This window comes from Vibrio sp. CyArs1, assembly GCF_022432925.1.
In the GTDB taxonomy this organism is placed as follows: Bacteria; Pseudomonadota; Gammaproteobacteria; order Enterobacterales; family Vibrionaceae; genus Vibrio; species Vibrio mediterranei.
On record NZ_JAKRBO010000001.1, the window covers coordinates 1,151,227 to 1,266,569 of the forward strand.

At 43.8% G+C, this 115,343-nt stretch carries 111 protein-coding genes and 1 tRNA gene (2 of these 112 only partly in view); 55 read left to right on the forward strand and 57 right to left on the reverse strand.

Annotation, left to right across the window (positions count from 1 at the left end; translation table 11 throughout):
* Positions 1–1,450, forward strand: the final stretch of a protein-coding gene (locus tag MMA19_RS05390) for a multidrug efflux RND transporter permease subunit (protein ID WP_240205706.1). The gene continues 1,664 nt to the left of window position 1, outside the view; the window shows 1,450 of its 3,114 coding nt (coding positions 1,665–3,114); the start codon falls outside the window, past its left edge; the stop codon is at positions 1,448–1,450.
* A gap of 41 nt (positions 1,451–1,491) precedes the next feature.
* Here MMA19_RS05390 and MMA19_RS05395 read toward each other — a convergent pair whose 3' ends face one another.
* Complete coding sequence (locus MMA19_RS05395) at positions 1,492–2,112, reverse strand: DUF2913 family protein (protein ID WP_240205707.1); 621 nt, start codon at positions 2,110–2,112, stop codon at positions 1,492–1,494.
* Between the two features lie 59 nt (positions 2,113–2,171).
* Positions 2,172–2,255, reverse strand: a tRNA-Leu gene (locus MMA19_RS05400).
* A 629-nt stretch (positions 2,256–2,884) separates the two neighbouring features.
* Here MMA19_RS05400 and MMA19_RS05405 point away from each other — a divergent pair.
* The 4 genes from MMA19_RS05405 (at position 2,885) to MMA19_RS05420 (ending at position 5,512) form a co-directional block, all read left to right on the forward strand.
* Positions 2,885–3,067: a hypothetical protein gene (locus tag MMA19_RS05405; RefSeq protein WP_240205708.1), complete on the forward strand. Its 183-nt coding sequence runs from the start codon at positions 2,885–2,887 to the stop codon at positions 3,065–3,067.
* 41 nt (positions 3,068–3,108) lie between these two features.
* A complete protein-coding gene (locus MMA19_RS05410) occupies positions 3,109–3,525 on the forward strand; it encodes a magnesium transporter (RefSeq protein WP_231892964.1) in 417 nt (138 codons plus the stop codon).
* A complete protein-coding gene (locus MMA19_RS05415; RefSeq protein WP_088878927.1) occupies positions 3,522–4,553 on the forward strand; it encodes an efflux RND transporter periplasmic adaptor subunit in 1,032 nt (343 codons plus the stop codon). Before MMA19_RS05410 ends, MMA19_RS05415 begins: the two co-directional genes overlap by 4 nt.
* A gap of 275 nt (positions 4,554–4,828) precedes the next feature.
* Positions 4,829–5,512: a hypothetical protein gene (locus MMA19_RS05420; protein WP_198558566.1), complete on the forward strand. Its 684-nt coding sequence runs from the start codon at positions 4,829–4,831 to the stop codon at positions 5,510–5,512.
* A 118-nt stretch (positions 5,513–5,630) separates the two neighbouring features.
* Here the strand turns inward: MMA19_RS05420 and MMA19_RS05425 are convergent, their stop codons facing one another.
* The 3 genes from MMA19_RS05425 to MMA19_RS05435 all read right to left on the reverse strand — a co-directional run bounded on the left by MMA19_RS05425 (position 5,631) and on the right by MMA19_RS05435 (position 8,304).
* Complete coding sequence (locus tag MMA19_RS05425; protein WP_240205709.1) at positions 5,631–6,443, reverse strand: hypothetical protein; 813 nt, start codon at positions 6,441–6,443, stop codon at positions 5,631–5,633.
* A 248-nt stretch (positions 6,444–6,691) separates the two neighbouring features.
* Entirely contained in the window at positions 6,692–7,030 is a 339-nt protein-coding gene (locus tag MMA19_RS05430) for a hypothetical protein (RefSeq protein ID WP_240205710.1), read from the reverse strand.
* A gap of 11 nt (positions 7,031–7,041) precedes the next feature.
* Entirely contained in the window at positions 7,042–8,304 is a 1,263-nt protein-coding gene (locus MMA19_RS05435; RefSeq protein WP_240205711.1) for a serine hydrolase, read from the reverse strand.
* 263 nt (positions 8,305–8,567) lie between these two features.
* On the opposite strand from MMA19_RS05435, the gene MMA19_RS05440 reads away from it, so the two are divergent.
* Positions 8,568–11,618 carry an efflux RND transporter permease subunit gene (locus tag MMA19_RS05440; RefSeq protein WP_240205712.1) on the forward strand — a complete coding sequence of 1,017 codons (3,051 nt, stop codon included), beginning with the start codon at positions 8,568–8,570 and terminating at the stop codon, positions 11,616–11,618.
* 41 nt (positions 11,619–11,659) lie between these two features.
* On the opposite strand, the gene MMA19_RS05445 is transcribed toward MMA19_RS05440, so the two are convergent.
* The 5 genes from MMA19_RS05445 to gntH all read right to left on the reverse strand — a co-directional run bounded on the left by MMA19_RS05445 (position 11,660) and on the right by gntH (position 17,559).
* Positions 11,660–12,544 carry a DMT family transporter gene (locus tag MMA19_RS05445; protein ID WP_240205713.1) on the reverse strand — a complete coding sequence of 295 codons (885 nt, stop codon included), beginning with the start codon at positions 12,542–12,544 and terminating at the stop codon, positions 11,660–11,662.
* A gap of 151 nt (positions 12,545–12,695) precedes the next feature.
* Positions 12,696–14,879 carry a TonB-dependent receptor gene (locus MMA19_RS05450; RefSeq protein ID WP_240205714.1) on the reverse strand — a complete coding sequence of 728 codons (2,184 nt, stop codon included), beginning with the start codon at positions 14,877–14,879 and terminating at the stop codon, positions 12,696–12,698.
* A gap of 174 nt (positions 14,880–15,053) precedes the next feature.
* The gene (locus tag MMA19_RS05455) at positions 15,054–15,482 is read right to left on the reverse strand and encodes a hypothetical protein (protein WP_240205715.1); all 429 of its coding nucleotides are present in this window, start codon (positions 15,480–15,482) and stop codon (positions 15,054–15,056) included.
* Positions 15,479–15,850 (reverse strand): hypothetical protein, encoded by a 372-nt coding sequence (locus MMA19_RS05460; protein ID WP_240205716.1) that lies wholly within the window; start codon positions 15,848–15,850, stop codon positions 15,479–15,481. The genes MMA19_RS05455 and MMA19_RS05460 overlap by 4 nt, the downstream gene beginning before the upstream one ends.
* Before the next feature lie 80 nt (positions 15,851–15,930).
* Positions 15,931–17,559 (reverse strand): guanitoxin biosynthesis MBL fold metallo-hydrolase GntH, encoded by a 1,629-nt coding sequence (gntH, locus tag MMA19_RS05465; RefSeq protein WP_240205717.1) that lies wholly within the window; start codon positions 17,557–17,559, stop codon positions 15,931–15,933.
* A 412-nt stretch (positions 17,560–17,971) separates the two neighbouring features.
* Here gntH and MMA19_RS05470 point away from each other — a divergent pair, with 412 nt between their 5' ends.
* The gene (locus MMA19_RS05470) at positions 17,972–18,817 is read left to right on the forward strand and encodes a LysR family transcriptional regulator (protein WP_107306607.1); all 846 of its coding nucleotides are present in this window, start codon (positions 17,972–17,974) and stop codon (positions 18,815–18,817) included.
* 60 nt (positions 18,818–18,877) lie between these two features.
* On the forward strand, positions 18,878–19,351 hold the full coding sequence (locus MMA19_RS05475) for a DM13 domain-containing protein (protein WP_006069378.1): 474 nt from the start codon (positions 18,878–18,880) through the stop codon (positions 19,349–19,351).
* Positions 19,352–19,366: 15 nt separating this feature from the next.
* Here MMA19_RS05475 and nagA read toward each other — a convergent pair whose 3' ends face one another.
* The 3 genes from nagA to MMA19_RS05490 form a co-directional block, all read right to left on the reverse strand.
* Positions 19,367–20,503, reverse strand: coding sequence for an N-acetylglucosamine-6-phosphate deacetylase (gene nagA, locus MMA19_RS05480; protein ID WP_240205718.1), 1,137 nt, complete (start codon positions 20,501–20,503; stop codon positions 19,367–19,369).
* A 66-nt stretch (positions 20,504–20,569) separates the two neighbouring features.
* A complete protein-coding gene (locus MMA19_RS05485; RefSeq protein ID WP_236109955.1) occupies positions 20,570–21,430 on the reverse strand; it encodes an N-acetylmannosamine kinase in 861 nt (286 codons plus the stop codon).
* Positions 21,411–22,127, reverse strand: a complete 717-nt coding sequence (locus MMA19_RS05490) for a putative N-acetylmannosamine-6-phosphate 2-epimerase (RefSeq protein ID WP_240205719.1) — start codon at positions 22,125–22,127, stop codon at positions 21,411–21,413. The genes MMA19_RS05485 and MMA19_RS05490 overlap by 20 nt, the downstream gene beginning before the upstream one ends.
* Positions 22,128–22,375: 248 nt before the next feature.
* Between MMA19_RS05490 and MMA19_RS05495 the strand changes: the two genes are divergently transcribed.
* The 8 genes from MMA19_RS05495 to MMA19_RS05530 all read left to right on the forward strand — a co-directional run bounded on the left by MMA19_RS05495 (position 22,376) and on the right by MMA19_RS05530 (position 31,281).
* Positions 22,376–23,341, forward strand: coding sequence for a sialic acid TRAP transporter substrate-binding protein SiaP (locus tag MMA19_RS05495; RefSeq protein ID WP_006075310.1), 966 nt, complete (start codon positions 22,376–22,378; stop codon positions 23,339–23,341).
* A gap of 79 nt (positions 23,342–23,420) precedes the next feature.
* The gene (locus MMA19_RS05500; protein WP_276574103.1) at positions 23,421–23,930 is read left to right on the forward strand and encodes a TRAP transporter small permease; all 510 of its coding nucleotides are present in this window, start codon (positions 23,421–23,423) and stop codon (positions 23,928–23,930) included.
* Positions 23,931–23,939: 9 nt separating this feature from the next.
* Positions 23,940–25,223 carry a sialic acid TRAP transporter large permease SiaM gene (gene siaM / locus MMA19_RS05505; RefSeq protein ID WP_063604823.1) on the forward strand — a complete coding sequence of 428 codons (1,284 nt, stop codon included), beginning with the start codon at positions 23,940–23,942 and terminating at the stop codon, positions 25,221–25,223.
* Positions 25,224–25,278: 55 nt separating this feature from the next.
* Entirely contained in the window at positions 25,279–26,166 is an 888-nt protein-coding gene (locus MMA19_RS05510; RefSeq protein ID WP_198558575.1) for a dihydrodipicolinate synthase family protein, read from the forward strand.
* A 160-nt stretch (positions 26,167–26,326) separates the two neighbouring features.
* The gene (locus MMA19_RS05515) at positions 26,327–27,160 is read left to right on the forward strand and encodes a MurR/RpiR family transcriptional regulator (RefSeq protein WP_240205721.1); all 834 of its coding nucleotides are present in this window, start codon (positions 26,327–26,329) and stop codon (positions 27,158–27,160) included.
* Positions 27,161–27,348: 188 nt separating this feature from the next.
* Positions 27,349–28,500 (forward strand): N-acetylneuraminate epimerase, encoded by a 1,152-nt coding sequence (locus MMA19_RS05520; RefSeq protein WP_006075316.1) that lies wholly within the window; start codon positions 27,349–27,351, stop codon positions 28,498–28,500.
* A 13-nt stretch (positions 28,501–28,513) separates the two neighbouring features.
* Positions 28,514–29,569, forward strand: a complete 1,056-nt coding sequence (locus tag MMA19_RS05525; protein WP_240205722.1) for a YjhT family mutarotase — start codon at positions 28,514–28,516, stop codon at positions 29,567–29,569.
* A gap of 380 nt (positions 29,570–29,949) precedes the next feature.
* On the forward strand, positions 29,950–31,281 hold the full coding sequence (locus tag MMA19_RS05530; RefSeq protein WP_062458712.1) for an anaerobic C4-dicarboxylate transporter: 1,332 nt from the start codon (positions 29,950–29,952) through the stop codon (positions 31,279–31,281).
* 79 nt (positions 31,282–31,360) lie between these two features.
* Here the strand turns inward: MMA19_RS05530 and MMA19_RS05535 are convergent, their stop codons facing one another.
* The gene (locus MMA19_RS05535) at positions 31,361–31,762 is read right to left on the reverse strand and encodes a hypothetical protein (RefSeq protein WP_240205723.1); all 402 of its coding nucleotides are present in this window, start codon (positions 31,760–31,762) and stop codon (positions 31,361–31,363) included.
* A 266-nt stretch (positions 31,763–32,028) separates the two neighbouring features.
* Here MMA19_RS05535 and MMA19_RS05540 point away from each other — a divergent pair, with 266 nt between their 5' ends.
* The gene (locus MMA19_RS05540) at positions 32,029–32,304 is read left to right on the forward strand and encodes a hypothetical protein (RefSeq protein WP_240205724.1); all 276 of its coding nucleotides are present in this window, start codon (positions 32,029–32,031) and stop codon (positions 32,302–32,304) included.
* A gap of 21 nt (positions 32,305–32,325) precedes the next feature.
* Here the strand turns inward: MMA19_RS05540 and MMA19_RS05545 are convergent, their stop codons facing one another.
* The 9 genes from MMA19_RS05545 to srlA (MMA19_RS05585) form a co-directional block, all read right to left on the reverse strand.
* A complete protein-coding gene (locus tag MMA19_RS05545; RefSeq protein WP_240205725.1) occupies positions 32,326–32,685 on the reverse strand; it encodes a PTS glucitol/sorbitol transporter subunit IIA in 360 nt (119 codons plus the stop codon).
* A gap of 9 nt (positions 32,686–32,694) precedes the next feature.
* Positions 32,695–33,672 (reverse strand): PTS glucitol/sorbitol transporter subunit IIB, encoded by a 978-nt coding sequence (locus MMA19_RS05550; protein WP_240205726.1) that lies wholly within the window; start codon positions 33,670–33,672, stop codon positions 32,695–32,697.
* Positions 33,669–34,229, reverse strand: a complete 561-nt coding sequence (srlA, locus tag MMA19_RS05555) for a glucitol/sorbitol-specific PTS transporter subunit IIC (RefSeq protein WP_276574104.1) — start codon at positions 34,227–34,229, stop codon at positions 33,669–33,671. The genes MMA19_RS05550 and srlA (MMA19_RS05555) overlap by 4 nt, the downstream gene beginning before the upstream one ends.
* Positions 34,230–34,440: 211 nt before the next feature.
* Positions 34,441–35,220 carry a DNA-binding transcriptional repressor gene (locus MMA19_RS05560; RefSeq protein ID WP_038230883.1) on the reverse strand — a complete coding sequence of 260 codons (780 nt, stop codon included), beginning with the start codon at positions 35,218–35,220 and terminating at the stop codon, positions 34,441–34,443.
* A gap of 100 nt (positions 35,221–35,320) precedes the next feature.
* Positions 35,321–35,674 carry a transcriptional regulator GutM gene (locus MMA19_RS05565; protein WP_006075326.1) on the reverse strand — a complete coding sequence of 118 codons (354 nt, stop codon included), beginning with the start codon at positions 35,672–35,674 and terminating at the stop codon, positions 35,321–35,323.
* Positions 35,675–35,774: 100 nt separating this feature from the next.
* Positions 35,775–36,554, reverse strand: a complete 780-nt coding sequence (gene srlD / locus MMA19_RS05570; protein ID WP_006075327.1) for a sorbitol-6-phosphate dehydrogenase — start codon at positions 36,552–36,554, stop codon at positions 35,775–35,777.
* Between the two features lie 117 nt (positions 36,555–36,671).
* Positions 36,672–37,028: a PTS glucitol/sorbitol transporter subunit IIA gene (locus tag MMA19_RS05575; protein ID WP_006075328.1), complete on the reverse strand. Its 357-nt coding sequence runs from the start codon at positions 37,026–37,028 to the stop codon at positions 36,672–36,674.
* 31 nt (positions 37,029–37,059) lie between these two features.
* Positions 37,060–38,037: a PTS glucitol/sorbitol transporter subunit IIB gene (locus MMA19_RS05580; protein ID WP_006075329.1), complete on the reverse strand. Its 978-nt coding sequence runs from the start codon at positions 38,035–38,037 to the stop codon at positions 37,060–37,062.
* Between the two features lie 12 nt (positions 38,038–38,049).
* Positions 38,050–38,601 carry a glucitol/sorbitol-specific PTS transporter subunit IIC gene (gene srlA / locus MMA19_RS05585; protein WP_038230885.1) on the reverse strand — a complete coding sequence of 184 codons (552 nt, stop codon included), beginning with the start codon at positions 38,599–38,601 and terminating at the stop codon, positions 38,050–38,052.
* A gap of 405 nt (positions 38,602–39,006) precedes the next feature.
* Between srlA (MMA19_RS05585) and MMA19_RS05590 the strand changes: the two genes are divergently transcribed.
* Positions 39,007–39,978, forward strand: a complete 972-nt coding sequence (locus MMA19_RS05590) for a KpsF/GutQ family sugar-phosphate isomerase (protein WP_038230744.1) — start codon at positions 39,007–39,009, stop codon at positions 39,976–39,978.
* 19 nt (positions 39,979–39,997) lie between these two features.
* Complete coding sequence (locus MMA19_RS05595) at positions 39,998–40,891, forward strand: LysR family transcriptional regulator (RefSeq protein ID WP_038230746.1); 894 nt, start codon at positions 39,998–40,000, stop codon at positions 40,889–40,891.
* A gap of 81 nt (positions 40,892–40,972) precedes the next feature.
* Here the strand turns inward: MMA19_RS05595 and MMA19_RS05600 are convergent, their stop codons facing one another.
* The 3 genes from MMA19_RS05600 to MMA19_RS05610 are packed head-to-tail and all read right to left on the reverse strand — an operon-like array spanning position 40,973 to position 44,172.
* Positions 40,973–41,947 carry a TAXI family TRAP transporter solute-binding subunit gene (locus tag MMA19_RS05600; RefSeq protein ID WP_006070071.1) on the reverse strand — a complete coding sequence of 325 codons (975 nt, stop codon included), beginning with the start codon at positions 41,945–41,947 and terminating at the stop codon, positions 40,973–40,975.
* A gap of 48 nt (positions 41,948–41,995) precedes the next feature.
* Positions 41,996–42,838 carry a 3-keto-5-aminohexanoate cleavage protein gene (locus tag MMA19_RS05605; RefSeq protein WP_240205728.1) on the reverse strand — a complete coding sequence of 281 codons (843 nt, stop codon included), beginning with the start codon at positions 42,836–42,838 and terminating at the stop codon, positions 41,996–41,998.
* Positions 42,835–44,172 carry an aspartate aminotransferase family protein gene (locus MMA19_RS05610; protein ID WP_240205729.1) on the reverse strand — a complete coding sequence of 446 codons (1,338 nt, stop codon included), beginning with the start codon at positions 44,170–44,172 and terminating at the stop codon, positions 42,835–42,837. Before MMA19_RS05610 ends, MMA19_RS05605 begins: the two co-directional genes overlap by 4 nt.
* A 251-nt stretch (positions 44,173–44,423) precedes the next feature.
* On the opposite strand from MMA19_RS05610, the gene MMA19_RS05615 reads away from it, so the two are divergent.
* Positions 44,424–45,455, forward strand: a complete 1,032-nt coding sequence (locus MMA19_RS05615) for a two-component system response regulator (protein WP_240205730.1) — start codon at positions 44,424–44,426, stop codon at positions 45,453–45,455.
* Between the two features lie 25 nt (positions 45,456–45,480).
* Entirely contained in the window at positions 45,481–49,098 is a 3,618-nt protein-coding gene (locus MMA19_RS05620; RefSeq protein ID WP_240205731.1) for a response regulator, read from the forward strand.
* Positions 49,099–49,108: 10 nt separating this feature from the next.
* Here the strand turns inward: MMA19_RS05620 and MMA19_RS05625 are convergent, their stop codons facing one another.
* Complete coding sequence (locus tag MMA19_RS05625; RefSeq protein WP_006070076.1) at positions 49,109–49,564, reverse strand: Lrp/AsnC family transcriptional regulator; 456 nt, start codon at positions 49,562–49,564, stop codon at positions 49,109–49,111.
* 132 nt (positions 49,565–49,696) lie between these two features.
* Here MMA19_RS05625 and MMA19_RS05630 point away from each other — a divergent pair, with 132 nt between their 5' ends.
* The gene (locus tag MMA19_RS05630; RefSeq protein ID WP_240205732.1) at positions 49,697–51,508 is read left to right on the forward strand and encodes a PLP-dependent transferase; all 1,812 of its coding nucleotides are present in this window, start codon (positions 49,697–49,699) and stop codon (positions 51,506–51,508) included.
* 62 nt (positions 51,509–51,570) lie between these two features.
* Here MMA19_RS05630 and MMA19_RS05635 read toward each other — a convergent pair whose 3' ends face one another.
* The 3 genes from MMA19_RS05635 to MMA19_RS05645 form a co-directional block, all read right to left on the reverse strand.
* Positions 51,571–52,722: a M20 aminoacylase family protein gene (locus MMA19_RS05635; protein ID WP_240205733.1), complete on the reverse strand. Its 1,152-nt coding sequence runs from the start codon at positions 52,720–52,722 to the stop codon at positions 51,571–51,573.
* Between the two features lie 65 nt (positions 52,723–52,787).
* Positions 52,788–53,765: a DMT family transporter gene (locus tag MMA19_RS05640; protein ID WP_006070079.1), complete on the reverse strand. Its 978-nt coding sequence runs from the start codon at positions 53,763–53,765 to the stop codon at positions 52,788–52,790.
* A gap of 75 nt (positions 53,766–53,840) precedes the next feature.
* A complete protein-coding gene (locus tag MMA19_RS05645; RefSeq protein WP_006070080.1) occupies positions 53,841–55,007 on the reverse strand; it encodes a Xaa-Pro peptidase family protein in 1,167 nt (388 codons plus the stop codon).
* A 329-nt stretch (positions 55,008–55,336) separates the two neighbouring features.
* Between MMA19_RS05645 and MMA19_RS05650 the strand changes: the two genes are divergently transcribed.
* Complete coding sequence (locus MMA19_RS05650) at positions 55,337–56,014, forward strand: PAS domain-containing protein (RefSeq protein ID WP_240205734.1); 678 nt, start codon at positions 55,337–55,339, stop codon at positions 56,012–56,014.
* Positions 56,015–56,069: 55 nt separating this feature from the next.
* On the opposite strand, the gene MMA19_RS05655 is transcribed toward MMA19_RS05650, so the two are convergent.
* The 4 genes from MMA19_RS05655 to MMA19_RS05670 form a co-directional block, all read right to left on the reverse strand.
* Positions 56,070–57,026: a DMT family transporter gene (locus MMA19_RS05655; RefSeq protein WP_124941699.1), complete on the reverse strand. Its 957-nt coding sequence runs from the start codon at positions 57,024–57,026 to the stop codon at positions 56,070–56,072.
* Between the two features lie 2 nt (positions 57,027–57,028).
* On the reverse strand, positions 57,029–57,988 hold the full coding sequence (locus tag MMA19_RS05660) for a DMT family transporter (protein WP_240205735.1): 960 nt from the start codon (positions 57,986–57,988) through the stop codon (positions 57,029–57,031).
* A 9-nt stretch (positions 57,989–57,997) separates the two neighbouring features.
* Positions 57,998–58,768: an aspartate/glutamate racemase family protein gene (locus tag MMA19_RS05665; RefSeq protein ID WP_062463906.1), complete on the reverse strand. Its 771-nt coding sequence runs from the start codon at positions 58,766–58,768 to the stop codon at positions 57,998–58,000.
* Between the two features lie 62 nt (positions 58,769–58,830).
* Positions 58,831–59,997 carry a Xaa-Pro peptidase family protein gene (locus tag MMA19_RS05670; RefSeq protein WP_065311707.1) on the reverse strand — a complete coding sequence of 389 codons (1,167 nt, stop codon included), beginning with the start codon at positions 59,995–59,997 and terminating at the stop codon, positions 58,831–58,833.
* 390 nt (positions 59,998–60,387) lie between these two features.
* Here MMA19_RS05670 and MMA19_RS05675 point away from each other — a divergent pair, with 390 nt between their 5' ends.
* The 8 genes from MMA19_RS05675 to MMA19_RS26545 all read left to right on the forward strand — a co-directional run bounded on the left by MMA19_RS05675 (position 60,388) and on the right by MMA19_RS26545 (position 67,016).
* On the forward strand, positions 60,388–60,774 hold the full coding sequence (locus MMA19_RS05675; protein ID WP_038230756.1) for a RidA family protein: 387 nt from the start codon (positions 60,388–60,390) through the stop codon (positions 60,772–60,774).
* Positions 60,775–60,843: 69 nt separating this feature from the next.
* Positions 60,844–62,013, forward strand: coding sequence for a diaminopropionate ammonia-lyase (gene dpaL / locus MMA19_RS05680; RefSeq protein ID WP_240205736.1), 1,170 nt, complete (start codon positions 60,844–60,846; stop codon positions 62,011–62,013).
* 169 nt (positions 62,014–62,182) lie between these two features.
* Positions 62,183–63,976: a choice-of-anchor I family protein gene (locus MMA19_RS05685; protein ID WP_240205737.1), complete on the forward strand. Its 1,794-nt coding sequence runs from the start codon at positions 62,183–62,185 to the stop codon at positions 63,974–63,976.
* 142 nt (positions 63,977–64,118) lie between these two features.
* A complete protein-coding gene (locus MMA19_RS05690; protein WP_006070089.1) occupies positions 64,119–64,721 on the forward strand; it encodes a 2OG-Fe(II) oxygenase in 603 nt (200 codons plus the stop codon).
* Positions 64,722–64,937: 216 nt separating this feature from the next.
* On the forward strand, positions 64,938–65,642 hold the full coding sequence (locus MMA19_RS05695; RefSeq protein ID WP_006070090.1) for a Crp/Fnr family transcriptional regulator: 705 nt from the start codon (positions 64,938–64,940) through the stop codon (positions 65,640–65,642).
* A gap of 101 nt (positions 65,643–65,743) precedes the next feature.
* Positions 65,744–66,091, forward strand: a complete 348-nt coding sequence (locus MMA19_RS05700; protein ID WP_006070091.1) for a hypothetical protein — start codon at positions 65,744–65,746, stop codon at positions 66,089–66,091.
* A gap of 37 nt (positions 66,092–66,128) precedes the next feature.
* The gene (locus tag MMA19_RS05705; RefSeq protein WP_240205738.1) at positions 66,129–66,872 is read left to right on the forward strand and encodes a hypothetical protein; all 744 of its coding nucleotides are present in this window, start codon (positions 66,129–66,131) and stop codon (positions 66,870–66,872) included.
* Positions 66,873–66,887: 15 nt separating this feature from the next.
* On the forward strand, positions 66,888–67,016 hold the full coding sequence (locus tag MMA19_RS26545) for a hypothetical protein (protein WP_261359875.1): 129 nt from the start codon (positions 66,888–66,890) through the stop codon (positions 67,014–67,016).
* Positions 67,017–67,026: 10 nt separating this feature from the next.
* Here MMA19_RS26545 and napH read toward each other — a convergent pair whose 3' ends face one another.
* The 4 genes from napH to MMA19_RS05725 all read right to left on the reverse strand — a co-directional run bounded on the left by napH (position 67,027) and on the right by MMA19_RS05725 (position 70,207).
* Positions 67,027–67,878 carry a quinol dehydrogenase ferredoxin subunit NapH gene (gene napH, locus MMA19_RS05710; RefSeq protein WP_006070093.1) on the reverse strand — a complete coding sequence of 284 codons (852 nt, stop codon included), beginning with the start codon at positions 67,876–67,878 and terminating at the stop codon, positions 67,027–67,029.
* Between the two features lie 2 nt (positions 67,879–67,880).
* Positions 67,881–68,654: a ferredoxin-type protein NapG gene (napG, locus tag MMA19_RS05715; protein ID WP_006070094.1), complete on the reverse strand. Its 774-nt coding sequence runs from the start codon at positions 68,652–68,654 to the stop codon at positions 67,881–67,883.
* 243 nt (positions 68,655–68,897) lie between these two features.
* Positions 68,898–69,350: a polymer-forming cytoskeletal protein gene (locus MMA19_RS05720; RefSeq protein ID WP_081411526.1), complete on the reverse strand. Its 453-nt coding sequence runs from the start codon at positions 69,348–69,350 to the stop codon at positions 68,898–68,900.
* Entirely contained in the window at positions 69,254–70,207 is a 954-nt protein-coding gene (locus tag MMA19_RS05725; RefSeq protein WP_006070096.1) for a M23 family metallopeptidase, read from the reverse strand. The genes MMA19_RS05720 and MMA19_RS05725 overlap by 97 nt, the downstream gene beginning before the upstream one ends.
* 400 nt (positions 70,208–70,607) lie before the next feature.
* Between MMA19_RS05725 and MMA19_RS05730 the strand changes: the two genes are divergently transcribed.
* Genes MMA19_RS05730 through MMA19_RS05745 form a run of 4 tightly spaced genes read left to right on the forward strand, consistent with a single transcriptional unit; the run spans position 70,608 to position 74,545 of the window.
* Positions 70,608–71,564, forward strand: a complete 957-nt coding sequence (locus MMA19_RS05730; protein ID WP_240205739.1) for an HlyD family efflux transporter periplasmic adaptor subunit — start codon at positions 70,608–70,610, stop codon at positions 71,562–71,564.
* Positions 71,565–72,491 (forward strand): ABC transporter ATP-binding protein, encoded by a 927-nt coding sequence (locus MMA19_RS05735; RefSeq protein WP_006070098.1) that lies wholly within the window; start codon positions 71,565–71,567, stop codon positions 72,489–72,491.
* On the forward strand, positions 72,488–73,588 hold the full coding sequence (locus MMA19_RS05740) for an ABC transporter permease (protein ID WP_240205740.1): 1,101 nt from the start codon (positions 72,488–72,490) through the stop codon (positions 73,586–73,588). Before MMA19_RS05735 ends, MMA19_RS05740 begins: the two co-directional genes overlap by 4 nt.
* 24 nt (positions 73,589–73,612) lie before the next feature.
* Positions 73,613–74,545: a LysR family transcriptional regulator gene (locus tag MMA19_RS05745; RefSeq protein WP_006070100.1), complete on the forward strand. Its 933-nt coding sequence runs from the start codon at positions 73,613–73,615 to the stop codon at positions 74,543–74,545.
* Positions 74,546–74,638: 93 nt separating this feature from the next.
* On the opposite strand, the gene MMA19_RS05750 is transcribed toward MMA19_RS05745, so the two are convergent.
* The 4 genes from MMA19_RS05750 to MMA19_RS05765 all read right to left on the reverse strand — a co-directional run bounded on the left by MMA19_RS05750 (position 74,639) and on the right by MMA19_RS05765 (position 79,380).
* Positions 74,639–75,352: an oligogalacturonate-specific porin KdgM family protein gene (locus tag MMA19_RS05750; protein ID WP_240205741.1), complete on the reverse strand. Its 714-nt coding sequence runs from the start codon at positions 75,350–75,352 to the stop codon at positions 74,639–74,641.
* A gap of 317 nt (positions 75,353–75,669) precedes the next feature.
* Complete coding sequence (locus tag MMA19_RS05755; RefSeq protein ID WP_063604785.1) at positions 75,670–76,824, reverse strand: tetratricopeptide repeat protein; 1,155 nt, start codon at positions 76,822–76,824, stop codon at positions 75,670–75,672.
* 211 nt (positions 76,825–77,035) lie between these two features.
* Entirely contained in the window at positions 77,036–77,905 is an 870-nt protein-coding gene (locus MMA19_RS05760; RefSeq protein ID WP_006070103.1) for a MalM family protein, read from the reverse strand.
* 86 nt (positions 77,906–77,991) lie between these two features.
* Positions 77,992–79,380, reverse strand: coding sequence for a carbohydrate porin (locus tag MMA19_RS05765; protein WP_038230787.1), 1,389 nt, complete (start codon positions 79,378–79,380; stop codon positions 77,992–77,994).
* Positions 79,381–79,818: 438 nt separating this feature from the next.
* On the opposite strand from MMA19_RS05765, the gene glgX reads away from it, so the two are divergent.
* A complete protein-coding gene (gene glgX / locus MMA19_RS05770) occupies positions 79,819–81,783 on the forward strand; it encodes a glycogen debranching protein GlgX (protein WP_240205742.1) in 1,965 nt (654 codons plus the stop codon).
* Between the two features lie 151 nt (positions 81,784–81,934).
* Complete coding sequence (locus tag MMA19_RS05775) at positions 81,935–83,698, forward strand: diguanylate cyclase (protein WP_240205743.1); 1,764 nt, start codon at positions 81,935–81,937, stop codon at positions 83,696–83,698.
* Between the two features lie 32 nt (positions 83,699–83,730).
* Here MMA19_RS05775 and MMA19_RS05780 read toward each other — a convergent pair whose 3' ends face one another.
* The gene (locus tag MMA19_RS05780; protein ID WP_038221951.1) at positions 83,731–84,606 is read right to left on the reverse strand and encodes a LysR family transcriptional regulator; all 876 of its coding nucleotides are present in this window, start codon (positions 84,604–84,606) and stop codon (positions 83,731–83,733) included.
* 140 nt (positions 84,607–84,746) lie between these two features.
* Positions 84,747–85,916, reverse strand: a complete 1,170-nt coding sequence (locus tag MMA19_RS05785) for a hypothetical protein (RefSeq protein ID WP_240205744.1) — start codon at positions 85,914–85,916, stop codon at positions 84,747–84,749.
* Between the two features lie 371 nt (positions 85,917–86,287).
* Here MMA19_RS05785 and MMA19_RS05790 point away from each other — a divergent pair, with 371 nt between their 5' ends.
* From MMA19_RS05790 to MMA19_RS05800, 3 genes are all read left to right on the forward strand, one after another.
* Positions 86,288–86,743, forward strand: a complete 456-nt coding sequence (locus MMA19_RS05790; protein ID WP_038168217.1) for a PACE efflux transporter — start codon at positions 86,288–86,290, stop codon at positions 86,741–86,743.
* A 112-nt stretch (positions 86,744–86,855) separates the two neighbouring features.
* Complete coding sequence (locus MMA19_RS05795; protein ID WP_031496260.1) at positions 86,856–87,533, forward strand: DUF2057 family protein; 678 nt, start codon at positions 86,856–86,858, stop codon at positions 87,531–87,533.
* 61 nt (positions 87,534–87,594) lie between these two features.
* Positions 87,595–88,197, forward strand: a complete 603-nt coding sequence (locus tag MMA19_RS05800) for a GDSL-type esterase/lipase family protein (protein WP_240205745.1) — start codon at positions 87,595–87,597, stop codon at positions 88,195–88,197.
* 82 nt (positions 88,198–88,279) lie between these two features.
* Here MMA19_RS05800 and MMA19_RS05805 read toward each other — a convergent pair whose 3' ends face one another.
* The 3 genes from MMA19_RS05805 to MMA19_RS05815 all read right to left on the reverse strand — a co-directional run bounded on the left by MMA19_RS05805 (position 88,280) and on the right by MMA19_RS05815 (position 91,453).
* A complete protein-coding gene (locus tag MMA19_RS05805) occupies positions 88,280–89,668 on the reverse strand; it encodes a DASS family sodium-coupled anion symporter (protein ID WP_006070113.1) in 1,389 nt (462 codons plus the stop codon).
* Between the two features lie 285 nt (positions 89,669–89,953).
* Positions 89,954–90,805 carry an alpha/beta hydrolase gene (locus MMA19_RS05810; RefSeq protein ID WP_006070114.1) on the reverse strand — a complete coding sequence of 284 codons (852 nt, stop codon included), beginning with the start codon at positions 90,803–90,805 and terminating at the stop codon, positions 89,954–89,956.
* A 63-nt stretch (positions 90,806–90,868) separates the two neighbouring features.
* Positions 90,869–91,453, reverse strand: a complete 585-nt coding sequence (locus tag MMA19_RS05815) for a helix-turn-helix domain-containing protein (protein WP_031494424.1) — start codon at positions 91,451–91,453, stop codon at positions 90,869–90,871.
* 130 nt (positions 91,454–91,583) lie between these two features.
* On the opposite strand from MMA19_RS05815, the gene MMA19_RS05820 reads away from it, so the two are divergent.
* From MMA19_RS05820 to MMA19_RS05835, 4 genes are all read left to right on the forward strand, one after another.
* Positions 91,584–92,540 carry an AEC family transporter gene (locus MMA19_RS05820; protein ID WP_240205746.1) on the forward strand — a complete coding sequence of 319 codons (957 nt, stop codon included), beginning with the start codon at positions 91,584–91,586 and terminating at the stop codon, positions 92,538–92,540.
* Positions 92,541–92,644: 104 nt separating this feature from the next.
* Positions 92,645–93,436, forward strand: a complete 792-nt coding sequence (thiM, locus tag MMA19_RS05825; RefSeq protein ID WP_240205747.1) for a hydroxyethylthiazole kinase — start codon at positions 92,645–92,647, stop codon at positions 93,434–93,436.
* 9 nt (positions 93,437–93,445) lie between these two features.
* Positions 93,446–94,075, forward strand: a complete 630-nt coding sequence (thiE, locus tag MMA19_RS05830; protein WP_240205748.1) for a thiamine phosphate synthase — start codon at positions 93,446–93,448, stop codon at positions 94,073–94,075.
* A gap of 8 nt (positions 94,076–94,083) precedes the next feature.
* A complete protein-coding gene (locus MMA19_RS05835; protein ID WP_240205749.1) occupies positions 94,084–94,950 on the forward strand; it encodes a glycerol kinase in 867 nt (288 codons plus the stop codon).
* A gap of 30 nt (positions 94,951–94,980) precedes the next feature.
* Here MMA19_RS05835 and MMA19_RS05840 read toward each other — a convergent pair whose 3' ends face one another.
* On the reverse strand, positions 94,981–95,544 hold the full coding sequence (locus MMA19_RS05840; RefSeq protein WP_006070120.1) for an SPOR domain-containing protein: 564 nt from the start codon (positions 95,542–95,544) through the stop codon (positions 94,981–94,983).
* Between the two features lie 202 nt (positions 95,545–95,746).
* Here MMA19_RS05840 and nhaD point away from each other — a divergent pair, with 202 nt between their 5' ends.
* On the forward strand, positions 95,747–97,189 hold the full coding sequence (gene nhaD / locus MMA19_RS05845) for a sodium:proton antiporter NhaD (protein ID WP_006070121.1): 1,443 nt from the start codon (positions 95,747–95,749) through the stop codon (positions 97,187–97,189).
* A gap of 83 nt (positions 97,190–97,272) precedes the next feature.
* On the opposite strand, the gene MMA19_RS05850 is transcribed toward nhaD, so the two are convergent.
* Complete coding sequence (locus MMA19_RS05850; RefSeq protein ID WP_124941682.1) at positions 97,273–97,707, reverse strand: Mpo1-like protein; 435 nt, start codon at positions 97,705–97,707, stop codon at positions 97,273–97,275.
* Positions 97,708–97,887: 180 nt separating this feature from the next.
* On the opposite strand from MMA19_RS05850, the gene MMA19_RS05855 reads away from it, so the two are divergent.
* The 4 genes from MMA19_RS05855 (at position 97,888) to MMA19_RS05870 (ending at position 101,893) form a co-directional block, all read left to right on the forward strand.
* Positions 97,888–98,898, forward strand: a complete 1,011-nt coding sequence (locus MMA19_RS05855) for a linear amide C-N hydrolase (protein ID WP_240205750.1) — start codon at positions 97,888–97,890, stop codon at positions 98,896–98,898.
* A 252-nt stretch (positions 98,899–99,150) separates the two neighbouring features.
* The gene (locus tag MMA19_RS05860; protein WP_240205751.1) at positions 99,151–100,269 is read left to right on the forward strand and encodes a DUF1254 domain-containing protein; all 1,119 of its coding nucleotides are present in this window, start codon (positions 99,151–99,153) and stop codon (positions 100,267–100,269) included.
* Positions 100,270–100,465: 196 nt separating this feature from the next.
* On the forward strand, positions 100,466–101,353 hold the full coding sequence (locus MMA19_RS05865; protein ID WP_240205752.1) for a LysR family transcriptional regulator: 888 nt from the start codon (positions 100,466–100,468) through the stop codon (positions 101,351–101,353).
* Positions 101,354–101,893: a hydrolase gene (locus MMA19_RS05870; RefSeq protein ID WP_240205753.1), complete on the forward strand. Its 540-nt coding sequence runs from the start codon at positions 101,354–101,356 to the stop codon at positions 101,891–101,893.
* A gap of 72 nt (positions 101,894–101,965) precedes the next feature.
* Here the strand turns inward: MMA19_RS05870 and MMA19_RS05875 are convergent, their stop codons facing one another.
* The gene (locus MMA19_RS05875; protein ID WP_240205754.1) at positions 101,966–103,423 is read right to left on the reverse strand and encodes a PLP-dependent aminotransferase family protein; all 1,458 of its coding nucleotides are present in this window, start codon (positions 103,421–103,423) and stop codon (positions 101,966–101,968) included.
* 91 nt (positions 103,424–103,514) lie between these two features.
* On the opposite strand from MMA19_RS05875, the gene MMA19_RS05880 reads away from it, so the two are divergent.
* On the forward strand, positions 103,515–104,174 hold the full coding sequence (locus tag MMA19_RS05880) for a pyridoxamine 5'-phosphate oxidase family protein (protein WP_240205755.1): 660 nt from the start codon (positions 103,515–103,517) through the stop codon (positions 104,172–104,174).
* 163 nt (positions 104,175–104,337) lie between these two features.
* Here the strand turns inward: MMA19_RS05880 and MMA19_RS05885 are convergent, their stop codons facing one another.
* From MMA19_RS05885 to MMA19_RS05900, 4 genes are all read right to left on the reverse strand, one after another.
* Complete coding sequence (locus MMA19_RS05885; RefSeq protein WP_164491492.1) at positions 104,338–104,508, reverse strand: hypothetical protein; 171 nt, start codon at positions 104,506–104,508, stop codon at positions 104,338–104,340.
* A 221-nt stretch (positions 104,509–104,729) separates the two neighbouring features.
* Positions 104,730–106,016, reverse strand: coding sequence for a divalent metal cation transporter (locus tag MMA19_RS05890; RefSeq protein ID WP_240205756.1), 1,287 nt, complete (start codon positions 106,014–106,016; stop codon positions 104,730–104,732).
* Between the two features lie 173 nt (positions 106,017–106,189).
* Entirely contained in the window at positions 106,190–106,339 is a 150-nt protein-coding gene (locus tag MMA19_RS05895) for a hypothetical protein (protein WP_240205757.1), read from the reverse strand.
* A 256-nt stretch (positions 106,340–106,595) separates the two neighbouring features.
* Positions 106,596–107,210 carry a MarC family protein gene (locus MMA19_RS05900; RefSeq protein ID WP_240205758.1) on the reverse strand — a complete coding sequence of 205 codons (615 nt, stop codon included), beginning with the start codon at positions 107,208–107,210 and terminating at the stop codon, positions 106,596–106,598.
* A 234-nt stretch (positions 107,211–107,444) separates the two neighbouring features.
* On the opposite strand from MMA19_RS05900, the gene MMA19_RS05905 reads away from it, so the two are divergent.
* A complete protein-coding gene (locus MMA19_RS05905) occupies positions 107,445–108,326 on the forward strand; it encodes a LysR family transcriptional regulator (RefSeq protein ID WP_240205759.1) in 882 nt (293 codons plus the stop codon).
* Between the two features lie 119 nt (positions 108,327–108,445).
* On the forward strand, positions 108,446–110,131 hold the full coding sequence (locus MMA19_RS05910) for a thiamine pyrophosphate-binding protein (RefSeq protein ID WP_171390529.1): 1,686 nt from the start codon (positions 108,446–108,448) through the stop codon (positions 110,129–110,131).
* Between the two features lie 32 nt (positions 110,132–110,163).
* Here MMA19_RS05910 and MMA19_RS05915 read toward each other — a convergent pair whose 3' ends face one another.
* The 3 genes from MMA19_RS05915 to MMA19_RS05925 are packed head-to-tail and all read right to left on the reverse strand — an operon-like array spanning position 110,164 to position 113,082.
* Positions 110,164–112,029, reverse strand: a complete 1,866-nt coding sequence (locus tag MMA19_RS05915; RefSeq protein ID WP_240205760.1) for an FUSC family protein — start codon at positions 112,027–112,029, stop codon at positions 110,164–110,166.
* The gene (locus MMA19_RS05920) at positions 112,030–112,878 is read right to left on the reverse strand and encodes an HlyD family secretion protein (protein WP_240205761.1); all 849 of its coding nucleotides are present in this window, start codon (positions 112,876–112,878) and stop codon (positions 112,030–112,032) included.
* Between the two features lie 3 nt (positions 112,879–112,881).
* Positions 112,882–113,082 carry a hypothetical protein gene (locus MMA19_RS05925; RefSeq protein ID WP_239921779.1) on the reverse strand — a complete coding sequence of 67 codons (201 nt, stop codon included), beginning with the start codon at positions 113,080–113,082 and terminating at the stop codon, positions 112,882–112,884.
* A gap of 220 nt (positions 113,083–113,302) precedes the next feature.
* On the opposite strand from MMA19_RS05925, the gene MMA19_RS05930 reads away from it, so the two are divergent.
* From MMA19_RS05930 to MMA19_RS05940, 3 genes are all read left to right on the forward strand, one after another.
* Entirely contained in the window at positions 113,303–114,370 is a 1,068-nt protein-coding gene (locus MMA19_RS05930) for an acyltransferase family protein (protein ID WP_240205762.1), read from the forward strand.
* Between the two features lie 42 nt (positions 114,371–114,412).
* Entirely contained in the window at positions 114,413–115,138 is a 726-nt protein-coding gene (locus MMA19_RS05935; protein ID WP_031493593.1) for a nitroreductase family protein, read from the forward strand.
* A 141-nt stretch (positions 115,139–115,279) separates the two neighbouring features.
* A protein-coding gene (locus MMA19_RS05940; RefSeq protein WP_006070136.1) for a Dps family protein crosses the window boundary here: on the forward strand, positions 115,280–115,343 show its start. Its footprint extends 410 nt past the window's final position; the window shows 64 of its 474 coding nt (coding positions 1–64); it begins with the start codon at positions 115,280–115,282; its stop codon lies off the right edge, out of view.

Sequence of the window (115,343 nt, forward strand, 5' to 3'; positions counted from 1 at the left end):
GCTCCCTACCGGGTTTGTCCCTACGGAAGATAAAAAAGCATTCTTCGTCGATGTGCAATTACCTAATGGCTCTTCCATCAACCGTACCAAAGAAGTTATGACTCAAATGGTAGACGAACTAAACCAAATGGATGGCGTAACCAATGTGATTTCAGCAAGTGGTTATTCGATTATTTCTGGCGCGGTATCGTCTAATGCAGGCTTGATGGTTGTCATTCTTTCTCACTGGGATGAGCGACAAGATCCGTCCTTGGTAGAATCGCAGATCGTACGACGAGCTAACGCCGCACTATCGCAATACAGTGAAGCGACGGCGGCTGGTTTCTCCCTACCAGCGTTACCGGGTGTAGGTACGGTTTCCGGTGTAGAGTTCTATATCCAAGATACCCTGGGCAGAACGCCAGCCGAGCTCGCAGGTGTCATGCGAGCAATGTCCATCCAAGCAACTTCTGAGCCTGAGCTAACAACGGCGTTTAGTACGTTCCAGGCTGACGTACCACAACTATTCGTCGACGTAGATAGAAACAAAGCCAAAGTACAAGGTGTTGAACTAAGCAGTATTTTCACCACATTACAAACCATGCTTGGTTCAATGTATGTAAACGACTTCAACCGGTTTGGTAAGGTTTTCCGTGTGAACATGCAAGCGGAAACCGAATTTCGCGATTCAGACCGAGACATCGCTCGTTTCTACATCCGAAACAAATACGATGTTATGGTGCCACTTAATACCTTGGTTAACGTAGAGCCTAAGCTAGGTCCTGAATACATCAACCAATTCAACTTATATAGCGCGGTTAAAGTCAACGCATTCCCAGCACCAGGCTACAGTTCAGGACAGGCGATTGATGCTGTGAAGCGAATCGCAGATACGACTTTCCCGAACGGCTATACCTATGAATGGTCAGGGCAAACTTACCAAGAGTTGAAAGCAGGTAACTTAGCGCCATTCATCTTTACCTTGGCACTTATCTTTACCTATCTATTCTTAGTTGCACAGTATGAAAGCTGGACGATTCCAGTGTCGGTTATGCTCGCTGTTCCTGTCGCTATTCTAGGGGCATTTATCTACATTTGGATAATGGGGTCTGACGTTAACTTATACACCCAAATCGGCTTGGTACTGCTAATCGGTCTTGCCTGTAAGAACGCGATTCTGATTGTAGAGTTCGCCAAACAGCTCAGGGAAAGCGGTATGAGTATCACGGAATCAGCCATAAAGGCCGCGCGACTGCGTTTCCGGGCGGTCTTGATGACAGCCTTCTCGTTCATCTTGGGGGTAATCCCACTGGTCATCGCAACCGGTGCAGGTGCTGCAAGTCGCGTCTCATTGGGTTATGCGGTGATGGGCGGTATGATTGCGGCCACTATTGTAGGTACCTGTCTTGTTCCAGTGTTCTACGTGATGTTGCAATCACTTCGAGAGAAAGTAAAAGGACGTAGCTCTTAACGCACTCCAACAAAAAAAGCCTGATTTATCAGGCTTTTTTGTTATTTCTTAAACAGAGACTGCGACTTATCAAGTTCGAGTGTAATTCTCACAAAGTTGTCGTCTTCGTATTGTATCTGGTAGCTAAAGATATCATTGGCATATATCGTTTTTAGGAACAGGTGCTTTTCACGTACCGTCCCTCTAAATAAAATCGATATTCCTGATAACAATTGGTTACGTGTACCGAAATGTGCGTTTAGGTCCGTTGATAGCACGCACAGCAAACAACCATTCTCATCATGGTTGAGATCCACTTTCTCAGGACTCGATAACAGTACTGTGGTACCCAGTTTCTTTTCCAACTCACGAATTAATAAGAGATAGCTATCTAAGTGTGGCTGCGAAACGTCAGGCTTAGCTTCAACTCCTCGCAATAAAACATCTTCTAAATCTACTTGCGATTTCTTTGCTTGCAAGCTCATGGCTTTTAATTGCTTTCTAATCGCTTTGTATTTATTGCTTTTTAGTTTCGGCTTTAGCCATCGAACCAGTAACTCGTTCTTCTTGGCAAGATCGAATAATTGGGATTTGGACTCTAACTTCTTGAATTCTAGATGTAACAAGGCGTGCAAAGACACCTCGGTCAATAACTGAATTGATACCGAGTTAGACGTACTCATTTGCTTTGAACTGGATCCTTTGTTCTGCATTGTAGTCTGTTGGTATTAAAGAAAGGGAATGGTGCCGAGAGAGGGACTCGAACCCTCACACCAAAGGCACTAGCACCTCATGCTAGCGTGTCTACCAATTTCACCATCTCGGCATCGATAAATGCATCACTAAATCGCATCTATTTATCACCGCTATTTTAGTGGATTCCGAAATGTTAACTGACGATTTTTTACTTGTATAGCGTTTCAATAGATAAAATCAATAAAACCAGTTCGTTTGATGAACAAATAATCACATTGGCGATTTCACATCCACTCATTTTAAGTATACGAACCTAAACACCCACGCTTGGGTACGTGATTAATACGAATCAAAAGCTCAATACATTAATGAAAATGATATCTGAATTATAGTTCACTTAGTGTATTGGTGTGATCAAGCCAGATAATATATCCCCTTACATATTCAAGCTGAACGCTTACATCAACGCATATTGACGGAGTATAAGGCCTATCTGCACAAGGTTTGCCTGCACTAACAAATCGATATGAAATACCAATCGCGATTCAGCCTATGAAAGAACGAATCATAAAAGTCAGACGCTCAACATAACTGGCAGCCCGTACGGCAATAATTAAGAGCGCAGAATAGCACTCATAGATCTCGCGTCGTACAGTCCTTATTACAAAAAAGCGATAGGTTCGAGCCATAACATTGCTCCAGCACCTAAATTAATTTTAATCCAACAACGCTAAGGATAGCCTGATACAAGGCAATGACATGTTCAGACTATTGAAACACTCATTACTGGTTACCAGCGCCGTCCCAACGCTGGTCTTTGCAGGTGAACGCCGACCATCCGATAGGCTTAAACTTGGTCCTCAGGAAGCTCCTTTACCTCCGCAGTACCTACCTGAAGTCATATCACTATGTCGCAAAGCCGAACGAGTAATCAAATCATGAAAAACAAGTTAACAGCAGTACTCCGTTTTTTAACCAAGTGGATGTTAATAGTCAGTGGTTTTCTATCACTAAGCTATTTCTTTTCATTGCTATCGAAAGTGCATGGTAAAGACCTTCCTGAAAGCTATTTCAGCGATGGTATGCCGAGCATATTGGGGCTTCTTAACTCAGAGCTCTTTATGGGTATTATTTTCGTTATCACCATTTCTATCATCGTTTACGTCTTATACCTGTTGTGGCAATTACATGAAGTCGCGGTTCACCGAAGTCAATACATGCAGAGCGCTCACGCCAACCTAGTATTCGCACTATCTCTTTGTGGGTTATTTATCGACAAATTATGGTGGGTATTAGCTGTCATTATTGCCTTCACTAACTGGGAAGCGTTGGCTTCAGCATTAAGTAAGGTCATTCACACCGGAATCCACGGCGACAAAAAGCAGGAGCAATCGTCATGAAAGAAATTATGCTTCCGTATGTCCTGATTGTTTGGTTACTAGTGAAATTAGGCGTCATTAAGTGGACCCTCCGTAATGCGGTGATTAGCGTTGGATTTGGTGCCTTTTTAGCATTTATGCTGTTTACTGCGCACCGATTTTGGTCACCCGCTGATTTGACAGACAGCACCACAGTAAAAGCGCCTCATGCGGTACTAAGCCCTTTGTTTGGGCAGCAAGTCAAAGACATTTACGTGACTCATAACCAACGAGTCAAGAAAGGTGAGTTACTGTACACGTTAGAGTCAGAAGACACAGACGAAGAGTTGAAGAGCTTGAACTCTAGCCTTATTGCAGCTGAACATCGAATTATCAGCATAGAAGAGCAGATTGCAATTGATGTTAAGAACCATCAACGCTTAATCAATCTAGATGAATTTAGCTCTGAACAAGAAAGAGATGAGCTGCATACCAAAATACAACAAGGGAACGCAGACCTAATGGCGGCTCGCTCCGATGTTGATGGTATACAAGCTCAGATCAATCAAAAGCAATGGTTAAACGACCGTAACCAGATTAGAGCACCTTTTGATGGTGTCGTAGGTGTTATTAACATTGCCAAAGGCTCTCGTACTGGCAACTTGTATCTCTATAACATCGAGAAGAAATTCGTCGAAATGCGCGTAAGTGACCAAACTTTCCGACATATAAAGGAAGGTCAATTTGCTGAGTTTTATGTTAATTCTCATCCAGGTGAAGTATTTCGCGGTCGAGTGCACAGCATTACAACCAATACCGGTGAAGCGACCGTATCTGCTCGCGGTAACACACAACAAGTCCGCCAGCATGTAGGAAACAATACCGGTGCACATGGTCGTACTGTTGTTATTGAATTTAATGAACCGGAAGGCTACGACGTGCCACTTGGCGCCACAGGTTCAGGCTGGATATCAGCAAGCAAGCCGTCTCAGGCGCTTGGTTTTATGGACATCATCGGTGGTGCAACAGTACGATTGAAAGCACTTAAAGCTTATCTAAGCGCTATTTAATGTTAACCCTTTTAAGGCCCGCGCATAGTTGGAACTCTGATTGGAACTGGTAAGGAAAATTGGGCCTACAACACCTCACTTATGTGGGGTGTTTTTTTATCTTTAACCAGATATTTCTCGTCATTATGCCAGCTTAATAGTCTCTTACCCTAGATACACAAATAGCAACCCAATCCATTCGAATAGCGAATACAAACCAACTAACTCCTATCGGAACTTTTCATTATCTTTTGCATCGCTCTCAACAAGAAGAGTATCAATAAAAGGTAATTAAAATGAAAAAGACAGCAATCGTTCTAGCGTTAACTTCAGTATTTGCAACTAATGCTATGGCAGAAGGTGTAACGGGCGGTGTGGAACTAGATGCTAAGTTCGTAGATGGTGCAGCCGAATATAAAGCAGACAATGGTTCTGGTATCAAAGCGTTCATCGGTTATGAAGGTTTCGGTGCTTCGGCTAAACGCAAAGCAAACTTTGAAAATGAGTACAACCTTAACTACACCCATGATTTTGGTAACATCTGGCTAAAAGGCGAATATGAGTTCGTTGATAAGAAGAGTCGTCAACAGCCGGCTAACGACCAAAACAAATTTGGTATTACCGTTGGTGGTAACGTTGCGGAACTATTCGATACCTCATTGCGTTTGCGTAAAGACACAGATTTAAACTCAGGTAATGGCAGTGAGCGTAGCAACATCTATCGTTTTGATTTAGCGGCAGGCAAGCAAGTCACAGAGCGCGTCTACTTAAATGCTAAACTGGTCGGTCAAAAGCAAACTAATAAAGCACTAATTACTCGTGACAACAAAACGAAAGACACTATCTACAATGTTGAGCTTCGTGCTACCTTCACGGCGATCGATAACCTAATCCCTTATGTAGAAGTCGGTAACGAGGGTCAATTCGGTGATGGTAAGCGCAATACCTACGGCAAAGTAGGCGTTGTTTTCCCATTCTAATTTGACACTATTAGTTAAAGCGCAAAGATATTCGAAGGAATGAATATCTTACAGCGAACCCATTATTCCTTCTTCACCCCTTCGAACAGTCTTACCGCTCAATATCTTCAAAACGACACTAGAACTGGTAATTAAACTCTACCCTCTGGTCACCTTCAAAATAGCTTTGTTCTTGCGTCCAGTTGGCAAAATAGCGCACGTTAAAGCGAGGCGTAAACTGATAAGACACCGCAAATTCATTAGTAAAGATAGAACTCATTCCTACGCCGTATGCATTGTCGACATAAGATTTAGAACCAGATAGAGTCGTTAACCACATCGGATTGTAGTTAAGCCATAGCTTATCCGTAATCGCATATTTGGTATAAGCCCCCACTACTGCGTATGTTCCTGGAACTGTGTAACCATTATCTTGTGGTTCAGTTTGACAATCGTTAGCATCGGTGCAGCTAGGAAAATTCCCATTGCGCACATTGACGCCCAACCCTGCAAGTGGATAGAGGTTAAGGTTGCCCCATTTTGGCAATGCTTGAATAAAACTATAGGACGCATTCAAACTTTCTTGCTCCACGTTATAGTTCAGATCAAGTTGACTACCGCGACCATTGGTGGTGTCCACACTAAAGTTTCGAAAACGAACGCTATCAATTGAATTATCACGACTACCCGTTCCAGACCAACCGAGATATTCTCCAGCTATTCCCTTCACTTCGATGATGTTCATCGCCATGGTAGCAGGGTTACCTGTATCGTATGTGCGCCCGACTTTGATGTTTAAACCTTTGTCCGATGTCCCTGCGCCCGCTTGAGTATAAACCGCTAAAGGGTCAGACATATCTTGGATTTCAGTATCAGAATTTTGGTCTGCAAAAGAAGAAAAAGAACAAACTGCGACTGTGGCCGCCGTTAGAAAAGAAATGTGTGCACGCATATAAACTCACCCTAATACAAAACAAACCTCCTTTTGTATTACCAACACTACTTTCTCGATTGGCAGCACCTCATCCATAAAATGCTGGGGAAGCCTAAAAGCGAGAGGCTATAACCTCAATTAACTCAAGGTTATAGCCTCTATCACTCTGCGATTATTGACTCGAATATAAGTTAATAAGAATCAGACAGTTAGTTATCAATTATATCGTCTCAAAGACTGACAAAAGTGTTAATTACATCACTCGATCACCAGCTATCATCAATCGCAGCGTCAACAATAGCATCCTCAACCACAGCGTCTTCATAGTCTGAAGTAATCGCATCTTCAACAACTGCTTCACCAATTAACTGATCACATTCTGCATCCGCATATGCACCATCAATTACACCAACGGCACCACCAATCATTGCTCCTGATTTGGCATCACCGGCGACTGCTCCTACGACACCACCAACTATCGCACCATCAACAGCATCAGTAATTACATTACCTCCATCGCAAGGATGATAGGCAAACACGTTTGCTGAACAAGTGACAAGAATAGCGCTTAACCATAACCTTGTTTGAAGCTGTTTTATTTTCATCAATTCAGCCTCTATCGTTGGTGCAATTGACTAATGATGGCGTCGATCGCCGAAAGCATCTCACCATCCCATACATCATTGATGGAAGTTGGAGCGCTAGCTTGTCTAACGATGACTACGTTTTCCGTTGGGTCTACATAAATCCACTGTCCAAAGATACCCAGAGCTGTATAAGCTTGGTTGCTATTGTTAGTGTGCCAAAATTGGTTTCGGTAGCTCCAGCCTTCAAAAACTTCGCCTTTCGCTCCATATCCTCCTTTCTCGAAAGCATCAACATCACCGCCATTTTGCGTCGATTGAATGGCTTCTTTAGGTAATACTTGTTCGCCCACTAGATTCTTGCCTTGAGAGACCAACATCTGACCAAATTTGGCTAAGTCGCGCGCTGTCGCGTTGAGTCCACCCGATGCCAAAGCCGTCCCTTCATCGTCAACAATAATGAAGGCGTCTCGATCCATACCTAGTTTTGACCAGATTCTTTCCGACAACACTACATTAAAGGGTTTACCTTCAACACGTTCAATCAACCAAGCCACCACGTCAGTGTTGGCTGAAATGTAATGGAATTCTTCTCCATGTTGGCGTGAACCTTCTTTATTCAGTGTGCTCAAAAATTCATGAATGGTTTTAGGACCGTTATAGTCATTTTCCATTGGGGCAAAGCCAATGGTTTTCATATGCTGAAATACTTCCGCGTTAGGATCTTCGTATTTTTCTGAGTATTTGACGTTATTACTCATATCCATCACTTTACCAACCGAAGCATCACCGAATGCTGACCCTTTTAGCTCCGGAATGTACTCAGATATCTGTACTTGGCGCTTAAGTTTTCCTTCCGCTACTAGCGTCGCTGCAATGATTCCTGTAAACGACTTCGTCACTGACATCATTTGATGCTGAGTCCGCTCTGTTTGGCCATCGAAATACTGCTCATGCACAATTTTCCCATCTTTCAATACAACGAAGGCATCCGCACGATGCTTCTCCAACATGCCTTGTAAAGTCATCGGCTTGCCTTGATGAAGAAAATGGACGTCACCTAATTGCTGCTCAGCATATGAGAGTAAAATGGGAGTGTTCGCTCCTGAGTCAACATTTTTGGTTTTCATGAACTCTTGCATATTTTTATAGGTGTATCGATTTTGGTCTGCCGCCAATAGGTTCGATTCATTGATGCCCATTTCAACACGTGTTTTTCCTTCTGCTGGGTTTGCATTTGCACCAAACGATCCCATAAGTACAGCAAGTGAAAGGGTTAAAATAGATTTTCTCATAGTAGCCTCAAGTAATTGGGTGCCGAACACCATCGATTTATAGTGCAAACTTTATCCTCAATACTCATTCCTACAAAAATAGCTACCATTGAAAATTCGAATAAATTAACACAAAGAACTGTCCAAAAAGATATCGAAAATTGGTGTATTCGAACCACAAATAAAACCTGCCAAACATCTCAATAGATCGACTAGTAACTCATTTGTTATTAAAAATTCACGAGCGTAATATCCGGACAATTTCCAATAACTCGGTGGCTGGCATGTTTAAAATGTTCATAGAAAGACCTAAATTCGCGATAGTAATAGCCCTACTCATTTCGCTAATAGGAGCCATTTCTGCAGCAAACTCACCCATAGGCAGGTATCCAGATGTCGCGCCTGTTACTGTCGAAGTCCGAACCTTTATGGATGGAGCAAGTGCTAATGTCATGGCTAAATCCGTCGCGCCCGAAATAGAAAAACAAGTCAACGGCGTATCTGGTATGGAATATATGAAATCCACCAGCGGAGCCGACGGTACCTATACGCTGGAAGTGGTGTTTGAAAGTGGGACAGACTCAGACAAAGCAGTGAACCTCGTCCAAAATCGCGTAAACCTTGCGCTACCGGAGTTGCCTGGGGATGTCATGCGCAATGGTGTCAAGGTAGAAAAACTCTCTAACGGTTTAATGCTTGGGATATCTATCACCGACCCGTCAGGCGGCGCCTCTGCTATTGATATCAGCGCCTTCTCTGGAGGCCCATTAAAAGAGAAAATCCAACGTGTGAACGGCGTGTCGAAAGTAGATGTCCTCGGAGAGAAGAAGTACTCCATTCGAGTTTGGCTCAATCCAGATAAAATGAAGTATTACTCTATCAACGTAGGAGACATCAATGATGCTATCGCTACACAAAACAAGATAGCTTCAGCAGGCAGCCTCGTTGATGACAAACTGGAGTTCCCAATCACTGTGAATGGTGGTCTCGCCACTCCAGAGGAGTTTGGAGATATTGTAGTTCGCTCAGACGAGCTGGGTAAGACCATCTATTTGAAAGACGTTGCTAACATTGAGCTTGGTAGTGAAATATACACAGCCAATGCCTATGGCGAAAATGCTAACGGAACGGTTTTATTCATTTACAAAACACCAGAAGCAAACGCGATGAATGTCGCTAAAGAGATTAACGCACTGTTAGAGCAACCTAACCCGTACCAAATTAAAGTCGTTTATGATGCCACTACCTTCATCGATGGTGCTATTTATAGCGTGCTGGAGACCTTAGTACTTGCGGTTGCAATCGTGTCTTTAGTTACTCTGATTTTCATGCAAAACTTCAGGCTAACACTAATTACCGTTACGGCCATTCCAGTATCTTTAATCGGAACCTTCGCCGTCATGAGTGCGTTAGGTATTCAAGTTAATATCATCTCTATGTTTGGCTTAGTCATGGCAATAGGGATCGTCGTAGACGCTGCCATCATTGTCATTGAGAACGCAGAGCATCAGCTTCACGAGAACCCCGAACTTAGCGTTAAGCAGGCCGTCTCTAAAGCATTGGATATCACTTTCTCACCAATTATCGCATCAATGCTAGTCTTGCTCGCTGTATTCACTCCATCGTTGTTTATTCCAGGAATGGCTGGAACCATTTACTCTGAGTTTGGCATAGTGCTGTGTGCCTCGGTTGTTGTTTCGACCTTAGTGGCCTTGACGCTAACACCAGCACTTTGTTCGTTATTTATGAAACCACCCAAAAAGAACATCATCGCCAAATCCGTTGAATGGGTGATTACTCAGAAAATTCGTGCCTTTGCTGGTTTAGCGTGGACAGCGACCCGTCTGCCTTTGATAACGATCTTACTATTGGCTGGTGGCCTTTATCTCTCCATTGACCGTGGTGTAAACCTGCCTACTGGCCTGCTTCCCGAAGAAGATACCAGCGCCATTTTTGTTGTTGGCAGTTTCCCTCAAGGTACTGCTCTTGCAGCAACAGATCAGTATTTGGCAACATTAACTCAGCAACTCAACAAAATTCCAGGAATCTCGACCAGTGTTGAAGCGTCAGGTTTTAACTTACTGACCAATACCGCCGAGATGAGCAGTTTTATGATGTTACTGTCATTGGATGACATGCTGAGTCGTCAAGCAAGTGATGCGGAATTGACGGAACAAATTAACCATGTTTTGTCTGAGAATACCGATATCCAAGCGTTCGCATTTAAACCGCCTGTAATCCCGGAATTAGGGATGGTTGATGGTGTTAATTTCGTCCTGCTAGCACCAGAGCTGAGTCCAGTTGAGTTATACGAACTAACTCTGGAATTCAATTCTCACTTGATGGAAGACGAGCGAGTTGGTTTAGCGATGGGACAATTTGAAGTCACCAAACCATCGATGAAACTGAACATCAAACGGCAAGACCTCCTCAAATATGGCGCTACGTTTGCTGAAGTAGTGGAAGGTATGCAAACGCATTTTGGTGGTATGTATATCAACACGTTTAATATGGATGGTCGCAATTACAAGGTCATGGTGCAAAACGATCCCAAATTCCGATTAGACCCAGAAGCTTTAAAGAAAACCGGACTTTCTAAGGCTAACGGCACCCGAATAACTTACGATAAATTCTTTGATTTTGAAGAGATCAAAGTGCCTAATTTCATCACCCGATACAATGCAGAACAAGGTGTTTTCATTGATGTTATCCCTGCCGTTTCCACCGGCCAAGCCATTAGTGCAATTCAAGAACTAGCGGATGAGTTAGGTTATCGAGTGGAGTTTACTGGTGCTGCTAAAGAAGAAGTCTTCGCGGGCAATACAGTGGCTATTGTGATGAGCTTAGCAATGCTCGTGACATTTCTTGTTCTTGTCGCCCAATACGAATCTTGGCTAATTCCATTGGCGATTATGCTTACCGTCCCCACTGCCATTATTGGAATTGTAGAAGGCGTTATACATATTCAAGGCAACATCAATATTCTCACGCAACTCGCCGCTATACTACTAATTGGTATGACAGTTCGAAATGCGATTCTCATCGTAGAGTTTGCCAAAACACTACGAGACGACAATAACTTCACCATCAAAGAAGCAGCCGTACAAGCGTTACGTCTTCGTGCTAGAGCAGTATTTATGACGGCATTTTCATTTGGTGTCGGACTTATACCACTGATGTTAGCTAACGCAGTTGGCTCTGGAGGTCAACAAGCGTTAGGTTGGGCATCATTTGGCGGAATAGTTTCAGCAACTTTCATTGGCTGTATCATGGCGAGCGTGTTCTTTGTCGTCATTCAACAAATTCGGGAACACTTTAAGTCTATTCCCGCTTAAGCAAACTCGCAGAGCCTTCCCTAGGCTCTGCGACCAATTTGTTATGATGTTGGCGCTCGGCGAAGCGATGACAACGAGAAGCCAGTAACCAGCATTGTGCCACTAATAACCAGAACCGTTCCAACAATGGTATTCACACCTATTGGCTCTCCTAAGAATAGATTTCCCCATAAAATACCAAACATTGGGATAAGGAACGTTACTGATAAAGCCGAAGACGGACCAATGTCGTTAACTAACCGGAAATACAACAGATAGGCTGCGCCAGTGCATACAACACCAAGTAACACTACCGAGATCCAAACTTCTTGTGTAGGTGTTTCTCGCATTGGCACAAATGGAATCAACGGCAACACGATAAGACAAGCAGCCCACATACTACCGTGTGCATTATTAAATGCAGGAACAGACGGTGCATTTTTCGCATAATTGGTTGCGATGCCATAACAACAGGCCGCCATCACGCCAGCAATTATCGGCAATGTCGCTTGCTCACCAATACGAACTGCATCCCAGCCAACCAATACCGCAACTCCAACAATCCCAACCAATAAACCAAGTGCACCACGCTTAGTTAGCGGTGTTTTGGTCCAAAATACACCAAGAACTGCCCCCCAGATCGCTGCGGTAGAGTTGAGTATAGAAAGAGTGGATGCGTTGAGTGTTTGCGCGGCATAAGCAAATAACAAGAAAGGCAATGCAGTATTAAACAGCCCGATAATAAAAAAGTGTTTAGTGTGCTTGGTAAACTCAAGTTTCTTTTTTAAATAAACACTGATGATAAGAAGCGCAAGGGCAGCAAAGAAGACCCGCGCCTCAATGAGCACAGCAGGCCCCATGACATTGGCGGCAATACGCATGAAGAGAAAAGATCCACCCCATATTGATGCCAATAGTACGAGTCTTAAAAAACTTGCCAAATTCATTATTGTTACTTATGTCTGATAATCGTTGTCCTTACTTTGCGTGATGGTTAGAAAAACCACAACCCCTACCAAAGGCTTATTCCGCTTACACTACCGAAAATGGCGAATAGATGATGTCGAGAACACCATCTATTCGCCACTGAAGTGCGCGTTAGAAATCGTAAGTCATACTCAACCTGACCTCACGACCAGGCCCTGGAACGCCATTTGAAAGATAAGGTTCGTAATACACATCTGCGATATTCTTCACGGTAGCTCTTAGCATAAGATCCTTGTGCGCTTGAGGCTGCCAACTGACATAAATATCCTGAAGAGTGTATTTTTCACTCGCTTGGGCAAAGTAGATGGAATCTTCAACATTTTCTTGTGCATCATACCAACGCAGTTTATAGCCTGTAGTGAGCCCTTTAATCCACTCATAGCCCAAGCCAAGTTTTACACTCATCGGTGGAATGCCGTACATATATTGATCTTCGCCACTAGAATCTGTCAATGAGCCCTTGTGTTTGCCTGCGATGTAGCTTGCACTGATATCGGCGAAAAATGCGGCAACACGATACTGTGCTTGCACATCAACACCATAGTTACGATAGCCATCCAAATTCACTTTCCAGCTCTGCAACGTATTCGGGTCACTGTCCAGATTCACCCCAGTTCGGTTCATTACATTGTTGGTGACATCGTTATAGAAGCCAGTGATTTCCGTCGATAACATATCTTTGTTAGCAAACAGACCAGACAGGCTGTTGATCATAGATGCACGATAGGCATGAATGCGCTGTGCTTCCAATTCTCTTGCTGTCGCAGAGGCTTTGGCACGCGCATATTGCACCGCGTAGATATCATCAACTGAAGGGGCTTTCATTTGATAGGCATAGGCAAAGTTCAATAACGTTTGATCCGTAAGATCATAATCCAATTGAATCCTTGGGCTGAATCCGGCATGCGACACTTTACTGTAGTCGTGCCCTGCAGCCGGGTCATTGTAGTCCGGCGCAGGGTTTTCTTTGCCTTTAGACGTAACATAGTCATAGCGTAAAGATGGGGTTACACGAAAACGATCGGTGACTTCAATTTTATCAGCCAAGTAAGCGGAATACGTGGTTTGCGTGCCCGATGGATCGTAATAAGGGATGAAGATACCATAGTTTTTCTTCGGCTTATTATAGATCTTGGTAGCATTATGAACGAGCGTATCTCGATTGTTTCTCTCATATTGCAGACCAGCAGTAATGGTATGGCGACCAATTTTCATTTCATTGTTAATGTCGACATAATCTCGCTGATACGATGCCCACGATTCATGACCATACGCGCCAATGGATACGAACATCTTCTTCCAAGCAACATCAGGACGACGCCAGTGCCTCTCATTGTCACTATGTGCCGCTGTGATTTTTAGGTTCACTAAAGGTGAGCTTGGGTTATATGAATATCGGGCCGATGTGGTTTTATCTGTGTATTCGTTTTGCACTGTGTAGGCGTATTTTGCCGCTTCTAATGAGCCGTATTTGCGAATATTGTAGTCACTTATCTTGGCAAAGGCTCCACGGCGGGTCGCCCAAGGTTGTCGACCCTCATCGCTATAAAAGGTATGGCTGATTTCAAAAAGATGGACTGCATTCTCGTATCCGATTTTAAATAGACCATTGTTTTGGCTATATGCAGAGTATTCAAGCGAGTCTCCTCCACCAACTCGAATATCATTAGCGTCTTTCCAGGTCCCAGAAGCGAGTGCGTAAATTCCATTGTCCGCTTTACCGAACGCAGTGACACCGATATGAGTCTGGTCATCGTTATCGTTGTAACCTAAATGAACTCGAGCACCGACTTTACGGCCCGCTTTTAGCAGTTCATCTACCGACTTTGTTCTAATCCGGATAGTACCACCAAATTTACTACCCGCTTGAACATCGTGAGCACCTTTGGTGACTTCAGCTTCACCAATTAAGTACGGGTCAAAAAAGAACGAACCATATCGATATTGTTCAAAACCGATAGGTGCACCATCAACATACACGCCAAGGTCACTAGGGTCAGAAAAACCCCAAATGCTAATACGTTCACCACCAGTACGAGCACCACCGTCAAAAGAGACTCCTGGGATATCTTCAAACAGCTCTGCGATATTCGTTGGCTGTTCAATTTCTATCTTTTCTCGAGTCACCAAGGTTTCGCCCGGCTTATCAATCGTTAATGGCCTCGTATAACCTGTCCCGTAGACATCCATGACTTCGGTATCATCATTTGTTGAGCTCTCTGCCACCGCAAAAAACGTCACTTGAGGAAGAGCAAAAGCAAGCAAAATCGCTTTTCTAAGAGTTACATTCATCATTATATTTATGTAGTTATCAGGAGTCGCGAATAGTACATTTACTCCACTTATAGATCAAAATGATAATCATTATCATTACAATATCTATACTCAACTCTACAAACAATGACGTTATGAAATTAAAATGCCCAATCTATGAATACAACAGAGTGGGCACCAACGCAGTGAAACCTATCAACCCGACAGGCCACTTTCTTTTATTTGCCGGTTAAACTCTCGATCAGCGAGTTCTTGCTCATCGTAAAGGTCTTCCAAAACGACTTGTTCCATTTCCATCACATCAAAGAATTGATCCTTACAATAACTCGCATTCCACTTAGGTAACATATCGGGATCATTAGCAATGTTACTCACGTGTTCTGCAGCAAAATGTGCATAATGCTCAAACAATTCTTCGTCAGTGCCATTCGCTACCCATGCTAATTTTTTAAACCACACTGCAGATTGTTGCTCTGAAATATGCTCATTTACCTTGCAAACAGACATCGCCACCAACGACTCGGTATAATTTTCATAGTGGGGCAACGTATTATGAACATGTGCACCGCAAGCAATAGCTAATGAAGGAATGAAGGTGGCTAAAATCATCGTGGTCTTTTTCATCGTTTTTGTTCCTCTGGCTGTGTACACATTTGACTAACGTGCTCTTTCTGTTCTGCTTCTTGAATGAGTTGCTCACCTAAAGCAACACCTTGAAGGTACAGAGGATCTTCCTCATTAAATACGTAAGGTTCGTTAAGCACATCTTCAGAAAGTCCTTCTATTGTTTCACGGACTATTTTCGAGTTGTGTTCGGTATACTCTAAGGTCATAGAGCCAGTTCCAACACAATACACATTGACGGTTTCCACTGCGGCCGCAGCCATTATTGCGTTGTCTCGGCTAAATAGCGTGTCGTGAGAGTGTTGCGCTGCCATTGCTTTAAACGTGCATAGATATAGCGCTGTTACTACAATCGTAAGTCGTCGCATAAATAGGTTACTCGTTGTTGAAGTTTGGGAAGGAGTTTGAGTTTGTGAGCACAGGAGCTCTATGCCCACAAACAAAGTCACTACTCTTGTTCTTGTTTGGTATTGCCTTCACGAGTGTCGCGATATGGGTCTGCTGAATCTTTACGATGCACGGAACGAGGTTCCAATCCATGAGCTTCGCGCATTTTATCAACCATTCGCTGCTTCTCGCCCATCCCTTGCTTCATGCTTTCTGGCAATACTTCCGTTGGCACGATCAGGTCACGATCCAACGGCCACTCTTTCAATAGTTGAGGGTGGTAACCTTCGGGGTAATACAGTGCTTCATCAATTTCTAAATCACGAATCTCTTGCTCTTGAATATCGGCTCGTGAATTTTTCGGCATTGGAACACGAAATACTTCACCGTCATTGAGATTAAACTGGGGAGCTCGGTTATTTGGAAAATCTGGAATAATCCCCTCTCGGACCCATGCTTTGTCCGGTGTAATGTTCGCGACTATCATATCGGGGGCGCCAAAGTGATATGGACCTTTCCAATGTTCACGTACCTGAGCCACAGTTTCGTTATTGTAGTAAGGGTCAAACTCCATATGAGTAGTCATAAACAAACGTGGTTGTATTTGATCTGCTAGCCATCCCGCCGCATAGCCTGACGTATGATGAGTATCAATGGTATAGCGTGTTAGAAAAGCAGGCACTCCTTGAACGATGGACGCTAATCCGACGAGCTCAGTCTGAACCTCGGTTACGAACAAATCGCAACCTTTGGCATACTGAATATCAAGTTCGGTAGGTCGACCATCCCCAGTCCAGACAAAACAGAGCGACTCCTCGTCATTGATTGTCCAATCAAGGCGATATGCTGAGGCACCATCTTTTGCGTGAGAACGTCTCCAATGTGATACTTTGACGCCATCAACATCATAGATAATGCCGCCATCGTCTTTGAAGTCGAACTCAACAACTTCTATATCATTACCTGATGGGAAAACATCAAACGCGTCTTGATGCCAAGAAAGCATTTGCAACATGCCTTCTACCATATGTCGCGTCCCATCTTCCGGGTTGCGACCTGATGGACCATAAATCGTTAGTGGTTTTTCCCACCGTCCATTCCAACCTCCAAATTGGTACAAGTAAGGAAGAGAGCCAAAATGGTCTACATGCAAATGAGTTATGAAGATCTTGTCCAGTTCGTTTAGCGCTACACCAGCCCCAATATAGTTAGCAATTGACGCCTCACCAATATCGAATACGAAATTGTCACCGTTACCTAACTCTACGTATATGGAGGTATTAGCTTGACCAGGGCGAATCATAGGGGATGTACCCATGAAGGTCACACGCATTTCGTTGGTTAACAGTTCTTCCGTCCTTGGGTACCAATTGGCGGCAGTAACCATATGATCCATTGGTTCTATGCCATCAAACATTAGACCTTCTTTCCAGAGTTCTTCGCCAGTCTGGGTATCTGTTTTGAGCCCTCCTTGCAAAATGGCATGTATTTCCTCTGGTGAAGAATAGATTTTCCCACCCTGTTTCATCAACTCTTCGGTATTGACGTTTTGTTCGTAGTTATAGTGCTTGTAACCTGAGAAACTAGCTGAATTTTCAGACTGATAATGTTCAAAAGGCGTTTGAGCTAAAACTGGCGCCGATAGAAGAATCGAGCCAGCAACAGCAGTCATTATATGGATTTTTGGCATAATAATTCCTCCTCTCCCATAACAGGGAAAAGTAATAAATGAATATAAATGAGAGAAATCAGTTGTTGCTGAGCAACGAATATTCTGTTGCTTCTAACGGTTCAACGTTGCAGTTTTGGGAGTAGGCGAAACCACTAAAGATGAGTGCGATTAAAGCCATAATTGAGACAATACGGACATTTTTCATTTTCTCGAAATCTCTTAATTGAATGGAAAAATCACATCCGTGTGTCTATGTTCACCATCTTAACCATAACCTAAGATACGAAAAATAGAGCAAATTTAGCTTTATATATAAATTTAATTTATGTATTTTAATCTAAATTCGAATCAGCGCACTCCAACTAAGGTCAATTGACAGTCACCTTTGCTCTGCTAGGATAAGAAATAACACTCACTAAATCAGGTCGTTATGGACTTAAATCTACTTACAACTTTTGGCGCGGTTTATCGTCATCGCTCTATAACAATGGCAGCAGAAGAGTTGGAACTGACTCAGCCAGCAGTAAGTGCGGCATTAAAACGATTAGAAGTCGTGGTGGGGAAAACGCTATTTGTCCGTTCTGGACGTGGAATTGCACCAACAGGAGCGGCCGTTGCGTTGGCAGATAAGATTGAGACGCCCCTTGCCATTCTAGAGACCATTGAGAAAAAACAGGAAGTCACTCGAGTCTATTGCAACGAAAGCCTGATGCACCTGCTTTGTGATTTGCCGGGATTGTCGTTTATCGAAACCCCGCTAAGCGAGCAGCAACTTCTCGCTGACATCGATTCGCAGAAAGTCCATCTCGCAATCGACATTGCCACTAGCAAAAGCCAATCACATATCGTTGAAGACATTTTTGATGAGCCTGCGGTGTGTGTTTGCCGAAAAGACCATCCGAATATTGGCACATCACTAACAACGGAACAGTACCTCGAACAACAACATATTGCGCTAAAAATACGTCGTAACAACGTTAACATGATGGATTTTTTAGCAGAAAAACCAATGCCTATAAGAACGATAAAGGCTGAAACAGGGTCCGTTTCAAGTATGCTAGCACTCGCAGCGACAACGGATCTGCTGGGTGCATCAACCTTGTCCTTAGCGAATCACCTCGCGCCCATGCTGGGTCTCAAAGTCATGCCCATTCCCCTTGATATTCGCAATGTGCAATATCGCATGATCTATCACCGTCGATTCGTCAATGATGAGGACCATAAAGCGACGCGAGAAAAAATCATATCAACGATCCAAAATCATCAGTTCCAATGACGTATTGCTTGAACTATGTTTAAGTAAATTAAGATAAAATTATTTGTTCAAGGAGTGAACATGAAGCGAGTTCTGTTACTTTTTAGCCACCTTGCAGCCTTATTCTTTGGGTTTATGTTGGGTATTTATGTCCTGCCGATTCTTACTCAGCCTGATTCCCCCTCAATCGCAAGCGTCACTGCGGATGCCAATCAAATCGTCGTCAAAGGGACATTCGATAAAGACCGACAAGACAGCGATCTTTTTCATTGGGGTGAAGGCGATATCAGTTTTACCAATGACAGCGCTATGTTTATTGGCGAGCTTGCTCCGGGGCCTGACTACAAACTGTACCTATCTCCAATATATGTGGAAACGGAAGCGGATTTTAATACTAACAAAGCCAACATGTTACAGGTGGGAGATGTGAAAACCTTCGATAGATTCTTGCTATCGCTGCCAGAAGGCACAGATTTAAGCCAATACACGGCAGCGATCATTTGGTGTGAAAGCTTTGGCGAGTTTATTACCTCAGCGAAATTACAAGCAAACTAACTTCATAACCAGAAGCTAAGGGTTTAGCGCACCATCAACTAATACCGCATAGGAGCTGTAATCAGAATTAAGTATGGTTGCAGCGGCTCGGTAACCCGGCTTCAAAATACCCACGTCGTCCAGATTAAGCGCCTCGGCTGGATAGGTTGAAGCCATTCTCAATACCTCAGCCTCATTCAGTCCCCAGGCAATGGCATTAGCGACAGACTGGTCCATGCCAATATGCGCACCAGCTAGAGATCCACTTGAGTTCACCAATTTTCCATCTTGTACCGAAATTTCTTCACCATCTAAGACAAAGCGATTGGTTCTACTGCCGACACTCGCCATCGCATCGGTCACAATAAGCAGCTTCCCTTCTGGCTTAAGCTTATGAGCCATCAAAACGTTTTGCGTTGCAACATGAATACCGTCGACAATAATTGAACACCAAGCATGGTCGGTCATCAACGCCGTGCCAACAGTGCCAGGCTCACGCCCTTCAAGCGGCGACATCGCATTAAACAAATGCGTAAAACCATTTACTGAAGCAAGTTTTTCTGCCGTTAACTGATGCTGAGTTGCCTTACTGTGCCCACAAGACACCACAACGTGATGCTGCTGCAACCAATTTAGTGCCTGCGTATCGACATTCTCTGCCGCTAACGTGACCAAGCTAACCCCTCGCTCTAACCACGGAAAAGCTTCTAACTGATCAATCGTTGGGCTATAAAACTTACTGGCATCGTGCGCGCCTTTCTTGTCTTTATTAAGCCAAGGTCCTTCTAGGTGAACACCTAATACACCTGCCACACCCTGCTCGATCGCACTCTCCGCAGCAATCAACGCCGTTTTCATTTCCTCTGGCGTTGCGCTGATCAAGGTTGGTAATAGATAGGCTGTACCGTGTTGACGATGGGCTCGACAAATAGTGTCTATACCATCAACAGTTGTATCAGAGTTAAACATGACATCGCCGCCGCCATTCACTTGAATATCGATAAATCCCGGCGCAACAATTTTGTCGCCAACATCAGTAACAATGACTGAGCTAGGCAATGTAGACGTGGGGACTATGTCTACAATCCGGTCTCCTTTCCAAACCAATGCAGAGTCGGAATGGTACTGCTCGCCATCGAAAATCGTCTTGGCTGTGATTGCTTGTATCGTCATTTGTCTATCTATTCCTTCCATCAACAACCTATGAGGCTGTGAAACACTATTTTTTAACCCATTTCGCTATGAGAATTGGGCTGCAGCACCCAATAAACATGCATCATAATCACCGGTTGCCTTAACGACATCTATTCGAAATGCTGCTGGCATTGTTTCGATATAGTCTAGAACTAATGGAATGTACACCTCCGTTAGCCCTATTCCTCCACCTAGACAAATAAGATCTAAGTCTAGTGTAGCTTTCAAATTGCAACACAGCTGAGCAACCGCATGCGCACTCTTTTTGATGATGTCCATTGCTTGCGCATTGTCACTGGCGAGTTCAAACAACTCAATATTTGAGATTGTCGGGTGAATAGCTTGACGAGCAGCTCGGTTAATTGCCGTTCCGGAGGCAATGCTTTCAACACAACCACGTTGCCCACAGCCACAAACAGGACCATTGATATCAATACTGGTATGGCCGATATGTCCAGCGAGATGCTGACTCCCTTTATACAGTTGCCCGTTAAGAACCAAACCACCACCTACACCAGTTGATACCGTTATGTAAGCCATATTGTTTACGGGGGTTTTGAGAGAGCGATATTCATACCAAGCAGCCGCTTGAGCATCATTGAGAATAGCAACAGGCTTATCTGTTTGTGCTTCTATCTCTTTATGTAAAGGAAACGGTTGAGGGAAGGCAAGAGTATCGGGATTAATAGAAGTAATGCCTTCTGGTTTCACCCATCCCGTAGTAGAAATCCCAATCTGTGTGACCTGGTGTATCCATGACCGACACTGTACAAGAATTTGACTAGCAAACTCTTGTACACATGTCGTCTCAGGCGTCGCTAGCTGAGCACGCTCTACCAGTTCACCATTTTGAACCAATCCTAGAGCGACTTTAGTACCACCAATATCAATAGCTAACGTGCTCATACTGTTTCACCTCTGCTTGAGTTGCCGCATTGAACCATTGAGTCACCACTTCTAATCTTGTCAGTGCAGAGCCCACTGTAACGGCTATCGCACCATTGGCAATCGCTTTTGCTGCTAACTCAGGCGTATTGTATCGCCCTTCTGCCATGGTAAAGAAGCCTTCGGCTGCAAATCTTCGAACTAGATTTAGATCGGGCTCGGTAGGCTCTTCGCCCCCCACATAGCCTGACAACGTCGAACCAATGATTTCCACACCTTGCTCATAAGCCCAAGCGCCATCCTCAAAACATGAACAATCCGCCATACCAAAACAAGGCGTGCGCTGAATGGCATCAACAATCACCGCTCTAGATTCAGGACGAACTCGATTGGTTGCATCAAACGCAATAATTGTTGCGCCCGCGGCCGCTAGCGCTTCCACATCCTCAACATAAGGAGTAATTCTAACTGGACTGTCAATAAGGTCACGTTTCACGATACCGATAATTGGTATAGTCACATTAGCTGCTACAGCCGCAACATTTTTAACACCTTCGATACGTAAAGCTTTGGCACCCGCTTGCTGCGCAGCTAGAGCCATGGCGACAATAAATTCGGTTTTCTCAAGTGGACTTCCGACAACTGGCTGAATAGATACTACCGTTTGCCCACGCAATTGCTCTTTTAATTCTCTGATTTTTAGACTTTTATCTCTCACTTCGAGCCTCTCGTCTTATGTTGGCGTCAACGAAATATTGGACATGCTTCCTTGTCCCAAAACCGCTTAACGAGTCTTTAAACAGATAAGTTAGGCTAAATTTTGTCCGTGATCACAGTTTGTGAAAAGTTGATTTGAAAATAATCTTCACGACCATAATAATCCATAACGAAGATTTTTTTCAAACAAAATAAAATTTTTTTTTGAAACTCGCGAATCTCGCCAAACAATGGACAAAAGGGAAGAACATGAAAGCTATAAATAAAATTACTATCGCTATGCTGACATTAGGATGTGCAGTTTCAGTACAAGCGGCGACAACACTTAAGATGGGCATGCAAGCCTCTGTTGGATCTGTGGAATATACCTCTGCAAAACTTCTTGCCGATACAGTAGAAGAGATGAGTAACGGCGACATTAAAATTGCTTTATACCCTAGTGCGCAACTCGGTGATGACCGCGCTATGCTTCAGCAATTAACCCTTGGCGATCTCGATATTACTTACGCTGAATTTGGCCGTATGGGTCTCTGGATCCCACGAGCAGAAGCAGTAACCCTACCTTACGTTGCCAAAGACTATGAACACCTACGTCGCATGTTTGATTCAGATTTTGGTCAAGGCGTACGTGAAGAAATGCTGACTAAATTCAACTGGCGTGCTCTAGATACTTGGTACAACGGTACTCGTGAAACCACCTCTAACCGTCCTCTAAACACGATTGAAGATTTCAAAGGTCTGAAGCTACGCGTTCCTAACGCTAAACCGAACCTAAACTACGCAAAACTTTCTGGTGCTTCACCAACACCAATGGCGTTCTCAGAAGTGTATCTAGCACTGCAAACCAACGCGGTTGACGGTCAAGAAAACCCATTGCCAACCATCAAGACAATGAAGTTCTACGAAGTTCAGGACAACCTCGCCATTACTAACCATATTGTTAACGACCAAATGGTGATTATCTCTGAGTCAACATGGCAGAAACTATCTGATGCCGATAAGAAGATCATTACTGACGCAGTAGCAAAAGCTGGAGCCGCTCATACCGCATCGGTTAAGAAACAAGAAGCAGAGCTTATCTCTTTCTTTGAATCTGAAGGCGTGAAAGTCACTTACCCTGATCTCGCACCATTCCGTGAAGCAATGCAGCCTCTATATACGGAATTCGAAGAGAAGATTGGCGAGCCTATCGTTAAGAAACTTGCTGCAATGTAATTGCCGCAATCAATTCGACGTTCGCTTGAATTGAAGTTGTAATCTCGGCTGGCCGATTTGGTCAGTCTTGGAGCCTAAAATGATACGCAAAATATTTGATAATATTGAAGAAATCATAACAGTGCCGCTGATGGCAGCCCTGTTAGTGGTGCTGACTTGGCAAATAGGAACACGCTGGTTGCTGAACGATCCTTCTTTGTGGAGTGAGGAATTAGCTCGTGTGCTGTTTATGTATATGTCACTCATCGGTTGCGCGATGGCCATCAAACGAGGCACCCACGTCAACATCACCTTTTTTTCGGATAAGCTTCCACAAAATATCCGTTATTCATTAGTAATCGTACTCGAACTCGCTGTGTTGGTGTCCATTTTCGCCATCATTTACCTCGGGTATCAGCACGTACAACGTACTGCTTTCTTTGAACTCATCACCTTAGGCATTTCTAGTAAATGGATGAACTACAGCCTACCTCTTGGTGGCGTGTTCATGGTCGTCCGACAGTTACAAAAGATCTTCTCGATTGGAGCTGAGTTTAAACAAGCTAAAAGCGAAGACGCTTCTAGCTCATCGCAAGTTGCCCAGAGGTAAGGAGTTCTCATGGCAGGTTCAATTTTCGGCTGGCTAGCTCTGTTATTTGCAGGTATGCCCGTTGGCTTCTCACTGATATTTGTTGCTTTAGTATTCTTGGTATTAACCAACAGTACTGGAATCAACTTTGCAGCTCAGCAAATGCTTGGCGGCATTGATAACTTTACCTTACTAGCAGTACCGTTCTTTGTTCTCACTGGACACTTGATGAACAGCGCGGGAATAACCGAACGTATCTTCAACTTTGCTAAATCTATGGTCGGCCACGTGACCGGTAGCTTAGGGCATGTAAACATCATGGCAAGCTTACTGTTCTCTGGTATGTCTGGCTCTGCTCTCGCGGATGCCGGCGGCTTAGGTCAGCTGGAAATCAAATCCATGCGCGACGCAAAGTATCATGATGACTTTGCAGGTGGTTTAACCGCAGCATCTTGTATCATCGGGCCGCTAGTACCGCCGTCTGTGCCACTTGTTATTTATGGTGTGGTTTCCAATACCTCTATTGGTGCGCTGTTCTTGGCGGGCGCAGTTCCCGGCATCCTATGTTGTGGTGCGTTAATGGTGATGAGCTACTTCATCTGTAAAAAACGCGGTTACATGACGCTGCCAAAAGCATCTCGCAAAGAGCAGTTTAAGTCGCTAAAAGAAGCCTTTTTATCCCTGCTTACACCCGTAATCATCATCGGTGGTATTTTCTCAGGTAAATTCACACCAACAGAAGCAGCGGTCGTATCCTCTCTTTACGCTCTGTTTTTGGGCACGGTAGTATACAAGCAGCTCACACTCGCAGGTTTCGTCGACATTCTAAAAGAAACTGTCAATACCACGGCTGTTGTTGCGCTTATGGTTATGGGCGTCACCGTCTTCGGTTGGATTGTCGCTCGTGAACAATTGCCGCAAATGCTCGCAGACTATTTCTTAACCATCAGTGATAACCCACTGGTACTGCTTCTACTGATTAACCTATTACTGCTGTTCCTAGGAACCTTTATTGAATCACTAGCGTTATTGCTGTTGTTGGTACCATTCCTCGTACCGGTTGCGGCGGCTGTTGGGATCGATCCTGTTCACTTCGGTGTGATGGCTATTCTTAACCTTATGATTGGTATTTTGACACCACCAATGGGTATGGCGTTGTATGTTGTATCTCGCGTTGGTGACATTCCATTCCATGTATTAACCCGAGGCGTTATCCCTCTTCTAGTGCCACTGTTCATCGTACTGGCATTAGTAGCAATCTTCCCTCAAGTGACGCTTTTCTTACCAGAGCTGTTCTTAGGATACGGACAATAACAATTACGCAGGCCAGCATTGGCCTGCCATTAATCGCAATTTGAAGGCCAATAAAATGAGAAAACTACAAGGACTTATCGCAGCACCACACACTCCTTTTGATGCAAGTAATCGAGTGAACTTTGCTGCGATTGACCAAATCGCAGAACTGCTTGTAGAGCAAGGTGTAACAGGCGCATACGTTTGTGGCACAACTGGTGAAGGTATTCACTGCTCCGTTGAAGAACGTAAAGCCATCGCTGAGCGTTGGGTAACAGCATCAAAAGGTCAGTTAGACCTGATTGTTCATACTGGCGCATTGAGTATTGTAGATTCCTTGGAGCTAACCAAGCACGCAGAGACCCTCGACATTATGGCAACATCTGCCATTGGTCCATGCTTCTTTAAACCTGGTTCAGTTGAAGACTTAGTGGACTACTGCGCCCAAATAGCGGCCGCTGCACCTTCAAAAGGCTTCTACTACTATCATTCAGGAATGTCAGGGGTCAATTTAGATCTTGAGCAGTTCCTAATCCAAGGTGATCAGAAAATTCCAAACCTTCTAGGTGCAAAATTTAATCACATGGACCTTTACGAATATCAACGCTGCATGCGAGTTGCTGATGGAAAATTTGATATCCCGTTTGGCGTAGATGAGTTCTTACCAGCAGGTCTTGCCGTAGGCGCAGTGGGCGCAGTGGGCAGTACCTACAATTACGCTGCTCCACTTTATTTGGAGATTATTGAAGCTTTCAATCAAGGCGATCAACCACGTGTAACAGCACTCATGGATAAAGTCATTGCTATTATTCGTATTCTTGTAGAGTATGGCGGCGTTGCCGCTGGTAAGGCAGCAATGGAAATTCATGGTATCGATGCTGGTGACCCGCGCTCACCAATTCGAGCATTGACCGCGGCTCAAAAAGCGGATGTGGTAGCGAAAATGCGAGACATCGGCTTTTAAAGCCTACGCGCACAAAAGGAGGCAGTTGCCTCCTTTTTAGGCTTTCAGGCAAACCGTATATCATTTCTCTATGAAATGCCGCGAATTATATTAATTGTTGGTGTTAAACCGTTAGGGAGTCTGATATTTTTAATCTAGGTACAAGAATTAAGGGGATACCGTGGGATCACCGAACAATCTGCTGGTTCGTTTGCGCTCCAACATGGAACCACTCAGTAAGAAATTAAGACAAGTCGCGGACTACATTCTTGAGAATGCTCATGAAGTGCAGTTCCAGACCATCACAGATCTTGCTCGAAATACCCAAACCAGTGAAGCGACTGTAGTACGTCTTTGCCGCGATATGGGTTACAAAGGTTATTCCGACTTCCGTATGGCCTTAGCAGTCGACCTAAGCCAAAACGCCAGTAAGTCTGCTCCTGTTAAAGATGGTGACATCTGCGATATTTCGGCAAGCAGTGCGGTTGATAGTCTCCAAGATACTGCAAAGCTGATTGACAGAAAGGCCCTGGATAGGATTTGTACTTTAGTGCATTCCGCCGACTTTATTGGTTGTGTCGGTGTAGGCGCATCAAGCATCGTGGGTCGATACCTAGCTTACCGACTTATCCGAATCGGTAAGAAAGCGATTATGTACGAAGACACTCACTTGGCAGCCATGAATGCTAGCCGCTCTACACAGGGGGACTTGTGGTTTTCTGTATCAAGTTCAGGCTCCACCAAAGAAGTCGTTCATGCAGCAAAGCAGGCGTTCAGTAAAAATGTCCCTGTGGTTGCACTAACTAACATTAATCACAGTCCGCTCTCGGCAATTTCAACGGAAATGTTAGTAGCAGCTAGACCGGAAGGCCCCTTAACTGGAGGGGCATTTGCTTCCAAAGTAGGCGCTTTATTATTGGTGGATGTCCTCGTCAATTCACTTTTGGAAAAGTACCCTGAATACAGTGACTCTGTTATGGAAACCGCCGAAGTTGTGGTACCACTCATGTCATAAACGCTAGCAAATCTCCATTTTTAAGCCCATCTTTTGATGGGCTTTTTGTTGCAGGAAAAACCTTCCTAACCATGATTAGATAAAAATTATTTTTATTGTTAACTTGATCAAAGAATATTTTCTCCAAAGATCGATAATGTGTATACATTTTGGCCAAACAGGCCATCACCTATCGATAAGGAAATATCATGAAGACAAGGAACTCGCTTTTTGCACTCGCTCTTTCATCATTGATTGTCACTGGCAACACGCTCGCATCTGAGTCATGGCCAGATTTACCTGAAGGCATCAAAAGTGGCGTCAGTGCACAGATAGGCGACAAAGTGTATGCCGGTCTTGGTTCCTCTGGCAGCGCATTCTATTTACTCGACCTCGCTAATATCGACAAGGGATGGCAAAAGCAGGCCGACTTTATAGGCCCCGCAAGAAATGGCGCGACGGCAACCGCGGTTAACGACAAGATCTATATTTTTGGAGGCGCAGGAAAAGAGCAGGCTGATGCCACCTCTCCTATTTTGTTCGACACGGTTTATCAGTTCGACACCACGAACGACACCTGGTCTCAAGTAAAAAGTACCAGCCCAGTTGGTTTACTTGGCGCCGCTTCGTATTCTCCTAACGGTAGTCAGATTGTTTTCTTCGGCGGCTATAACAAAGCCTATTTCGATCAGTATCTTTACGACATCAACACCACCGATAAGAAAGCGCAGCCAGACAAATGGCAATCCATTGTCGACAACTACATGGGCATGGCACCTCGAGATTACAAATGGAACGATAAAGTCGTTAGCTACAACCCAGAAACGAATCAATGGAATACCCTAATTGTTTCGCCTTATCTGCCGAACTGTGGCAGCGCGTTAGTATCCAATGGCAATACTGCCACGCTGGTCAGCGGTGAAATCAAGCCAGGACTTAGAACCGCAGAAGTAAAACAATTTAACTTTGGCGCAGCGCAACCGTGGAAAAGTCTTCACTCTCTTCCTGCACCTCAATCTTCAAATGTACAAGAAGGCGTAGCGGGTGCTTTTAGTGGCGAATCAAACGGCGTGGTTTTGGTCGCAGGTGGTGCCAACTTCCACGGCGCTAAACACGCCTTTGAACAAGGAAAACTTTTCGCTCATAACGGCTTTAGTAAAGCATTCAATCCAGAGATTTATGTCTTGAAAGACAACTTATGGCAGCAAGCAAACAACCTCCCTGAAGGCTCCGCCTACGGCGCATCATTTACCACACCAAAGGGTGTGCTGATCGCAGGCGGTGAAATGGCTGACCGCTCAGCAAGCAAAAAAGTGTATCTGCTGAGCTGGAATGGCAAATCTGTTGATATTCAAGATTAGGAAATAACCAAAAATGACTATCTGTTTGACCGCATTACCACCTCTACCTATCTCAATGAAAAACGGTATTGGAGGGCTGCTTGGCCGCCGCCTCTATACTGGCCTAGGCAGCGCAGGGAAGCGTTTTTATTATTTGGATATGGATGACGTTGAGCTTGGTTGGCAACTCGCTCAGCCCTTTCCAGGATGCGATCGCAACGATGCCGCCAGCGTAACGACAGACACAGGGATCTATGTGTTCTCAGGCGCAGGTAAAATGGACACAGACCCTCACGTCCGCGTGCTGACAGATAGTTATTTTTTCTCTAAAGAGACGCAAACGTGGTCCAAGCTCGATACCACCATACCCGTAGGATTACTCGGTGCCAGTGCCACTTCGATTTCAGACCACCAGCTCATTTTCATTGGAGGATATTGCAAAGAAACGTTCGATTCGTTGTTCGCTAGACTCTCTAAGGTCAGCTCTGCCACTGATGAGCGCTCAATATTAGACTCATTTATGTCTCAACCCATCGAGGCCTACGGTTGGAATCCGCATATCTGGATGTTCGATACTCGGACACTCGGTTGGTCAAAGCTAGCAGATAACCCCTATTTGCCTAATTGTGGCGCAGGACTGATAGAGAAAGATCAACAAATTCTGCTCATTGAAGGTGAGATCAAGCCGGGTCTAAGAAGTTTGGAAACCAAACGATTCCAAATTAGAGCTAACGGATCCGTTGAATGTGATTTACTGCCCACCATTGTCCAAAATGAACCAAAACATGAGGGGATAGCTGGGGGTTTTGTGGGACTCATCGACAACATACCCACCGTCGCAGGAGGCGCTTTTTTTGTTGGCAGCCAACAACGCTTTCAACAAGGGCACTTATTCAGCCATCAAGGGCTTGTAAAACACTATAGCAACGCCATTTGGCAACTCAATGGATCTCAATGGAACAAAATTGGAAACCTTAGCGACGGACAGGCGTACGGAATGAGTGTATCCATTGATAATGGTATCGCCATACTAGGAGGAGAAAACCAACAGGGAGAATCCATAACTGACTGTTTTATCATGAGTAATTAGAAAGCTGTGATGCTAATTCCAATTAGAAAATTAATAACCAAATGTCCGATGCACACTAACAATAAATTGACAGAGAAAACCGTTTCTATTCGCATAGTGTTTGAGCCTTAAACACCTAGTTGGCGCATTTGCGCATAGACACAGAGGCAGTACGCTCCCCCTTGTACTGCCTCTTATTTTTCAGTTGTGCAACCAATCAAATACCCAGTAAATACACCTAGATTACACCCTATTTACTTCCTCTCTCTATAACGTGACCGAACTTATAAAATCAGCTTTCCATTTTTCATTCAATACGTTGTGTGATCTTTATGTCAAATAGCCATAACTTTTATATGGATAATATTGAGAGTGTTACAAATTGTAAATGGGAAATATTAATGCTCTATTTTGAATTTATGTTCCTGCTCTTGATGCTCTATATCGGGTCAAGAAAAGGGGGAATCGGCTTAGGTGTAGTCTCCGGCATAGGTCTCACCATTGAAGTCTTTATCTTTAAGATGCCGCCAACCTCTCCTCCGGTCACAGTCATGTTGATCATTCTGGCGGTTGTGACGTGCGCATCTATCTTAGAAGCCGCCGGGGGACTAAAGTTTATGCTGCAAGTAGCAGAGCGCTTGCTGCGTAAGAATCCGAAACGCGTGACGCTCATAGCACCTTTTGTGACTTACAGTATGACCTTCTTGCTAGGAACTGGTCACGCAGTCTACTCCATCATGCCGATTATCGGTGATGTTGCGTTAAAGAACGGTATTCGTCCAGAACGCCCGATGGCTGCAGCTTCGGTAGCTTCACAAATCGCCATTACCGCTTCACCTATTTCTGCCGCTGTCGTGTATTACCTCGCACAATTATCGGATCTACGACCAGATATTACCTTGCTATCCATACTCATGGTCACCGTTCCCGCTACTTTATTCGGCACACTTTTGATGTCACTTTATAGTATGAAACGAGGCAAGGAATTAGAGGACGATCCTGAATATCAAGCTCGCTTAAAAGACCCTGAATGGCGCGAGCGCATTTTGAACACAACGGCGACGTCGTTAGACGAAGTTCTACCTGCATCAGCACGTAACTCAGTCTTACTGTTTTTACTGTCTATCGTCGTCATCGTTATTATTGCAATGGTTCCTGAAGTGAGAACCATTGGTGACGCAGCAAAACCGATCAGTATGGCCGTTATTATTCAAATGATGATGCTCTGCTTCGGCGGTATCATTCTGCTCGCAACCAAAACAGATCCACGCCATGTGCCGAATGGTGTGGTCTTCAAATCAGGAATGGTCGCTGCCATTGCGATCTTTGGTATCGCTTGGATGTCAGACACTTATTTCCAATATGCAATGCCACAATTTAAATCAGGAATCGTCGAAATGGTAACGGATTACCCTTGGACGTTTGCATTGGCACTATTCATTGTATCGGTTGTTGTTAATTCGCAAGCAGCCACTGCTCGAATGATGCTTCCTGTGGGTTTAGGACTGGGGTTGGATCCAGCACTGCTCATTGGTTTAATGCCAGCGGTCTATGGATATTTCTTCATTCCAAACTATCCATCGGATATCGCAACCGTGAATTTCGATTCTTCCGGTACCACTAAGATCGGTAAATGGTACTTCAACCATTCCTTTATGAGTGTCGGTTTGATAGGCGTCGTTGCCGCCTGTTGCGCGGGTTACATTCTCGGTCAAATGGTTATTGGATACTAATCTAGCTACCTAAGTCATCTCACTAAAATGCAAAAACGGTGACCTTGATACGGTCACCGTTTAGTATTCTCGTTGAGACCTAGAATTTCCAGGACACACCCAAGTCAACACCCACACCAACATCAACGCCATCTTTAAATTTGACTTCTGGCGTAGCAAATAAGTCAACATCAAGGTTTTTAACTGGCTCCCAACGGAGTCCCACAGGCGCATGCACGTCGACACGTTCACTATTCCAGTTATAACCCACACCACCCTCAACGAACCAGCTGATATTGTGCTCTTTAGATAGTGGCTTCTGCAAAAACGCCATACCACCATTTACGTAGTTATCGTTAACACCAATGATAATGTTGTCAAACTGGAACGTAATACCACGTTTGGTATCAGCGCCTAGCTCGAAAGCCTGTGCAGTGGTCGCCGTTAGCGCCAAAATACCGGTTGTTGCAACTAGAGCGTGTTTGATAAGTGTGTTTTTCAATGTTGTAACCTCAGTAAGGCCATCCTGAGCAATGTATTCCTTGAGTTTATGAATCTACTCAAAATTGAGTAATGTCGTTTGATACAGGTATTCTATTCAAACGACTCATAGCGACTTACCATTTTGTGCCACGCGGTTCAGAAAGTGCGCGCTACCTATTCCTACATCTATAAAACTCATTAATATCTCAACCCTAGCTCGGCTCATACATTTGCCGAACCACTTTCATTACACTGCCCATCTAATGAAGCAACGAGAGATAGCCAATGATAACAACCAACCACAACTCTAGCGGCTTGCCATCAAGGACTATGGGAATAACCAGCCTATCCGCGAACTGGATTGGAGAACAGATACGCCTCATTAGACAGGGAGTCGAACAGAAGCAAGGACAAAACATAGAAAAGATAAACCAAGCGTGCCAAAGCTGGGAAACCCTGCTCGACCATGGTCTCACACCAGCAACTATTCATCACCTCGCTGACACCACTCCCGCCGATTTGATGTTTCTTAGGTACTATGCATGTACACCAGAGAAGTAACTCGTCGTTCCAATTAACACACTAACCAAAAATCAACGACACACCCGATTCCAGCTGCGGTTTTTTCCTTCCAAGTACATGGACCGTACCTGCGAGGTCTGGAATGAGGTTTCCGTCAAACTTAATAGTGATATGACCTAGGTTTTTCAGGTTGGTATTTGCCGCACTGCCCACAGAGGTCACCACATAGGGCTCGTCATCAATCAATAAGGTGCTTTCAGTAGACAGTTCGCCGGAGTACTCCGCTTGATCATGAATAAAGCAGTAGTCAGCCACATCTTCTGGCGCAGAATCATTAAACAGTATCAACATATCATCTTGAAGCGCCTCTTGTGCAAACTCTCCGACGCTCACAATATTGGCTCGAAATTGATAACCCATCATCATCCCTTATTGATAAATAAACATTGAGACGAACCAAGCAAACAGGACTGTTGGAGCCCCCGTCAGGAAGCGAGAATAAAGCACCGAAGGCACACCAATTTCTACCGTTTCTTGCTTAGCTTCTGCCAGTCCAAGTCCTACAGGTATAAAATCACACGCAGCTTGAGCGTTAATTGCAAACAGAGCTGGAAGCGCCAAGTGAGGCGGAATATGTCCCGCACCAATTTGTACCCCAACTAACACACCAATGACTTGAGCGATCACTGCCCCAGGGCCTAAAAATGGTGAAAGTAACGGAAAAGAGCAGATCAATGCCAACGTCACCAGTCCCAAAGGATTCTGTGCCAACGGCGACAGCAGGTTGGCAATCACATCACCAATCCCCGATGCCATGATGACGCCAATCAGCATGGAAACAAACGCCATAAAGGGCAGAATAGTTTTAAGCACCGTGTCGATAGTGTCGCGGCCAGCTTGATAAAAAACCGACATGACCGAGCCCATGCCAACCCCGACCTTAGCGATCAGCCCATCCGACTGGGCGCTTAACTTCTGAGACGTATCGTATTGAGGAGGCGTCTCAGATTGGCTAACCGGCTCAGCGTGGCTATTGGATTCACCTTCAACCAATTCGATACACTGAGGAGTTACCGAAGAGGCATAGATATCTGCTTTGATGAATTGAGCAAGAGGACCACTTTGCCCTGTCGCGTGGATGTTTAATGTCGGGATGCCTTTTTTAGGATACAGCCCACATCGCAACGTTCCTCCGCAGTCGACAACCGCTAATGCAACATCCTCATCTTCAAGCACCTTTCTAAAACCGTCGACACTCTCCAATCCCGTTAGATTTTCTAAGGCAGTAACCAAATCAGGTTTGGTTCCTCCGGTCACGTAGAGAATTTTCTTTCCGGCAATAATAGGCACAAACAGTGGACCACCCCAGCCTCCATTTCCCGCAGAGACTTTTAACATCATGCTCATGAGCCCTCCTTAGAAATTTCGACCTTGTCAGATAGCGCCCTGCCTTGTTGTTTGCAGATGATGCTTGTCGTCAAATCAGTGATCCAACCTCGAAAAAAGTTAGTCACTAAACCAACAAACAAATAGCTGACAGCAAGCGGGGCCAACGGCAGATTAAGCTGAGCGATTCCGGCAGCAATACCTAAATAGATAAACAACTCCCCCGGATTGACGTGAGGGAACATGCCGTTCATGGAGTGACAACTGTAAGATGCAGCCGCGTAATAAGAGGGTTTGTACTTTTCAGGAAGAAAACGTCCAAGACTTAGTGTCATTGGATTACAAAAAATGAAAGTCCCAATAAAAGGTAAAACCAAATAACGAGATACTGGATTGCCTGCACACTTTGTCGCTAACCTTTCAATTCGATGTTGACCAATAAAACGAATAAGTGCATTCATGGCGACAAGCAGACAGACCAATAACGGCAAGATGCCAGTAACCATATCAGAAAGAACCTCGCCCCCTTTTTCGAATAGTCCAATAAACCATTCTGCGCCTAGAATCATGTAGTCCAAAGTTATCCTCCTTACACTTTGAACCATATTGTTCCTCTTATCATTATCAAAATGAAAGAGATATACTTTCGCAACGTGAAGGGAGTCACCAATTAACTTTTTATGTGAAAAAATATATCACTTAATGTAAAAGTAAATGCGTAAACAAAGATGAGTTTTGCGATGGAGATACTGTAGGCAAGATTCCTACAGTATCACTGGGGGAAGTACATTAAACGAGATAAACTTTGATATTGTTTGATTCTAGCTCTGCTAGATGTTCTGGAGAAATATTACTATCGGTGATAACGGCATCGATGTCTTTCAAAGGCACAACAACATTAGGGCTACGACGACCAAATTTGTTGCTATCTAAAACGACAATCACTTCGTTGGCCGCTTCGTACATTGCTTGGCTCACTTGATAAGCTTCATTGTATGTGGTCGTTCCACTGTTAAGATCAAAACCATCAGCACCGATAAATAGCTTGTCAAAAGTGAACTGACTAAAAGCTTGTTCAGCCAATTTGCCATGAAACGAAGCAGAGATACGACGATAGGTTCCGCCTGGAATAATCACGGTATGCTCGCGCTCTAATTGTGCCATCGCGTTTACAATGTGCATGCTATTGGTCATTAGAGTGAGCGCTAGTTTATCTTCCAAATGAGGAACCATTTGTAATGTAGTACTACCGCAGTCGAGTATTATAGAATCACCATCACGTATAAGCTCACACGCTTTCTTTGCAATGGCGGATTTGAGGTCGAGATTCAAGGTCTGCTTCTCATCCATTGACCGATCCTCGATTGAGGCTTGACCAATCTTACTTGCACCACAAGCTTCTGCGCTCCCATAGCGTCTTACAACCAACCCTTCCTCTTCCAATGTCCGCAAATCCGTTCGAATGGTCGCTCCTGATGTTTCAAAAATGTTTGCCAAATCATTTACCGAGGTCTTACCCTCGTGTTTCAGATAGTTCACCAACTTCTGACGTCTATTTTCAATGTTCATATGCACCATCACTAATTTTTTTTAAACTATACACAATTTCCCTTTCACTGTGAAAGAAAGAAACCTAAGTTTATATTTCTTGGTACATTCTGCGACCTAGTTAACCTTCGTAGGCAACAGAGATGGCTTCTTGCGTCCCTTTCGCTAGTTCATTCATTACCGCAGCGGATAATGGGTAACTTAGCCCAACAATTTTGTCCAAAGTCTTAGGTCTAGCAAAAACAGAGATTCCATTTAGGACTTTGGCATCCACTATGGTTTGTTGGTCATTCTCAGCAACCACAATGAGCGTTCTCGCCTTCCAACGACTTTTAGTTCTGCCGATCTTTACATGCCCTTTCTGTGACATAGATTGAACCATTCGATTGAAAGAGCGGATTTGAAAAAATCCCAAAGCAATTTGACCAATCCAAGCCACAATGGCCACTAGAATTAATGTAGTTGTTGAGTCCACAAAACACCTCTCTAACTGTTTAAATAAGGGCAGATATTCTGCCCTTGAAATTGCTACCTAACGTAGCATCAGGAGCACAAGACATCACCTAGTGGGGGAACTAGAACATCACCTGTCCGCCAGTGATATTAATCGATTGTCCTGTACAGTACGCGGCTTGTTCACTCGCGTAAAACTTCAGTACGTTCAATACATCTTGATAATCGCAGCCTGCTTTTAGCGGCACTTTATCAATATAAATTTGCTCAACTTCCTCTTCACTGACACCCAGTTTTTTCGCATATTGAGGCTTCAGTGATTGGAACATAGGGCTCTGTAGCAAGTTACCTAGCATTAATGAATGCACGGTAATTTTGTGCTCAGCCAAATCAAGAGCTAAAGACTGCGTCAAGCCAACGCCACCAAATTTAGCCGCCGAATAACCACTGTTGTGTTTCGACCCAACTTTGCCTGATTTAGAGTTAATTTGAATAATGCGTCCACCACGATTTTCACGAATCATGACTTTTGACGCTTCACGTGCACACAGGAAGTAACCTGTTAGATTAACGCTTAATGAGCGTTGCCATGCATCCATAGGGAAGGTGTCAATTTTGGCGGCGGTAGCAGTGCCTGCACTGTAAACCATCAAATCGATTCTACCAAACACCTCGTCCACACTTTTGGTCATATTGATAACCGACATCTCATCGGTCGCGTCGGCGGCAATACCAAACGCCATGCCTTCACCATAAGTTTGATTAATCTTATCAGCAATCTGCTGAGCATTATCACCGTTTAAATCTGCTACGGCTACGCGATAGCCATCTGCTGCCAAGCCTTCACATAAAAAGGCACCCAATGTTTGTCCGCCACCGACTACTAACGCTGTTTTACACATAAATACTCCGACATTCTTACAAATTTAATTCTTTAAAAAGGGCCTCTACATTCCACTTTGGGAGAGTGTTTCAAAGCATCTGCAGAGGCCAAAATACCGATTGGAATCTAGTTAACCTTATGAGAAAGAGATGGTTTCTCCGATGTTGCAGTGAGGAACAGATCCACTCACATGCAAACACCCTGGATATTCCGCTTCGTTCAAGCTATCGAACCGAATCGTGATGTGGCCGAGTTCTGAAAGGTTCTTATTCACCACCTCACCAACAGCAGTGATAGGGTATTCATTCGAACCAAGCTGTAACGTTCCGCCCACATTAATATTGCCTTTCAAGCTATCGTGAGAGTGGATAAAACAGTACTCAGCGGCATCTGCCGGTGCCATTTCACCGAATAGAATCATCATGTTGTCTGCCAACGCTTCTTCTGCGAGTTCACCGACATGCTTGATGGTTGATTGGTATAATTTGGTCATTTTTAGATTCCTTTGGGAGTTACTGTTTTACTTATTGATAGATGAACATTGATACAAACCAAGCGACTAATACGGTTGGAGCACCAGTTAAGAATCGCGAGTAAAGTACTGATGGAACGCCAATTTCGACAGTTCGCGGTTTTGCTTCTGCTAAGCCAAGACCAACAGGGATAAAGTCACACGCCGCTTGTGCGTTAATCGCAAATAATGCTGGTAACGCTAAGTGCGGAGGGATATTGCCTGCACCGATTTGTACACCGACAAGCACACCGATAACCTGTGCGATTACTGCACCAGGGCCTAAGAACGGTGATAGCAGCGGGAAAGAGCAGATCAGAGCTAGAGTAACGAGACCAAATGGACTTTGTGCTAATGGTGTCAGCGCTGACGCGATCAAATCACCGAAGCCTGAAGCCATGATTACGCCGATAAGCATGGATACAAACGCCATGAATGGCAGAATGGTTTTCAATACAGTATCAATCGTGTCACGGCCAGCTTGGAAAAACGTCGACATGACCGAGCCCATACCAATACCGATACGTGCCAACAGGCTATCGCTTTGTTCAGTCAGTTTTTTGTCCGTCGCAAAACGAGCTGACTCGTTTGCTGCTGGCTCCGGAGTTAGGGTCACTGTTGGTTGCGCATCAGAAAGCTGAATGTTCTCTGGTTTCACACCAGAGACGTAGATATCTTCTTTGATGTATTGCGCTAGAGGACCACTTTGCCCTGTCGAGTGAATGTTTACTGTTGGAATACGTTTCTTCGGATATAAACCACAACGTAACGTCCCACCACAGTCAATAATCGCGACAGCAACCTCTTCATCTGGTACTGAAGTTTTGAAACCATCTACTGCTTCATAACCCGTCAGTTCGGCAATACGGTCAACGATATCTGGTCGAGTACCACCAGTGATGTAGACAATTTTCTTGCCTGCTTCGATTGGCAAACATAGAGGACCACCCCAGCCGCCATTACCTTTATTAATAATTAATGAGTTTGACATGACACAGGCCTCTTATGATTGGAAGTGAACAGTACGTTCTAGTTGAACACCTTGCTGACGCTCTACCATTGCAGTAGTAAAGTCAGTCACCCAACCTCTAAAGAAGTTAGTTACCATGCCGACTAGTAGATAACTCACAGCTAGAGGACCTAGTGGTAGACCCAGCTGAGTAATACCGTTAGCGATACCAAGGTAAACAAACAATTCACCAGGGTTAATGTGAGGGAACAGGCCATTCATGGAGTGGCAACTGTACGAAGAAGCCGCGTAGTAAGAAGGTTTGTATCTCTCAGGAAGAAAACGACCCAAGCTCAACGTCATTGGGTTACAGAAAATGAAGGTACCGACAACAGGCAGAACCAGATAACGAGATACAGGGTTGCCAGCACTACGCTGTGCCAGTTTTTCTACTTTGTCTTGTCCAACGAGACGTATCAATGCGTTCATGGCGACAAGTAATGAAATTAAGAGAGGAAGTATGCCTGTTACCATTCCGGTAAAGACCTCTCCGCCTTGTTGGAATAGCCCGATAAACCATTCCGCTGAGTGAATTATAAAGTCCATGTTGACCTCTTTTGTTTCAAGGATAAGTGCTGATTGCCTTTTTACTTTTTCATTATTATTTTCATTTTGAAAGTTAATATTTTTCATTTATTGATTCAAATCACAAAATAAATGAAAGAAAAAATAAAAATAATGAAAGTAACAAAAGAGGTGGAATTGGGCGCGAGAGAGTATATACCTTTAAAAATCAGATACATACAAACACTTCCTTTGAATCAGATTTCAATAACAGCCAATCGTTCTGCATTCCTTTCCATGAAATGAAAATCTTAACTTTCAACTAGACACCAAGATTGAGAGAGATCCCAATAATGAAAATAATGAAAATTACAACTTGCTCTTTACCAGAGGTGTGAAACACTAGGCAGCAATATCTATATCGTTCAGCTCGTAGGACACATCGCCATGCAAGTCGTCAAGACAGAAGTCATCGAATACGCCACACAAGTCATTAATGCCGAGATAGCAGAAGCTCAGAAGCTATTGGGACGATTGGAGGACAATTTTGCGCAAGCGGTGTCGCACATCGTTAACTGTCAAAGCAAGATAATTGTGTCTGGAATAGGCAAGTCTGGGCACATTGGCAAGAAGATGGCCGCAACACTGGCTTCAACGGGTTCACCTGCCTTTTTCGTTCATCCGGCGGAAGCACTTCACGGAGACCTAGGGATGATCACTAAAGGAGACTTAGTGATCTTGATTTCAAACTCAGGCGAATCTGCCGAATTTAAGACTATGCTGCCGATATTAAAAGAGCGCGGGATTTCTATCATCGGTATGACTGGCAACACTTCATCTCATTTGGCGCAGAACAGTGATTGTGTGGTCAACATCGCCATAGACAGCGAAGCATGTCCACTCGGACTCGCTCCAACATCCAGCGCAGTCAACACATTAATCATGGGTGATGCTTTAGCGATTACAGCAATGAAAATTCGCAAATTCGACAGTATTGATTTTGCACAGTCTCACCCTGCTGGTGCTCTCGGAGCGAAACTACTTACGACAGTCGGCAACGTAATCTCCGAGTTTGAACACAATGCCATTTGCCAACCAGAACAAAGCTTAGCAGAAGCGATCAGCGTACTATGTGAGAGTGGTAAAGGGCTTATCGCCATTTGTCGTCAAACGACGCTCGTAGGTGTCTTTACGGACGGAGATTTAAGGCGAGCGCTCGCCAATGGCGCCGTTCTAGAAGACAAAATTGAACAGCATATGACCACCAACGGCAAACAAACAAGTGCGCGAGTAAAAGCATACGATGCGTTGAACTTAATGCTTGATAATGCCATTTCAGCACTACCTGTTGTCAATGAACGCGATGAGTGTGTTGGCGTAATTAGCATCTCGGATATTCATCGTCGAGGTATCAAGTAGACAAGTTCGGGAAAACACTATGAGTAGCAGCTCAGGCTTACCTTCTATCAAAGCGCTCAAAACCTTCGTGGCAGTGGCACACAACCTCAGTTTTTCAAAGGCTGCACAGGAGCTGTGTGTGACTCAAGGAGCCGTCAGTAAACAAGTCGCGGCATTAGAGCAGCAACTTGGTCAAGCACTGTTTGAGCGACACATTGATGGGATTCGACTTACATCTATTGGTGAGCAATATTTGCCTAGTATTATCGAAGCCTTGGAAAGTGTTCAATCTGCAACGGCAAGGCTCAAGCAGTCTGAAAACAACGAGGCGGTATTAAACCTTGATGTAACGCCATCTTTTGCCAGCTTATGGTTGATCAACGCATTGCAAGACTTTCGATCGCAAAACGCTAGTATACGAATCAACCTAAAAACAGGTGATGGTCCCATTAAAGGCTTGAACGCGCGAAGTGACATCATAATCCGCTGTTTACCAATCGCTACCCATTACGAAAATGCCACTCTGCTACACATAGAGACGCTGCGCTTGGTCGGCTCAACAGATCTTATCGAGCGTCATCCTATTCGCAGCCACCAAGATTTGGAAGTTTACCAATTTATCCCCCATATTACTCGACCGCAACTATGGGAAAAGTTTCGAAATCAATTTTGCCCTGATACACCGATGAATTTTTATGGCGTCGGATTCGAGCATTTCTTTATGTCTTTGGAGGCTGTAAAAGCAAACTGTGGGCTCGCTCTTCTTCCTGATTTTATGGTCGACCCTTTAATTGAAGCAAAGCAGTTGAGTAACCCTCTCGCTCTTAGTTTAGTGAGTCAGTACGGTTACTATGCCATCACCCCAAATCATCGTCGCGACAACAAGCTAGTCTATCTGTTCAACCAATGGCTAGAAGAGCAGTTTCGTTGCTAGTCACAGTGACCCCACGACCATTAATAAAAAAAGCCCAGCATTACAGCTGGGCTTTGAAGAGTGTTGCATTAAAAGAGTTTGTTAGTCCATCAAACCCGCTTCTTTGTAGTACTTCACGGCACCTGGATGCAATGGTGCTGACAAACCATCTTTGATCATTTCTTCTTTCTTCAGGTTAGCGAAAGCAGGGTGAAGACGTTTGAAATCATCAAAGTTTTCAAATACAGACTTAACGATGGCATAAACCACATCATCAGGCACGGCAGTAGATGTAACGAATGTTGCACCCACACCAAACGTCATCACATCATCTGGATTACCGTTATACATACCCCCCGGAACGGTCGCTTTACGGTAGAAGCTATTGTCTTCAACCAACTTATCTACCACTGGTCCAGTAACCGATACAATGCGGCTATCACAAGACGTTGTCGCTTCCTTAATCGCACCACTTGGGTGGCCTACGGTGTAGATCATTGCGTCGATTTTGTTGTCACACAATGCTTTAGACTGCTCAGATGCTTTTAGCTCTGAAGTCAGTTTGAATACATCTTTGTCCCAACCGTAACCTTGCATCAAGACTTCCATAGTCCCGCGCTGACCGGAACCAGGGTTACCGATATTGACTCGCTTACCTTTAAGATCTTCGAAGCTTTCAATACCAGAATCCGCACGCGCCACCACAGTGAATGGTTCAGCGTGAACAGAGAATACCGCTCTAAGATCTTTATATGGACCAGCTTCCGCAAACTTACTGGTGCCATTGTATGCATGATATTGCCAGTCTGACTGGGCTATACCTAAATCCAATTCGCCAGCTCGAATGGTATTGATGTTGTATATCGAACCGCCGGTACTTTCTACCGAACAACGCACACCGAATTCAGCTCGGTTTTTATTTACAAGACGACAAATAGCACCACCCGTTGGATAGTAAACCCCTGTTACGCCACCGGTTCCGATAGTTACAAATCGGTCTTCTGCCTGCGCGAGAGTTGCTCCTCCCATGGCAATACATGCAGCAGACACGGTCAACATGGTTTTTAATTTGGTCATAGTTATTCCTTTCCTGTCGTAGGGTTCAGAAACCAGTAAACTCCTTAATTACTGGCGAATGGCAAGACTGTTTCTAAATTCAGTAGCGCTCAATAAATCTATATTAAGCGCCGCTGACGTCTTACAAAGCTGGTTCACTAAAGATGCATTGTTTGTAGCAATAGCACCTTGATTGTCATAATGATTATTTTCAAACCCAACTCTAACGTCAGCCCCCATAAGCATAGCAGCCGTTAAACAATTGTGTTCAAATTGACCAAACGCACAGACCGCCCAACGGTGACGCAGTTCAAATAATCGACAACTAAGAAATGGCACAAGGTCTTGAGGTGTTGCTACTTGTCCCTGCTTATAGCGTCCGAGAACAAGTAATAGGTGATGGTCGTGATCAGGCAAGACCTTTTGATCAATCAGTCGAAAATAACGATCAAGATCGTCAGCACTGTAAAGAATGTATTGAGCAATAATGCCTTGCTGTGCAACCCAATGAAAAAACTCGGCCGACTCGCTCAAGTGTTCATCATTTGGAATCAACTCACTTAACGCAAATGACGCCGCTTCTGGTTTGACGGCTTTGATCAATTGCCTTTGTTGCTCAGGTTGATATTGGCCTACCGCTTCTGTTGTTAATTGCACCATAATGCTGTCTCCAACAGCATCTTTTAGTTCGTTATACAGCGGGAGGTTGTCTGCAACGTCTAACGAGTGCAGCCCTTTTTCATTGCGAGCATGCAGATGTACCATTGCGGCACCTGCACTTCGGCAAGCAATAACATCTTGGATAATCTCTCCACGAGTGATGGGCAGTGCAGGATGATCTTTCTGCGTTTTTCTTGCGCCATTAGGCGCAACGATAATAGCCGACTGTGATGGCATTGTTAGGTTACTCATAAGCGAACCCACTTTTCTTCTGCTAAAAGTAGCGTATTTTTCAGCTTGGTCACCAGTTCATCCATTTCGATCTCACTAATAATAAACGGAGGCGCAAGTAAAATATGGTGACCGTGTGTACCGTCGATCGTCCCAGCCATTGGGTAACACATTAAACCATTCTCCATCGCCAACGATTTAATCCATTTGTGCGCTTGAGTTTGGATAGCAAGCGGGGATTTTGAATGTTTGTCAGAAACCAATTCAATGCCGATAAACAATCCTCTACCTCGAATATCACCAATCATATCGAGATTCCCCAACGCTTCGAAAAGCTTTTGCTTAAGCATTTCCCCTTTAGAAACCACCTGAGCTAGCAAGTCATCTTCTATGATGGTTTCCACTGTAGCGAGTGCCGCCGCACACGCCATTGGGTGTCCCATAAAGGTATGACCATGCTGGAAAAAACCGGAACCATTGGCTATTTCCTGATAGATTTTTTCGTGAACAAGTACAGCGCCAATGGGCTGATATCCAGCTCCCAGACCTTTCGCCATGGTCACAATATCGGGTACTACTTCGTCTTGCTCAAATGCGAAGAAAGACCCCGTTCGGCCGACTCCACACATCACTTCATCTAAAATCAGCAATACATCATATTGGTCACAAATCTCTCTTATACGCTGCAGATAGCCCTGAGTCGCAGGTACTGCCCCCGCAGTTGCCCCTACGACGGGTTCGGCGATAAATGCCATCACATTTTCCGCCCCAAGTTCGAGTATCTTCGCTTCAAGTTCATTGGCAATACGCTGACTGTATTGGTCTTCAGTTTCTGACGCCAATTGGTCACGATAGGCATAACAAGGCGCAATATGGTGAGCAGAGGAAAGCAGAGGACGAAACGGTTCTCGTCGCCACTCATTGCCTCCAACAGAGAGCGCCCCTAATGTATTGCCATGGTAACTTTGTCGCCTTGCGATAAATTGCGTTTTGGACACCATACCGCGCTCAACGTAATACTGGCGTGCCATTTTAAGCGCTGACTCCACCGCTTCTGAACCACCACTAACAAAGTACACATGTTGCAAAGATTCTGGGGCTAACGACACGATTCGCTGCGCTAATTTCTCACTGCTTTCACTGGTAAAGAACCCTGTATGAGCATATGGAATAGTCTCTAATTGAGCTTGAATCGCCGCTTTTACTCGCTGATGGTTGTGACCAAGGTTGGAGACCGCCGCCCCTCCGCATCCATCTAAATAATATCGACCTTCTGAATCAATCAAATACACGCCTTCGCCAAAGCTCACTTTTGGCAAAGTATCTGAACAATGTCGGTGAAATACACTACCCACGCAGCCGCCCTCAGTTAACCACTTATCCTTTATTGGTTAATTTTTGTTCTAACATGGCATTTTTACAAACGAATAATTATCAACCTCTATGAGAAAATGGAATGGCTGCATCATGAAGCTTCCCCTAATCGTTAAAGCAAATCTTGGTGCGATATTATTCTCATAGTGAGCTAATTGTTTGTAACACATACGAAACCTTGTCTATTCTTAAAAGCCTTATCTCTGCATTTTCGGTACAAGGACTCGTACTTATGCATACAGACAACCAAGAAAAACCTGTGGTGCTTGTCGTTGATGACATTCCCGATAATATCCATGCCATTGCTGGCTCTTTGAATGAACATTACAAAGTGAAAGCGGCGACAAGCGGCGCGAAAGCTATACAAATCGCCCTCTCCACACCTAAACCTCATATGATATTGCTCGATATCATGATGCCCGAAATGGACGGTTATGAGGTTTGCGAGACACTAAAAGCCAATCCACTAACCGCTGATATTCCTATTATTTTTGTCACCGCGAAAAGTGAAGTGGTCGACGAGCAGAAAGGCTTTGAGTTGGGCGCGGTGGACTATATTACCAAACCCATTAGTCCACCCATTGTGTTAGCTCGAGTGAAGACACATATTGCGCTGTACGATCAAAATCTCGAACTTGCTATCAAAGTACGTGAAAGAACGGCTCAGCTTGAACAAAGCCGTTTGGAAGTCATCCAACGCTTGGGACGAGCAGCAGAGTACAAAGATAACGAGACTGGTATGCACGTAGTGCGGATGAGCCACTACTCACGCATTCTCGCCTCACAACTAAACGTTAGTAAGCGCTGGGTTGAGCTGGTATTTCAAGCCGCACCAATGCACGACATCGGCAAAATTGGTATTCCAGATAACGTGTTAAGAAAGCCAGGTAAACTCGATGCCGACGAATGGGCCGTCATGCAGAAGCATGTCGAAATTGGCGGTGACATTATTGGTGACAGCGATTCGCTGCTATTAAAAATGGCGCAAGAAATTGCGTTAAACCATCATGAAAAATGGGACGGCAGTGGCTACCCCAACCAATTGAAAGGAGAGCAAATCCCGCTTAGTGCAAGAATCGTCGCAATAGCCGATGTATTTGATGCACTGACCAGTGTGCGTCCCTATAAAAAGGCTTGGTCCATTGAGGAAACGCTCGCATTACTAGAGCGCGATGCAGGAACTCACTTCGATCCAAGTTTAGTACCAATTTTCATCAGCAAATTGGATGATATTCTCGCCATTCGAGATGCTTTTAAAGACTAGAACTACATTGGTTTAAAGGATTTCCATGAATTTTCCTATCGGACAAAATCTCGACTCAAAACGCATTCTTATTGGCTTTTTCATCGCAGTGACATTATTGGTGATAGCCGGGTCAATAGGTTGGTCAAAACTCAATCTTCGTTTTGAAACTGTCGACAATTACGCTCAAAGCGCTCAACTTCGTGCCGCCATAGATAGCATTAAGCTGCATGAGCGCAATTACGCACTATCGCCCACCCATCCGCAGGCTGAAAAAACCTTTGAACATATTGATATGGCCTACCTGCTTGCCGATTCCCAGCCTTCCGAGCAGGTCAATCAAGAAGTAAAGGCGCTACTTCAAGATTACAAGACGACTTTTACCGAATACGTAGAACTTAACGACCAAGAAAGAACCACCCGCGTTGCTCTTACCTCAAATTCGGACACGTCTATTTATGATGTAGAAGAGATGCAGGTCGATCTTAAAGTCTCGATAGAAAAACAGGTCGCGTTAGTCGAAAGCATGCGTCAACACATTGATGCTAGTGCTCAAATCGCTATTGAAAGCCATCATTTAGCAAGTCGTATTTCTACAATTCGAAGTCATGAAAAGTCTTTTATCCTCGAACCGAATAATGAAGATTACAAACAACTGCAATTTGGCCTCAATGAAGTGCGTAACCAAATTAGAGCTCTGCAACCAAAGATGGTTACGCAGGCTGCTAAGGACAAACTGACACTGGTTGATAACGCTCGAAATCGGTATTTAACTGCGGTCATTCAGCTCAGAAACCTCAAACTAGTTACCGCTCCAATGCAGCAGCACATCGCCGCCCAGATCGATTCGGCGGGGGAAGAGTTTACACGAGCGAGTGTAGTGCTGAGAACGAGCTTACAAAAAGAGTTAGCCGCCTATCAACAAGAACTAAACGACATACAACAACAAACCAACGTCAAACTCTCCACTACCGCTCAATTGCTGACATTACGTTCCCTATTTAGCGATACCACTCAGTACGAACGCGACTTCTCCTTGGTACAAACACTCAACGAACAGCAAGATATTGCCGAGCAAATTGAAGGAACTATCAAAGAGAGCCAACAACGATTGGCAGATTTGATACCGCATATTTCAGATGCGACCCAACAACAAACGCTTGGGAAAATTAAGGGGCAGTTGACGCAATATCTCGCTTTATTCGAACAGTTATTTACGCAGAAACAAGCTATCGCCCAACAATCATCGGCGCTTGATAATGCCTATCTGAAAGCCTTCAAAGTTATTGAACCTGATTTTGAACACCAGCAAAACATTGTAGAGAACTCATCTCAAATCTCTTTCTATCTTGCCATCGGCGGCATCATTTTCATGAGCACCATAGTTTTTATTGTTTTGCTCGCCAACAAATCCCACGCTGCGCTTGAAAAGTCTGCCGATAAGCTCGCTATTGCCAGAGATGAAGCAGACTACGCAAACCAAGCTAAATCGGATTTTTTGGCGAACATGAGCCATGAGATCAGAACCCCAATGAACGCCATCATAGGCATGAGTTACCTCGCTTTAAAAACAGATTTAACTAAGGCACAACGCAACTATATTCAAAAAGTAAAGCTGTCGGCTGATACCTTACTCGGACTTATCAACGACATTCTCGATTTCTCAAAAATCGAAGCGGGTAAACTCGACATTGAGCACGTAGATTTTAGACTCGAAAACGTTTTGGACAATATTTCTAATTTGGTTGGGCTTAAGGCGTCGGAGCAGGGTTTAGAGCTGCTTATTCATACTTCAAAAGACGTACCAACAGCACTTTACGGTGACCCATTAAGATTGGGGCAAATCTTGACCAATCTTGCCAATAACGCTGTGAAGTTTACCGAACAAGGCGAAGTCAAAATCACTATCACCGCAGACAACTTAGAGAATGACGATGTCACGTTAAGATTTGCGGTCTCTGACACTGGCATTGGAATGACACCAAAACAAACTCAAAAGCTCTTCAATAAGTTCACCCAAGCCGATAGTTCCATCACACGCAAGTATGGGGGAACCGGATTAGGCTTAGCCATCAGTAAGGAGCTTTGTTTGTTGATGGGCGGGGACATTGAGGTTAGGAGTCAATTTGGCGAAGGCTCAACCTTTGAGTTCACAATTAACATGAAGCGCAGCCAAGTGCTAGAAACCAAACCGATTGTCGTGCCAACATCATTAAACCACCTCAACATCCTGATTGTGGATGACAACGCCAGTGCGCGCCTTATCGTTGAAGATATTCTGCAATCACTCAACTTTAATGTTCGAAGCGCTAATGGAGTTGATAGCGCAATCGACGCACTCAATCACGCTGCACAATCAGATTCGGCATTTGATGTGGTTATTACGGATTGGCAGATGCCCGGTAAAGATGGAGTTGAACTCATTCATGCTATCCAGCAATCTGAGTCCCTCAATCCTAAAATCTTGATGCTCACAGCCTATGATCGCCAGCTTCTGGCTGACTCAGTTCAAGAGCGTGGCCTTATCGTACCAAGTATTCTCGATAAGCCAGTAACGGCCTCTCACTTGTTCGATGCGATAGTTGGCTTATATGATATAGAAAACCACCGTACCAGCCGTGACGAGCTTGAGCAGCAAACCCATTTGGCTAATGTCCAACACCTAGCAGGAGCTCATCTATTACTCGTTGAAGACAACGAAATTAACCAAGAATTAGCGTTAGAACTTTTGGAAAGCCAAAACATCCAAGTCACCGTAGCTCAAAATGGGCAAGTCGCGATCGACTTGTATAAACAAATGACGTTCGATGGCATTCTTATGGACTGCCAAATGCCTGTACTCGATGGCTACAGCGCAACAGAGATAATAAGAAACACACTCAATGACCGAGCTATCCCTATCATTGCCATGACCGCCGACGTGATGGAGCGTGATAGAGAACGCGCCTACCAGTCAGGGATGAACGACATCATAGCTAAACCAATCGATGTAGGCATCATGTTCAGCACCCTTGCTCGATGGATCACCTCGCCTCAACGCGAAATTGGGTCAGAAGTAAGCACTTCCAGCTCCGACTCTAATGTTAATACTCAACCAGTGAAACTTCCTGACATTAACACCATCACCTTGTCCCAAGGTCTTGCTCGTGCGAATAACAACCACCAGCTCTATCGCCGACTGTTACAACGCTTTTATGAGCACTACTCTGATTTATCTCAAGTTAGAGAACAACTCGCTAATGCAGCGTCCTCCGATTTAAAACGCTACATCCATAGCTTAAAAGGCGTCTCAGGAAATATAGGTGCGAACGAGTTATTTGAGCTCTGTAGTGCATTAGAATCTGATATCAACAATGAACAACTTCAAAAGAAGCTACTCAATGCTCTGAATCAAACCACTGAGGCAATAAGAGAGAGTGGCGTTTTACACTCTCATATAGCGGCTAACGATAACTCTGAGCACACAGCGAGCTTTGACCCAACGCTCTATGAAAGATTACAGAACGCTATTGAACAGAACGATACCGATGCACTTGAGATAGTGCAAAACATAGAGCAAAGCCAATTACTGGGGCTTACCCAAAATCAACTAAAGCAACTTGATGGCGCTCTACAAGAATTCGATTTTGATAAAGCTTTAGCACTCATTAAATCTAAACACTAATTGAACTTACTTATCTCACTGGCAGCTTCGTCTTTGCTTTTACTTGACCAAAGGCGAAGCTCGATTCGATGGAGGCGATATTTGGCAGGCGAGTTAATTGCTTGCGGATAAACTGCTCATAGCTTTTTAGCGACTCACTGACTACATGCAACAAGTAGTCGTGGTTGCCCGTCATCAAAAAGCACTCCAACACTTCATCAATCATTTCAATGTGATGTTCAAAGTCTCGCATGTTCTCTTCTGTCGGCTTTTCGAGTTTCACCAATACAAAGACATTAATAGGCAGCCCGCACGCTTCTTGGTCAACACTGGCATGATAACCTCGAATGACTCCTTGCTTCTCCAAGGACCGAACTCGGCGCAAACAGGGGGACGGCGACAGAGCAACCCGATCTGCCAACTCTTGATTAGTTAGCCGAGCGTTGCTTTGCAACTCAGCCAGTATTCTTTTGTCGATCTCATCCATTAGCATTTTCCATCAATTTATAACCAATATGCGCAATATAATTGCTCAAAGTAGGTGAGTTACTTCTTAAATCGCAATCTTTAACATTTTTATAACACTAAAATTATAAGAGGTACAATAAAGGATGGAACTATGAATACCTCAACTCAACTTAGCCCGCTGCGTAAAACAACCAAACACGAACAAGCAGAAGCTCTTGCCATTGAGCAAGCAAAACACTTTGGCATCGACGCAAATAGTGAATACGGCACCACGCTGGTTGAACTAGCGACCACACTATACAAAGCCAACACGAAAACACACGACCTTTGGGCATTGACCGTTGATGGACTTTCAGAGCTCGACAAAAGTGACCGAATCGCCTGGTTTAACGCCAAGCGATTTTTGTCATTTCAGATCGCGAAGATCCTCGACAACCTGCAAAACCCCATGCGCACTACTTACCAATCCATTGCCACCAATAATGGTCATTTTGCCTCTAAGGGTGCCTACCCTATCTTCGACAATGTTGCCGCTATATTCTCAGCCAGTCCTGTGATTACGCGTACCGCAACATATTTGTTTGCGTGTACCGAATGGATTGAAGATGCATTCAACGGTAAAGAGCCGCTTCACGATATTTACTCTCGACTGCTCAACCCAACATCAATCTCACTGGCTAACCACATGGTTGACCTAGAGGCAGGCTCAAGAGCTAATGAGTACCTTGCATGGAACTTTAACTCTGGCATGGCGGCAATTGATGGGTTGTTGAGCCATTTACTTGGGCATGAAGATATTGTGCTGGCATCACGCAACATCTACGGTGGGTCTTATCAGCTATTAGAAGATTGGTTTGGAAAACCCTCAAACTTGAATGTAGCGGTCGAATGGGTCGATGGTTACTCCGGAGATGAGTTTGCGGCTCGTCTTGATGAGGTTGCCGATAAATACGCCGACCGCCTTGCCGCTGGTAAGAAAATATACGTTTATCTAGAATCACCTTGTAATCCACATGGATACGTCTTAGATGTTGCTAGCATCAGTAAAGCGGCTCACCTTCGTGGTTGGGACATTATCGTTGACTCAACGGTTGGTACCCCGCTCCTGCACCCAGTACTAAAACGCGATGACGTGATGGAACGACCTGATTTCGTAGTTCATTCCTACACCAAAGAGCTAGCTGGTTCAGGGACCACAACCGCTGGGGTCGTCATCGGCCGTAACGAAGCCATGTTTGTACCAAAAGGAGAAGAAGTCACCTTCACCAAACCTAACGGCGATGAGGTCATCATTCCATGGAACGAAACGCTCTTTTGGAATGTGTATTACATTAAAGGTGCATTCTTAGACGCCGACAAAGCATTTGAAGTACTCAATGGTATGAAAACTTACGAAATGCGTGTGGTGCAGAAAACCATCAATACTCTCACCTTGGCGAAGATCTTCGATGCTCACCCAGACATCAACGTATCATGCCCAGCTCTACCTGACAGTGATAACTACGAACACTGCCAGAACAACATGCACTTGGGCTTACCTGCGGCTCTGTTTACCATCGATATGGAAGGCAATGGCAATCGTGCACCAATCAATCGTGATGGGTTCAAACAGTTCTTTGACATGCTTGAGCCAGCTATCGGTATGCAAGTAAGTCTGGGACAAACTAACACCGTTGCGCTTTGCCCAGCCCTAACGACCCACTCCGAACTTAGCGACGAAGCGCTAAATGAAGCTGGTATCAAGCCAACCACAATGCGGATCTCCATCGGTTTGGAAGACCCTCGAATGTTTGTCGCTCATATTATCGAGGCAGCCAAACTGTCCATCGATCGTAAACATGTCGACTTCTCATCCAGCTTCCCTTGCGCTGACAGTATCGATGAGATCTACATGCAAACCTACATGGATGTGCACCAGAGGTTTGCTAAGAGTTTGCCGAGGTTTAGTCAGTTATCTGCTTAGTTATCTGCTAACAGTCGATATATAAGAAAAGAGGAGCCAATGCTCCTCTTTTTTGTATTCGATTACTTAGCTAATTGCTGTTCCACTAACGTTTGCCAATAACGCATACCTGTTCCCAAGATATCGTCATTAAAATCATAAAGTGGATTGTGAAGTGCAGTTCCACCACATTCACCGACGCCATTACCAACTAAGATATAGCAACCTTTTACCTCGCGTAGCATGAAGGAGAAGTCCTCACTAATGGTAAATGGCTCACAATTGCCAATAACATTGTCTTTTCCTACAACAGTTTCTGCAGCTTTAATCGCATGTTCTGTTTCCTCTGCAGTATTAATCGTTGAAAGAAAACTATTGTTAAAGTGATATTGGTAATCAACGCCAGCAGATATACATTGACCTGCCACGACACGCTCAATCCCTTTCTCGATTTTGTGCAGAGCTTCATCTGTAAAACTTCGCGTATCACCAGTGATCGTCACTTGCGATGGAATAACATTCACCGTGCCATTTGTCTCAAAGTTTGTAACTGAAATGACCGCAGTTTCGTTGATAGCGCTTAAATTACGAGAAACAATAGTCTGCAACGCTGTAACAACCTGTGCGCCAACCACAATAGGATCGGTTCCCATGTGGGGTAATGCTGCATGACCACCAGTAGCGTTGATAACAATTTCAAAACTACTTTCGCTAGCCATAACTGAACTTGGACGAGTTACAAACTTACCCGCTGGGATACCAGGCAAATTATGCATTGCATATATCGCGTCTATGTTCCAACGAGTAAATAGGCCATCGGCAATCATAGCTTTTGCACCAGTGCCTCGTTCTTCATCCGGTTGGAAGATGAAGTACACGACACCATCGAAGTTCTTACTTTGAGCCAATTCACATGCAGCTCCAAGTAGCATCGCAGTATGACCATCATGTCCGCATGCGTGCATGGCACCTTCGTGTTTAGATGCGTGACAAAACGTGTTTTCTTCTTTAATTCTTAAAGCGTCCATATCTGCTCTAAGACCAATACTGCGATCACTAGTACCTTGACGAAGAATGCCTACGACCCCAGTTCCACCGATTCCACGGTGAACTTCAAGTCCAAACTCTTCCAATTTGTTAGCAACAAACTCAGACGTTTTAAACTCTTCAGTACCAAACTCAGGGTATTGGTGAAGGTGTCTACGCCATTCAATTGCAGATGTTTCTGTGGTCATATCTTTCTCCAGAAAAGAAGCTATCTCCCAAGATAGGTTCCCATATTATTATTTTTTGATTCAGTTTAAGCTTCTTGAGCTTTCAAATTTTCTTCTGATTTTGGCTCTTCTTTAGTCTCATATTTGGTAAAGACATAAAGTGCGACAACAATTAGAGAGACGATAATGGTCTTGCCCATTGCCATTTGTTCACCCAGCGTCAGTACCGCAACAAGGTAACCAACAAGTGGCATTAGGTTTAGAGCCATTGTTGATTTTTCAACGCCAATACGTTTGAAAGAGTAAAGTTGAATGAGGTAACTACCACCTGAAATGCCAGTACCCAAGAAAATCAGTAGTGCAATCAGTAATGGACTAGAGAAGATAATGTAAATTTGAGATAGATCTAGACCCATTGCGAATACGACGAAGATACCCATCACTGCTACAGAAATGTATTGGTAAAGCATTGAAACAACAGAACCGTACTTGTCTGCTAAGCTAGCACGAAGGTGTGCAGTCCAAGCAAGTGCTAGCATCGAGCAGGTCACATATACATAACCTAGTAACGGAGTACCACCTTCAATCGTGTTTGTTGGGCCAACACTCATCGCATAAATACATATGGCCGATGCAATGAACGCACCCCACTGGATTTTATTCATGCGGAAGTTCATAAACATCATGCCAAAGAAGACCGTTGCAAAAGGTTGCATTCCCTGAATAACACCGTTCTCTGTGGCACCGATATGAGCAAGTGAAAGGAAATTAAAGAGTGAGAAAACCCCTTGCCCTACAATGCCACATAGTGCGATTCGACCAATATCTTTCTTGTCGATTTTAAGTGATGAACCCAAATCAACGCTTAAACTTTTACTGCGAGACGTGAAAAAGAAAATAATAGATAGCCCAATCACCGCCGTCACATAACGGAAGAATACCAGTGTCATTGGATCTACCGCCATAGAGAGAGGTTTAGAGACCACACCAGTCACGCCCCAAATACATGCTACTGCTATCGCGGCAACCCACCCTAAAAATGTATCTTTATTTGTTGTGTTCATTTTGAGTCCTTTATGTTTCATATTGTTGCCAACGTCACGAATTTCGTGCGTTGGCTTATCGTTATAAATAATTGATTAATCGATAATGATCAGTTCAGGTTCCGCACGCTCTGATAGCCACTCCGCACCATCTTCGGTAATGACAATGTTTTCTTCGTGAACCATAGATTTACCCGGTGCGTAAACCATGCCCGGCTCTAGCGTCATCACCATGCCTGGCTTCAAAATGGTGTTATCCGTCGCCGTATTTGATGGACGCTCTGTCAGCTCCATGCCCAAACCATGACCCAGACGACCTACGTCATTACCCAGTGCACCGTTCGCTTCTAGTACTTTCCACATCGCGTTATAGATGTCAGTCGTTGTCGCGCCTGGCTTCGCAGCTTCAAAACCTTTTGTCGTCGCTTCATAAGTCGCTCGGTATGCCGCTTTTGTCTGCTCACTCGCATGTCCAAATGCCCAGTTACGGTCAAAGTCAGAGAAGTAACCATCGCGAACGGCACCGGTATCAATGATCAACACATCGCCCGGCTCAATAATGCGGTCTGTTGGGCCCATAATGATGCTGTCGTAACCGTCCGGCCCTGAGCCTGCAATAATGTACGGGCACTCATCGGCACCTTCTAACAGCATGTCAATACGGAACTGTTTGCAAATCTCACGCTCCGTCATCCCTGCTTTTGCATATTCCGGCACCTTTTTGAAACCAACATTGGTGATGCGGCAGATTTCTCGTGTTTTTTCAATCTCTGCTTGAGACTTTATTTGACGAAGCTCATGCATCTCTAAAGACACATCAACAAAGTCTTTCTTAACCATGGTGGTCAGTTGTAGGTAGTTATTCACCGGCATACGTAAGTGGGATTCAATACCCAATGTCGCACCAACTCGGCCATGACGACACGGCAAGGAGTTCAAGGCACTCGCTACCAGACTAATGCCGTCATCTTCTGGTCGAGGCGATGGCCAAGTAATGATGTTGTCAATCCAAGTACCTGCCATACCACTGGCGCCGATTTCTGGAATAATCGCGATTGGTTTGCCTTCCGCTGGCACGATTACAAACCATGGGCGAGTTGGGCTGTGCCAGAACTGAGTATGAAAACCAGTAAAGTAACGAACATTTGGCTCGGTGGTAAAAATCATTGCATCCAGCTTCTTGTCATGCATGACTTTTTGAGCACGTTGGGTACGGTGTTCAAATTCAGATTGGTCAAACCCACGATTCAGAAAATTGTTCATTGGAGCCTCTTTGCTTGTTCTTATTAGACTTAGCTATGGAGCAATTAAGTCTTATAGTTAATATTTGTGAACGGTATGAGGGCAGTTTACTGATATTTGAGTTAAATAATGTGACCCGGATCCTACAGTTAACTATTGTTCACTATTGAGACTGAAAATCCCTTTTAACTTTGATTTTCATCAAGTTTAGTTTCCTTTAGTGAACTAAAAGGTTAAGAGACATTCGAAATAAGATGAGATTGGTTACATTTAGTTAATGCGTGGGTTGATTTCCAGCCAACATCAAGGGACAATGAATCTCAAGTTAAAGTTAACAGTAGTGGTCTATAATGAATGCATCAGCTTATAAGTCATTTAACGTCAAGTTCACTGAAATTGATCGACAATATCTTGAGTCCAATTTTCGACTAGCGGAAACCATTGCAGACTTTATCGGTCCGCACTGTGAAGTGGTCATTCACTCGTTTGAGAGCTTTGAAAAGTCCGTAGTGAAGATCGTCAACGGACATCACACCGGTCGTGAAGTGGGGTCACCAATCACAGATATGGGATTGCGAATGCTAAGCGCATTCGAAAGGACAGGGGAAATAACTCCTAAAAGCTACTTTACTAACAGTAAAGACGGCTCACTATTAAAATCAACAACATGTGTGCTTGCAGGAGAAAATGGCAAACCCATTGGGCTGTTCTGTATTAATATGAACTTATCACACCCTTTCCCTGAAATTATCAAAACTTTAATGCCAGATGCTTCATTACCTCATGTTGGTGTACATGAAAATTTTAGCTCTTCGGCTACTGATGTTATTGAGCAAGCCCTTGAACATGCGATTGAAGAAGTGCAGAACGACGCTTCGATCAATCTAAAAAGCAAGAATAAGGCGATCACTAAGGTCCTATTTGATAATGGTATTTTCGAACTAAAAGAGGCTACTGGGTTAGCTTCTGAACGTTTGGGTATTACACGCCATGCAATCTATAAGTACATTCGAGAGTTCAAAGCCTAACGGGCGTTTACCCCGGATCCTAAAATTAAGCCTCACAATAAGTGAAGCTTAATTTTCAATTGTTGACGCTTAAAGCCACTTGATGCTTCTTGGACGAAGGCCTAACAAAAATAACCATACCGCCAACAATTAGTCCCATTGCTACCACTCTAAGTATTGTCAGCTCTTCATTAAAAACAAAAGTTCCAATTAAGAAGGCAGATACTGGAATTAAGTTTAAAGCCATACTGCTCCCATCAACTCCAACCCTCTCAATACCATAGATGTATACCAGATAGCCTAATCCGGATACACAAGTTCCTAATATCATTACGCAGAGCAGTTTATAAGAAGGGGTAAGTAATAACTGGATACTGCTAAAATTTACTCCGTCGAAGAGTAGGTAAAAGAAGAACCCCAGAGCAGCAAAACCGAATTGGTAAAACATTGTCTGAGCCCCACCGTACTTCTGAGCCAATTGTGCCCGTAGGTGAGTCACCGAAGCAAAACTCACCACGCTCAACAAGCAAATGAAATGACCAATATTCAATCCTTGTTGCGAACTTGAAGGTGAGAAGACCAATAACGTCACCCCAACAAGAGCAATAAACGCAGCCCCCATCTGAGTCAAGGTAAACCGCTCGCTATAGAACAGCGTACCCATCAATAGAATGGCAATAGGGACTAGCCCTTGAATAACTCCATTTTCAGAAATAGTAATGTAATCAAGGGAAAGAAAAGAGAAAAAGCTAAATAATCCTTGGCCAACGACACCACATAAAAATAGTTTCAAAACATCTCTACGATTCTGCCAACTAAACCGAAAAACTTGCCTTGATTTTGTTGGCGACTGTCCAAAGAAAAGAGACACTGCCAAGACGATGAATAATACAGCAAAAGCAATCACGTAGCGTAGCCATACCAGGACCTTCGCATCAATGACGCTGAGAGGCAAGGTTGCTAAAGAGCCCTCGGTACCCCACAACAACGCAACTGAAATCGCTGCAATCCATCCCTTAGCAGTGTTTGTCATGGTTAATTACTCTCAACCAGTTTTGCTTCAACTTCTGGCTCTTTTTTGTGAGCAAATTTCATAAACATCATCATGGAGCCAATAACGACAGCAATGGCTATCAATCTCATTGGCGTCACCGCTTCACCAAGAGCGAATACCGCGAGTACGAACGAAGACAGTGGCATTAAGTTCAGCGCCATACCCGTGCCGTCTACACCGACTCTTTCCATTGCATAGATGTAAATCAGGTAACTAATACCAGAAATACCAACACCCAAAATAGTGATGCAAAGAATACGTAATGGAGAGGAGAAAATGCCTAGAGCAGAAGAGAAGTCTGCACCAACAAACAGCAAGTAGATACCGAAGCCGATCGCTGCAAATACAAACTGATGGTACATGGTCGCAACGGAGCCATATTTCTCTGCAAGCTTAGCGCGAGCATAAGCCATCGTAGAGAAACTCGCCGCACTACCAAAACAAATTAAGTGGCCAATGTTAAAACCGCTGCCTTCGACAGATGGGTCCATGACTAGAATCGCCACACCTGCGAATGCGCCTACCGCCGCTACAATTTGCAGTACGGTAAATCTCTCGCCGTGGCGCAGAAAGCCCACGCAAAGGATGATAATTGGGATTAACCCCTGTATAACGCCATTTTCAGATGCAGTGATATAGTCCAAAGAAAGAAACGACAGGAAACTAAATGCGCCCTGACCAATAATCCCACAAGAAGCAGCCCAAAAGATATCATGGCGATTTTCCCAATTAAGTTTAAAGTCGACTTTTTTCTGTGGCTTACCAATAGCGTTGCTCACCTTGATAATGACAAAAAGGGTAATGAAAGCAACAGTATAACGAACCCAAACTAGCACTTGAGCGTCCATAACTTCTAAGATTGGCGTACCGACAATCCATGGAATACCCCATAACAAACCGATAAATATGGCTGCGATCCAGCCTTTTACTGTATTACTCATTGCTCTTTCCTATAGATTTAGTAATTTTCCGTAACCTGGACATTGAGCTTTCTTACCAACTAGGTGCATGGCATGCCAAAACATAGCCGAGTTGCTACAAACAACCGGGATGTTGAACTTGTCTTCAATTTCTTGGATATGATCTAGAACGCGAAGGTTGGTGCAGGACATAAACACAAGGTCTGCGCCCGATTCAGGTAAGATAGTTTCTAATGCCTCCAACATGGATGCTTTGGAGATCTTGGTAATGTCGGTATCCTTCTCGATCCCCAATGAGCCTAAAATGCATACCTCAAACCCAGCAGCCGTCAATTGGTTGTAGAGAGGGAAGTTCACCTCTGTTGGATAAGGAGAAAATACGGCGATCTTGCGGGCGCCTAAGTGCCTAAATGCAGCTTGAGCAGCAGTCCATGGATTAGTAGCTGGGATATCCCCACGGTTTTTCGTGAGCAGCTGTCCAACCTTTTCTTCCCCAATAATGATTGAGGCAGAGGTACAGCCAAAGGCCATCACATCCATTGGTAAACCCGTTGCTATCAGATCCGATGCTTCACTGATACCCGTGGCAATTTGATCCAGCGCTTCCGGCGTCATTTCACTGCTGTAATAAACACGAGAACTAAATACGCCCGCCTGCGTTCCCAATAACTTTGCCCAATCCATTTCTAGCGAATGGTCAGTGCTAAGTTGAACTAACCCGATATGCACCCGATCAATCCGAGGGGCTTGTGTATGCGACAGGGTAATTTCCCAATCTTTAAACTCTTGTAAGGTTTCCATAATGTTATCTCGTCTAGGTGCTTCCCTGAATATCAGGCAGACAGAGAAGCACTTTGGGGGGATTAATCGATAATGATCAGTTCAGGTTCCGCACGCTCAGATAGCCACTCCGCACCATCTTCGGTAATGACGATGTTTTCTTCGTGAACCATAGATTTGCCCGGTGCGTAAACCATGCCTGGCTCTAGCGTCATCACCATGCCTGGCTTCAACACAGTATTGTCTGTCGCAGTGTTTGATGGACGCTCTGTCAGCTCCATGCCTAAACCATGACCCAGACGACCCACGTCATTACCCAATGCACCGTTTGCTTCTAGTACTTTCCACATCGCGTTATAGATATCAGTCGTTGTCGCGCCTGGCTTCGCGGCTTCAAAACCTTTTGTCGTCGCTTCATAAGTCGCTCGGTATGCCGCTTTTGTCTGCTCACTCGCATGTCCAAATGCCCAGTTACGGTCAAAGTCAGAGAAGTAACCGTCGCGAACGGCACCGGTATCAATGATCAACACGTCGCCCGGCTCAATAATGCGGTCTGTTGGGCCCATAATGATGCTGTCGTAACCGTCCGGCCCTGAGCCTGCAATAATGTACGGGCACTCATCGGCACCTTCTAACAGCATGTCAATACGGAACTGTTTGCAAATCTCACGCTCCGTCATCCCTGCTTTCGCATATTCCGGCACCTTTTTGAAACCAACATTGGTGATGCGACAGATTTCTCGTGTTTTCTCAATCTCTGCTTGAGACTTTATTTGACGAAGCTCATGCATCTCTAAAGACACATCAACAAAGTCTTTCTTAACCATGGTGGTCAGTTGTAGGTAGTTATTCACTGGCATACGTAAGTGGGACTCAATACCCAATGTCGCACCAACTCGGCCATGACGACACGGCAATGAGTTCAAGGCACTGGCTACCAAACTAATGCCGTCATCTTCTGGTCGAGGCGATGGCCAAGTAATGATGTTGTCAATCCAAGTACCTGCCATACCACTGGCACCGATTTCTGGAATAATCGCGATTGGTTTGCCTTCCGCTGGCACGATTACAAACCATGGGCGAGTTGGGCTGTGCCAGAACTGCGTATGAAAGCCAGTAAAGTAACGAACATTTGGCTCGGTGGTAAAAATCATTGCATCCAGCTTCTTGTCATGCATGACTTTTTGAGCACGTTGGGTACGGTGTTCAAATTCAGATTGGTCAAACCCACGATTCAGAAAATTGTTCATTGGAGCCTCTTTGCTTGTTCTTATTAGACTTAGCTGTGGAGCAATTAAGTCTTATAGTTAATATTTGTGAACGGTATGAGGGCAGTTTACTGACATTTAAGTTAAATAATGTGACCACAGACACAAGGTTAACTATAGTTCACTGAATGGCGTTTTTTAGAGGTAAAGTCGTGATCTAAACCTCAAAAAAGTGACATATAGTTAACTTTACCATTGACCAATCGGAATAAAAGTAGTCATATAGTTACCAAGAGTTGATTTTATCTTGAATAAAAAAGCCACTCTCAAAATGACATACGTCAATAAAGTTAACTAAAGTTACCTAATCGGAAATGAAGTTTGCTAACATTCACTTCCGATGTTAGAAGTTAAAGAGGCAAGAGATTAAAAATGAAAACTAAAGTACATACTGACAACGCACCAGCAGCTATTGGCCCTTATGTTCAAGGCACTGTTTTCCAAGATTTAGTGTTTACATCTGGTCAACTTCCACTTGATCCAAAAACAATGGCTTTTGTCGAGGGCGGCATTACAGAGCAATCACGCATGTCACTTGCAAATCTAAAAGCAGTATTGGAAGAGGCTGGCGCTTCAATGGAGACAGTTGTTAAAACAACATGTTTTCTATCTAACATGGAAGACTTCGCTGCCTTTAACGAAGTGTACACAGAAGTATTTGGTACAGAAAATGCCCCTTCTCGCTCATGCGTAGAGGCTGCAAGATTGCCAAAAGATGCGCTTGTTGAAGTAGAAGCGATCGCTTACGTCATCAAATAAAATACTACGAAAAGGTCATACCCTCTCGATGACCTTTTTTCTCTCAACTTTATCCATTAAGTGTGCCCTATGCTAAATCTATCTAAAAACTCATTCTTTTCAGGAAATAAAAGCGAACTCTTTGGTGTTGAGCAAGCCAAACAAGCCCGAGCCTTTCATTCTCAGATCGACGGCTACCAACCAACACCTCTCGTTTCTTTACCAGCACTAGCACAGCAACTAGGTGTCAAAGCCATACTTGTGAAAGACGAATCTAAGCGTTTTGGGCTTAACGCTTTCAAAGTCTTGGGCGGCTCATACGCTCTGGGACGTCAATTAGCAAAACACCTTAATGTTGATATTGCAGAGATCGACCTAAAAACGGTTTCCTCCAAACTGGAAGCACCACTAACCTTTGCAACCGCGACCGCAGGTAACCATGGTACTGGCGTTGCATGGGCCGCTCGTGAAATGGGGCAGCAAGCGGTTGTATATATGCCGAAAGGCTCTCCACAAGCAAGTGTCGACCGTATTCGTGGCCTTGGTGCAGAATGTATTGTTACTGAAGTTAACTACGACGATACCGTTAGACTTGCGAATGACACGGCTCAGGCCAATGGTTGGATGTTGGTTCAAGACACTGCTTGGGATGGCTATGAAGAAATTCCGACTTGGATTTCACAAGGTTATATGACAATGGCTGATGAAGCCGTGGAACAAATCGAGCAACTTGGTTTTGAAGCACCTAGCCATGTCATTCTCCAAGCGGGTGTAGGAGCGATGGCCGGTGGAGTACTAGGTTACCTAGCAGATAGATTGGACCAAACTAAGTTTGACACTATCATTGCAGAGCCAAAAGCCGCAGATTGTATCTATCGCTCTGGTACAAGCGAAGCAGGTAATATGGTTAATGTTACTGGCGACCTTAGCTCTATCATGGCAGGTTTAGCTTGTGGTGAACCAAATCCTGTTACATGGCCTATTTTAAGAGATTGCAGCCGCTATTTTATCGCCGTTGAAGATAAGGTCTCAGCAACCGGAATGCGCATGTATGGTAACCCACTCGCAGGCGATCAAGCGATTACCAGCGGTGAGTCTGGTGCGATTACTCTCGGGGCACTAAACGAAATTGTGAAAAACGACGGTAATGTTGGCCTTAATGAAGAATCGGTAGTCCTACTCTTCAGTACGGAAGGTGACACAAACCCTGAGCGCTACCGCCGAATCGTTTGGGAAGGTGCTTTCTCAACAAGTGAATAGTATCACTTTATTTTATCCCCCTTTCCAATGCCGCTGTTTAACAGCGGCTTTTTTATAACTCGGTTACGAGAAATGAATTTAAAGACTTCACATGGATTATTTATTTAACTACACACAAACGTAACAAAATATATTTATCCTCGGCGAGTTAATCATTCAAGGAGGAAATATGAACTCGCTTAGAACCACTTTTGCTTCGGTTATCGTAGCAAGCATCGCACTATCTGGATGTGCATCAAACTCTTCTCCAAAGACAGCTTTCAATGCCGTTGAGGCGTTCAATATTCAATGTAAAACATCAGTTGTCCCTGAACCTTCAGAAATGTCAATTTCCGGTCTTACCTTGGTCGGCACATCCATCGCAGATGCCCCGTTTGGTACATCTGCTGCAGAGATTGTCAGTTACGATAGCTGCACCGACAAGCTGTATGTGGTCAATGCACAAGCAAAGAAAGTCGATGTACTTTCGCTTGATAAACAAGGTAAGCCAAGTTCGACAGGTCAGATTGATCTAGTATCCGCAGCACAGCAATCCGGCATTAAAATTGGCGCAGCGAATAGTGTATCGGCTCATGAAGGACTGGTCGCTGTCGCTATCGAGAATAGTAATAAGCAAGACAAAGGCATTATTGCCTTGTATCGCTCCGATACCTTAGCGCTCATTACCACCTACCAAGCAGGCTCACTGCCAGACATGGTCAGCTTCTCCAAAGACGGCCGTTACCTTGCTAGTGCAAACGAAGGTGAACCCAACGCAGACTACTCTGTCGACCCAGAAGGATCTGTCACTTTGGTCGACCTAAACAATGGACCTCAAAAAGCACTAGTGACTCAAATTGATTTTCGCGAGTTTAATCAGGGCCAATCTCGTCACTCAGAACTTAGCTCTAAAGTTCGCATCTCTCATCCTAACGCGACTGTTGCTCAAGACTTAGAGCCGGAATATTTAACGTTTGATGAGAAAGGCTCGCTCTATGTAGCTCTTCAAGAAAACAATGCGATGGCGACTATTGATGTTGCTTCAGCGAGTGTTAAAAGTATCGTTGGCTTAGGTGGCAAATCTTGGCAAACAGAGAAGCTTGATGCCTCTAATAAAGACAACATTGTGGGCAACTTGAAGAGCTACCCAATGTTAGAAGGCCTGTATACGCCCGACAGCATAGCTAGCTATAGCGTAAATGGCGAAACTTATGTTGTGACTGCGAATGAAGGTGATGGCCGTGAGTATGGTTTCAACACCACACAACAACAATGTGATAAACAAGGTTTCAAGTGGGACGGTGACGAACAGCAAAATGCTGAGGACTACGCTAACAAGCAAGACTTCTGTATCGCTTACGTTGATGAGGTTCGTGGCAAGAAGCTCAAAGTGGATCCGAATCATCCTCTGGCAATCGCTCTAAAAGACAACGCACAATTAGCACGCCTTAAAGTGATCAAGTCAAACCAAACATTGGCAGCAGATGAAAAAGTGCAAGCCTTTGGCGCTCGCTCCTTCTCTATCTGGAATGAAAAGGGTGAACGGGTTTATGACAGTGGCGATGAATTTGCCAATATTGTATTCATGAAGGAAGCGAAGTACTTCAACAGCACTAATGATAATAACAACTCCGCAGATGACCGCAGTGATGATAAAGGTGTCGAGCCAGAAGCCATTGAAGTTGCAAATATTAATGGTCGTCACTACGCGTTCATTGGCTTAGAACGTCATGGCGGCATTATGGTCTATGATGTTACAGAACCTGCACAAGCCCTGTTTATCACCTACGTTAATAACCGTGACTTCTCCCAGCCAGTTTGCACTCAAGTAGATGATGGCGATTGTGATAATGACCAATACAACCCAAAGGCAGGCGATCTTGGGCCTGAATCCATCGAGTACTTCACACGTCAGGGCAACCACTTCATTGCCGTCGGTAATGAAGTCAGTGGTACGACATCGGTCTTTAGAATCGATCTTTAATCACGCTCTGGGCTCTGACCGTTTTTGTCAGAGCCCAGAGCATAACCGTGTTAATCGTCACGACAAAAAAACAGATTTGATGACAACGGGTTAATTATCTATAAAGCGCCTCCTGTTTCTTATAACCACGGCGGCGCTTATCATGCAAAAGCTCATCGATTCTTTATTCTCTCAAGGCTATTACATTTGGGACGATTTTCTGTCTCCCGATCAAGTTGATGCGCTCAAAGAGTGTCTGCCAGAGAACTGGAAAAAAGCGTGTATCGGTCGCAACGACGAAGTCATGCGCGAAAGCGCAATTCGCAGTGACAAAATCTGCTGGCTATCGAGCGATCTTGGTGAACCAGTTCAACAATTTCTTAGTAAGATGGAAATCATTCGCCAAGCCGCAAACCAGAATTTTTTCTTGGGCCTATTTGAATATGAAGCGCACTTTGCAAAATATGAAAAGGGTGATTTCTACCAGAAACACCTAGATTGCTTCCGCGGTAACGAGAATCGCCGTTTGACGACAGTGTTCTACATGAACGATGAATGGACAGAGCAAGATGGTGGTGATTTAGTTGTCTACGACTTAGATGACAATGAGCTGACGCGAATCAAACCAAAATCAGGCCGATTATTTGTGTTTTTCTCAGAGCAGTTCCCTCACGAAGTACTGCCAACTCACCGCGAGCGTTTTAGCATCGCAGGTTGGTTCAGAACCAATGGTGTAAAAGACAACATGTTGGATATAGCTCAGTAGCCCTCATCCCCTGCTAGGATGCTATTCCATTCTGCCCGTCATAGGTGTTTTCGAACTCAATACACCACTTTAATCAAATTAATTGCTAGAAGTGTCCGCCACCGGATACTTCTTCTCTACATTCCCCTATACACTCTCCCTCAACGACGGCAAGAAACGCATTCATAATGTCCGTAAGCCTCTATAATCTATAAGAAGATATAAGAAGAGGCGGTTATGACAAAGACGATAGCGGTTGAACAATTGAGATGGACGACGTCGTTGTCGCCAGAGTTGTCACAAGAACTAGTTTCTGTAGCCCAGCGAATTTCAATCGAAGACCCTGCGTTGGCAAGCTCAAGTCTCATAAATAGGGGCATCAACTTTATAGAAAGTGGAACATTAGCGATTTGTATACAAACTCCAAATTTAAAAACTGCAAATTGCCTATTAGTGGGTCAAGATGGCTGGTTCGGAAATTATATTGACCCCAATGCCTCTTTGTTGCCTTTTATATTTATTGAAATAGAACCTTGTAGCATTATTCATTTTAGTAACCAACGCTTGCGTCCAATATGTGAAAAAAATGCTGAAATCTACAAGTGGTTTTATTCATTAACGTTTGAGTCAAAAGAGAAATGGCTACAAAGCCAGTTGATATATAGCGCGAACATCACAGAAAGAATTGTTTATCAGTTGATAGATATATTGGCTCATATGAACACCAAAGAATCGATGGTCGAAATTTCAGTGTCACAACAACAATTAAGTGACATGACGGGTATCGCACGCCAACGGGTAAACGAAGTAATGAAAGAACTAGAGAGAAATCATCTTGTTACTTTATATAGAGGCAAGATTCGCATCGATTCGCCACAGAGGCTAGCTGCTTATATGGACGGCATTGATCTAAGTATACGCGATCCAAGACTGTATATTTAGTCGTTACCAATTCTATCCAATAATGTGACTACATTTTTGGGAAATGCTTAAACAACTTTTATCAGGTTTTCCTGAGGAACAAACACAGCTGTAGGTTATATATGCCGTTTATCTATGCCATTAAAATTCACACTGATACCAAGGATGACGTAAATAAGAAATTTCGTGTTAATAGACTTGAAGGTGAGGTTATCGTTGACCATTTGGGTCAGGTTTATATTTGCCCTCAGTTAAGTACGACTAAATGGAAATTTTACCCAAAGTCTAGCCAACTTATCGTTAGACAGGATCAACGCTGGAATACTGTTATTGAAGAAACGCTGCTGTTTATGGAAGCGCACTATTCCGTTTCAGTAACAGATAGAAAACCAAGCTGGATTAATATCAGCCAACCTTTTCGATGTCCCAAAATGGCTCTGTATATCAAGAGTCTGGATTTCGTGGCCTAAGTAAACTCAAAGACCATTTTCAATTAAGAGAAACTCTATGAATGTACTACGCTCGCTGTTTTGTTTTGTTGCCCTTGGAACCGTCAGTACGTTACTTGGGTGTGGAGGAAGTAGTCCAACTAATCCAGAAGCTACCCTACCGCAACCTCAAAGTATGGTTATTCGTACATTTGACTTTATCGCTAGTCCCAGTGAATACACTGAAACTGACGTAATTGCTATGTCTCTAAAGGGAGAGAAACATGACTTGTTGAAAAACCAGTACTCTCGTCATATCGGTTACTCGAAAACCGTACAATTTCGAGACGCAGACGACTTGGTTAACTTGTTAAACATTGAACTTATAAGTCGAAATGAACAGCAGGTGCTAGCTAATACTCAAATTGAACTAGTGGACAAAGCTCGCTATTGGGTTTTTAGTCTAGGTAATACCGACACCGATGACTATCAACTATACGCTCTACACCAACCCAACGTTCAACATGTTGACGGCAAAGTGCCCGTTTTTATCCTAGATCTTGATGTTCACAAGCATATAGGTAAAACCGCGGTTCACATTGGTCAACAATCGCCGCCTATTGATATCTCGTCACACGGTGACTTCAAACAAATAAATATGTCAAAAGATCTTATGAATTTTGACCTCACCGTAAACTACAGCGACACCAAGACCTTGGACTGCACAGTTTGGACTCCAGAAAAAGACTCAGTATGGAACGATAATGCTTGGGTGGTATTCATCGTAAATGAACAGTGTCATCTTCGACATGTTGACCAGTAATTTGAAGGTATGATCATGCTCAGCATCTTATTAGCCGCTTATGTATCCCTAGCCAATATTCACAAACACGCCATTGATAGAAAAGTAAAAAGCAGCAAACTTTTAGAATGGAACGTTACAGAGCTTAGACGCGACGTTCCATAACTTATGACTTCTAACTATGGTCTTGCTTTGAACTCGCAGTAAACTCGAGTACTTTTTCAGCACACACATCAATGCAGCGCCCACAGCTAATGCAATCTTGGCTCATAACACGTCTGTCCCCCTGTTTAAGGGGCTGCCTAAGAACATCGGGTTCAGGGCACACGTTATAACAATCCATACATTTAGTGCACGCCTCGCGGTGAGTTGCTTTAATTCTGATAACGCTCTTACGACCGATGACGCCGTAAGTTGCACCCAGTGGGCACAAATGCCCGCACCAACCGTGTTCAACCAAAACGAGATCAAGTAAGAAAACCAATAGAATCAGTATCCAGCCAGCACCCATCCCAAATACCAATCCACGATGTAACGATGCCACAGGATCAATCCACGCCCACAACAGTGAACCAGAAACAGCACTACCCAGTAGAATCACCGGAATCAACCAATAGCGAAGTTTTGGAGACCATTTATAACTTGCTTTAAGATTTAGTTTACGTCGCATCCACGCTGCTAAATCGGTGACCATATTGAGAGGGCAAACCCAAGCACAGAACGCACGAGGAGCAATAAGAGCGTAAAACACAACAACAATAGCAACACCGATGAGAGCGTTCACTTCTGGCCAGTGCCCTGTGGCCAATGTTTGCATCACGAGGAGTGGATCACTGAGAGGAATCACCCCAAATAACATGCTAGATGATAGGTTGCCTTCAAGAATTCCCCATGTTGGCCCCACCATGAATAGACCTATGATGGCCAGTTGGCATAACCTTCTTAAAATCAAAAAACGATGTGCCTTCCACCAGCCAAGCTCTTTTATCGCGTCTTTACCCGCATCTTTTGCGAGATTCTTAGCCATGGTTATTTCCTCCCGTCATTTATGCGGATGTGCTCACTCGGCGCGATCTCTGGTGTTTCAGGGAAGGTACCATCACGAAGTTCTACCTTTTCTTCCCATCCAAGCTGATAGTGGTCGCCCATATGGCCTTTAGCGAGTTCAATAGGCACAACCTTTATGACAGGTACATCGGTAACACATGCCTGCTCACATTTACCGCAGCCTGTACAGTGGTCAGAGTGAACCGTTGGAATAAACTTGGCATGGTAACCAGTGCGCTGGTTGCGAATTGGCTCAAGGGTAATTGCTTTATCGATGACCGGACACACTCGATAACAAACATCACAGCGCAACCCCTGCCAGTTCAAACACTCTTCATGGTCAATAAGTACCGCGAGCCCCATACGGGAGTCGTCGATATTAGTAAGTGAATGATCAAGCGCACCACTTGGACACGCCACCACACAAGGAATGTCCTCACACATTTCGCAAGGAATATCACGGGCGGTAAAATATGGCGTTCCTGATGCTACAGGAGATAAAAGGGTTGCAAGCTTTAGCGTATCGTACGGACAGGCCTGGACGCATAAACCGCAGCGCAAACACGCTTGGTCAAATTGGTCGCCAGCAAGCGCTCCAGGTGGCCGAATAGGCACTCCTCCACTGGTTTTTGCTTGCCCTTGCTTGGATTGTAACCCTAGTAAAGTCGCCGCAGCGCCAACACCAACAGCTGTTCTCGCTGCGTCACGTAGAAATCTGCGACGGCTTTCAGAAGACTTATTGTTTTGCCTAGACATGCTCAGATCCTTTCACTTTTAGTCAAAGGTATTATTTAATTATACTACTTCCGAGCTCATTCAGATGAGCTGTATTGGGCGAATTGTAACTCTTCTAACTGATGTCCCTACTATACGAAAGGGTTATACTGAGGGTCGATTGATTAATATCAACAATGGATAGCTATCGTTATCACAAATTGAGAAATTAAGGTTGTAGTTCCAGAGGATTAAGGTACAGCAAGGGAGCCGCACCTTTCGTGCTTAAGCGCTCTTTTTAATGTCGTTTTTTGGACCACTTTTCGGGTTGATTGGCAATTTTGTTTCCGTCGTCTCTTTTGATTTTAGACTCACTACTTCATCATCCGGAAACTCTGCCGTTTCGCCAAAGAATTTACCGCCCGGTTCAATACTCAAGTTGTTACTCCAGACTTTGCCCTTAACTCGACCATTAGCGAGAATCTGAATATGCTCCGCATGACAATTGCCTTCGACAATACCGTTAACAATTAATTGCTTTGCGAATATTTCACCTTTCACTCGTCCCGACTCAGCAACAACTAATGAGCCTTCGACGTGAACTTGTCCATCGACGATTCCATCGACTTGAATATCACTTTCTAATTTGAGTTTTCCGCTAATAGTACAGCCTTTGGCGATGAGAGTTGCAGCTGCTGAGCGACTCTTTGTTCCACTGTTTTTACTAAAGATTCCCATCGTATTCCTCGTTCCTTTTTAAAGATATCTTCAAATTCATGTACACCCCACTCCACAAAAGGCCTAGGGTTTAGCGCTCGCCCGACAAAGCGAACTTCATAGTGTAAATGCGGTCCAGATGACAGACCTGTGTTGCCGGAAATGGCGATCAAATCCCCTTTACGGACAAATTGCCCATTCTTAACTTTGAAGCTCTTAAGATGTGAGTAAGAACTGGAAAAGCCGAATGAATGTTGCAGTCGAAGAAAGTTGCCAGAGCCTTTACTACTGCGCCTCGTTACCTCAACCACGCCGTCTGCAGGTGCGTAGATTGATGTGCCTGTGTTCACAGCAAAATCCAGCCCTCGGTGCATTTTAACTTTCCCGGTCACAGGATGAGTACGCTTGCCAAATTGAGACGACATTCGATGTTTCCCCACGGGCGAACCGCTCGGGATCTGGGTCAACATCACCATTCGGATATTAGAGTGGATTGCCGCAGCATCCAGACGGGACTCCAACTCAATATCACCGCCTTGGTCAGACACTCCCAGTACTTTCTCTAAATCCGAAAGTCGTTCAGAGACTAACGCAATGCGCTCTTCTCTATCAGATAGGTCGTTCTCTAAGGTTTGTTTCAGGTCCTGCAAATTTGCCAGTTCGTCACCCAATGTTTGCGACTCACTGGCAAGCTCTTTTTGTTTGAGCTCAGCGTAATCCACAACTTGATAAAGGTGTTGAATAAGCAACGCGCCGCCAAACACCACCGCAACACTGACTCCAAGCAAGCTTTTTAAGCTCCGGCGCATCGATTTACTCAACTGCCAGTGCTTGGAGCCGTTAATGGTTGAAACTGAAATCGTTAGTTGGTCTTTCATGTTTGATGCTGTCTTATCCGTGACTGTTGCAGAATTTCCCTACAAACCAAGTTCACTGTATTGCTTGATTTTGTTGAACTAAGCGTTAATTTACGGAATACAGATGACAGGTACTAGTCAGAAAGTTCAAGGAAATGTCAGGACGTGACTTTGTGTCAAACAATCAATAAAAACTATATGTTAGGTTTAACAACTGGTTAAAAAGATCCGCGCCGAAGTAATCATATTCTGCTCCCTATCTGACAGCTTGTCAGACTCCCCCTGAAATTAATCACTATCTCACCTCCCAACGAATACCAATATCCAAAACGTCTTGACTTCATAACTTTATGAAAATTAGCTAGAAAATAATCAACTGGCTTCTAATATTGACTATATAAGTGATATTTGAGGGTTTTCTATGAAACGGTCGTTGTTCATTGTTTTCTCTATCTTGTTTTCTCTGGTGGGATGCCAAAGTGACGACAATGGCAAAGCACTAGGTACACTTGAGCGAGACCGCATTACATTTTCTTCTACCGCGAATGAAATCATTCGTGAATTGCCTATTCGTGAAGGGAGTATGGTAAAAACAGGAGATGTTCTAGTTCGCTTAGACACCAAACGGCAAGAAGCCGTATTGGCTCATTCGATAGCTGAAGAAGCAAAAGCCAGTGCTTACTTACTTCGTCTAACCAATGGTGAAAGACCTGAAGATATTGCAGCTGCGCAAGCTAAAGTAGATATGGCCCAAGCTCGATTGATCGAAGCGGAAAAGAACTACTCTCGAGCAGAAGAGTTAGTGCGCAAAAAACTCGCAAGTCAATCGCAAAAGGACCAAGCGTTGGCTAACCGCGACTCAGCAAGAGCGGAGCTAAACTCGGCAACAGAAGAGTTCTCAAAGCTGACAGCCGGTACCCGACCCGAGGATATCACACAAGCAGAAGCTGCCTTGGCTGCTGCCAAGGCCGACGTTGCATTACAAACCCAGCAGTTGGATGAGCTCACTATCGTCGCGACACGTGATGGCGTGCTTGATAACCTGCCATACAATCTTGGCGAACGAGTCGCTACTGGTTCCTTTGTTGCCGTGGTGCTAGCAGACCGGGTACCCTACGCACGTGTCTATGTTCCTTCTTCAGTCAGGGTGAAGTTTGTCCCTGGTCTTGAAGTGCCTGTTCATGTGGACGGGTTAGATCAAATACTGACTGGCACAGTTCGTTGGGTCGCATCCGATCCATCATTCACCCCTTATTATGCTCTAACTGAAGATGAGCGCTCACGCTTAATGTATCTGGCAGAGATCGACTTACCCGACAGTGCTCAAACACTTCCTACCGGAGTACCAGCTCAAGTTGACTTAGTGGGGCTGAAGTAGATGAGCGAGATTGCCGTTACAGCAACTAATATCACCAAAAAGTTCGGTGACTTTACTGCCATCAATGGCATTAACTTGTCGGTTCCCAAAGGCAGTATTTATGGGTTTCTAGGGCCCAATGGTTGCGGAAAATCGACCACTATTCGCATGCTAACAGGCCTGCTTAGTCCTACCGAGGGCACCGTTAATGTTTTGGGATTGGATATTCCCCAACAGTCAGAACAACTGAGACTAAAGATTGGTTATATGACACAGAAATTCTCTTTGTATGACGATCTTTCTGTTCAGGAGAACTTGCAGTTTATTGGGCAAATATTTGGAATGAACCGCTCTTTTTGTAGCAATAGAATAGAAGAGCAACTGAGTATCTACGGTCTGTCCAACCTCAAGAAACAACGAGTCAGCGGCATGAGTGGTGGCCAAAAACAGCGTTTATCCCTTGCGGCTGCGACCATGCACAGACCAGAACTGCTTTTTTTAGATGAGCCGACTTCAGCCGTGGATCCTGAGAATCGTCGAGAATTTTGGGAACAACTGTTTGATCTTAGTGATCAAGGCACCACTATCCTAGTCACCACCCACTATATGGATGAAGCTGAGCGCTGTCATCGATTAGCCATTATGGAAGCGGGAGAAATGCGTGCAGACGATGAGCCAGAAGTGCTGATGAATAATATGGGAGTCAACATTGTAGAAGTGCGAGCGCCCCAATTACGAGCATTGAAAGAGAAGCTCGTCGCTTGTGAAGAGGTTCGATCTGCAGCTCAGTTAGGAATTCGCTTACGTGTACTGATCTATCAATCCGTCGCTGACCCCATCTTGTGGCTTAAAACGCGCTTCCCTGATTTAGCTCAAGCTGAGCTCACACCGGCAAGACCAAGTTTAGAAGATGTCTTTGTTTCCGTCACAGGTAAGGGCAGACAATGAAAAGCTTAACGCGCATGAGCGCCATAATGGTTAAAGAAATTCGTCAGCTCTCAAGGGATCGCATTACGTTTGGGATGGTTGTCATGATACCGCTCATTCAGCTTATTTTATTTGGCTTTGCAATGAATACGGACGTGCGGAATATTCCGATTGCGATCGTTGATCAAAGCCAATCAGCCCCAGGGCGAATTATTGTTGAAGCCGTCAAGGTCACTCAGGTAGTCACCGTTAAAGCGCAATATCCAACGGTTGAGGAAGCAGAGGTTGCCATTCGTGAGGGTGTGGTACGTGCGGCGTTAATCTTACCTAACAACCTAACGCAACGTATTACTCATAAGCAGACACTAGGCCAATGGCTGGTCGACGGTTCCGATACTATGATCAGTTCTGCGCTTTTGGGCTTGCAAAACATGCCTATCAAAGAGTTTTCGATCGCAGGCTACCAGCCAAGCTCTCCAAAAACCTTCGAAGCAACCCTACTCTATAATCCAAGTCGCCGATCCGCAGTGAATATTGTCCCTGGACTCTTAGGTGTGATACTGACAATGACGATGATTTTATTTACCAGTGCAGCCATCGTGCGAGAACGCGAACGAGGCAATCTGGAGTTGTTAATCACCACTCCTATTCATTCCCTTGAGTTAATGATCGGTAAGATAGTCCCTTATATCTTTATCGGACTGATTCAGATCTTCATTATTTTAGGACTCGGTTGGGCGATTTTCAGCGTTCCCATAAATGGTCAAGTGAGTCAAATTCTGATGGGAAGTTTGCTATTTATAGCCGCTAGCTTAACTTTGGGTTTGGTGATTTCAACCATCGCGCAGACTCAGTTGCAAGCCATGCAAATGACCGTGTTTATCTTGCTGCCTTCTATCTTGCTCTCTGGATTTATGTTTCCTTATGAAGCGATGCCGAATGCCGCTCAATGGGTCGCAGAAGCTTTACCAGCTACTCACTTTATGCGCATGATACGCGGCATTATTTTACGTGGCGCTGATTTGTCTGACGTATGGCGTGATACCGTCTGGCTGGCTGGATTTACCGTCGTCGGTCTTATTGTTGCCGCCTTTAGATTCAAGAAAACTCTCGATTAACAGACAACGACACAGGACGTTGCTATGGACAATAAAAAGCTAGAAAGCAAACCTAACAAGAAGTTCGACCTAAACTTACTGCGAGTGTTTATTTCTACTTACGAAACAGAATCTGTGACCAAATCAGCAGAGCGACTCGACCTGACGCAATCTGCGGTGAGTAATGCGCTGACACGCCTTAAAGAAAATGTTGGCAAAGAACTATTCTCGAGAACAGGCCGAGGCATCAAACCGACACGCTATGCCAAAGAACTGTATGAGCAGACCCATGACCATATCATGAGTATAGAGAAAGTGATTCAAGGTCTAGAAGCGTTTGATCCAAAGAAAACACAACGTACATTCGTCGTATATTGTCATGAAGCCGCTATGTTAAGGCTTCAGAAACGTCTCCATGTCTGTACTACCTATCCAAATATCGAGATCATCTTAAAAGAACTACCTCCCAAAGATGCCAGAATCTACGAAGATCTTCAGATGGAGAAAGTGGATCTAGTTATTGATGTGTCGCCATCAGACAGCAAAGTATTTCAATCAGAATTACTGCACAGTGAAGGGCTAACATGCGTCGCCAGTAAGAATCATCCACGCATACAGCAAGGTAAATTCGATAAATCCAACTATATGACCGAAAGTCATGTTCTACTGAATATCAGGCGCCACAATCTCACATTTGTGGAATGGTTGGTCAGCGAAGTATTGCCACCACGAAAAGTATTTAGCCAACACTCTTCATTGCTTGGAATGCTTCCTTCAGTATCCAATTCACAAGCGATTGCGGTCATACCTTTATCTGTTGCGGAGCAGTATAGCGATATATTCCAACTGCAAACTTTTCCTTTCCCATTTGAAACTAAAACCTTTGATTCCTATATGGTTTGGCCAAGTAAAATGAGTCACAACTCTGCCATTACATGGTTAAGACAGCAGATGGTACATCATCTGAAAGAGAGTTAAACAAAGGCGGGTTATAAAGATTAAAAAAGGCAGCACTATGTGCTGCCTTTTCAATTCAGGTTTGTCGCTAAGCGACAATGTATTCGGTAACGATTAGAAGTTAAACGTTACACCTGCACGGATACGGTTTTCTGTTTTGAAATCCGTGTATTGTGCATTCGCATATGTTTTATCAAGAATTTGATAATCTACGTATGGAGCCCATGATTCAAAGCCAGTGTACTTAACTTGGAATGTGTGTTCCCATTTGGTATCCGCTTGTTCTTTACCATTGCCTGTGTATGCACCACCGTCTTTTTGGTTGATGTAAGCAGGGTTATACTCAAGAGCGAAATCATTTAGGTTATAACCAACCCAAAGGTCAACTTGGTTAGTGTCGTTTGTTTTAACCATAGGATCAGTGCTGCTAGATGCTGCTTGATAACGGTAACGAGCTGCAGTATAGAAGTTGCCTTCAGCATACGTCGCTTTTAGGTATGGACGGTATTCCATGTGGTCAGAACCGTTCCAGTATACGAAACCTGGAGTTAACGTGAAGTTATCGTTAATTGCCCAGTTGTAGTTTAGTTCTGTTTCGAATGCAGCAACGCTCTTACCCGAGTTGCTAAACAGTTTATCACCTTGAGCTTGAGTACCTTCAAGGTGGATTTGCCAATCTTCTGCAAAGTCAAAACCAGCACGTACACGAGTTTCGTACGTTTTAGCTTCTGTCTTGTAAGCACCACGAACGTCAACGTAGTTTGCGCTTGCAGGAAGGGCTACAGCAGCAACAAGTGCAGCCGCTAATGTCATTTTAAAAGTTTTCATGAAAAGCTCCGTATAGAACAGGAATGCCAAAAGGCATTAATTTAACGTGCGAGCGTTTAGGCCACTGCCAAGCATCCTTAGACGCCACACTAAAACTGAGCTCAGCATATTTTGTTGAGCATCATTTTTGTCAGAGGAATGTCAAAGTAGAGTTTGAAGTGATGAGCATCACATCATAATTGAACCACAAGCTAATTTACGGAACAAAATATTCTCAAATCGATAACAAAAATAGATTATACGCCTATTTTTGATTCAATTTAATCATAAATGAAACCACGCTAATCATTAACGATGAATTCATACCATAAATACGATTACTGATTGGAGTAAGATGTGTGATAGTTGGAGTAATTGTAATCAGATTCATTCACTTGCATTGAGGTGTCATTATCGGAGGTCGTTTGCTGACTCTCTGAAGATTCCGTATTTGGCTGCTCTTTATTCAAAGTGTCTGCATCTTCAAGTGCAAAAAGAGGTAATTCTCTTTTATAAAGCTTGTTTAATGCCTTGATTAGCGAATGTTTCACCATCGGCCCAAACTGAAGTTTTTTAATGACGGGTTTTGCTAACGATTGAAGTCCCACAACGGAGTCCACTCCTAATGTCGAACCCACCGAGTCTCTTGCTGATTTTGCAGCCTCATAACCTAAATAGGCGGACATAAAAAGCCAAATATAAGCGATAGCAGCGCCATTAGGCTTAATGTCTCGCCATGCTTCACCTGCATAATACATAGCTTCCACATTGCCTTTCTCAGCCGCACGTTCTAACCAATAGCAAGCTCTGTCAGTATTTTGTTCAACACCAACACCATTTAGGTAATTCAGACCCAGTTTGGTCATGCCCTCTTCACTTTGCTTTTCCGCGGCTTTTTCAAACCAAAGAGTCGATTGTTTAGGCGATGGTGTTGGGTTATCAGGAGAAATACTCCAGTCGCCCATATAGAGAATGGCCTCTAAATTTCCTTCTTCAGCAACTTCTTGGATGGTAGAGACACCTTTGGGAATATTGCGCTCGGTACCTCGCCCATAAATTAAAGCCTTAGCGGCTTCAAATTTGGCATGTGAATCCCCTTCACTACCAGCAATACAAAGGCGCCAATAGTTTGCTTGCTCACGTAATACCAAGTCTTCGCGCTTTTTATCACTGAGACGAACAATGCCGTACATCGCCGTGACGTTATCCAACTGCGCACCTTTATGGTACCAATACAGCGCTTCTTTCACATTCTTGCGTTCGGCTTCTTTCGCTAAATACAAAATTGTAGGTACATGGCCCGTTTCCGCTTTATAAACACGCTCTTGCCTTTCTTGTTGACGCGCTTTTTCAATAGCACGTCGGTAGGCAGCTTCACGCTCAAGACGCTCTTGCTCCATCCTCTTGCGTCTCAAGGATAACGAGAACATCCAGATAAATGCCAAGATGAGCGAAAGACTGGTTGCACCTATTGCAATAGAAAGTGTCGACATTGATTAATAGCTTTTTGGGTAACGGTTACTCTATATAGTAACGGCAGGAAGGGAGATTAATTAAGTGATATAGGCGATCTATTACACGCTTTTACAACTTAGTTTGGAGAAATGACGTTGGCTGAATATCTGTTTAGAGAAAAAGCCTCGAACCATTGCCGCTTCCTATACCGAGCAGAATGATTCGAGACGGGGTAAATTCTAAGTTATCTTACTTACGGCTGTTAATTGCTTTAACAAACGTTTCCTGAGCACCTTCGACGTTAAGAGCTTTCGCTTCATCTAGCAGGCTCAGAGCTTTAGGGATGTTGTCCTCGGCGACGGCTTTTTGGATCGCACTATGATAATAGCTTGTCGTCTCTGGTTGAATGGTTGCTGGAGCTGCTTTCACACTAGTTGCTACAACGCCAGTCGTTGCCGCTGTAACAGGTGCCACCATGGAATTATCAACTTTTCTAGACCCCAATGTGAGGGTCTCTATTTCTAAATTCAGTTCACCGACATAACTGTGTTTAAACTTAGGGTCAGTAACAATAGGTAACGGCTCCCCGCTTTCTTCTGCTCTCACCTTGGCAGGATGTGGTACTGAAACTAACTGGCCGACATCTGAACTGTTAGTGAACACAATCATGTAAGGTAATGACTGTGCGTCGACTTCAAAACTCGTTACATAACGATTCGCATCGAACATGTCTGAATAGCGAATATTGAATTCATCAAGAGTGATAGTTCTTACCACATTATATTCTTTGTCGAGTAATTGAACTGTCGGTGCTAACACTCGTTTTTTGAGCATTTTACTGCTCAGGGTTACCTTTACTTTGCCAGAACGAGGAGAGAACTCGAACGCATTGAAAAAGCTCTTACCGGTTTTGAATTCCCATACAGGAGATGATTCATCAATTACAAAACCAACATCTTCAGTCTTATCTAACTCCACCCAAGCAAAATCTTTTTTACTGATACAGCAAACGTCTTCTGACTTCATTTGAGCATCTGTGATGGTGGGCTCAACACCAGAGTTACTCGCACAACCAACCACACTTAGTCCAAGTACTAGCGCCAAAATATTTTTGTTCATAATATTCCACCATTTTAGAAAAAGAAGGCAGTCCTTAGACTGCCTTGTTAGATTAAGACTTCATCTAGTAAATTCAACTAGGTTGATTAGAACCAGATTTCAGCTTCGATACCGAATCGAGTATCACTACCTTTCGATGATTGCGACCATCCATAAGAATCATCGCTAGATGACATATAAGCAATGTATGGTTTGATCTGTGGACGTCCCCAGTAGTCTGCATTCACAGTGAAAACAGGTGCTAATGTAGCTGAGTAGAAATACGTTGTATCGTCTGTACGCCAGCCCTTAGCTGTTTCGCTTGCCGCTGTTAAAACTGCTTCCCAACGGAAGTTGTCGCTTACTCGGTACGTAGGAGTTAAGCCCAAGAATGCGCGAGTTACGCCATCCTGCGCGCCCCAGACCTGGCCACGATCATTGTTATCAATGTTCCAATAAACAATTTCTGAACCAAGTTGAACGTTTTCAGTAATGTTGGCAACACCGTAAGACGTTAAGAATAGAGAGACATCGTCTTCTGCCCATCCACCATTCCAGTTACCGAAGTTTGTACCTTTAGTGGCCGCAATGCCTTTACCATAAGTAACACCCGTTAATGACCAGCCATCAAAACCGTAGTAGTCGCGAGAATAAGTAATACCAGCGCCAATACCATTTTCAGCTGCATCTGGTGTATTAGTATCTACACGATATTGATCTGAATGAGCACGTACTTGGTACTTAAGGTCGAAATCAAAGCTTCCGCCGAGTCCTTTAATACCATATAAGTAAAGGTCTAGTGACGTTAATGTTGTACTACGACCATCATCTAGCGTATTACAGTATTTGCCGTTTACAGTCTCGTCATAATCCGGACCGTTATCCGGTGTAACTGTGTTCACACAATAACCATCACCAGGATCAGCAGAAACTACTGCAAAACCTAAGTTATCCGCAAAATCTAGGCCTTTATATTCTACACCCGCACCTAGACCCGAAGACTGCTTCCAATATTCTTTCGTGATAATACCTGCTTGACGGTTCAAGTAACGTTTACCAGCCCAGATGCTGGTGCCTTCAGCAAACATTGAAAGGTCACCAAGCTCTACATACGCTTCTTTAAACTCTAATTGACCTGACGAAAGGTGACTGTCGTTACCGCCTGAAGAACCATAGAAACCACGACCATTACCACCCTCGTTGTTACCATATTCTGTCTTTAGAACGTATTTAGACCAAGCGCCGTTTTCGTAGTTATTGCCTTTAGTTACCGTAAACTCTACTTGGTTAGGGTTACCAGAGAAAGCTGCACCCGCTGCGCGATAGTCACGGCGGTGCTCCCAAGTTTCATTAAGTTGTAGCGACTCACCTACGTTATATAGAAGGTGTCCATAACCATTAACTTGCCAACCTTCTTGTACTTTGTCTTCCGCCATCACAGCGCCTGAAGCTAAAGCACCCACCACTGCAGCAGCAATTACACTTACTTTTTTCATTAGAAAACTCCGTTTAACTTATCGTTATATTCAATTTCATTTTCCAAAACGCCGCAGAGGCAGTACTGATGCGTTTAGGTCTGAAATATTTATCGGTTTAGGGTCCCGAGTTGATTGAACGGTGTCAGATTAACCAAGTAGTAAGTGCGATACGTCCTCCACCCTGAAGATTGTTAAGGGGGATGAGAAAGGATGAGAAAAATAACCGTATGGTGTTTTTTAAGGATAAGTCACAAAAAAAGGGGGGAGGAGTAGCGGATTTGGTAATGTTTTGACGCACAAAATACGTCTTACATCACTTTTTACAAAATAACGCCAAATAAACTGAAATTAAATTACATTTAAAATTCTGTGATCTTAACTTGACCTAATGTTTACAAAGCTATTAACTATTGAAAGTTAAGTAATGTCATTCACGAACAAATAGAAAAAAATCTTATGACACAACATCAATCAAGCCCATATCCATTAGGGGCGACGCTGGATAAACGAGGATGTAACTTCGCGATCCATGCTCCAGATTGCCCAGATATCCAATTAGCTCTCTTTGATGACAACGATAATATTCAATTGTTCCCACTCCCTAATGAATATGCTGGAGTAAGGCATACCCACATTAGCGAAGTCACAGCAGGGCAACGTTATGGTTTTGTCATAGAAACGTGTGAAGAGCGTCATTTCATATCAGATCCTTACGCAAAATCGTTGGACAAAGCCCTGCACTATATTCCGCCGTTTGATGCATCAAAAAGCTTTGAACTACCGAAATGTGTGGTCATTGGCGACGACTTCGATTGGCAAGACACTAAGCTACCAAGAATCCCTCGCGAAGAAATGGTGCTGTTCGAAACTCATGTAAAAGGCTCCACTAAGCTCAATGAGAAGGTCCCATCGCAGAATAGAGGTAAGTATCTAGGCTTAGTCAGCGAAGAGATGCTGAGGTTTTATAAGCAGCAGAATATCAATTCTATACAATTGCTCCCTGTCGCAGCCTGTATGCATGAACCTCACCTGCTCAACATGGATAAAGTTAACTATTGGGGCTATAACCCATATGTCTTTATGGCACCAGATCCGCGCTATGCAGATTCAGATGCTGTCCTAGAACTAAAATCAGCTATTCGTGAACTTCACCGCCATGGTATTGAGGTCATTCTTGATGTGGTCTACAACCATACTGCAGAGGGTGGAGATAACGGAGCGGTCTTCAATCTGAAAGCCTTGGATTCTAAATTCTATCTACGCCATGGTGAGTTCTTTGCAAACTTTACCGGTTGCGGAAACACGGTTGACCTCAATTATCAGCCAGCACTCAACCTTGTTATGGATACACTCCGTTATTGGGTTCAAGAGTTCAACGTCGATGGCTTCCGTTTTGACCTTGCTGCGACACTCGGTCGTAACGGAGATAACTTTAACCGTGACGCTGCCTTCTTTAGAGCTGTCGCGCAAGATCCTGTATTAAAACAGACTAAGTTAATTGCAGAGCCATGGGATATCGGTCCTAATGGTTATCAAGTCGGTAACTTCCCATTTGGTTGGAATGAGTGTAATGATCGTTTGCGAGACATTACGCGCAGTTTCTGGCGGGGCGATCAAGGTTACTTGAAAGAGTTCGCTACCCGATTAATGGGTTCTCGAGACCTATATAGTGCGGCAAATTGGCCATATAAACTGACCGTGAACTACATCACCTACCACGATGGTTTCACTATGCAAGACTTGGTGTCATACAAGCATAAGCATAATGAGGCCAATGGTGAACAAAACCGTGATGGACACGGTGATAATCGCTCAGACAATTATGGCGCAGAGGGCGACACAGACAACCCAGTCATCTTGGCAACTCGCGAGAAGCAAAAGCGTAACTTTATGGCAACGCTGCTCTTCTCGTTTGGTATTCCCCATATTTTGACTGCAGATGTCCTCTCACACACGCAAAAAGGTAATAACAACGCCTATTGCCAAGACAATGAGATCAGTTGGTTGGACTGGAGCTCAAGCGAGCCGAAAGAGCACTTCAGACAATGGCTAGCTGACATGCTTGCCGCTCGCCAGGAGTATATGGTGCCTTTCATCCGCGCATTTAGCGGCGAGAAGCGTAACGACAATCGCATTTTCTGGAGCCGTGTGGATGGAAAATTAATGAGCATGGAAGATTGGAATCGACTTAGTAGCGTCGCACTACATATTGGTATTGGGGATGACGGCGATGAGATGGTTTACTTAATTAACCAAACCAAAGCACCTGCTCGTTTTACCTTGCCAAACGATCGAAACCAGACTTGGAAGACCATTTGCGATACTCATATTGCAGAGTCTGAAGTAGGACATGCTGAAGGTGAAATACTTCAAGCTCCAATGTCGATGGCTATTTTGCACTTTTCTCCAACAGATTCATGATCTAACGTTAGTCCATTCATCAATAAGAGGTTGTTTTTCAACCTCTTATTTTTATCAATTGATCTCTACTAACTTTACGTCAAATAATTGTTTTGTATCCCTTATCTAAGACGTAGTACCATTTCCGCATGCTCAAATGGTTTAATACAATATGTCTCTGCCGAAAATCCTACTACGAGCCCTAAAACCGCTCACTTTTGCTCTTATTGCAGCGCTTATTTTTATCTCCTATCAGCAATATCAACATTCTCTTCAACTCGCGAAATCTCAATCTCAGTCCAATGTGAAAATGGCAACGGCACTAGTTTGGTCACAAATTGAAGCGACCTTTGCAAAAGTGGATTTACTGCAAAAGAATATTGACGACGCACGTTTTGCTTCACTTGTTACGCAAACACTAGACAACACGTACCTGTATAAAAGTATTAGTGTGTTCGACCCGATCGCTCAAACCTATGTCGATAATCATGGAGAAGGTATTAGCGAGCAGACAAAGTCATCGATTCAGTGGCACTCCTTCGATGCTCTTTCGCACCAGTATGCTGTTTCGACCCTATATCAAAAGCAAGATGGGCTCTGGGTATTTGCTATCAAACAGCAACTTAGTCACCCCAGGCTAGAAGTCTGGTTTGAGGTAGACGCTCAGCATATCACCCAATATCTCGCGAATATGAAAACGCTTAAAGAAGGCTATGTATTCGTAATAGATGGCACCAATGGCCGACTTATTTTCCATCCTAATCCTCTGAGAATCGGCACAGAATCCATCAGCTACCTAAAGGGTCTAGAACAGAAGATCACCTATGGACAAACTAGAGGTAGCTACGAATACCACTACAATGGCGAACTCAAAGTCAGTATGTTTGACGCAAGAAACCCAATGAAATGGATATTTGTTTCTGGAACGAGTCGAGCAGATATTCTGTTTACGTCTTATCAGATTTCACTCACCGCTTTGGTGATATTAGCGCTGTTATCGCTGGCTCTATCTATTAACTACATCAGTTACCAGCTCAACCACTCTTTAGCAAGACTCAACCAGGCGCCTGACATTGCTCATTTTAAACACGATCTTCGCGCCATCTTTGACCGTTTTATCTTCCACAAAGGCGTACAATTTTGTCTATACGAACAAGATACTGGGAGCTTTAAAACCGTCGACTTTCATGGCAATACCAAAGTTATTCATCAATGCCAGTCATTGCCGTCCATCTTCACCTCACGTCAATTGAACTATGTATATAACAGTAACAATGATGCGTTAGCGCGAAAGCTTCAAGTGAATGGGCGTCATTACATATTGCCGCTATTTCAGAGGGATACCCTAATTGGCGTGATATACGTTAAGAGTGCGTTTTTTGCCTTTGATGGCGTAATAAGGGCTATTCGAGATTTCTCTGAAGTCGCTCTTTCAAACTTATTGCTGTTCCAATACCTCAACGATAAGGATTCACTTACTGGACTGGACAACAAGCTCACCATGCGTTCAGAGTTGACCCAGCAACTCAGAAATTCTAGTGCTTACTTTGCTTTGATCGATATAAATGGATTAAAAAGAATCAATGCTGACTATGGTGATATGATTGGCGACACGATTATTCTGTATGTAGCAGACATCATCAAACGCAGCTTCCCAAAGCCAAAGTCACATTGCATTGCTCGCTATGAAAGCGGACTATTTGCGGTACTATTCGAGGCAAACGACAACGTCGATGCGAAAAAGCAGCTTGAATGGTTAAGACAGCTGATAGAAAAGCTACCTTTGAACATTCATGATGAATGGATTACAGCAACCGTCTCTATTGGCGTTACAGCAACAGGAGATAGTACAGATGGCATTATTGGTAGAGCTACTCAAAGCCTACAGCAGGCAAAACTAAAAGGTCGTAATCAAGTCCATATTCATCAAGCATAAAAATAGCCCCTCGGTTGAGGGGCTATTTTTACTTAGAAGACACCAAGCATCTCACATAAGTACTTAGCAGCAGGACCTAACCTCGTATTGGATTTCCACAGCACATCCGCAGAGTTCATCATTTCATAGCGCTGGAATTCAGGCCTAAAATCAATCAAGGTACCCATCGCTTGCTTTTCAACAGTGAAATCTTTAGGCACAATCGCCCAACCGATACCCTGCTCCACCAGCTTGATCACATCTTCTTGATCGTCTGCTTGCCAAATATCTTGAGAAAACGCGCCCTGAGCCTGAAGCACCGTATTCTGCATCATGCTGCGACATACAATTTGTCGTTCGCCAATAAGGGTTTCATTGCTCACTTGCTGCATGTCGGCAAAAATCGAATCTGGGCTACAAATACAGACCCACTCAATATTAGCGATAGAAACAAAGTCTAGCCCTTCTGGCACCGCATCAGCCGCTAGGTTAAAGCCAAGCTCCACTTCATCTTTAATAATCGCGTTGGTGAGATGATGTGCTGCGAGTCTCGAAACATCGACTTGTGTGAAAGGAAAGCGTTGAGACATTTTCTCAATTGCGGATTCCAACAAAGAAAATGGCAATAAAGGATCAATGGCTATCTTAAGTGTATCTTCGACACTATCAACGCTAGCTTGAGAGTAATTACGAATTCGTTCAGCTTGTCTTAATAGCACCTTAGCTTGCGATAACATTCGCTCACCCTGCGGCGTCAGCTTAGGGTACTTGGTACTGCGATCGAAGAGCGTAATCCCGAGATCGACCTCCAGATTATTGACACCAATGCTCACTGAGCTTTGGCTTTTTCCTAAATGCCTCGCAGCAGCAGAAAATGAGCCTTGTTCTGCCGCAGCGACAAAAGCAACAAGCTGTTCAATATTCAGCATACCCAACCCTTTGACTATATTATTAACAAGCGCACCATCGTAAAACAATAGCACAAAAATTGCACCCAAAGATAAACCAAAACAATAATGCCAGTACCGATTATTTGCGCTATAAATCAATAAAATGGCTTAGCTGGCATCTAGAAAGCTTCTCCAAAACGGATATAAAAGCTGGTATTTCCCATCTTTGATACCGCCGCGTCTACGCCAACAGTAAATCGCTCTTTGGCATTCAATAGGTAACGAACACCGACGCCAGCCGACGGCACAACTTCAGACTGAACCGATTGCGTGTAGTAACGGTCCTGATTACCTATCACCGCCGCACCAGCGAAAGCCACACCGCTCCAGAGTGTGGAGAACTTATGCCTATATTCAATTTCAGCTTGGTACACTGAACTGCCTCTGTATTTATTCCAATCGGCACCACGTAAACTGGGGGTCACAAACTCATATTCTGGCGCATCACCTAACATTTCCTTACCCATAACTCGGTACGCCAGCACATCATCTCCAATTGGGAAATATTGACTAATTTCTGCATCCAGTCTGGTAAAGCGTTTGCCCGTCCGTTTGTCTCTTGAGTAGTGCAAGGTACTCAAATCGACGTTTAATCCCTGCGTCGCCCCCATCATATTATCGCGAGAGTCGTAGGTCATAAGCAGTCCGAGCGCACTATTGCTGCCACTCATTTCTTGCTCAAACGCTTTTTTAATTTCTGGATCGGTATGCTCATTAAGGCTTGCGTTACCACCACTCCACAAACCTTGCACCCCCAGATACAGATCATCAATGATTTGCTTACGTACCTCTGCGTAAACAAAGTTAGAGTAGGATGAATATTGAGCGGCTTTAGGTAACTGCATTCCGACGCGCCCTGTGTATTTCAAATTGAGACCAAAGTGTCCAGCATAGAAACCCGCACGCCACGCATCATGCGCGAAAACATGTTCATGTCCTATGATTGCCATGCCACTGCCTGTATCAGTGTATTGACCGTAAAACATACTGGTAGAGGGGTTTTTAGCGCCTTCGGCTCGGTCGTGAAGGTACATGGCATTAACGCCAAGACCCAGACCAAGTGCATCATCAGTAATTGGAACAGGAAATGCGGCGAACTTGCGGTCAGGAAGCTCATCTGATGTTTCCACCGATTCTTCGGGCTTGTCCTGACTCTCTGTTGAAGTCTTCGATTCGCTCGCATCGCAATAAGGAGCAAAAGCTAGTATTGATATAGCCATCAAAGTCGATGAAAAGTTTGGCGTGTTCAAATGAAATCTCTGTGCGTTATTGAAAATCGTACGTAGCACTTAGATTCCATTCTTTTGAGACCACTTAGGCTCATTGAGTGCAGTTTGGTGGAGGTATCACCAATCGACATCCTACTAAATATTAGTTTGAGGAAAAAGACCAAGTATCCGCATAGTTAATAGGTAATTTTTAAAACTGGCAATTCAGAACAAACAATAGTCGATCATATATATATTAACAACACACCAAGTGAGCAACACATTCATATAAGTTATTGAAAAAGTATATTTAGATCATATTCTTACGAAAATATGGCATTAGAGTCATCACTCCTCCGACCAATTCGAAAATATAATAGATCGATCTTCAAAATGTAATATTTTTTTTATAAAGTTTGCGCAATTCGATGAGATGTGAAGGAGAGCACATTGTGAATTCAAAAAATGTAATGCGAAGCCCTGCGGATAGATTGAGACATACCATTTTGTTCGAGCTATTACTGTTACTTATTGCAGCACCAATTTGTATGTTTGTTTTCGGAGCTAACGTCAAAACCGCAGCGTTAACTGCATTTTCGCTGTCGTTGATCGCTATGGTCTGGAACTACATTTACAATTATGCTTTTGATCGAGCTTTGATTTACTTACGAGGGACATCAAAAAAGACCCCCACTCAACGTGTCTACCACGCATTACTGTTCGAGTTAGGGTTACTAGTCGCGACTATTCCATTATTGGCATGGAGCTTAAACCTATCATTAATCGATGCCGTGCTAGCTGACTTGGGCTTCGTAATTGTGGCTCTATTTTACGCCTATTTCTTTAATCTGGTTTACGATGCAGTATTTCCGATCGTCGACCACAACAATGACAAGCATGCATTGTAATTTTTTGATTAAATTCCATATTAGTATTGCGGCGAAGATTGCAATCAATCCATAACATAGGCAATCTAGTGTACGCTAAACTATTAGAATAATTCTGCTAGGATAAAATAAAATGAAAGCTTCTAAGATTCTTGCTTGTGCATTACTCGCCGGTTGCAGCACCATGGCTGTTGCTGATGTGACGATCAAAATCCCAGACTCTGTTGATCTACTATCAGTCAATGCTGGAGACCCAGTTACAAAATCCAACGGTTTCTTCTCTTCTGGAAAAACTGCTACGCTTCCAGATGGTGTAAATCAAATTGTATTTCGCTTCGAGCCTTTGTTTGATTTGAATCGAGAAGAACGTGTTACGGTTCCAAGCAAAGCAATCATCGCTCGATTTGATGCTAGCAATACAGAACTCACTCTAGAAGTACCCACCTACCAGAATGAACGCCAGGCTAAAAAGGACATTGATAGCTTTAAATGGTCTTTGGTCGACGCTGATGGCAATGTTATTCCAGTGACTCAGGACAAACTGATTAAGGACGGTATGCAGATAGGTCGTGATTACGACCGAGAAGCCGAGGATTACAACCGTAAAGGTGGCGTAGCCGCTATCGCTGTAGCAGGCACTGTTTCCGCAGTAACGCTACCCGCAACCTTACCTGCAAATTCAGCAAACGCAGAAATCGCAGTACCAGGTGGCGCAGCAGACAATACGGCTGAAGAGATGCTAATCTTTTGGTACAACAAGGCAGATGCTGACACTAAAGCCCGCTTTAAAGAATACATCAGCAGCAACTAATCTACCTTATTCAAAAGCCGCTCTTAATGGAGCGGCTTTTTCGATCATACGAGAATAATACGTGAAAAAAATTGTCCTATTGGGTGACAGCTTGACGACTGGATGGGGTTTAGCCACAAATCAAAACTGGTCAGATAAACTCATTGCAGCCCATCCAGATATTGAGTTTATCAACTGTGGTGTACCCGGTGACACGACAACAGGAATGCTATCTAGATTCAAGCAACAAGTTTTAGACCAAGCTCCTGATGCCGTTGTTCTATTTGGCGGGCTGAACGACCTCAACTGGGGCACAGATATCAGTGTGGTTGCCAGTAACCTCAACGCTATGATTGCCCAGTCTCAACATCATGGTATTCAACCCATTTTAATCGTCACTTCTGCTATCGACCCAGTTGGTTCGCTCCCAATGTTTGGCAATCGTAAAGACACCGTTGAAGCCATACGCAGTGCTATTAAGCAGTTGAGCCAAAAACATGTCGAAAAGTTGAAAGCAATGTACAGCAGCGGAGAGAATGGGCTTGAGATCGTGGATATCTACCAAACGTTTGAACAATATGCATGCGAAAGAGGCTACGCATCGCTATACCAAGCCGATGGTATTCATTTGTCACCGCTTGGCGCTCAGCTTATCTATAATGCGCTGGACGAAATAAACTGGTAAGCAAAAGGGTCATCAGTACACACTGATGACCCTTTTGTATTTACGACCTATTTGATTATTTAGTCAACTCGATGACGTTAGACTATGCCCAAAAGCTCATTGCAATTATGGTCAAAGCACCGATACAAGCGATATTCAAGATAATACCAATACGCATCATCTCTTGTTGTTTAATATGACCAGAGGCAAAAACAATCGCATTCGGAGGTGTCGCTACCGGAAGCATAAACGCACAAGAGGCTGCCACTGCAATTAACACCGACAAAATCACCGGTGACATTCCAAACGCTTCAGCGACACTCGCAAAAACCGGAATCAGCAACGCCGCGCTCGCCGTATTACTGGCAAACTCAGTTAAGAAGACCACGAACGCCGCAATCACCAAGATAATCACCAACATGTTGAACTGAGAGATCATGTCACTTAATTCATTGGCAAGAAAAACACTCGTTCCCGTCGCCTTAAGGACATTACTCAAACAGATACCACCACCAAACAGCAGTAAGACACCCCAGTCTGCGGTCTTCTCAATATCCTTCCAATGAACTACTCGAGCAAAGTTCACCGCAACAATAGCGCCAAGAGCAACAATGGTGTCGAATTTCGCATACCCGCCCAACATTGCATTGATCGGTTTGCTGAATATCCACAAGAATACCGTAAGACCAAAGATAAGCAGAGTAACTACTTTCCCTTTATCCCAATTCACTTGCTCATGATTGATTTCGAACTCACCATCAAGCTTAGGTTTTAATACAAAGAACAAGACAGCTAATGCAATAGGGAGCAGAATGATTGATGTTGGTAAGCCAAATGCCATCCAGTCAGTAAAAGAGAGCCCTACCTCTGCCGCGGCGATCGCGTTAGGTGGACTTCCAACCATTGTTGCAATACCACCAATACTCGCGCTATAAGCAATGCCAAGTAGTACAAAAACGTACGTGTTATGGCCGCTTTCTTCATTTACTTTACTTAATACACCAAGCACCAATGGCAACATCATTGCCGCGGTAGCAGTATTACTGATCCACATAGATAAAAGTGCGGTGACGCCAAACAGCATGAACACCGCAACGCTCATCTTACCTTTTGCCATTACTAGCACTTTATCGGCAATAACCTTGTCTAAGCCTTGCCTATGCATAGCGGCTGCTAGTGCAAAACCACCCAAGAACAAAAATATGATGGAATTGGCAAAGTTATTTAAAGCGGTCTGCGTATCAAACACACCGAACAAAACCGCAATCACTGGCACCAATATAGCAGTCACAGTCACGTGAAGCGCTTCGGTCAACCACAGCACAGCAATAAACGCCAAGATACTAATTCCCAGCACAACACTGGGTTCAAATGGTAAGGTGTTATAGAGCACAGCAAACAGCACGACGTCGGCAAGAATAATCATGCTGTTACGGTTAAAGAACCACTCTCGGGTATTGGAGGGTAAGGGGACACTATCGTTTCTATTCATTATTATGGCTTCCTTTGATTAGACGGGCGAAAGCGACCTTGAAACACGCTTCAATGTCGCGGCCCTAACGCCATAAACGAGATAATGAAACCGGAAGTTAGATTCGATCAGAAGGCTGACTGTATCCGATGTAGTTATATTAAAGAGGATACGACACTGATACTCAGTTTCTACGCTTATGGGACCAAGCTATGATCCCATATAGAAAACCAAGCGCATAATGAAAAATTATCAATCTGTTAACCACATCAACAATATGGATATAATTACAACATCTTGATTTTATTAAGCACCGATCAGCTTATCAAAGCTCGATTTTGCCTCCTGACATTGCATAACGCGACCATGTCCTTGTCCATGTGTAGTGACCAACTCTACATTAGCCATCTCTTGCGCTGCTTTCTTCGACACGGAATATTTAGTGAAACGATCCTTTTCATCATGAACGATAATAGTTGGCGCATTGCGAAGCGCTAATTTGTTATAAGGATCGATGGTTTGCAGAGGGTATTGATATTGGGTTTGAATATCATCGACTACCGCTTCAAACAAACGCATCGAATAGCCAGAACGCGCGACGCTACCAAACAAATTATCAAGATAGTCGAGAACCGGCGCGATAAGCAGCAAAGGTTTATCATGAAGTTTCGCGTGCTTACATTCAATCGCCGAAGCCGTGCCCATGCTATGCCCAACTAACCCAGCAACATCGTCTTCATTGTCTAGCAGACCTTCTAAACCGCCGACAAAAGCAGGAATATGCCCAAACGCACCTTCACTTTCACCATGAGCAGGATGATCATACGCAAGCGCAGTAAACCCTCGACTTGCGATGTGCTCCATTAGCGGGAAGAATTGGCTTGCCGTACCAGACCAACCATGAGTCAAAATCCACACAGGACCTGTACCAAGACGATATGTCTTTAACATCCCTTCTGGCGTCGCGATCTCACCCTTTACCAATCCCTGAGGCTCAGAATTCTTTGGTTTAGAACGAACAGGCGTCAACAATAGCTTCTTCGCGGTGTTCTTCGCATGATTAGGCGCCAACTTATGATGAGCGCGCGTTGTAAGGTTAATCATGCGCTTTTTAAAACTGAATTTGTTAGAAGTGTTGAAGTAAATTTTGTCACTCATGACTGACTCTTCCTTGCAGCACGATTCGAACGGTCGTGCTTTTTTATCTTAAAAAAATGTCTATTAGCTCGACCAAGACTCAAAAGACTTAGTCACACTATTCCAAAACCTTTGGCTACTTTCTTCTTGCCCAACGAGGGAGTAAAAAACATGCGCACTAAGATAGTGCCCATAAAGTTCAAATGCCGCTTGCTTAACATCCAGATCTTTTTTCAACTCACCAGTTTTGACGGCCTTCTCGATTTGTATCGTCAAGTAGCTGATCCAGCGATAAATCGCCTTGCGTAGAGAAACTTGCAGTTCGTCTTGACGATTATCACGCCAAGCATCGATAAACATACAGCTGCCTTGGAAAGATTGATTCCAACACATCCAGTTATCAATCAAATGCTTAAGCTTATCAATAACCAACTCATGCTGATGCTCTCTTACAGGGGCAATCACACGAGTCTGGAACGTAGCGTCGGCATACTCAACCACCGCTACCTGTAAGTTCACTTTGGAATTAAAATGCGCAAATAGACCACTCTTCGACATCTGACACTGCTTAGCCAGCTCACCGATCGTCAGGCTTTCTAAGCCTTCACGACTCGCTATGCCGAACGCTTGATTAAGAATGTGCTCTTTGGTCAGCTTACCTTTGCTCATTTAAATCTCTAATAAAACGAATACACCACCAATTTAGCACGGTCGTACTTTTTTGCAATCCTTGATTTATTGGGATGAGAAGATGTGGAATAATTATTCAATGCTACTGCGCTGATAATATGGAATGTTTATGGACTCTTTGGTCGACCAACTGCTGTTTTCTATCACCATCACTGGCCCAATTTGTCTTATGATCATTTTGGGAGTAGTGTTCAAACGAATCGGTCTGATCAACGATAATTTTATCGACGTGGCGTCTAAGTTAGTCTTTAAAGTTACCCTACCCGCCATGCTATTTTTAAGCATCGTCAACTCCGAGCACAATTTCTCCGCAGCGAGCCAATTCATTACTTTTAGTATTATTGCCAATATACTTTTCTTCATTTTCACATACATCTCCGTTGGCGCCATGTTTCGTCACTCCACGGATAAAGGCGTCATTATTCAAGGAAGTTTTCGAGCTAATACCGGGATTATAGGCTTGGCTTACGTCGCCAACGCATACGGAGAAAAAGGGGTCGCTTTAGCGGCTATCTATGTTGCTGTCACTACCTTTATTTATAATGTTCAAGCGGTTATTTGCCTTACCCCAAAAGGCACAGACTCTGGTGTTTCTGCCGGAAAAATCATGCTGACTACATTGACCAAAAACCCATTAATTATCGCAATTGTGTCTGGTCTGGTATTCTACATGTTGTCGATTCCCGTGCCTGATATAGCCATTGATGCCGGCAATTATTTCGCCAGAATGACACTGCCATTAGCTCTCCTTTGTACCGGAGGGTCGCTAGACTTAAGCTCGATGAAAAAAGAACAGAAACCAGCATGGCTCGCCAGTAGTTACAAACTTATTTTGGCTCCATTTGTGGTGACAACAGCAGGCTACTGGTTCGGTTTTAGAGGTTTGGAGTTAGGCATTCTATTTTTTATGAGTGCATCGCCAGTCGCTGCTGCAAGCTACGTCATGGCTCGCTCTATGGGAGGAAACTCAGTGCTTGCAGCGAATATTATCGCACTGACAACAGTGCTTTCGACGCTTACTTGCACTGTCGGCATCATTATTCTGACCTCTTTACACGCTATCTAAAGCAAACAGAGCTAAATACCATTACAATCATTCAAAAAGTCATAACCTGAGCCTGTTTTAATTTATTGTCATTCTATCGGCTCAATCTAGGTTTGGAGATAAACATGAACAAAGACCTTATTATCAACGCGCTACAAAAAGTACGTGAGCAAAAACCACTCGTCGTCAATATCACGAATTTTGTTGTCATGAATAACACCGCCAATGCGCTATTAGCCGTAGGCGCTTCACCAATCATGTCACACTCAAAGCAAGAAATGGCGGAAATGATGTCATTCGCAGGCGCACTAGTCATCAATATTGGAACTTTAGATAGTGTGTGGCGTCCTGGTATGTTCTTCGCCGTAGAACAAGCCAATGAAAATAATAAGCCAGTTGTACTCGATCCTGTTGGATGTGGCGCAACCAAATTAAGAACCTCAACCGCTCGTCAACTTGCAGAACTCGCTGACAACTTAATCATTCGTGGTAACGCATCAGAAATCATTGCCATGGCAGGGGAGAAATCACAAAACAAAGGTGTTGATGCACTGGATTCAAGTGAGGCAGCTTTATCTGCGGCGCGCGCATTAGTAGAGGCCTACAACTGCTGTGTCGTAATCTCAGGTGAAACCGACTACGTCGTCAATAAAGAAGCCACTCACGCACTGAGTAATGGTCATGAGATGATGCCTTTTGTAACCGGTATGGGGTGCTCACTATCAGCGATAACAGGAGCATTTGCTGCGGTTGGTGAAACCACAGGCCTCGCAGCTGCGGCAATATTTGCCATCGCAGGTGAAGTCGCGGCTGAGCAATCAAAAGGCCCAGGTTCACTGCAAATGAATTTGCTTGATGCTCTGTATCAGCTTAGTGATGAAGAAGTGCTACGCCGTCTCCACATTAAAGAGTGTTAAGGACAAACGATGACTCGCAACCCTTATCGACTCTATCTTGTAACAGACGAAAACCAAGACCTCGATACGTTAATAGAAGTCGTGAAGCAGGCTGTTGAAGGTGGAGTGACAATGGTGCAAATACGTGAAAAGCATCATGATATTAGGACCTTCATCACCAAAGCAGCAGCTGTCAAAAAGGTGCTTGAGGGTACTAAAGTTCCATTGATCATCAATGACCGAGTAGACGTCGCCCTTGCCATCGATGCAGATGGCGTGCATTTGGGACAGACCGATATGCCAGCGACCCTAGCTCGAACCCTTATCGGTGAGGATAAGATTCTTGGTCTTTCTATTGAAAGCGAAACGCAACTGCAACAAGCGAAACAGCTTCCAATCGACTATATTGGGCTAAGCGCCATATTCTCAACGACAACCAAAACCAACATAAAAACTGAATGGGGGCTTGAAGGGCTAACGAATGCACTTCAACAGATAGAGCTACCTATTGTTGCTATTGGTGGTATCAACGAATCAAACTTGTTAGATGTGGCAAAAACTGGTGTTCATGGTGTCGCGATCGTTTCAGCAATTAGTCATGCCGGCTCACCCAAACAAGCAGCTCAGCAACTGTTAACTCTTATGGAAAAGGCCGAGTAAGGAATCGAATGCACGATAAACTGTCCACATCCGCACTAGCAAAAAGTCGAAACCAAGAGTCTAAAGTACTGTTTACACTTTTGAAGCGCGCAGGTTATATCAGCTGGCACGAGTCCAGTTGGTTACTGACTGACATTGGGCATCGTTTCGGCGGTGACTATGTGGACAGTGAAAAATATGGACGCTTTATCGTGTGGCCGTCAAACCTTGTAATCGACGATACACTTATTAGTGACTCAACACTGACTGCAACACAACTTGGTGAACACTTTGCGCTTCCGGCTAAAAAGATCAATCTTCTACTTAGTGAGCTAGGTTGGATAAAGCGTGACGATAGCCAATGGAAGGCGACGGCCATTGGCCTTCGCGCTGGTGCTCGTCTTCGTAAAGATAAACAGAACAGCAATGAGTTTGTGGTTTGGCACCCCTCTGTATTGCGGCACGCTCGATTAAAACAGTCCGTCATCGAATTTAAAGGTCACGATGCAGAAGCGCACTCTACTGAAAAATCCTTCTCGAGTTTTCGGCAAAAATTCGCGGCAAAGCACCGCACTCTCGATGGTCATTACGTTCAATCGAAAGGCGAGCTAATTATTGATAACTGGTTATATATGGCTGGCGTTGTTCATGCTTATCAACGGCAGTTACCAATAGAACAAGATGTCGTGAGTGATTTTTACTTACCACAAGGGAAAGTCTACCTACAATATTGGGGCTCAGATAGCGATGCAGCAGACGACAGGACCATTGAAAACACACGTACGCTTTATCAAGAGCATGACCTGAGTCTCATTGAAATATTCCCAGACGATATTCAGAATTTGGATGAGCTATTACCGAAAAAATTAAAGCCGTTTGGTATCAAAGCATACTGATTAGCTCTAATCGCTGTAATCAAGCCTTCGCTAAAAGTAACAGAGGCACGAGTTACGCCCATGCTGCCCACCAATCATAAAAGGAGTGGCCGCAACCACTGCACTATAGCTTTCTTTCAACGAGTTCGCAGATGACTCTCCTTCAGCACTGGCCACCAACTGGGTTTCACTGGTAGTAATCAAAGTGCTGGTTGTTCTGATAAACGCATCTTTATATGCCGGTAGAGCTTTCACCTCGGCTAAATCGAGACTTGCTGCTTCGAAGTTTTCATACGGACCAATCAAGCAACGATCTCCGTCTATTTCAGGTTTTAACCATATCGATTTACTGACATTTTGCTGCAAGTTGCTAGGTACTGCACGCAAACTTCCCGATTGAACGAACCCACATTGTATCCAGAAAGACTTATCACTCTCGCTTGGCACACTGCGTCCCCATAACCCTTCTCCAATAGGACATTCACTTTCTAAGACTGGAAACGGCAGGTTTACTTTGTTGGCACTGTCACATACGTAAGGTTGCGTTTCGGCTAGAGCTGGATTCGCAAATAGAAACATTAGTGTCGTCAACAAGAATGAAATGACTGTTTTCATGAGTTTGCTCCCTTACACCAAATTAGACAGATTCCTTCATCTAAGCCTAGGAGGTCTGAAAACATTGTCAAAAGTCTATTTTTTAACCACAAGCTCTTCATCAGATTCGAGTTAGCTCACAACGAAAATGTTGAATAACCTTTAAAATATCGTATCGCAATTGTTAGCGCCTGATTTTATTTAGCTTTTGAAGGATCAAAACATGATGAAAAAAAGTCGATGGCAGACCCTTTTTGTACTCCCTTTTATCGCCACGTCTACTTTCGCTTCGGAAACGGTATCTTCGGATACCTTTAACTTCACTCAATCCACAGTAGGTTATGCAGCATTACTTATTTTTGGTATTGCTTATACCCTTGTCATGATGGAGGAATACCTTAAATTACGTAAGTCAAAACCTGTTCTGCTCGCAGCAGGCTTAATTTGGATAATAATCGGATTAGTCTATAAAGACCTTGGTCAAATAGAAGTCGCAAAATCCGCACTAGAACATAATCTACTTGAATACGCCGAGCTCTTACTTTTCTTATTGGTAGCAATGACCTACATATCGGCGATGGAAGAGCGGCGACTATTCGATGCACTTCAATCTTGGATGGTCGGAAAAGGCTTTAACTTTCGAACCTTATTTTGGTTAACAGGCATCCTCTCTTTCTTCATCTCCCCTATTGCCGATAACCTCACCACCGCACTATTAATGTGTGCCGTGGTACTTAAAGTGGGGGGAAGCAATCTACGATTTGTAAATATTGCCTGTATTAACATCGTGGTCGCAGCTAATGCGGGCGGTGCATTCAGCCCATTTGGTGATATTACCACCTTAATGGTTTGGCAAGCGGGGCATGTGTCTTTCTCCGAATTTATGCCTCTGTTCGTCCCCTCAGTGATTAACTACATTGTGCCTGCCGTGATCATGTCGCTGTTTGTTCCTAAGACACAACCTGATGCGGTCCATGCTCACGTAGAACTAAAACGTGGAGCGTTTCGCATCGTTGGACTCTTTATTCTCACCATTGCAACGGCCGTTGCCTTCCACGCAGTGCTTCATTTCCCTCCGGTCATGGGCATGATGATGGGACTAGCTTACCTACAGTTCTTCGGGTTCTTCCTGCGTAAAACGTTGCCTCGCTCCATTGCTAAGAAGAAAGCCATCGCTATAGCAAACAACGACGAAACCGCACTGAAACGACTAGGTTCCATCGTACCGTTTGATGTATTTAGACGAGTCTCTCATGCCGAATGGGATACATTGCTATTCTTCTATGGAGTGGTGATGTGTGTCGGTGGGTTAAGTTTGCTAGGTTATCTAAGTGTGGTCTCAGAAATCATGTATACCCAATGGGATCCCGTTTGGGCCAACGTAATGGTAGGTATTCTTTCGGCCATCGTCGATAACATTCCAGTAATGTTTGCGGTATTGACTATGAACCCAGAGCTCTCTATGGGCAACTGGCTGCTCGTAACGTTAACGGCAGGTGTCGGCGGTAGCTTGCTGTCTATCGGTTCAGCAGCTGGCGTTGCATTAATGGGTGCTGCCCACGGCAAATACACTTTCTTCGGACATTTGAAGTGGATGCCGGTGATTGCCCTCGGCTACGCTGCCAGTATTCTCGCTCACCTTTCGATGAACGGAGGACTGTTCTAAACCGATTGTCGAAGGCATTATTGTTAAATACAAAGACCGCTATCCTAGTTTGACTGGGATAGCGGTCTTTTTTAAGTCAACCATCATTTCTGGCGAAACACCCAAATAGGTCCAATCAGCAAGAACTGTAAATCATCAAAAAACGATGGCTTTTTTCCTTCAATCTTGTGTCCAACAAACTGCATTATCCAAAGTACCACAAACATACCAATACAGACGGTAAGCACCGACATTCCCAGCATTGCAGCGAAGGTAATAATTGCCAAACATGCAAGAGTAAAGATCAGCATCTGAATAAATACAGACCGTGATAAACGAAAATAGAAAACCATCACAGGTAGCATCACAATCCATACCCAGTTAATAGACATGCCACCAAGTGGTAACTGAGGTAGACACCAGATCAACCCCACAATAGAAAGATAGATACCGGGAACTGCGATTTTGTGTATTTTTCGATTAGTACTGTTCTGGTGACTCTCTCCGTAAGCATCTAACCACTGCTGTAACGACCTCATTTGACTTCCTTGTTATTCGACTGGTGTTAATACTCTAGACCAAAATCAACAACTCTTCCTATTCATCCGATCACCTCACCCTATTAGCTATACTTACAGCTGCTAATTTAAGCTATTAACAGTAGTTGTCTATTATGGCCTCAACAAAACACAACACAACACCAAACATGTGAGGTCATTATGAAAAAGTCAGTCCTAAGTCTAGCTCTTGTCGCAACACTATCAGCAGGTTACGTCGCAGATGTAACAGCATGCACATCAGCAATCTACAATAACGGTGATGCCAGTCTCTCAGTGAGAACCATGGATTGGTTTGGACACGATGATGCTGTGGTCGTCGGCACAGGTAAAGGCATCTCAAATCAATACAGCACATCTAAAGAGTCAGTTAACACGACCAGTAAATACGCGTCTATCAAAATCAAATCATTCGAACCAGAAATTGTCGCCGAAGCAATGAACCAAGAAGGTTTGGTCGCTCGTATTCTTTATCTTGGATTGGAATACACCGAAATGGCACCTAACCGCGCCGGCGTGCTTGATGTAGATGCATCACAATTCGCAAATTACGCGGTCGATAACTTCGCTTCCGTTGAAGAGGTCGTTGCTACACTGGACAAGATTGATGTTGTCCAAGACAAAGTATGTGATTTGCCAGGCCATGAAAATGAATGCCTTCCAGCGCCTGTGCATTATCACCTCACCGACGCCAGTGGTGATAGCGCGGTGATTGAGTTTGTTGGTGGCGAGGTCAAAATCTATCACGGCGATATGACAGATGCACCGAGTGTCCAGTACTTATCCAATGATCCTGAGTTCGGTTTCCATATCAACTTGGATAAAGAGAAAGCAGAATCGGGCGCAACGATCCGCGCTTATGATAGACGACTACGCGCCAAAGAAGTGGTTGAAGATATGTATAAGCGTGACGTTACAGACAGTGGCGAAGCGTTGAATAGCCTGAAAGCTGCTGGAGCAACGGTCTTTGCTGGCTATGACCAAATTGACCCATATCTTAATGATGTATTCCCTACACTATGGACAGTCTATACAGACCAGAATGCGAAAGCGATTTACCTAGACCGTTACGACAAATGGCAAGTAGAGAGTTACAACTTTACGATGTTCGACAACAATCAAGCCGCAGAAGTCGTGCTCGGTGCTCATCCTAAAGCAGAAGCTGCTAACTAGTCACCTAGATGCGTAGTTAATATCCAAGGCTACATCATGGTTCGTTGATTACAGCGAACCATGATATGCACCAAAAACATATCAATAATTAGATTTAATGATTTCAAAATATATCTTTATCTCTCTATGATTTACCCAGACCTAAGGAAATAAACCAATTGTCGTTCTAGGGAGAGTCATACGGTCAAACGAACGGTCGGGCAGCGTCCTCAATGCTCGAACAGTACAATAGAGACACGAAAGGTTATTGAAATGAAAAAACTGACAATCATCGCTTCCCTGACAGCTACCCTGTTCACTTCTGCGTCAATCGCTCACGATCTTGGTGACCATTTACCTAAGAAAGGGCAACCGACTGAGACTCAAATCTTGAACGGCGGCTCGACAAAAGTTACCAAAGATAACTTTATCCTTGCGGAGTCCGACAAATACTTTTTCGAGCAGCAAGAGAAGTCCGGCATCAACCAGTTTACTCACGATCGTCAACTACTCACCATGGATACTCAGACCGTCGTACGCCAGAATCGAGATACTCTCTATTCTAAATCAATCTGGGATGCCGAGGGTGGCGTAACATTCGAACTACCAATACTCGATTCCTATCAGACTCTTCAGATCATCGATGAACAGCATCGCACTGTCGCTGTCCTATATGCAGAGAAAGGGAAAAATAGGATTACCATTACGCCAGAGATGCTCTCTTCTGGTAAGCATGTTTGGGTCATCGCACGCACCCAAGTTGCTTCCAACTCCCCTGCTGATATTAAGGCCGGAAATGCAAAGCAAGATATGATTAAAGGGACCGCCAACTTTGCAAACCCTTATATACCAAAAGGATTTGACCAGTTTGATAGAGAAAATGTTCGTTTATCTTTAGAAGCCGATGTTCTCAAGCTCGACTTTACCAAGGCGATGGGTGCACCTGAAGGCAAGCCTCTAAAACCAGAACAGAATCTAGAACAACGTAAAGTCGAACTTTTCCATGCAAGAGGCTTAACGTCAATGGGATTCGGAGGACTGCCTAGCGAGCACGCTTACTACAAAGTTTTACTTGCTGAGGATCGCTCAGGTCAATGTCAAACAATGAACTTCGACGCCCCACCACTGGGTAAAAACGGTTTCTTCTCAATCACGACTTACGGCGCAGATGCCTACGTTCACACTGAGAAATTTGCGTTATCAAGTCGTGAAGATGAACTCAGACAAAATAGCGATGGCAGCTATACCGTCAACTTTAATTGTGGTTCTCAAGCCATCAACAACATTGAGGTGGAACAAGGCTGGACGGGAATACTACGAATGTATAAACCTAATTCCGATACCGAAATCGTGACATATGCAAAAGGTGTGGAGCAACCTCACTCAAAATAATGTCGTTCCGTTATCGTTAGCATCAGAAGCGCTAGTTGACATCTAGCTAGCGCTGCAAATTTACAATGTAAAACCTAGGAAATATAAAGAAACAGCCTCGAATAATACCCTTCCAATGAACAAAGTGTCCCTTCATGCTTTACCTCTCTACAAAATTCAAGCACAGTAGAAACACCTTCTTTTCTCGGAGATCAGTATGCTACTTAATACCGAGCGACTTCAATATCTGGTTTGTATTGCCGAGACTGGTTCATTTTCTGCGGCGGCCAGAAAACTCAATGTCAGTGCATCCGCTGTGAATCAAGCGGTACAAGCAATGGAAATTGATATTGGCATTCGTTTATTTGAACGTGTTGCCGGAAAGTCTCCCTCACTGACACCAGAAGGAAAAGCGCTGTACTTCCAAGCGCTTGAAATTGTTCCCCGCTTACAAGCTATAGAACGAAAAGCACGTGCGCTGCAAAGTGGTGAAGAGCCCTCTCTGACGATTGCTACTCACAGTATGACCTTATACCCAAGGTTTACCGAACTAATGTCTTCATTAACCCTGCAGTTTCCAGAACTGGAGTTGATTTTAGTTGATGCAGAAAAGCACCAACTATCAACCAATGATGAGAGCTTAGGCGCTGACATCATGATTGCTCCTGGCGGGTTATGCCCCCAACGAGGCTCAAATGCACAAATCATAGATAATATCGAATGGTGCTTCATAACCTCACCTAATCATCCGTTGGCAAAGCTCAAAGGTGAGATTACACCAGAAGATCTAGAACACTATCCCCAGTTACTATCCTTAGAAGGTAAAGTTGCGACTAGCGAACTACTGGAATCGCTGCGTTTCAGCCCTCGCCTCATTCGTTACGAAACCCCTGTTCAACTGCAAGACATGCTGCTTTATGGTGCTGGTTTTGCCGCTTACCCAATCAAACTGGCTCAACCATTTATCGACCATGGTCTAGTAACCAAGTTAAATGTAGGACATTATGATAGTTCTATGCTGTGGCCAGTGGAGCTGTCGTGGCGCAGTGGACTCGGCACAGTTGGAACGTGGTTTATAGAACAAGTATTAGAACAGGAGCGTTAAATGCTAGAGCAAGACAACACCCAATTAATGATCATCGATGTACAAGGCGAGCTTGCCCAAATCATGCACGATAAAGAGCACTTGTTCGCCAACCTAAATACCTTGACCAAGGCTGCGCAGCTCATGGAATTACCCATTGTTTGGGTAGAGCAAATCCCAGATAAATTAGGTCATACCATCGATGAAATTCGCCATGAACTTCCCCACCTATCCCCCATTGCAAAAGATGTGTTCAGCGCCTGGGGTGAGATAGCTGTTCAAGAGACGCTCCAACGTAACAATAGAAAACAAATACTATTGGTCGGTATTGAAGCACATATTTGTGTCCATCAAACTGCTTGCGATTTGATGGACCAAGGATATGAAGTTCACCTTGTTGTCGACGCTATTTCTTCGCGTGCACCAGAAAACAAAGAGCTCGCAATCCAACGCCTGTCAAAACAAGGGGCCGTGTTAACTTCCACTGAAATGGCACTCTTTGAACTACAAAAAGTCGCCCGAGGCGATCAGTTTAAGCAATTGCTAAAACTAATTAAGTAATCGCTGCTAATTTAAACGATTAACGCTGTTTTTACTAAAATTTTAGTATTTACTGATCAATGGACTAAAGATTTATTCCGCGGGATCGACAGCATTGTTGTTCTTTAGCTCAAAATAAAGCACTGACAATTTTTCAATACTCTCTGGTATCGACTCTAACGGCGCATTTCCATAACCTAACACAACCGAAGCGCAACGACGCTTGCGGTTGATAGGTTCATAATAATTCATCGGTCGCACCACGATATTATGAGATAGGGCGAGATCGGAAAATTGATGCTCATCGACGTCACTTTGCCACTGAACAGTAATGTGCAGCCCAGCTCCTTGGGAAACAACTTGCCACTCACTTCCAAAACGCTCAGTAATGCATTGCTTCATCAGGTGGTATTTTTGCTCATATCGACGGCGCATTTTGCGTATATGGCGAACCAACATACCTTCATCAATAAACTCAGCTAACGCGGCTTGTGTGTGCGATGGTGTGTCACCAGAAAGCGCGTCTTTTATTTCTAGACAGACTTTAACTAAACCTTCCGGAACCACCATATAGCCAATTCGCAATGCATTAAACATTACTTTGCTCATTGAGCCGATATACACCATATGATTTGCATTACCACTCTCTGCTGCTAGTCCCTGCATACTTCGTAGCGGACGACTATCAAACTGGAACTCACTGTCATAGTCATCCTCAATAATCCAACTTTGGTTTTCTTGAGCCCAGCTGATTAACTGCAAACGTTGCTCCGTCTGAATAGAGCTACCCATTGGATATTGATTGCTTGGCGTTAAGTAAACACCTAGTGCTTTTTGGTTGATGATATGTTCAGTATTCAATCCATGTTCAGCTGTCACGTCGACAAATCCATAATCCAACTTGAAGGTATCGAGCACCTTGACGACCTGACGGTAACCGGGGAACTCAACCAACAACTTGTCGTTGTTTCCCAAGCTATTGATTGCCAGCAAAGCGATAGCTATAGATTGCTGAGCTCCAGAGGTAATAATGATTTGGTTCGGATTACACACAACAGAGCGACTGCTGGTTAAATAACGATGCAACGCTTCACGAAGTGGTAGATACCCTTGTAGATCTTGGTTTCCCAATAGAGAGATTCGGGTGCTATGACGTTGTAATAAGCGGTTCCATTGGGCTGTAGGAAACAGCGCTAATTCAGCGACACCAGGTGAAAATAAACCACTTTTAGGCGTGTTATCAACGCCCAACGCCATTTCAGTCTTGCCTTCGGACGCGTTGAGATATTGGTCGGGCAGGCTTAAAGAAACAAAAAAGCCACTGTGCGGCTTCGATACTAGATAACCTTCCGCTACTAACTGATCATAGGTTTGAATAATGGTATTGCGACTCACCTTAAGTTGGTTCGCCATCGTACGAGTGGACGGCAATTTGGCGCCCGATACCCAACGTCCATTGAGGATCCTTGAGCGTATTTGGCTAAAGAGATTGTGCTGAAGCGTGACACCGGATTTTGCCAATGAGATGTCGCTGATATCAATAACATTCAAACTGGATCTACCATTTTTATCTATTTGGACCTAACTAGAGTACCAAATATTATTTACTTTGGCGTTAACTGCAATCGAATGGAGAACGCCAGTGCTTTCAAACACGACAAGAACACAGATTAAGAAAGGCAGCCATAAAGCCGTCTTCGACCCACAAGCACTCTATGACATTATTGATGAGTCATTAATTGCTCATGTCGCCATCAATGATGACAACGGTCCTATCGTGATTCCTATGCTGGCATGGCGATTGGACAATAAAGTCTATATACACGGCGCCAAGAACAGTCGTTTGCTTCGTACGCTCAAAGCGGGACAAAAAACCTGCTTAACGTTTACCCTGTTTGATGGCTGGGTATTGGCCCGCTCCGCTTTCCATCATAGTGCGCACTATCGAAGTGCAGTCGTCTTTGGTCAGTTTGAAAACATTGAAGAAAATAAAGAGAAAGACCGAGTGTTAAACCACTTTGTTGAGCATATTGCACCAGGTAGAACTGAAGAAGTTCGCCGCAGCAACGATAAAGAGCTCACCGCAACGGACGTGCTTGCTATTGAACTCAACGAAGCTTCGGTGAAAATTGGCCGTCATGGAGTCAATGACGACAAAGAGGATCTCGATCTAAAAGCGTGGGCAGGCATTCTACCCTACCGCACCGTTATAGGACCGCTTGAGCCTTGCGATGATCTCCATCCTAGTATCGAAACACCTGCTTATTCGAGTGCATACAAGAATCGTTGGCACGAGCAGTAGGCTATTAACAGTTGTTGTTAAGCCGTCAATAAATGGTCGCTTCCAATACTAAGAAGTGGCCATCACTCCGATTAGCACTCCCATCGCAACCGCTAATAAACCGATGAAATAGAAACTCCAGCAGAGGGGCCGTCTGCGTATTGCTTTCGCCTCTTGAAGATCTTTAACCATCGAAACACACTCGATAGGTAACAATCGCAACGGCACCGACTAAAATCAGTAAAAACACCAATAACTCTATTAACCATTCTTTGTCATTCCAACCAAGAAACTCAACCTCACTCTCATTTAATTCAAAATTGAGGTCATCATAGCCTTCGTCTAACTCACACATAGCCACTCCTGCTCATCACATTACACAGGTGAATACTACTCAGAGATAAGCGTTCAATATATCAAGTAATATCTAAATATCGTTCAGATAAACTTAACTTTACGTGCGAAAAAAATGAGAGAAAAAAACGGTTCCTAATTGGGAACCGTTGAGATTGGAAAAGTGCGTCTACACCATGTGTCAATCAAGACTTAAATCAGTGATTCAAGTTAATTACAAGCTTAAGGTACCAATGCACTTAAGTGCTTTGATAGACCCACTTTATTAGATTCCCTCACTTGCAGCAAAATAGAACCTATCAGTCTTCCAGATGGTTGGCCCAAGACCAACCACATTCCAAATAGAAGACAAAAGCCGACTAAATAGACGAATCCAAGCTTTGTCAGTAAATTAAGCCCATACGTAACCCTAAATGTTGAGTTTAGCTCTGTTGAATTTAAAACACGATAATTGAGCCACGCAAATACAGGAGTCATCAAAAACGCCGCAATCATAGTAAAATGCAGCATGTCTTTGAGTGAACCGATGGAAGTAACTACAATAACTCCTGTGCCTGTTGACACAAATAGAATCCAGAAAATGTAATAGGTCGAATAATCATCACTTTTGGCGGACACTAACAAACTGAAAGATTCTGATAAAACTCTTCCATACCCATCGAGTATCGTAATAGCACTACCGTAAATACAGAGAAATGCGATGAGTGCGATAATATATTTGGACCAATCACCAGTAACTGAGCTGTATAGGTTTACAAGTTGATGCGTGAAACCAACGCTTCCTTGAATCATTTGGTCTTCTGAACCTTTGAACACTAAAGCTCCAAGCGACAAAAACAACAGTGCCAAAACAATAGTTGATATATAACTAACGTGGAAGTCGGTCTTAATCGTGTGAGGCTCCACATCTTGGTGTTGTACTTTTTTCTTCAACCACATTGACGTCAGCGTTGAGATTTCTATAGGGGCGGGCATCCATCCCATAGTGATAATTAAAAATCCAATAGTCCCGATAGTCCAAGGAGAATCTCTCATTACAACTGAGCTGCTTAGTGAGTATTTCTGAAAGGCTAAAGTGACTGCGAATACAGTCGTCAACGTTAAAATCAACATTGTCATTTTGGACAGAAAATCTAGTGCTTTGTACTTTCCGGTTATCAAAACAATGCAAGTCACTATTAGTACGCCCAAAAACAACTGTACTTTACTTGCTGCTAAAGGGAAAAAATATTCTAGTAAGCTTGCGCTAAACATCATCAATGCGGCAGTGTTGATAAAACTAGATATCAACATAAAGATAAAAAACATAAGAAGATGCCTTCGACCTAACTCAAAATAACCCTCAACCAAGCTCTTTCCCGAGCTTGCTGTGAACTGCGTCCCAGCATAAATGAATGGGTATTTAAACAAGTTAACCAAAAGTATTAAGCCCGCCAACTGCCATCCGTAGAGCGCTCCAGCCTGAGTTGACGCCACGAGATGCGAACCGCCGACTGCTGCTGATGCCATCAAGATTCCCGGCCCAAGTCCTCGAAAGAAAGTAAAGTATGATCTGTTCAACATCTGTAAATACACGCGTCAACTATCCTATTGAATAGATTAGTATAAATACGCCAAATGCTGATCATATTGCATGAAATAAAGAAAGCCGCATTTATGCGGCTTAGGGATTCAACAAGTGATTAGATTTCCACTGTATTTGTGGGACAAACTGTCTTGTTCGTCGTAATGGTATGTCCCGACTCAGTTTGGCATATTGTACCCGGTCCGTCACCGGCACTTACCGATGCTGAAAATAGAATTACTGATACCATTGTGATTAGTGTTTTCATCGTACTTTCTCCTTGGGGCTAATTATTTTAGTTTTGTAGTGTTGGTTGGACATTGCTTTAGGTGTACCGTAATAGAGTGCCCAGTATCTATTGTGCAGACTGTTCCAGGACCATCTCCTGCGAAACTAGCTGTCGAGAATAAGAATACAAGTGTTGTCATAATTAGTTTCATGTTACTTTCTCCAATATTTATCATTTCTATTGAGTTTCTATTTATTGTTGCAATGTTCTAGGTGCATCGCTGCTACCTGAATAATTAAGAAACTAGACCAAGAATTTTCAGACCATCAGCGACGCCAGACAAAATCATTTGCATAGCAAGAGCAGTTAGTAATATTCCCGCAATTTTCGCAATAATCTGAATAATTTCCACACCGATAAAATCCATGACACGTTTGATATTCAGCATTACCAATAAGTTTAGAAGTGCAATAGCAACAATAATAACTACCAGCATCAACTCACCTGATAAAGATGCCATATCAGCTGAAATTGTAGTAATAGCAACCAGAGCTTGAGGAGTAGCCATAAATGGCATAGCTAAAGGAGATATTGCTATATTTTTACTTGGTTTTACGTTATCGCCACTATCACCTTTATCATCGCCCATTACCATTTGGATTGCGTACAAAAATAGTATTATCCCACCTGCAATATTCAGTGATGCAGTATCAATATGGAATAGGCTGAGTAAAACACTACCACCTAAGACAAAAAATACACATATACTAGCAGCGACTAAAACTGTTTTAATTGCTACGGCTTTCTGCTCTTCCTTTGTCATACTGACGGCATATTTTGAAAATACGATTGATACTTTCATTGGTCCCATTGTTGCTAGCAATAATGTGACAATATCTAATGTACCCATTGTTGTAACTCCGGTTATTTGAATAGACTGTTAGTGTCGAGCTTTAGGATAAATTTGATATCTTAGTTTTATTGTGTCGCTCAACATGAGTATAGATTAGTAACAAATCAGAAAAAGTTACAGTTCACATTTTGAGAGTAGTAATCCCAAAAATGAAATCAATCATAACTCTGTAACTTGCAGTATCCTGAGATGTACTAACCTTAAAGGAAACAACAGATATAAGGAGAAGCGATGAAAGCACAACTTGATGATTACTATGTTTTTTGCCAAGTCGCCAAATTTGGCAGTATGAAGGCCGCTAGTGAGCGCATTAATCTTCCTCTCTCTACCGTCAGTCGACGTATAGTTTCATTAGAAGAGTCTCTAGGATTACAACTTTTCGTTCGCAGCAAGAATAAACTGACATTATCTAACGAAGGCGAAAAGTACTTTAAGAGTTTGAATGAGCATATAGAAGGCATGTTAAATGCTGTGGATGAACTCAACAGTAAGCCAGGTTCAATTACAGGACGTGTTGTAATATCAACCACCAAGGTTTTCTACTTCCGATATATACATGACGCCATTTCAACATTACTACACGACAATCCTGGTCTAACGGTTGAGTTAAAGAATGCTCACTCAGCAACAAATCTAGGTGAAGATATTGATATCGCAATAGTAAATGGTCCACTACCAGAAAGCAGTTATATTGCAAGAAAACTCATTGATGTCGAACTGAGCTTTGTGTCAACTGAGCAGTTTTATAATGAGAATAAGAATAATATAGACAATGGATTATTTGATTCCGTTCCATATATAGCGACTTTTTCACATCCAAGCTTACCCGTAGAGAACATTAACACAAAAGAACTAGTCAAAGTTAACCCTAGCAGCCGGTTTATTGGAATGGATATAGAAATGGTATTAAAAGCAGTCAGTGACTCCTTAGGGTATGCAATACTCCCTTATTATCATACTGACAACTACTACTCTAGCAGTGATTTAATTACTATTTTTTCCGGTTACGAACTAAAGCCTGTTTCTTTCTCTATTTTATATAGAAGTAGAAATCTCCAATCCGTAGCACAACGAGCAGTAATAGACTCCATTCTTCAATCATTCAATAAATAATCCGTTAATCCCAGAAATGGGATTACCTCTCTCAAAATTTGACCTATATTAAATTCTAAACAACAAATAATATTACCTCCAACAACAAGAACTGAAACAATATCAGAACGAGGTAAAACATGAAACAAGTAACTTTATCAACATACATCCTTACTCGCCTAAAAGAGCTTAATACCAATCACATTTTTGGTATTCCTGGTGATTACGTTCTCCCATTCTTTGATGAAATTCTAGATGGTGACCATGGTGTAAAACACATCATGCCAAGAAACGAGCTTAATGGTACTTATGCTGCTGATGGTTATGCTAAACAAAATGGATTTGGTGCGATGGCAGTAACTTTTGGTGTAGGTTCATTAAGCTGTACCAATGCAGTAGCCGGCGCATATGCGGACGACACACCTATTGTTGTTATCTCTGGTACGCCTACTGTCGACGTTTTGAATACTCCGACAGAACGTCGCTATCACCATGTAATCGAAAATGATTTCAATACCAACATTAAAGTATTTGAACACATTACGGTGGCTAGTCACCGTGTAGAGAAAATCGAAACCGCTGCTTTTGAAATCGATAATATGCTTCGCAAAGCTATGCAGTACAAAAAGCCCATTTATTTAGAGATTCCGTACGATCTTCAAACCATGCTGGTCGATGTACCAAGCAAACCACTAGATCTGATGCTAAATCAGTCGTCTAGCGCAAATCTAAATGAGGCACTGGAAGTGGTTTATAAGATTCTACACAACTCAAAAACTCGCAGCGTTGTTACCGGTCATTTAATCCAACGCGAAGGGCTGGTTAAGCAAGGAGTTGAGCTAGTCGACCAATTGAATGCTGCAGTAGCGACAACGTTTACATGTAAGATGGGCGACTTTGAAGAGCACCCTAATAGTATCGGGATCTACATGGGTGAAGTCAGTGAAGACTATACAAAAGAAATGGTCGATGGCGCAGACGTATCCATCGGTCTTGGGGTTACCTTCAATGAATTTGATACTGGCGTATTCTCAACTCAAATGGGTAAAAATCAGAACGTAATTTGGCTTCGTAAAGATTATGTTGAAGTCAATGGCAAACGTTACGATCAGGTTTACCTTCGAGAGTTTTTGCCTGCATTACTTGGTGCAGTTAAAGACATTCAACCAGGTGAGATTGAGCTTCAGAATCGACGTAAATTCGCATTCGAACACGCTGACCGCTTTGAACCAACTGACGATGCACTGACTATCGACCGTCTATTTGTTCAGTTCTCAAACTACCTAGAAAAAGGTGATATGTTGTACGGTGATACAGGTGGCTTCATCAACAGTTCTCAAGCTGAGTTTCCAGCAGACGTTATCATGCATGGCTGTGGAAACTGGGGCTCACTAGGTGCAGGATTTGGTATGTATGTAGGTGCTAACTTTGCCAATGAAGCCAACAATCGTCGTTCAGTTTCCATACAAGGGGAAGGGGCATTTACTATGAGCGCTCAAGACCTTGCTACACTCATCGAACACAAGAAAGACTTAGCACTATTTATTTTGGATAATGCTGGTTATGGTGCAGAGCGAGCTATCCACCCGGGAAAAGAACGTTCTTATAACGATATCGCAGTATGGAAGTATGAGAAGCTAGGAGAGGCACTAGGTGGAACGGAAGGAGAAGATGTGCATAGTTTCGTTGCTCATACCGAGAAAGACATGGCTGAGATTTTTGCTCACTTAAAAGAGCCAAAAGGCATCAATATTGTTCGAGTCATGCTAGACCCAAATGATTCTGCAACCTTCAATCTGCGCTTTAGCCAACTACTACAACACTAAGCGCGAGAAACTTTCATGCAAAGCGAAAAGAGTCAGGTATAACCTGACTCTTTTAATTTTAACTTACCTAAGAAAATCTCGAGCCTCCACCATGCACTAGCCGCGTCTATATCGGTCATAGTCTCTCGTTCAATTTGTTGACCCAATTCATTCTCAAGCAACTCTATAGATTCCTGCCATTTCTCAGAAGATGAACGACTCATTCCAAGCCGGATAATCGCCGCTTGTGCCTTTTGGTTGATCGCTCCCAACTCTTCTAACCTCATTCCCTCTAGTAACACTAAAAGCTTGTAGAAATCAGTTCTAGCCGTCTGATCCTTAATCAACACCGGGTAAAGGGCATAAACTTGTTGAGATACATACTCAGATGATAAACGCCCCTTCTCTACTTTTCTGAATAATCGTTTAATATCTGCTAACACTGCTTTGTTGTCAGTCCGTATAGGAATCAAGCGATAAGCAAGTAGAACACCCACAACCGCTGTCAAATTCGCAATAGCTGTATTGGTGTAGGAGATAAAGTCCATTGATGGCAGGTTAGTGAGAGGGATATAGTTTGCCCAGAAAATAAGTAATAACATGCAAACCAGTTTGAAGGGCGTTCGTGAAGCCATAAAGTGGTAACTCACAAGGAGCAGGAAAACGAAGACCATTGAAAAAAACAAGCCTGGTGAACCAAGAGGTGCATTTACAAAAGTAACGATATACCCAAAAAGAATTGCAATGGGTTGTGCTTTTAAAATAGCAATGTTCCCCATATTGGCATTTGGTATTGTCGCCATCATCGAACAAACTATTCCAACGAGTAGCAGCGCGTTCATGCCGCTAGTCCATTGAAGCTCTATCCACATATATGAAATAACTAGCATCACAACGAGTGCTCTAATCATGTTTCGTAGCATATTGGGGACATCGATATAACTCGTCAGCTTAATTGTTCTCGGCGGAGTTGAGGTTGAATTTTGTCTGTATTCCAATTGAAGCCAAATGATATCTTTGATAAATATCAACAACTGACCATTGATAATTTGTGCTTTATTTCCCCCTTCTACCTTTAGTTTATCAACTATTGATACTGCATCAGCGTCTGGTTGAGCCGCATCACGAATAGCGCTCATAAGAGAGTCTAACGTTTGAGTTCGACCATCATGTTTTAACAGTGATACCAGCTTTAATGTGCTAAAAGCGATGGAGACACAGTGGACTAAAGAGAGTTTTTCTATCGGCTGTTTGACAGGATTACCACTTGAGGCAATTAAAGACTCCATCGGTAGCTGCTTGTTTTGAGCAACTAGGCCTAGGAATTTTGTTAAAGCTGTATGAGAATCACCTGAGCTCTGTGATTGAATCAAAGCTTCAACTAGCTTCATTGTAGCCGTTTTTATCTCATCAAGACGCTCTGTATCATCACCGGCAGGAATGATGAAGCACACCACTTGAGTCACTCCTACACCAAGTAAGATACCAATGGTTCTAGACTGCGTCACATCAAAAGCATGAAAGAGATCGGGAGATACCGTAATCGGGAAACCAACAACTGAGGCCGTCATCCCCGCCATTGCAAACAAATACGCATAGTTTGTGTCATATAGGCTGGCTAATCCCACACATAATACTATCCAAATAATCATGAGCGTATTAAATAGCCATGGATCAACTAGAGCTGAAGAAGCAATAAAAAGCACGTATCCACAACCTATTAATGTCCCTACAACTCGCGTCAATGATTTGAGTAGGCTCGCACCTTGGCTATTCGACATCAGCATCATAATGATGGTGACCATCGCAGCACTGCTTGATTCGACATTAAGCCTTAGACATAACAACCAAGTTATAATAACACTCAGCGATACAGACAGCGCAAAAGCCATTGCCTTTTTATCTTGCCAATAACTCATTTATGGCTGGACCCTAACTGTGACAGTAGTGCCCGCAATAAGCCTGACCTCCTCGACAACATCTGAGCTAATACTAATGCGGACAGGTACTCTTTGCCCCAATCTAACCCACGGGATTGTGGGCTGGACATTCGGGATTAATCCTGACTGATCAGAGCTTTGATCAACAATCGCTCGCCCAATACTATCGATTTCCCCTACAACTTCATCAGAAGAAGTGTACGGGTAAATCATCACTTTCTGGCCTTCCTTGATGTGTTTTACTTTTGCTTCATTAAAATAACCGAGCACGTAGTATGAATCAGCTTCAACAAGAGCAACAAAGGTTTCACCCACATTAATATAGTTTCCGACGCGCTGCTTCAAATTAGTGACAAAACCATCTTTAGGCGCCAGCACCTTTGTTCTCGTTAGGTTTAGTTTTGCCTGTGCTAGGTCGGCCTCCACTTTTGCTACTGTTGATTGCTGAGCTTCAACTTCCAGCTTTTCATTAAGCACTTGTTTCTCAGACACAAGTTTTTTGGGTAGCAAAGATCTGTTACGCTCATAGTTATTCTTGGCCTGCTTCAGTGTTGCTTTCGCTTGTGCAAGCTCAGCTTCTATCTCATTTAAGTGGTTAACATAGTCGGTCTCCTCAATATCGAATAGCGGGCTGCCCTTAGATACATAGTCATTGTCCATAACATGAATGGCTACAATTTCTCCGGAAACTTTAGGCGCAATCTGAGAGATTTCAGCTCTTACTCTGGCATCTCTCGTCCAAGGATCATTCATATAGAGTGACCAAACTTCATTTCCCATAAATGCAGCCGTCACAATAAGAACCATTGGGAGTATAAATCTGACCATAAATCACCCCATTTTAGCTCGGAGGAAAAAGTAGAAAATCACTATGAAGATGGATAGCTCACAGATAGCTGGATGCCACACGTTCCATCGATACAGTAAAGGTAAGTATGCCATCCGAGCGAAAAGCCAAACACCAATACTCACCAGCAGAAGCTGAAAAAACGCGGGCAGGTAATAAGCATCAAATAAAATGATGTCCTTCATTGGTAATCCTTTGGAATTGCGTTACTTTTAGGCTAGTAGAGCGCTATAAGTATTTCCAACTAAATACGATAACCTCGATAGGTTTACTAATCCCATTTCGCGACAAACTACAAATTGTTGCAATTTGAAACGGAGCGTTTTGCAGAAAATTGATGTCAAACACCTCTATTTTTTATTTCGATGCTATTGTTCATTCGTTGTAAGTTTTTAAAGATAAATCATGCCAAACAAGTCTAAAATCGCCAGTTTTGAATGCGCCAGAGTTCTAGCATTAATCGCCGTCATTTCCATCCACTGCCAACTTTTTATGGATTATGGTTTTGTTAACGGTGAGCCTTGGTTTAACTACATCACCAATCAACTTGCTCGATTTGCCGTTCCGTTGTTTTTCCTTATTGCTGGATATCTTATCTATCCCAAGCTAAACGAAAAGCCATATCAAACCACCAAGGCTTACACTTTGCCTTTGATGCTCATTTGGGTGATTTGGAGCGCGATTTATTTAGTATTGCCTTTCAATTTAGCCGTAGTGGCCGAACATGGTTATTTAGCTGAGCGTCAAGGTTATTGGAACTACTTGCTACAAAGTCCGCTCAACTCACTGTTTGAAGGCGGATTAGTACACTTGTGGTTTATTCCATCGCTTGCGTTAGCGGTTTTAATGATTGCATGGTTTGTAGACAATAAGTGCCGATCACTTCTACTGCCATTCGCCGCCATCTTCTACGTTCATGGCTTAATGGCGGGCAGTTACTTGAACATTACCGAAATCGAAACACCGATCTTTAGTCGAAATGGGCCATTTTTTAGCTTTTTGATGGTCGCAATAGGGTTTGAAGTAAGACGTAGAGAGTGGTCAATAACCTCGACACAAGCGGTGGTGCTTGCGTTGTTTGGCATGTTGCTGCACTTCTTTGAAGCGTTTTATCTCAACTCTCTTGGGCAAGTGTTCAACATGAATGACTTCCTACTTGGCACCGTTTTTTGGTCGACTGGCATTTTCTTCTGGCTTCTGAATCATCCAAACTTGGGGAACCATAAAGTCTGGCATGACCTGGCGAAGTGGGTACTTCCTATTTATGTGGTACACCTGCTCGTCACTATCTACATGAATAATATTGCGGGAATGTTGGGCGCAACCCAGTGGACACGTGATCTCATTGTGTTCTTTGGAACGCTATTTGGCTCGTACCTGTTAGTTATCTTGTTAGAAAAAACACCACTTGCATTTAAAAAGCTAAGAGGTTTGCCTAAACCAATTACGCCAAGCTCTTGTGAACCTCAATAAGACCTGTTAGAAAGTGTCCAATTTCAATGATTGGACACTGCAATGAGCCACCCATCTCATCTAGAACTTCTTCTTAATACTCGTCGCTCTGTTCGTAAATACGACCAAAGCGCGACCTTTGACCACAATGCCGTTAAAAAGGCCCTTGAACACGCCACGCTAAGCCCGAACAGTAGCAACATGCAGATGTGGGCCTTCCACCGTGTGATCAGCGAAGACAAACGTGCTGCATTAAGTGAAATCTGCATGGGGCAAAATGCCGCTAAAACCGCAAACGAATTGGTTGTGGTGACGGTGACACCAAACAAATGGAAGCAGCGCGCCAAGATGAATGCTGACATTGTTCGCAGCAACTTTAACGGCCGCGAAGATGAGACCTCAAAGCGAGCATTTAAGTATTACGACAAACTGATCCCAATGGTTTATAACAATGATTCACTTGGCATCCGTGGGGTAGTGCGCAAAATATACAGCTTCTGGCTTGGCAGAAACAAACCGATGGTGCGTGAAGTCAGTAAGGAAGACGTTAGAGTCTGTTTACATAAAAGTGCAGCTCTTGCCTCTATGACCTTTATGTTGTCAATGCGCGAGCAGGGCTATGACACTTGCCCGATGGAAGGCTTTGATTCGGTAAGAGCAAAACAACTTCTCGACTTAGGTGAAAATGATGAAATTACCATGATCATCAGTTGTGGTGTTCGTACCGACGAAGGTATTTATGGCGACCGTCACCGCGTCCCCAACGAAGAGGTAATTTTTACTCACTAAATGTGGTCTAGGTTCACACCTGAAATTGATAGCATTTAGCTATCAATACAATATTTACAATCGATTTAACCTAAGTTGGTATTACTCATATACTGGCCTCAACGAAATAAGGTTCCACTCTGATTTAAAGAGGAAAGTATTATGACAAACACTAATTTTATCGGTCTAGACCAAGCAGCTTCCGACTCAATTGCGATTGAACTTA

Excerpts from the sequence above, each read along its gene's own strand:
- MMA19_RS05545 (WP_240205725.1), bottom strand. The coding sequence starts at position 32,685 with ATGGGTTATCAATTTCGAGCCAATATTGTGAGCGTCGGAGAGTTTGCA.
- MMA19_RS05660 (WP_240205735.1), bottom strand. The coding sequence starts at position 57,988 with ATGAGTAATACAGTAAAAGGCTGGATCGCAGCCATATTTATCGGTTTG.
- MMA19_RS05895 (WP_240205757.1), bottom strand. The coding sequence starts at position 106,339 with ATGAAAACACTAATCACAATGGTATCAGTAATTCTATTTTCAGCATCG.
- MMA19_RS05730 (WP_240205739.1), top strand. The coding sequence starts at position 70,608 with ATGAAACGGTCGTTGTTCATTGTTTTCTCTATCTTGTTTTCTCTGGTG.
- MMA19_RS05860 (WP_240205751.1), top strand. The coding sequence starts at position 99,151 with ATGAAAAAACTGACAATCATCGCTTCCCTGACAGCTACCCTGTTCACT.
- MMA19_RS05820 (WP_240205746.1), top strand. The coding sequence starts at position 91,584 with ATGGACTCTTTGGTCGACCAACTGCTGTTTTCTATCACCATCACTGGC.
- nhaD (WP_006070121.1), top strand. The coding sequence starts at position 95,747 with ATGATGAAAAAAAGTCGATGGCAGACCCTTTTTGTACTCCCTTTTATC.
- MMA19_RS05460 (WP_240205716.1), bottom strand. The coding sequence starts at position 15,850 with ATGCGACGACTTACGATTGTAGTAACAGCGCTATATCTATGCACGTTT.
- MMA19_RS05690 (WP_006070089.1), top strand. The coding sequence starts at position 64,119 with ATGCAAAAGCTCATCGATTCTTTATTCTCTCAAGGCTATTACATTTGG.
- MMA19_RS05930 (WP_240205762.1), top strand. The coding sequence starts at position 113,303 with ATGCCAAACAAGTCTAAAATCGCCAGTTTTGAATGCGCCAGAGTTCTA.
- MMA19_RS05530 (WP_062458712.1), top strand. The coding sequence starts at position 29,950 with ATGCTCTATTTTGAATTTATGTTCCTGCTCTTGATGCTCTATATCGGG.
- MMA19_RS05740 (WP_240205740.1), top strand. The coding sequence starts at position 72,488 with ATGAAAAGCTTAACGCGCATGAGCGCCATAATGGTTAAAGAAATTCGT.
- MMA19_RS05865 (WP_240205752.1), top strand. The coding sequence starts at position 100,466 with ATGCTACTTAATACCGAGCGACTTCAATATCTGGTTTGTATTGCCGAG.
- MMA19_RS26545 (WP_261359875.1), top strand. The coding sequence starts at position 66,888 with ATGCTCAGCATCTTATTAGCCGCTTATGTATCCCTAGCCAATATTCAC.
- MMA19_RS05420 (WP_198558566.1), top strand. The coding sequence starts at position 4,829 with ATGAAAAAGACAGCAATCGTTCTAGCGTTAACTTCAGTATTTGCAACT.
- MMA19_RS05595 (WP_038230746.1), top strand. The coding sequence starts at position 39,998 with ATGAGTAGCAGCTCAGGCTTACCTTCTATCAAAGCGCTCAAAACCTTC.
- MMA19_RS05495 (WP_006075310.1), top strand. The coding sequence starts at position 22,376 with ATGAAAGCTATAAATAAAATTACTATCGCTATGCTGACATTAGGATGT.
- MMA19_RS05665 (WP_062463906.1), bottom strand. The coding sequence starts at position 58,768 with ATGGAAACCTTACAAGAGTTTAAAGATTGGGAAATTACCCTGTCGCAT.
- MMA19_RS05835 (WP_240205749.1), top strand. The coding sequence starts at position 94,084 with ATGCACGATAAACTGTCCACATCCGCACTAGCAAAAAGTCGAAACCAA.
- MMA19_RS05890 (WP_240205756.1), bottom strand. The coding sequence starts at position 106,016 with ATGGCATCAGCAGCAGTCGGCGGTTCGCATCTCGTGGCGTCAACTCAG.
- MMA19_RS05615 (WP_240205730.1), top strand. The coding sequence starts at position 44,424 with ATGCATACAGACAACCAAGAAAAACCTGTGGTGCTTGTCGTTGATGAC.
- dpaL (WP_240205736.1), top strand. The coding sequence starts at position 60,844 with ATGCTAAATCTATCTAAAAACTCATTCTTTTCAGGAAATAAAAGCGAA.
- MMA19_RS05810 (WP_006070114.1), bottom strand. The coding sequence starts at position 90,805 with ATGAGTGACAAAATTTACTTCAACACTTCTAACAAATTCAGTTTTAAA.
- napG (WP_006070094.1), bottom strand. The coding sequence starts at position 68,654 with ATGTCTAGGCAAAACAATAAGTCTTCTGAAAGCCGTCGCAGATTTCTA.
- MMA19_RS05540 (WP_240205724.1), top strand. The coding sequence starts at position 32,029 with ATGATAACAACCAACCACAACTCTAGCGGCTTGCCATCAAGGACTATG.
- MMA19_RS05640 (WP_006070079.1), bottom strand. The coding sequence starts at position 53,765 with ATGAACACAACAAATAAAGATACATTTTTAGGGTGGGTTGCCGCGATA.
- MMA19_RS05775 (WP_240205743.1), top strand. The coding sequence starts at position 81,935 with ATGTCTCTGCCGAAAATCCTACTACGAGCCCTAAAACCGCTCACTTTT.
- MMA19_RS05550 (WP_240205726.1), bottom strand. The coding sequence starts at position 33,672 with ATGAGCATGATGTTAAAAGTCTCTGCGGGAAATGGAGGCTGGGGTGGT.
- thiE (WP_240205748.1), top strand. The coding sequence starts at position 93,446 with ATGACTCGCAACCCTTATCGACTCTATCTTGTAACAGACGAAAACCAA.
- MMA19_RS05855 (WP_240205750.1), top strand. The coding sequence starts at position 97,888 with ATGAAAAAGTCAGTCCTAAGTCTAGCTCTTGTCGCAACACTATCAGCA.
- MMA19_RS05500 (WP_276574103.1), top strand. The coding sequence starts at position 23,421 with ATGATACGCAAAATATTTGATAATATTGAAGAAATCATAACAGTGCCG.
- MMA19_RS05625 (WP_006070076.1), bottom strand. The coding sequence starts at position 49,564 with ATGGATGAGATCGACAAAAGAATACTGGCTGAGTTGCAAAGCAACGCT.
- MMA19_RS05755 (WP_063604785.1), bottom strand. The coding sequence starts at position 76,824 with ATGTCGACACTTTCTATTGCAATAGGTGCAACCAGTCTTTCGCTCATC.
- MMA19_RS05685 (WP_240205737.1), top strand. The coding sequence starts at position 62,183 with ATGAACTCGCTTAGAACCACTTTTGCTTCGGTTATCGTAGCAAGCATC.
- MMA19_RS05935 (WP_031493593.1), top strand. The coding sequence starts at position 114,413 with ATGAGCCACCCATCTCATCTAGAACTTCTTCTTAATACTCGTCGCTCT.
- MMA19_RS05925 (WP_239921779.1), bottom strand. The coding sequence starts at position 113,082 with ATGAAGGACATCATTTTATTTGATGCTTATTACCTGCCCGCGTTTTTT.
- MMA19_RS05600 (WP_006070071.1), bottom strand. The coding sequence starts at position 41,947 with ATGACCAAATTAAAAACCATGTTGACCGTGTCTGCTGCATGTATTGCC.
- gntH (WP_240205717.1), bottom strand. The coding sequence starts at position 17,559 with ATGCCAAAAATCCATATAATGACTGCTGTTGCTGGCTCGATTCTTCTA.
- siaM (WP_063604823.1), top strand. The coding sequence starts at position 23,940 with ATGGCAGGTTCAATTTTCGGCTGGCTAGCTCTGTTATTTGCAGGTATG.
- MMA19_RS05725 (WP_006070096.1), bottom strand. The coding sequence starts at position 70,207 with ATGAAAGACCAACTAACGATTTCAGTTTCAACCATTAACGGCTCCAAG.
- napH (WP_006070093.1), bottom strand. The coding sequence starts at position 67,878 with ATGGCTAAGAATCTCGCAAAAGATGCGGGTAAAGACGCGATAAAAGAG.
- MMA19_RS05700 (WP_006070091.1), top strand. The coding sequence starts at position 65,744 with ATGCCGTTTATCTATGCCATTAAAATTCACACTGATACCAAGGATGAC.
- MMA19_RS05760 (WP_006070103.1), bottom strand. The coding sequence starts at position 77,905 with ATGAACAAAAATATTTTGGCGCTAGTACTTGGACTAAGTGTGGTTGGT.
- MMA19_RS05655 (WP_124941699.1), bottom strand. The coding sequence starts at position 57,026 with ATGACAAACACTGCTAAGGGATGGATTGCAGCGATTTCAGTTGCGTTG.
- MMA19_RS05445 (WP_240205713.1), bottom strand. The coding sequence starts at position 12,544 with ATGAATTTGGCAAGTTTTTTAAGACTCGTACTATTGGCATCAATATGG.
- MMA19_RS05605 (WP_240205728.1), bottom strand. The coding sequence starts at position 42,838 with ATGAGTAACCTAACAATGCCATCACAGTCGGCTATTATCGTTGCGCCT.
- MMA19_RS05430 (WP_240205710.1), bottom strand. The coding sequence starts at position 7,030 with ATGAAAATAAAACAGCTTCAAACAAGGTTATGGTTAAGCGCTATTCTT.
- MMA19_RS05915 (WP_240205760.1), bottom strand. The coding sequence starts at position 112,029 with ATGAGTTATTGGCAAGATAAAAAGGCAATGGCTTTTGCGCTGTCTGTA.
- MMA19_RS05475 (WP_006069378.1), top strand. The coding sequence starts at position 18,878 with ATGAAGCGAGTTCTGTTACTTTTTAGCCACCTTGCAGCCTTATTCTTT.
- MMA19_RS05765 (WP_038230787.1), bottom strand. The coding sequence starts at position 79,380 with ATGAAAAAAGTAAGTGTAATTGCTGCTGCAGTGGTGGGTGCTTTAGCT.
- MMA19_RS05815 (WP_031494424.1), bottom strand. The coding sequence starts at position 91,453 with ATGAGCAAAGGTAAGCTGACCAAAGAGCACATTCTTAATCAAGCGTTC.
- MMA19_RS05735 (WP_006070098.1), top strand. The coding sequence starts at position 71,565 with ATGAGCGAGATTGCCGTTACAGCAACTAATATCACCAAAAAGTTCGGT.
- MMA19_RS05620 (WP_240205731.1), top strand. The coding sequence starts at position 45,481 with ATGAATTTTCCTATCGGACAAAATCTCGACTCAAAACGCATTCTTATT.
- MMA19_RS05510 (WP_198558575.1), top strand. The coding sequence starts at position 25,279 with ATGAGAAAACTACAAGGACTTATCGCAGCACCACACACTCCTTTTGAT.
- MMA19_RS05415 (WP_088878927.1), top strand. The coding sequence starts at position 3,522 with ATGAAAGAAATTATGCTTCCGTATGTCCTGATTGTTTGGTTACTAGTG.
- MMA19_RS05905 (WP_240205759.1), top strand. The coding sequence starts at position 107,445 with ATGAAAGCACAACTTGATGATTACTATGTTTTTTGCCAAGTCGCCAAA.
- MMA19_RS05575 (WP_006075328.1), bottom strand. The coding sequence starts at position 37,028 with ATGACCAAATTATACCAATCAACCATCAAGCATGTCGGTGAACTCGCA.
- MMA19_RS05900 (WP_240205758.1), bottom strand. The coding sequence starts at position 107,210 with ATGGGTACATTAGATATTGTCACATTATTGCTAGCAACAATGGGACCA.
- MMA19_RS05525 (WP_240205722.1), top strand. The coding sequence starts at position 28,514 with ATGACTATCTGTTTGACCGCATTACCACCTCTACCTATCTCAATGAAA.
- MMA19_RS05590 (WP_038230744.1), top strand. The coding sequence starts at position 39,007 with ATGCAAGTCGTCAAGACAGAAGTCATCGAATACGCCACACAAGTCATT.
- MMA19_RS05395 (WP_240205707.1), bottom strand. The coding sequence starts at position 2,112 with ATGAGTACGTCTAACTCGGTATCAATTCAGTTATTGACCGAGGTGTCT.
- MMA19_RS05795 (WP_031496260.1), top strand. The coding sequence starts at position 86,856 with ATGAAAGCTTCTAAGATTCTTGCTTGTGCATTACTCGCCGGTTGCAGC.
- MMA19_RS05450 (WP_240205714.1), bottom strand. The coding sequence starts at position 14,879 with ATGATGAATGTAACTCTTAGAAAAGCGATTTTGCTTGCTTTTGCTCTT.
- MMA19_RS05635 (WP_240205733.1), bottom strand. The coding sequence starts at position 52,722 with ATGACCACAGAAACATCTGCAATTGAATGGCGTAGACACCTTCACCAA.
- MMA19_RS05695 (WP_006070090.1), top strand. The coding sequence starts at position 64,938 with ATGACAAAGACGATAGCGGTTGAACAATTGAGATGGACGACGTCGTTG.
- MMA19_RS05645 (WP_006070080.1), bottom strand. The coding sequence starts at position 55,007 with ATGAACAATTTTCTGAATCGTGGGTTTGACCAATCTGAATTTGAACAC.
- MMA19_RS05750 (WP_240205741.1), bottom strand. The coding sequence starts at position 75,352 with ATGAAAACTTTTAAAATGACATTAGCGGCTGCACTTGTTGCTGCTGTA.
- MMA19_RS05670 (WP_065311707.1), bottom strand. The coding sequence starts at position 59,997 with ATGAACAATTTTCTGAATCGTGGGTTTGACCAATCTGAATTTGAACAC.
- MMA19_RS05705 (WP_240205738.1), top strand. The coding sequence starts at position 66,129 with ATGAATGTACTACGCTCGCTGTTTTGTTTTGTTGCCCTTGGAACCGTC.
- MMA19_RS05650 (WP_240205734.1), top strand. The coding sequence starts at position 55,337 with ATGAATGCATCAGCTTATAAGTCATTTAACGTCAAGTTCACTGAAATT.
- MMA19_RS05920 (WP_240205761.1), bottom strand. The coding sequence starts at position 112,878 with ATGGTCAGATTTATACTCCCAATGGTTCTTATTGTGACGGCTGCATTT.
- MMA19_RS05425 (WP_240205709.1), bottom strand. The coding sequence starts at position 6,443 with ATGCGTGCACACATTTCTTTTCTAACGGCGGCCACAGTCGCAGTTTGT.
- MMA19_RS05745 (WP_006070100.1), top strand. The coding sequence starts at position 73,613 with ATGGACAATAAAAAGCTAGAAAGCAAACCTAACAAGAAGTTCGACCTA.
- MMA19_RS05455 (WP_240205715.1), bottom strand. The coding sequence starts at position 15,482 with ATGAAAAAGACCACGATGATTTTAGCCACCTTCATTCCTTCATTAGCT.
- MMA19_RS05805 (WP_006070113.1), bottom strand. The coding sequence starts at position 89,668 with ATGAATAGAAACGATAGTGTCCCCTTACCCTCCAATACCCGAGAGTGG.
- MMA19_RS05870 (WP_240205753.1), top strand. The coding sequence starts at position 101,354 with ATGCTAGAGCAAGACAACACCCAATTAATGATCATCGATGTACAAGGC.
- MMA19_RS05885 (WP_164491492.1), bottom strand. The coding sequence starts at position 104,508 with ATGTGTGAGTTAGACGAAGGCTATGATGACCTCAATTTTGAATTAAAT.
- MMA19_RS05840 (WP_006070120.1), bottom strand. The coding sequence starts at position 95,544 with ATGAAAACAGTCATTTCATTCTTGTTGACGACACTAATGTTTCTATTT.
- MMA19_RS05850 (WP_124941682.1), bottom strand. The coding sequence starts at position 97,707 with ATGAGGTCGTTACAGCAGTGGTTAGATGCTTACGGAGAGAGTCACCAG.
- MMA19_RS05470 (WP_107306607.1), top strand. The coding sequence starts at position 17,972 with ATGGACTTAAATCTACTTACAACTTTTGGCGCGGTTTATCGTCATCGC.
- MMA19_RS05630 (WP_240205732.1), top strand. The coding sequence starts at position 49,697 with ATGAATACCTCAACTCAACTTAGCCCGCTGCGTAAAACAACCAAACAC.
- glgX (WP_240205742.1), top strand. The coding sequence starts at position 79,819 with ATGACACAACATCAATCAAGCCCATATCCATTAGGGGCGACGCTGGAT.
- MMA19_RS05410 (WP_231892964.1), top strand. The coding sequence starts at position 3,109 with ATGTTAATAGTCAGTGGTTTTCTATCACTAAGCTATTTCTTTTCATTG.
- MMA19_RS05435 (WP_240205711.1), bottom strand. The coding sequence starts at position 8,304 with ATGAGAAAATCTATTTTAACCCTTTCACTTGCTGTACTTATGGGATCG.
- srlD (WP_006075327.1), bottom strand. The coding sequence starts at position 36,554 with ATGTGTAAAACAGCGTTAGTAGTCGGTGGCGGACAAACATTGGGTGCC.
- MMA19_RS05560 (WP_038230883.1), bottom strand. The coding sequence starts at position 35,220 with ATGAACATTGAAAATAGACGTCAGAAGTTGGTGAACTATCTGAAACAC.
- MMA19_RS05780 (WP_038221951.1), bottom strand. The coding sequence starts at position 84,606 with ATGCTGAATATTGAACAGCTTGTTGCTTTTGTCGCTGCGGCAGAACAA.
- MMA19_RS05405 (WP_240205708.1), top strand. The coding sequence starts at position 2,885 with ATGTTCAGACTATTGAAACACTCATTACTGGTTACCAGCGCCGTCCCA.
- MMA19_RS05675 (WP_038230756.1), top strand. The coding sequence starts at position 60,388 with ATGAAAACTAAAGTACATACTGACAACGCACCAGCAGCTATTGGCCCT.
- MMA19_RS05580 (WP_006075329.1), bottom strand. The coding sequence starts at position 38,037 with ATGTCAAACTCATTAATTATTAATAAAGGTAATGGCGGCTGGGGTGGT.
- MMA19_RS05720 (WP_081411526.1), bottom strand. The coding sequence starts at position 69,350 with ATGGGAATCTTTAGTAAAAACAGTGGAACAAAGAGTCGCTCAGCAGCT.
- nagA (WP_240205718.1), bottom strand. The coding sequence starts at position 20,503 with ATGACGATACAAGCAATCACAGCCAAGACGATTTTCGATGGCGAGCAG.
- MMA19_RS05440 (WP_240205712.1), top strand. The coding sequence starts at position 8,568 with ATGTTTAAAATGTTCATAGAAAGACCTAAATTCGCGATAGTAATAGCC.
- MMA19_RS05485 (WP_236109955.1), bottom strand. The coding sequence starts at position 21,430 with ATGAGCACGTTAGCTATTGATATTGGTGGTACTAAAGTCGCTCTAGGA.
- srlA (WP_038230885.1), bottom strand. The coding sequence starts at position 38,601 with ATGGACTTTATAATTCACTCAGCGGAATGGTTTATCGGGCTATTCCAA.
- MMA19_RS05520 (WP_006075316.1), top strand. The coding sequence starts at position 27,349 with ATGAAGACAAGGAACTCGCTTTTTGCACTCGCTCTTTCATCATTGATT.
- thiM (WP_240205747.1), top strand. The coding sequence starts at position 92,645 with ATGAACAAAGACCTTATTATCAACGCGCTACAAAAAGTACGTGAGCAA.
- MMA19_RS05910 (WP_171390529.1), top strand. The coding sequence starts at position 108,446 with ATGAAACAAGTAACTTTATCAACATACATCCTTACTCGCCTAAAAGAG.